Genomic DNA, 96,991 nt, shown 5'->3' on the forward strand with positions numbered 1-96,991 from the left:
TCTTTTGCTTGTCTCGTTCGGAAAGCTCTCTTTCTGCGATTCGAGCATAATGTACAGCGATTAAAGTTTTATCCTGGGATTTAAAGATAGGATCTTCATCATATATTTCAGCCTCTACCCTAGCGAGGTATTTTGTATTACCCTCATCTTTTGGAGTTAATACAATAAAATCGCCAGTTTGTGGACTAGCTTTAGCATCCTCATAAGAGGAATATATCAGTAGTGCATCTTCAGTTGTTTTCTGACCGTAAAGAACACCGAAGTCAACTTTTCCCATAAGAATTCCTCCTAAAATCTTTCATGCATATCCAGAAAAAGATTTTCAATATCAACATTGTCCATCCTTTGATCCCTATAAAGGGAGTACTTGAGACGGGCTATTATTTCTTCTTTAAAATTTTTCTTTAATGATATAAAGTTATGAACTTCACACAGTGGGTAGGGATAGCCAAGAATATAATGTTCTTGAGTGAGGCGGGTTAATTCCTTAAATATTATATCCAACTCCGTTTTATGTCTTTCAAGGGTGTTTAATTCAATTCCCGGGATCGCATCAAAGATATTTGCATCTACTATAAGCCAGTCGTAGTTTTGTAACTTCTCAACATAATCTAATCTAGCTGCAAAAAATAACCCAAATCCTCGCCCTCCGCGAGTAGATTTTTTAATAAACATATCCCCTTGATATGCTGCCTTGAGAGCTACGTCAGGAACCTCAAACCAGCAACAGAGCTTTTTCCGCTTCGGATCTGTTTCTGTAAAGGGATACTCATACTTGAGCTGATCTTGCAGGTAGTTATCAATCTGCTTAAATGTGTAGGAAAGCTCCATCTTGATAGGAGATTGCTTGGTAACAGCAACTATTTTTATACCCTTTTTATGAGCATATTTCCCTAATTTTACTAAGTATTCTTGTTTTAATTGCAAAGGTCGCAGTGTACCATCTCGTAAAATAAAATCTTCTGGTTTTGTTTCTGGTAAATTAATAATTTCTAAAACCAGTGCTATCTCTAATACTTCTTGACAAAATCCTAGTAAGGTTGATAAGTTAGTGCAAATTTGTTCTTTTTTGTATGGAAAAATCTTCTCTGGAACTTCATTTAAAAACTCAAGTAAATCTTTGACTGGTTGCAAAGTTAAAAACTCATCATAAATAGCAAACAAATGGTCTTGACGTGTAATCAGAATATTTTGTGGATAATATGCTTTACCTAATATGATTGGATCGTCTAATGAATTCATCCGAATCTGCTGACCTTTATGAAAGCAGACATATCCAGCCGCATAGACAGCAATGCATAAGCCGTTGTAAAATTGTTCACTATTATAGCTACCGTCGATCGCGTAAAATCGTCTATCGCTATCATCAATTTGATCGAATGGAATAATTTCAAATATTTGAGGAGTTTCTATATTGTCCTCATGCCCAATTACGGGAATAGCATAATTTTTGTTGCTTCTTGTGTTGATGTGTTTGGCAACTAACTCAATCGCACTATCAGGTATTTCTTTTCTGGGCATATCTCGTCTTTGGCACTCTCATCTTAGGAGATTGTACCCATCTTCGTTGGGCTAGTACATATTTTGGAGTAGCTTACACAACTCAGGTTTAGCTTAGCTACTGTTGCGATAGCCTGCCAGCAACTCCAAAGTAAGCTCTATGAGTACTTTGCGCTAACTTGGCTATGCTAACAGATGGGCTTTAGCTCGTGTCCTCATGACTCAGGAGGCTAACTAATACTCCACTAGCGCCACAATTGGCACGTCGGGCAAATTCCGCCGCCCTGCTAAATCTCGTAACTCGACGATAAACCCAAAACCAACCAACTCGCAGCCGATTTGCTGCACTAACTTCGCCGTGGCGCTGGCGGTTCCCCCAGTGGCGATCAAGTCATCTACAATCAATACCCGACTACCAGGCTGCAAGGCATCTTGATGCACTTCTAACTTATCCATGCCATACTCTAGTTCGTATTCAACCGAGTGAACCAAAGAGGGTAACTTCCCAGGTTTACGCACGGGAATAAAGCCAATGCCTAATTTATAAGCCAAAGCTGCACCAATGATAAAGCCGCGTGACTCAATCCCTACAATATATTCAGCATTTAACCCCGCACCATCCAGCTTATCAGCCAGACTATCTATGGCATGGCGTAGCCCTGCGGCATCGCGCAGCAAAGTGGTAATATCTCGAAACAAAATACCAGGCTTGGGAAAATCGGGAATATCGCGAATCAGGGACTTGAGATCCATAGGTTGTCAGCGAGACTGGCTGAGTATAACGGCAACTATCTATATTGGCAGACTTAGGAAGACTTTGAAAAATCGTACACTAGAATTCCAGATGTTTTAAATTGTTACGTGCGATCGCTAATTTCGAGCGAGAATCAGGGAAACCTTATTATCAGTTACCAGTTATCAGTTATCAGTGACTAGTGGCAGGTGACTAGTGACTAGAATTGCTCCCTTGTCCCCCTTGTCTTCCTTGTCTCCCTTGTCCCCTTCTTCCCGACTCCCGACTCCCTTCTATGCTAAAAGTAGACAGTCAGTCGCCAATTTTGCCAATCTAGTGAAGGCTGGTTTTAGTTATTTACTCGTATATCTTTGGTTAAGATGAATGTCTCCGCAAGCGCGAATCCGTTAGATAGTTCAACCGTCCCATCCCTCCCCCTGATGCTGGAAAGTTTACCTAACCCACCTGTTGATGAAAGGGCTTGTCCTCAAAGGGTGAGGTTGCAAATTGATTTGATGTTACTGGCGATTGAAGCCCTAGAACTTGGTGGTTCGGAATTATTCTTGGCAATAGCGCAGGAGCTAGAACTACAAGATATTGTCAAAAATCGGGTAAACTTGTGGCGAATGCGCTGTACGAACCCATTGAGGCGATCGCACGCTCGGCGCGACCTCAGTTTACTAGAGGCTAAAGCACTTGTCGTCATCGCCGCCGATTTAGCCCGCAGGTTGACAGCTGTGATTCGACAGTTGCTATTGACATATCAGCAAATGCGTGACAAAGGAATTCCACTTGAACAAAATTTACGCTTGTCTAATTATCTCGAAAGGTTTCGATCGCATTTTCGCAGTCGGATGAATCCTCGTCGTTCTGGGGTACTGGCTTACAATTCCCCTGAAAAGTTGGATGAACTAGCACTGACACTGCTGCAACAATTGCTATTTTGTACGGGAACGGCGGGAATGCAGCGGTTGTGGATTAGTTTGTTTGATGGGGAAGTAGAATGACGACGATTCAGCGCAAGTACAGCCTGCCCAATTGCACGCTGGTTTTAGAGGGATTGAGCGATCGCGCGACTGACTCCCAATCCTTTGACGGGCGACCCGTACTCACAATTTTGACCTATGTTGAGTGTCAACTCATCCAGGCAAAACAAACCTTGACTGGTGGTAGAGATTTTTTTGAAAGTTTAGTGACAGCTGTTAGCGGTTACGCCCAAGAATTTTTGAGTCACGTCACGCACCCAGAAGCGCACAACAAAGAATCTAGCTTGGTACATCTGCAAAAAATCGATCGCGATCGTCATCGTTTGACCGTCCAGCCAGAAAGTCATAAAGAATCAGAGGCAAATAGCCACACCGAAGGCACGACGCAGGAAGTCGAGCTGACAACAGTACAGTTATTTGACTTAGTAGAGGCAATCGATCAGTTTTTTGCTGACAATCAAACCTTACCAGATTTAACGCTGCAACTAGCTCCAGTTTCGCGGCGCTACGTGCGATCGGGACAGCAGTTAGTCAAGCAAGCCGTACCCGCCACCGTAGGCGCATCAGGATTAGCCCTAGCCGCGATCGCCTTTTTCTTAATTCCCATTCCCGAAGCTGTCCGCCGTCCTACAGAAGCCACCTCTCCATCCGCCCAATCTACCAACATTGCTAACGCACCACCCATCACCGATCCGTTGCAATTGGTGCAATTACAGCAAAAACTCACCGACCAACTCCGACCGGCGTGGAAGCCTAACGTAGCCCTCGGTCAAGATTTAGTTTACCGCGTTGGCGTAGCTGCTAATGGAGCGATTAAAGGCTATGTTGCGACTAACGACATATCCAACGGGCAAGTCCAGCAAACTCCCCTACCTCGCCTGCTATCCCAACCTGCTGCTGGTAGTGCTACGCCACCAGAATCCTTAGCTCAATTTCAAGTCACCTTTACACCCAAGGGAGAAGTACAGGTTAAGCCTTGGGAAGCGAAGAAATGAGACAAGGGGGACAAGGGAGACAAGGGAGAATAAACTGTCAACCAACAATTACCAACTACCCATTACCCATTACCATTCTTTATGGATACGGTGATATTAAATCTAGAACCAATCGTGCATTTGACTCAGGAACAGTTTTATCAACTGTGCATGGCAAATCGCGAGTTGAATTTAGAGCTTAATGCCAAAGGAGATTTAATTATCGTGCCACCCGTAGGAGGAGAAAGCGGCAATCAAGAAGCAGATCTGATAACAGATTTGAATAATTGGAATCGTCAAACCAAGCTAGGAAAAGTCTTTAGTTCCTCCACAATTTTTCGTCTCCCCAATGGTGCTAACCGTTCTCCTGATGCAGCTTGGATAAGATTGGAACGATGGGAGGCTCTAACTCCAGAAGAACGAGAAAAGTTTCCTCCCATATGCCCAGATTTTACAATTGAATTGCGCTCTCGCACCGATACGCTAAAACCATTACAAGAGAAAATGCAAGAATATTTGGCTAATGGTTTGCGTTTGGGTTGGTTAATTAACCCTCAAAATAGCCAAGTAGAAATTTATCGCGCCAACCAGCCTGTAGAAGTCATATTTTTACCTTCCGTCCTCTCTGGAGAAGATATTTTACCTGGATTTGAATTACCTCTAGAATAGAGCGATCGCGACCTTCTCATATACGATCTAAAACCCTAAAACCTAAACTTGTCCAACAAGCCTTACCAGCCAAACGACAACAGCCACAACCATCAACATCGGTGTCAGCCAATCGCCCCAACGCACGTATAAAGTTTTGGTTTGACGGCGATAAATAGTTTCGGAATGGATTTCATAAGTATTGTGTCCCGATATCCAAACTGTCTTACCGTGAGGATCGACAAAAGCAGAATATCCGGTATTGACAGCACGCACAGCCCATCTGTCAGTTTCGATCGCCCGCATGATATCTAAAGCATGGTGCTGAGCTGGCATCGCAGCGCTGTAATGGGCATCGTTGGAGGGACTGAGGATAAATTGCCCTCCAGCAGCAGCTTGGTAGCGAAATCGTTCGGGAAAGGCAGATTCGTAACAAATTCCGACAATTGCTCGACCGAAAGGAGTATCGAATAACTGATTTGGCGCACCTGCTATTTGATGCTCGTCAAGCGGTGAAAGTCGAGAAACAATCCCACCTAAAATTTCTTGGAATGGAACGTATTCGCCAATCGGTACTAATTTTGATTTGTCATAACGACTAAAAATCTGTCCGTTACTCAGTAGGGTAAAAATACTGTTCGTATAGCCTCCTTTTTTGTCGCCAAACAATCCCAACCAAGCAACTACGCCCCTTTCTTTGACAGCGGAGTAAAAAGAAGTGCGTTGAACGTCATTCCAGCGAAAAGGTAAAGCTCCTTCTGGAGTTAAAACTGCATCAACTCCCCGATCTGCTAAAGTTTGGTAGCCAGTCGTATAACCTTCGATCGCCTTCCGAAAACCTTCGGGATAAAGTTTGATTTTATTCGGGACGTTACCCTGGACGATCCCAACTTTGAGAACTGTGTCTGGAGACTGAATCAGGGGACGGCTGTACAAGCTGTAGCCCAAAAGGTGTAATAAAAGGCAAAAAGCAAAAGGCAAAAGGCAAAAGACAACAGATGTTTTTCGACTCCCCTGAATGGGCGCACGGCTGTGCCCCCCTACAACTGCAATCCAAGCTTCGGCAAACAATCCATTGACAGCGACGATCGCAGCTGTAACAGCACTTGCTCCAGAAAGTTGTCCGAGATGGAGAATGGGTAGGTTGTGGGGGCTTTGGGTGTAGGAAAGCGAAGACCACCACAAGGGTCCGGCACTCCACAAGCTTTCTAAGCCGCACCAAAGAGCAACGCCGATGAGGAGGCGGACGAGACTAAGAGGAATTTTGTCGCGCAAAGACGAGCCGGTGCGTTGCGGAGCCAGCGCCGTGCGGGGGTTTTCCCCGTTGAGGCGACTGGCGTGAGGTTCCCTCCGTTGTAGCAACTGGCGTGCGAAGGCGCAAAGGGTTTTTTGTGTTTTTGCGTTTGGGAGTAGGGATTTTAAAGTGGGAATTCGCCAATTTAGCAGTGCTTTCATGCCAACGCCCCAGCCAACTACTAAGGCAGCTCCCCAGAGGGTGATGAAGATCCAGCAGAAAAGGGCGATCGCCAGACTACTCAACCACGGTACACCCATCCAAGTCATAGGATGAATGCCTGTAATCCAAAATAAAGCGACACCGTGATAGCCAATGCCCCAAAGGAGGGGTAAGGAGTGAGGAGCGAGGAGTGAGGAATGTTTGGGGGTTGTAACTACCAATACCCACAGAGGAGCTAGGGCAATCCAGGCAAGAAACCAAGCTCCTACAGGGGCAACGGTAAGCCCCATTAATATACCGCTAGCAAGAGCAATAAGCAGCGAAAAAGGAGAGGCGATCCCCTCACTCCTCACTCCTCGCTCCTCGCTCCTCTTAACACGCAGCCGCTTCATCGCTGACATCAGATGGAACTAGAGCTACAGCCGCGATCGCATCGTCTTCGTCCAAGCGTTGTACTCTTACGCCTGTCGCACTGCGCGATTGGCGGGGGATGGCATCGGTGGATTGACGAATGATAATGCCGCGAGTCGTGATCAGCATCAATTCGTCGCCTTCATTGACTACCATCAAGGCTGCTAGCTTGTCTTTGAATTTGCGATTTTGCTTGAATTTCGTCGCAATTTTGCCTTTGGTGGCACGATTGTACAACTTGAATTGGGAGACGGGGACGCGCTTGCCATGTCCTGCCATTGTCACAATCAATACCCAAGGACCTTGAGTAGCATTAGCTATTTCACCATTCTCCTCAGTTTCGGTTTCGACGATTTCGGTTTCTTCGGCTTCGGCTTCAGCGGGGTCGGCTTCTTCCATATGGGAAGCAGCAAGTACGGCACTGGCAATGATATCCATGCCGATTAGTTCGTCTCCCTCTTTGAGTTTCATGGCTTTCACGCCCCGGGTGGCTCTACCTAAAGGACGCAATTGTTCGTGACTGGTTCTAAAGTGAATTGCCATGCCAAAGCGAGAACCGATGATAATACTATCTTCGACTCGCGCCCTACGTACCCAACGCAATTGATCGCCTTCTTCTAGGGAAATTGCAATTAATCCGTTTGCCCGAATATTGGTGAAAGCTGCGAGTTCGGTTTTCTTGATGTAACCGCCTTTAGTTAGCATTACCAAGTATTCTTCGCTAGTAAATTCACTAACTGGGACGATGGAAGTAATCCTTTCTTCTTTAGGGATCGGCAGCATTTGCACGATTGGCACGCCCCGACTGGTACGCGATCCCACGGGAATTTGATAGGCTTTGAGGGAGTAGACGACACCGCGATCGCTGAAGAATAAAACGCTGTCGTGGTCGCAGCAGGTGAGGAAGTGATCGACACCATCATCCTCTTTCATTCGCGTCCCCGATTTACCCCGCGTTGCCCGACTTTGAGCTTCAAAGGTATCTAAGGGCATCCGCTTGATGTAGCCTTGTTCCGTCAGCAGAATTACTGCTTTCTCGTTGGCGATTAAGTCAATCGCATCGAATTCCCCTTCAGCAGGTTCGATTTCCGTGCGGCGAGGGGTGGCGTGGGCTTGTTTGATTTGGGTGATTTCAGTTTCGATGATTTCTAAAATCCGCTCTCGCCGTGCCAAGATATCTTTTAAATCGGCAATTTGGACTTGTAAATCTTCGTGTTCTTGACGAATTTTCTCTGCTTCTAGTGCTGTCAGTCGCCGCAACTGCATTTGTAAAATTGCATCGGCTTGGGCTTCCGATAGTCCATGAGTATCGATTAATTGCTGTTTTGCCGTAGTTGTATCGGCAGCACTGCGGATTGCAGCAATGATCTCATCTAGGTTGAGTAAGGCAATCAGTAACCCTTGCAGGATATGATCCCGTTCTTCAGCTTTCCTCAGTTCGTAACGGGTGCGGCGGGTAATTGATTCAACGCGAAACTCTAAGAAGACGTGAAGAAACTGTTTTAAAGTCAATAGCTGGGGTTCGTTGTTGACCAACGCCAGCATATTCGCACCAAAGTTAGCTTGAAGCGGAGTTTGCTTGTAAAGGTTGTTGAGGACGACACGGGGATAGGCATCGCGCTTGAGTTCGATGACAATTCTCATCCCATCGCGATCGCTTTCATCCCGAATATCGGCAATTCCTTCAATCCGCTTGTCATTAACGAGTTCGGCAATTTTTTCAATTAAGGCTGCCTTGTTAGTTTGGTAAGGCAGTTGAGTAATGATAATTGCTTCCCGTTCCGGTCGTCCTCGTTGTTCGACCGTTTCGATCTCCGCCACGCCGCGCATCGTAATTGAACCGCGACCGGTGGTAAACGCTTCGTGAATCCCCGACGTTCCCAAGATTTTTCCACCCGTAGGGAAGTCGGGACCAGGGATATATTGCATCAACTGGCGATCGCTAATTTCTGGATTGTGAATCAGCGCCACTACACCGTCAATTAATTCGCCCAAGTTATGCGGCGGAATATTTGTCGCCATCCCCACGGCAATTCCCGAAGACCCGTTGAGCAAAAGTTGGGGAATTCTCGCAGGTAAAACAATCGGTTCCTGCTGGGAACCGTCGAAGTTGTCGATAAAGTCTACAGTTTCGGCTTCAATGTCCTGTAACAAAGCATTTTCAGTTAATGCCTGCAAGCGACATTCGGTGTAACGCATTGCCGCTGGGGGATCGTTATCCACCGAGCCAAAGTTACCATGCCCTGCAATCAGGGGCGATCGCATGGAGAAATCCTGCGCCATCCGTACCAAGGCATCATACACAGCCGTATCGCCGTGGGGATGATATTTACCTAGTACCTCCCCCACAACACGGGCGCATTTACGGAACGGACGGTCTGCCGTTAATCCCAACTCATGCATGGCGTAAAGAATTCGGCGATGCACGGGTTTCAGACCATCCCTGGCATCTGGTAGCGCCCTACCTACAATTACGCTCATGGCGTATTCCAGGTAAGACCGCGACATTTCGTTCCGCAGATCGGTTGGAATGATGGTCATATCTTTGCAAAAAACTCCAAATTTGTCGATTTCCGGCAGATAATGCCCAAGATGTTGCTAAATCTTCGGTTTAGCTGCCAAAAAGCTGTAAATTATATCAAAATTTTATCATATTTTGCTAGGGATTGGTTGGTAATGGGTAATGGGTAATAGGTAGTTGGTAGTTGGTTACTGATAACTGAGAACTGACAACTGAATTTAAGCCTCAAGATAGTGTGTGCCTAAAGGCGATCGCTTTTAAGCTGGGGCGTGTAGAGGTGAGAATTAGATATGAGCAGTGAAACGGCTCCAGATCGAGCAGAAAAGCAAAATCCCCCAGGAGATCCATCGCAACTCGATCCAGAAGTACTGGATAAAATTAAACACCCGCCTTCGATTCACGACCAAATGAAGCAACTCAGTCCTGAAGAATTGCGGGCAAACCAAGCCGTGTCGCCAGAAATGCTCAATAGTGGTGAAGATTTACGCGATGATATTATGCCAACAGATGAGCCTGAAGAAAGTGACTAGTGGTTAGTGACTAGTGGTTAGTCTCTTTTCTAGTCACCAGCCACCAGCCACTAGCCACTCACGAATGACAACCATATCGCGCTAATCTGAGAATCAATTAGGATTTAGATATGTTGGCTGTCATCTATTCTGACGAGTTTCTCGAACACAAAACGGGACGGTTTCACCCAGAAAAACCAGAACGCATCAGCGTGATCGCATCTGCTTTACAACATACTAGCTTTGCTCACCAACTAGAATGGCGATCGCCTGTGACAGACCCCCAAAGGGCGATCGCGTGGTTGGAAAAAGTCCATTCACCCCATCACATCCAATCTGTTCGAGAACTTGCCACCCAAGGCGGCGGCTATTTGGATCTCGATACTCCTGTATCTCCCCGTAGCTACGATGTAGCACTATTAGCAGTTAATGCATGGTTGGATGGGATCGATTACACGCTAGCAACAAATAATCCTGCTTTTGTCCTGTCTCGTCCCCCTGGACACCACGCCGAAAGCGATCGCGGCATGGGATTTTGTTTGTTTTCCAACGCGGCGATCGCCGCTCATTATGCCTTAGAAAAACCCAATATCGAGCGCGTGGCAATTCTAGATTGGGACGTACACCACGGTAACGGGACTCAGGCGATCGTCGAGAATCACCCCCAAATCGCTTTTTGCTCCTTACATCAGTCTCCCTGCTACCCTGGCACTGGTACAGCTGCCGAAACAGGCGCGCACAACAACGTCCTCAACCTACCCCTCCCCCCAGGTAGCACGATTGCTGACTACCAACCAGTGTTTGAGACTCAAGTGATGCCATTTTTAACTCAGTTTCAACCCGATCTACTGATTGTCAGTGCTGGATACGACGCTAACGCCGCCGATCCTTTAGCAGAAATGTACCTGCAACCGCAAGATTACGGATTATTTACGGAATTTTGTCTTAAGATTACTCACCGGATTGTCTTCGGTCTAGAAGGAGGTTACGATCTCCCTGCCCTGTCTCAATCTGTAGTAGCTACAATCGAACGGTGTCTTTTTTAGGGAGTCAGGAGACGGAATTAACTAGTCACTAACCAAAGCGCCACTAGTCACTGTCAGCTTCCCTCCGTACAATCACAGAGGTGGTATCTAAAAAGAAAATTAATTACAGTAATCTCTCGGTGGAACTCTCACCTAGACAAATGGGTAAATAGAAAAGTCAATCGCATCAACTCCTAAGTTGAGCCAAAGCAAGTAAAAATGACTACGTACATTTTTTTCGATACAGCCTTACGCATTTTTGTCAACGCCTATCTGGTTTCTGTAGTACTGCTTTTATCGGCTTCTGCCATTGGATTAGCAGTTATCGAATCAATTGAAAAAGAGCATCATCCATTCCTTAAGTCAAGATAATCTCTTCCCAGCAGGGGTGTAATGGCTGTGATAGTATTCGTTTGATGCGATCGAGTTGGGATCGGCTCAGACACTTACAAAAAGGCTTCGACTCGATCGCCAGAATTTAAGCATGTTTGTGACTCAAGAGCTGTAAAAGCTCTTCTATGCTGCAACTAACTCGGCAATTTTTGCTTGAGCGTTGGCGATCGATTTAGCCAAACTCGTGCCACCAAACTCATCATTCTCAACAGAAACAAAGCTGATGTCGGTGATGCCAATAAATCCAAAGATCGTTCTTAAATAAGGGTCTTGATGATTCAGCTTTTCATTACGTTCGCCACTTCCAAAGCCAGAATCACCTCGCGCCGTAATGATAAACATTTTCTTACCTAGTACTAGTGGTTTGTAAGGATTTGCAGCATCCTCTGGTTCAAACACAAATGTTCGTCTAGGGCGTACAATTTGGTCAATGTAAGCCTTGAGCGTGCTGGGAACGCTGAAGTTGTACATGGGAATACCAATGATATAGAGATCGGCGGCTAAGAATTCATCCACTAAGCGATCGCTAATCCGAATTGCTTCTTGTAATTCAGGGGTTCGTTGTTCTGGCGGTGTAAAAGCAGCTGCAATCCACGGTTCGTCAACATGAGGAACGGGATTGCGCCCGACATCGCGATAGGTAACAATATCATCTGGGTGAGTTTGTTTCCAAGCCTCAACGAATTCTCTGGTGAGCCTGCGAGAATGGGATCGCTCTCCTCTCGGACTGGAATCAATGTGTAGAATACGTGCCATCAGATCTCCTAATGCTTTATTGCTGTAGTAGTTGCTCGTACCCTACAATTTAGCCAAGTCGAAAATTCTGGACTACTCAAACCTTGCGCGACTATCACAATCTTGCGGCGACTTTGAATCAGTTATTCAGTTATCAGTGACCTGTGACTGATAATTGAAGGTGTAAGAGATTGGGTAACTAGATGCCAGGTTTAGAGAGATCGCCCACGAGGATCGTTCAGCTTAACACCGATCTTTATCCGCCAATCTATTCGAGTCAAGCGTATGGTTGGAAAAATATTTTGGTTGAGGAATTTCGATATCCTCCAGGGCAAGAAACCTATCAAAATTTAACTAGTCATACCCTTTGTGTATCTTTAAATCGTCGTCCGTCCCGTCTGTCACTAACACTTGGAGATCGTCGTCATAGCGGTCTTTTCAGCCAAGGCGATATTTCTATTACCCCTGCTGAAGCCGTACTAATCTGTCAGGGAAATGACGAAGACAGAATTTTAAGAATTCAGCTAGCATCTCAGTTTTTCCAACAGGTTGCCCAAGATACACTCAAGCTCGATCCCGATCGCGTTGAGCTATTGCCTGAGTTCCGCGCTCGAAATCCTCAGATCGAACAAATTAGCATGATGCTGCTTGCCGAACTCACAACTGGGGGACTGGCAGGAAAACTTTATGTTGAGTCACTGACAAATGTATTAGCCGTGCATTTACTCAGAAATTACGTGGCTGTCAAGCGTAATATAGCTCTATATGATGGGGGATTGAGCGATCGCCAACTGCTAAAAGTCGCGGACTACATTAATGCTCATCTGGCTGACGACATTACCTTATCCGATTTAGCTCAATTACTCGGTATGAGTCCATTTCATTTCAGCCGCCTCTTCAAGCGATCGATACAAGTTACCCCTCACCAATACGTGCTTCAGCAACGGGTGGAACTGGCAAAGCAGTTACTCCAACAAACCGAACTATCCATTATGGACATTGCTTTGCAGTGTGGTTTCAGCAGTCACAGTCATTTAGGCAAATGGTTTCGGCAGCAAACAGGAGTCACTCCTAAAATGTACCGCATCAATTTTCGTTGAAGCTTGGACAAATAAATTTCGCAGCTACACAAATTAATCATCTATCTTAGGGTCTATTTGTCTCCTAATTTGGATATACTTAGCAAAACCATCAGCACGTTTTTGCTCGGTTTAGCTTCAGCTCTATATCCCAGGAAGTCAAATGCTCGATCGCAACCCTTTACAATTGGAAACAGAAATTGCCAGAATCGCTAGAGTCATGATGACTCGTAATTCAGAGATTGGTAGCGATATCATTGACGATTTGAGAACAAAACTGACAAGTGAAGAATTAGCTGGTTTGTTGCTTGTCGGTATTGAGCGTATCCTCTGGTTTGATGTCGATGCAGTTTTCTGGACTATAGAACAGATGATTCCTGCCGATCTCATGCAGGAAATTAGAAAAATTACCAATTTAGCGTTTTACAAGCAGTTAATTAACCAAAAATTTATTCCTGGTGTAGACTTTAGCATTGATGCCGATGGCAAACTGTTATTAAATCACAATGCAAAAGCAGCTTTAGTGAAGAGTAAGGGGTAAGGGTTAGGGAAGAAGTCAAAAGCCAAAAGCTAAAAGTCAAAATTTGCCTACACCCCCTATAACCTTTCCCAACTTACGACTTACGACTTACGACTTCTCCAATATGTCTTTCCACGCCACTCTCGCTCGACTCATTTCTCTATTGGCTGCTAAGCCACAACATCTTTCTGACAATGCGTTAGCTTCAACTTGTACGGGAATTAACACCGATACGCGCAGCCTCAAGCCTGGAGATATATTTGTGGCTTTGCGAGGGGAAAAGTTCGACGGACATGGATTTGTCGCAACGGCAGTTGAAAAAGGTGCGATCGCAGCAATTGTTGACGGACACTATCAAGGTGATTTACCTGTATTGCAGGTACGAGATACCCTTCAGGCGTATCAACAAATTGCCTCTTGGTGGCGCAGTCAGTTTCATATGCCTGTTATTGGTGTGACTGGTTCTGTCGGTAAAACCACCACTAAGGAGTTAATTGCAGCTGTCTTGGGAACTCAAGGCAACGTCCTCAAAACCCATGCAAATTTCAACAACGAAATCGGCGTACCAAAAACATTGTTGGGACTGGATACTCAGCATGACTTTGCCGTCATCGAAATGGCAATGCGAGGAAGGGGTGAAATTGCCCTATTAACTCAAATTGCTCGTCCTACTATTGGTGTCATTACTAATGTTGGCACGGCACATATTGAACGCTTGGGTTCTGAAGAGGCGATCGCGCAAGCAAAATGCGAACTATTAGCCGAAATGCCTCAAAATAGCGTGGCAATTCTCAACTACGATAATTCTCGCTTAATTTCTACTGCTAACACCGTATGGCAGGGAAAAACTATTACCTACGGTTTAGAAGGGGGAGACATTCGAGGGGAATTACTCGATTCTCAAACTTTAAAAGTAGCAGGATTAGAGTTGCCTTTACCCTTACCAGGACGACACAATGCCGTCAATTTCTTGGCAGCTCTGGCAGTAGCAAAGGTGTTGCAGATCGATTGGTCGGTGCTAAAAACAGGTTTAACTGTCGATATGCCATCAGGGCGATCGCAACGTTATGAATTAGCAGATGACGTGGTAATCTTAGATGAGAGTTATAATGCTGCACCAGAAGCTATGCTAGCAGCGTTACAACTACTAGCACAAACACCAGGAAAGCGACACATTGCGGTGTTGGGTGCGATGAAAGAATTGGGAGAGCGATCGCGAGAATTACATCAGAAAGTTGGGACAATGGCACGGCAGTTAAATTTAGATTTACTGCTGGTTTTGGTAGATGGTACGGATGCAGAAGCGATCGCGCAGAGTGCAACGGGTATACCTGTAGAGCGTTGTGCTACCCATGTGGAATTAGTCGAGCGGTTGAAAGGAGGAGTGAAAGCAGGCGATCGCATTTTATTTAAGGCTGCTCATTCCGTAGGTTTGGATCGGGTGGTAGAACAATTTCGAGCGGAATATTGTTGCAATCCCTAGTGTAGAGACGTTACATGTAACGTCTCTACAGAGGATATAACGTTTCTACAAGCAAGAAATTAAAGTTCTTCGCCTGATAATAACGGCTCGAATTGACAATATGCTTCGTAATTCCGAAAATGTCGGGCATAGATTTCCGTAACGTTGCTAAAATCATCGTACAAAACTGAATTTACATCAATTATCTGCTTGCAAGTCCAAGTGATAGTGTCATTGTACTGATTCTGATAGCTGCATTCTTGTTGGCGGCTGTAAAGCAAAGCCTTTTCTCTAGCTTCCTCTAAAGAATTCGCTTGGATAAGTATAAAACATTCCTCGTATAAAGGTCGATCGTTTGTCGCGCTTGATGATTCAAATAAAACCACGGCGATGTAGAAAGAAGTTTCTTGGGTATGGCTGCTATCAACTGTCATTAATATCTCCTCTCGCAGTTTCTAACTAAACATATGGCATAATACTCTAAGTAATTATTTATACTTTGTATTTAGGTAATGACTTTAGTATTTAACGCGATCGCCTCTGTGGGAATAGCCACGATCGCTTTTGGGCAAATATTACCCATGAGTAACGCTCCATTACCTTCTACTCAAGAGAATACTGCTGCTAAAACTTATCTCAATATTGCTCGATCGGTTTCTAAAAACTCTAAAAAACCTGCTTCTATGGACGCTGAAACTTTTTACCAACGAGGTTTGGTAAAGGCTAAGCGAGGAGATTATGAAAGAGCGATCGCTGATTATACGGAAGCGATTCGACTCAAACCTCAATATCCTGAAGCTTATTATCAAAGAGCATTAACTCGTTATCAACCAGATGAAGATGGTGAGTATGAGAATTCCGATAGTGAAGGAGCAATTCAAGATTTAACTCAAGCAATTCAACTCAAACCCGATTATGCTGATGCGTACTACGAGCGAGGCGAGATTCTCAGCAATAGTGGTGAAGTGGAACAAGCAATTGAAGATTTTAACCAAGCAATTCGACTCAATCCCAATCATGTTGCAGCTTATTTCAGCAGAGCTAATCTCCGCGAGAGCGAACTACAGGATAAAAAGGGAGCGTTAGCAGATTTCGATCGCGTCTTACAACTGAATCCAACAGATGCCTTATCATATCTACAACGGGCTAGACTCCGATCTGCTCTAGGAGATCCACAAGGAGCTTTAGCCGATGAAGTACAGGCTGCTAAAGTTCAACCGAATAACGCCGACACATATCGCTATCGCGCTCTTAACCGCGAAGGAAGAGGAGATTTTCAAGGAGCAATTGAAGACTACACGCAAGCAATTCGCCTCAATCCTAATGATGCCATGCTCTACTTTTATAGGGCATTAACACGTCAAAACATGAAGGATTTTCAAGGAGCAGTTGCCGATCTCAGCCAAGTCAGGCGGCTTAAATTAACTCATCCCGATAACGTTCATCCCGATGCAGCTGGTACTTATACGTATCAAGCTCAGATTCATGAAGCAGCCGGAGATTATCGAGCAGTTATAGAAGATTATACTCAAGCACTTAAGATGAAGCCGAATGACAAAGCTGCATATACGAACAGAGCTGCTGCGCGTTTGAAAATTGGCGATCGCCAGGGAGCAATTGAGGACTATTCTCAAATTATTCAGTTAGATCCTTGCGAGCTTTCAGCATATAGCAGTCGCGCTTGGTTGAGATACAAGTCGGGAGACAAGCAGGGTGCGATCGCCGATTATACGCAAGCAATTACATTTGGTAATGGAACGATTTCCTCTGCATTTAATTATTACGGTAGAGCCGAGGCGCTGTTTGCGATAGGAGATTATCGAGGTGCGATCGCTGATTATACAAAAGCCATTCAACTCGATCCAGAATCAGCTGCTACAACATATGCTAAAAGAGCTATGGCACGCGATCGCATTGGTGACAAAAAAGGTGCAGCCGAAGATCGAAAAGCAGCAGCTAGTTTACCTCCAGAACCAGAACAGCAAGTATTTCAAACCATAGGTTTCAGCTCTAGACAATGCGAAGATAAGAAGCATTAGAAAAACTCAATTTTCCCCTCGAAGGCACGCATCATCGCGGTGGGGATGATGCTTGGAATATTGCCTTGATTTTATCAGAACTGTTGTTGAAAAGTAGAGGTTAATATGGTGGGCAATGCCCACCATAAGCTAATCATAAATCGTTATAGATCAGGCAAATTTAGTTTGACGATCTAATAAGACAATGAAATGGCGGCGGGGGCGATCGATGATACCTTCTTGTTCGAGCTGAGATAGCAGGCGCGTCACGGATACGCGAGTCATACCAATAAATTCTGCGATCTCTTGATGAGTCAGGCGTAGGTCAATTAGCCGTCCGCGTTCCACAGGACGGGCAAACTTACGCGCTAACCACAGTAGCATTTGTAGCAGGCGATCGCGGGCGTTGGTTTGGCGAATAATACTTAGTAGTTCCTCTGCTTGTTGTACGTGATGGCAAATTGCCGTCAATACCCATTCTCTTTGGTACGAGGGAACGTAACTGACTTCTACACTTGTAATGCACTCAACTTGATAAGGTTGGATATTCGACAAAGGCTGACCGATGACATCACCTGTACCCCAATACCCCAATGTCATTACTGTTCCCTCCTCACTCCAAGTGACAGTGCGAACAACTCCCCGCTCGATATGCAATAGCATCTCCGATTTTAGGGGAATTGAGTCATGACGCTTGAACATTTGCTGAGATAAATTCTCAGCTATAGTAATCGTTGGTGAGAGAGATGACATAAGCATTTCCAGGTGTAGGTTTCAGATTTTAGGTATGGTAGATGGCATTATTGACGAGCGTAAGATCTATATTTCAGAATGTAATTAGGTAGGTTTGCGCTTGAGTGGAGGTCTGAAAAACAAGAATTGCCTCACAAGAGAGTATAAAGTCATTCAAACATTGTTGCAAGCTAATTGAGAATCTCTATCACTTGTATCAAGAAAATTGAGGAAAGTTTCTTCTCCTTTGGTTTATCTTCCCTGACTAATTATTTCTAGGGTAGAAATACCCAAAATATACTGAAAATATACTAAAAAAAATGTACTCCTTGTCAAATGACGAGCTGTCAGGGACGGGGACAAGTCAAAAGTCGCAAGTCACAAGTGCATAATTCAGAATTCCGAATTCTCCCCTCATTGCGGTACGCGCCACACCTTAACTGTTTTGTCCTCGCTCGTACTTACCAACGTGCGTCCATCGGGGCTGAATGCTACAGCCCAAACTGCTGCTGTATGCCCTTTAAACGTGGCGAGTTCTGCGCCTGAAATGACGTTCCACAGCTTTATTGTCCGATCGTCGCTACACGTAGCGATTGTTTGCCCATCTAGACTCACCGCAACGAGATTGATATCGGCAGTATGACCTGCGATCGTCCGAATTGCTCTACCAGTGTTGAGATTCCAAACTGCGATCGTCGTGCCGTCGCTGACGCTGTAAAGTTTCTGGCTATCTGGACTAATGGCAACAGACCAAACCGCACCTTTGTGTCCTCTGAGGGTGCGCAATTCTTTGACTGGATTATGGTTTAAATCCCAAATTTTCATAGTCTTATCGCCGCTTCCAGTAACTAGCTTCTGTCCGTTGGGGCTGATGGCAACGGTGAGAACTTCCGCTGTATGCCCTGTAAGGGTAATATTTTTCCCTGTCTTCAGATCCCAAATTTTAGCCGTCTTGTCATAACTGGCACTGGCAATCTTTTGTCCGTTTGGGCTAATAGCAACGGAATTGACATAGCTTTTATGCCCGCGTAGAGTTTTGATTTCTCGCCCAGTGTTGAGATTCCAAACTTTTACTGTATTATCTTTACTGCCACTGACAAGGGTTTGATTGTCATTACCAATCGCCACCGAATAAACCCAGTCTAAATGTTCCTCAAGCGAGCGAATTTCTCGCCAGCTATTTGCATCCCAAATTTTGACAGTGCGATCGTCGCTACCAGTAGCAAACTTTTTACCGTCAGGAGTAAAGGCAACACTATTCACTTCATCTGTATGCCCTGTTATGGTATTGACTTGCTGTTGTTGCCAGTAATACAAATATGCTACTAGCGCCAGCAATAGTAGAAAGCAGCCACCTAAAAGCCGACTCCGTTTAGATGGTTTTGCTGATGGAGTTATAACTGTGGGTTGAGGCGATGTGGCTGAAGTGTTTGCCTGCGGGGATACTAAAGCTGCGGTTTCTACTGCGGTTAACGGGGTTGTCAGTGCAGGTACAATCGGCTGAAGCGATCGCGCTACTGCAAGATAGTTTTGCTGAGGTTTTTTTTGTAGTAACCGATCGATCGCCTGCGCGAGTTCCTGACTAACTGCTTGTAATAACGGGTGACGTTGCCAATTCGCACTCCAGTTGCGATCGCCTTGAAGCCAAGAAAAATAGGGGTGTCCAGATAATAAATGCAGACAAGCTACACTTAAATCGTAGAAATCGAGATTTGTTTGTAATGCCCAGTCATCGTCAAATGAGTTGTTTGGATGTAAATTATTTGGATGAAATAGCTGTTTGGTCAGATCGAAGTTAATTAACATCAACCTGTCATCACTATTACGGCGGATAATACTTTCTAAGTTTATATTTCCGTGAACGATCTGGCGCTTGTGGATGAAATAGAGTAACGGCAATATTTGACCTAAGACATCCCAAATTTGTTGCTCGCTAAATGTTCCTTGCTGAACTAATTCCTGTCTTAAGGTTTGCCCCGCAATTGCCGGTTGAACTAAATAAAAATAGTTTCCTTGGGTAAAATAAGCCGACAAAGTAGAAATTCGATCGTTTTCGCCAATTTGTGCTAACTTCTTCGCTAGAGAGTAAAAAATATTCGAGACGGAATAGTATTTATTAGATCCAGGTAACGCTAATTGTTGTACCACGTAAGATTCTCGTGCATCTCGATCTTGAGCGAGAAATATTTGACTAAAGCCACCACCAGCTAGGGGGTAAACTGGACGGAAGCGATCGCCTAAACTCGGAACGAGCTTTGTGCCACAACTAAAGCAATATTCCCGATCGTCAGGGTTAACTGGATTTTGGCAGTTGGGATTGAGGCAGCAGAGCATAACTTCAGCACCTACTAGCCGTTTCGGAACATCATAAACAAGTTAAAAGTCAAAAGTCAAAAGTCAAAAGTCAAAAGTCAAAAGTCAAAACTTTTCTTTTTATCCCTTACCACACAACAATCGTCACAATGCTCGATGACCAAATTCAGATCGGAATAGTAGGTACTGGCTATGCAGCGAAGTTAAGAGCAGAATCTTTTGGAAGAGACGAGCGATCGCGTGTCGTTGCAATTGCTGGGCATACTCCTGAAAAGACAGCAACTTTTAGTCAGACATATCAAGCCCAAGCGGTTGATTCTTGGCAACAGTTAGTAGCAAGGGAAGATATAGATCTCGTTGTTATCTGTACGATTAACTCAGATCATGGAGCGATCGCCAAAGCTGCTTTACAGAACCACAAGCACGTCGTTGTAGAATATCCTTTGGCTTTGGATGTAGCGGCAGCAGAGGAAATTATTGCTCTAGCTAAAACTCAAAATCGGTTATTGCACGTCGAACATATCGAGTTACTGGGTGGCTTGCACCAAGCCTTAAAACAGTATTTACCGCAAGTTGGTAGCCCGTTCTACGCCCGTTACAGCACGATGAATCCCCAACGCCCCGCACCTCGACGTTGGACTTACAATCAAGAGATGTTTGGCTTTCCTCTATGTGGTGCGCTATCGAGAATCCATCGCCTTACAGATTTATTCGGTACGGTTGAGACTATCAGTTGTCAAAATCGTTATTGGGGTACAGATCCCGAGTCATTTTTTCAAGTGTGTTTGTGTACTGCACAAATTCGATTTACTAGCGGAGCGATTGCCGAAGTTAGTTATGGTAAAGGGGAAACTTTGTGGCAAAACGAGCGCAAATTTGAGGTTCACGCCGATAAAGGTGGTTTAATTTTTGATAAGGATGATGGCGTTTTAATTCAAGCAGAGGAAACAACAAAAATTGACATTGGTTCTCGACGTGGATTATTTGCTAAAGATACAGGTATGGTATTAGACCATTTACATATGGGTGTGCCTTTGTATGTGTCTCCAACTGAAAGTTTGTATGCTCTGAAAGTTGCAGATGCAGCGCGGCGATCGGCTCAGATAAAAGAGACGATTGTGATGTAGGGGCGGGTTTGCTCAAGATATTTAAGAAAATTAATGTCGCGCAAAGTCGCAAAGTCGCAAAGAAGATCGCTAAAGGTCTTTTGCGTGAGATTCTAAAGGTTTGATTAAGAAACCACCAGAAAAGCGATCGCTGATTTAATGCTGTTGTATCTGATAGGAGTCTTTGAAAGTGACAGCAATGCGATCGCTGCTACAAGTTTTTCAAAGTCGCAAGATGGCGGCTTTGCTACTGCTGGGTTTTGCTTCGGGTTTGCCGTTGTTTTTAACGAGTCGAACTTTACAAATCTGGATGAAGGAGTCAAATATCGATTTAGGGGTCATTGGCTGGTTCAGCTTGGTGGCTTTACCCTATTCTTTAAAGTTTTTGTGGTCGCCTGTTTTAGATCGATTTGTACCCCCTTTTTTGGGGCGTAGGCGGGGGTGGTTGGCGATAACTCAAATTGGGTTAATTGTCGCGATCGCTGCTTTGGCTTTTCAACAACCTACTCAAGATGTACGAGTCTTGAATTTATTGGCAATTACTGCTTTGATTGTTTCTTTTTTCAGTGCAACTCAAGATATTGTTGGCGATGCTTATCGCACTGATGTTCTGAAGCCACAAGAATTAGAAACTGGGGCATCTGTTTGGGTACTCGGTTATCGGATGGCGTTGTTAGTCACGAGTTTTTTAGCTTTAGTTTTAGCTGATTATTTACCTTGGCAAGTTGTTTATTTGTTAATGGCGGCTTTGATGGGAGTTGGACTATTTACAACTTTTTGGTCACCCCAACCAGAGAACGATATTTTAGAGGAGCGATCGCCTCCTACTGTTAAAGATATAGTCTTTTTAATTGGCGGAATTGGATTAATTGCAGGACTACTCTTAGCGGTTGGTACGGGTTATCTACCTTTACCTATATTTTATTGGATAATCGCAGCTTTAATTGTAGTGTGGTTAGCTGCATCATTTTTGTTACCAACAAAAACTAGGGAAATAGCCACAGAGCGATCGCCACAAACATTACAAGAGGCAATTTACTTACCTTTTCAAGAATTTTTTCAGCGTCAAGGAATTGGGGCAGGAATTCTAATTTTACTATTTATCTTGCTTTATAAGCTGGGAGATGCCTTAGTGGGAAATATGGCAAATCCATTTTTAGTAGATTTAGGTTTTAGTAAAAGCGCAATTGGCGCAATTCAAGGAGGAATGGGATTTTTAGCCACAACTGTAGGAGTATTAATCGGTGGCGTAATTTTAACCAAAATTGGCATAAATCGTGCCTTGTGGGGATTTGGAATTCTACAATTGCTGAGTAACTTAGGCTATTATATTCTAGCGATCGCCGGAAAAAATAGCTCGTTACTCGTCATAGCAATTAACATCGAAAATTTCTGTGCTGGCTTAGTCACGGTTGTAACTGTTGCCTACTTAATGAGCCTGTGCGATCGCCGCTTTACCACAACTCAATTTGCCTTATTTTCTAGTTTAATGGCAATGAGTAGAGATATTTTAGCTGGACCTGCTGGTGAAATTGCCAAAGCAACAGGTTGGGCAACCTTCTTTTTACTAACAATAATTGCTGCTATACCAGGATTGCTACTTTTACCCATCGTCGCCCCTTGGAACTCGAAGTATATACTACCCAGACCAGGACTAGATGAAGAAGACTGGCAACAGTTGTAGGATGGAATAGGTAATAGGTAATAGGTAATGGGTAATTGGTAACAACACTCAACCAACAACCAACAACTAACAACTAACAATCAAAATGGCTATCTTCCGTCAATACATCGCCCCGTTATTAGTCGTACTCGTATTCTTAATTGCCTTGGTTGCAGTCAGCGCCCGTATTTTCATCCCGGCTGATATGGCTGCACCCGCACCTACCGAAGAAGTCAGTCCTCAATCAGACAACGCCCAAGTTAACTTAGATAGAACGATCGCCACCGCAGGTACAATCGCACCTCACCTACTTTGAAGTGACTCAACAGCTACTACCAGGCTACTTAATTTATCCTGGCTCTAGCTCGGAGCGATCGCTGCTACTTCAATTCATGCAGCAGAGTTACCGAGAAATCTTCCCCGAACAGAACTTTGCTCATCTGGCGCGCACCGTCGAGCAATATTTTTCTAGGGATACGCCGTTATGGTGGGTGGAGGAAAGTCAAAATTCAAAAGTCAAAAGTCAAAATACCATTCCCGACTCCCCTGAAAAAGTAGCATGTCTCTGGGTAGGAAATGCCGTAGATCAAGTCAAAGGCGATCGCCATACATATATATTCTTACTCTACGTCAAACCAGAATACAGACAACGGGGTATCGGTAAAGCATTGATGAGATATCTCGAAGATTGGGCGCGAACAAAAGGCGATCGGCAAATTGGCTTACAAGTCTTTCAATCTAATACCCTAGCCTTAGACCTATATCACAAACTAGGCTATCAAATTCAGTCACACTGGATGATCAAAACACTAGAGGAAGGGAGCAGGGAGCAGGGACGAGCTGGGAGCAGAGAATAGAGAACGGGAAACAGCAAACAACTACCAACTACCCATTACCCATTACCGCATCTGCAATTTAAATTCCTGTCAATCTCACACCAGTCAGATCCTCAAACTGCCATACAACCTTTACCCTAGTAAAAGCCATACAATCAAAAAACCTCATGGTAGAAGCAATCCTAGAGCGATCGCGCCAACTCAAACAAGACTTAACCGATTTCGTCCTCGATGCAGAAGGAGAACTCGCTGAGGCTTTAGAGGCTTATGCTGCTGCCAATGCGCGTAAAGACCGCTACGATGCGGTTCAGCAAGAAATAGTCATCGATACATTTATTACTGAAGGACAGGTCGGCGACAAAACACCTATAGACTTATTTATTGAAAGCCAGCCTGAGTTGACTAAGAGCGATCGCCAATTGCTAAATAGTTGGAAGCGGAGTTTTATCGGTTTATTTACTATTACTAAAATTCTTCCCGATGGTTTGGAATTGATGAACTGGCTGACGGCAAAACAATACACTGTGAAGCCAAACAACGAGAGAACATTACAAGAAATGTCTCGCTGGAAAGAGGGAGAAATCTTACTGACTCGCATCGCACCCGTCACCGATGATTATTGGACATTTTCTTGTGCTTACACGCTGATGGGTAAATTGGGAAAACCCAAACTTGCCGTAGCAATTGGTAATTTTAAAGACAACCATAGAAAACATCTTTATAGCGATGCTCCAGATTTATTAGCAGAAGCTTGGCAATCTGTGGCTAACTATCATCAAGAATTTATAGATTTCTTTGGAAATGAAGAAGTGACGATGCCTGGTTATCAACTCAATAAAAAAGTCGCTGAATTTCAAGAAATACTAACTCAACAACGCCTCAAAGCAGCCGGAGTTGATGAATCTAAAAGTTTGTCAGAACTAGCTGAAGAAGCGGGAGTAGGAGATGAAGAAATTGAAGCAGCCGCTAAGGAAGCAGGTGCGGACTCGCAAGCAATTTCTCAGATTCTTGCAGATAAAAGCAAGACTAAAATGGTAGCACCAAAAGTAGAATTACCAGCAGATCTGAAAAAAGCCGAACAGGTGACGGCGATTTCTCATCCTCGCTGGGGACAAATGTTTCTACCTACGTATACTAAGTTCGTAGAGTTGTTAGAAGCTGAGGATTGGCGATCGCAAGAAGGTGCGGAAAAATTAGTTAAGTATTATTTAGAAAATGCTACTATCAACACTTTTATCTGGCAGAAATTAGCACGACAATACCCCAAACAATTAGAAAAAGTATTGCAAACGGTCTTAGAACGCCCTCAGTTCAAACTTGACAGCGACTTAGAACCGCTATTACAAGAATACAATAAACCGATAGAACCGGAATTACCAGAAATTGCTAGCGTTCCTATTCATCTACACAACTTATTTGAAGAAGCTTTTGTAGAGGTGAATAAATCTAGTTCTAAAACCAAAGGTGGAAGTAAGAAGAAGACGGGTTTTGGTTTAAAAAAATAAGATTGCAAATTTCGATTGCGTACGTGACATGTGTAGAGACGTTACATGTAACGTCTCTACACACAAAACGAATTTCAATCAATTTATATCCATGCAAAACATAATTTGTTTGCACGATAAAAACCAAATTGAAACATTTCTCCGTAGCCATACTTTTCTCCACTTATATGAATTAGGAGATTTGGATGACTTCTTTTGGAATAATACTACTTGGTATGCTCTTACAAATCGGCAAAAAATTCAACAAATAGCTTTACTTTATACAGGTATACCTCTACCTGTCTTACTAGCTTTAACAGAAGAACCCAGATCGATGCAGGATTTGTTGCAGTCAATTCTTCACCTACTACCAAGAAAACTTTACGCTCATTTAAGTAAAGATTTAGTTACTGTGTTTGCAGATAAATATCAAGTTGAATCTTATGGTTTACACTACAAAATGGCTTTGACGAATAGTTCGTACTTGAATACATTTGATACTTCTGATGCCATACCACTAGCAGGATCGAATTTAAAGGAGTTAGAGGGACTATATAGTCAAAGCTATCCAGATAATGGATTCAATCCACGTATGCTAGACATTGGCTATTTCTACGGCATTAAGCAAGATAAAAACTTGGTAAGTGTAGCAGGCATTCACGTCTACTCATCACAATACAAAGTTGCAGCATTAGGAAATATCACCACTCATCCTCAATTTCGCGGACGAGGGTTAGCAAAACTTGTCTGTGCAAAACTATGTCAAGAGTTATTGCAGACAGTAACTCACATTGGCTTGAATGTGAAAGTAGACAATGCAAGCGCGATCGCCTGCTATTCTCAACTTGGTTTTGAACCTATCGCTACCTATGGAGAATATTCTCTAGGGTTAAAGTAAAAAAGTTACTGTGTCCCAATCGTTAAAACCTGCGGAGGGGTTGCATCTGGCGGATAAAGAAAGTCTAACTGTATCAAACGGCGATCGCCTGGTTTCATCTGTAAAGTTACTAATGCTTCTCCCTGCTGTCCCCTCGTCTGAACCAAATGCACGTACTTCGTCCGAGGTAAGTTTTGGTCGTCGTTATAACGCAACCTTACCGTACCGCGAAAGAATACCTGCTTGGCTGGCGAACTAAAGAAACGCAACCCGCCTTGACTGAGTTTGTCTTCCTTCAGGGGTGTTTCTAGAGAGACGGTAACAGTTCGATCGCGATCGCTATTGTTTTGTAGTGGCAAACTCAGACTATATTGGATCCCATAGTTACCGTGGGCGCGATAAGCTGTATCTGGGTAACGAATCAGCATTGGCGCACTTTGAATTTGACTCGTTCCCAACGTCCCTTGGTTCAACATACTCAAACCATAGGAAAAAGCTTCACCTGGCGACGGAATACTTAAAGAAGAAGCACCCGACGAACTATCAACCAATTGCGATCGCCATTGGGAACCCTGTGCCACCCCAGCAACGCGACCGTAAACAACTTTACCGCTCGTTTGTTCTGGTGGTGTAGGAGTTTTATCGCGGGGTCCAGCTAAATTCCCACGCTCTAAGATTTGCTGCCATTCTTCTAGAGTAGGCGATCGCTCTTGACCAGTAGAATCAGTAGGCGCGTACATTGCCAAACTTGCAGCATAAACCGTTCCACTACTCCGCAAGCGCATGAATGTAGACCGTCCGTTAATCGGCGGTTCTAAACCTTGTACTGGAATTGGCAAGTTAACTAACATCTGGCTTTGTCCGGGGGGAATAATCAGTTGCGGCGGAAAACTCGACTGTCGCTGTCCGCGCAAAATCTCATTCATGACGCGATCGCCTGGTCCCGCAAATATCGTACCCAAGTTATTTTCAGCTACAGGTGGTAATTCTGCAAACGGTGCATCTGGTTGACTGAGATAACTGGCTGCTTGCAAAATATCTACCCGTACCGCTTGCTTGCCAGGATTATGTAAGATGACTCCTAAATAGAGCGATCGCAGATCGTCCGGTGTAGTCGGTTGAAAAACGTGATGAGCAAACAGATCGAATCTACCCCTAAAAGGAAAATTCAGATGAGCAGATTTAGATTTTTTTCCAGCAGGCGGAAAAGTGGAAAGTAAGATTCCTTCTGCCTGTACTTTTTCGGGACTATTACTATTAAATACTGGCACTGCATCCAAACTGCCAGCTAAAGGACGCACAATTCGCGGTTGTACGATTTCTTGTGGTGGGGGAGTGGTTTGAGCAATGGGGAAAATTGGCAACAAAGGCAGCATAAGCAAGTCAAAAGTTAAAAGTCAAAAGTTGTAGAGGCGGTTTCACGAAGCATCTTTGACTCCAACAAATATTTCCTGTAAACCCATCCAAATTAATTAGCAAAAGCCGCTAAAACGCGAGGAATAAATTGTTGGCGCGTTCTGTTTTTATTCCTACCAAGATGAACGATAACGAGTTGGTGTGAAGGAATAATAGCAGTGTACTGATCTTGAAATCCTTGAGCGGTCATAATTTTGCTGTGTCCAGATGGTGTAGAAACATTCATTAACCAAAAATGAGCGCCATAATTTTTCTTGGGTGCTGCTGGAGCTGGCGTGCGACTATATTTCACCCAGCCTTCGGGCAAGATGCGTTGCCCTTCCCACATGCCATCTTGTAAATAAAGCAAACCAAACCGCGCCCAATCCCTTGCCGTAGCATACATGAAAGCAGAACCGATAAAGGTTCCCGATGCATCCGGTTCGATAACTGCACTAGACATCCCCAGAGGATTGAATAGAGCGCGACGGGGAAATGTGAGATAATCGGCATCGCGATCGCCGACCGCACGGCGCACAATCCGAGAGAGAATGTTGGACGTACCGCTGGCATACTGCCATTTACTACCTGGATCGGCTTCCAGAGGTTGACTTGCAGCGTAAGCAGCTACGTTACTCTGACCGAATAGCATTTGAATTAGATTACCCAGAGGGTTGCCCTCGTTCTCGTCAAACTTCAAACCGCTACTCATGCGAAGCATTCGATCGAGTGCAATTTGACTGCGGCGATCGCCTGGATGATTCCACTCTGGCATGAGATTTTCGTCTGTTAGCGACAGCTTACCCTGCTTGACTAAAATGCCTACTAGTGCATTCATTACACTCTTAGTCATCGACCATCCCAACAACGGCATTTGCGCCGAAAAACCTGGGGCATAACGTTCTGCCACAATCTCGCCTTTGTAGACAATGACAACAGCCCTAGAGTCATGTTGAGGATTGAAAATCCAATCCATAGCTGCTGCAAGTTGTTTTTGGTTAATTTCAGCCGGAATTTGGTTTGTCTTTCCTTGCAACCAACGTCGATCTTGTCGTGGAGTTAAGTTGAGTTGCTGAGTCTGCGATCGCAACTCTTGTACAGAGCGATCGATAACCAAAGTACAACCAAGCCCAGGACGAAAGATCGCTTGGTGTTTTGCCAAGCCCAAAATACTTGCAGTGACAGATTGCTGCGGGCGATCGATATTTACTTGAATTGACTTGACAATTGACTGTTCCAAAGTTGATAAACCCGCAATCTCAGCCAAAACATCTCGATCGAAAATAGACTCTGGAGTGCGTTGAGAGACAAACACACCCGAACAAAATTGTTTTGCTTGATAAGCCGTGCCAATACTCAAGACTCGCCATAAGGTAAAGCTAACATAGCCAACAATACCTAAACTAATTACTCCAAAACTCCACAAGACATATTTGAATGCTGGTTTCATCTAATAGTTGCCAAGTTTTTGCAAAATGAATTCAAAATCATTCACAACTAAATCGAAATTTTGCTCTGTCAAGATAGGTACGTGGATAAAAATACAACTTGTTGATAATTGATGACGAACAATCCATTCTAAAACTGAATAATAGAGTCCTTCGCAAACAAACTTACCTGCATCGTAACTAATTTTTACTCTCTCATTTTCCTGTACTAACTTTTCTAAATCGATATTTGTCTGTAAAATCCTACCATTACAAGTTGCATTAGATTCAATAGTCAAATGCTGTCGGCGTTCTGCCATACCGCAACAAATAATTAAATTAGGTTCTAAAACCCAAGCTTTTTTCATCACTATATTGCTGGCAAGTTGAATATTAACAGGTAACTGGCGCAAAAAGTTGAGAACAGCAAATGTATAGTTAAGTTGAGATATTTTTTCTAATAGGTCGTCAGAAGAATTCGTTATTTGATGGGGTAGCCAAGTTGTAAAAGAAGTTAGCAAGATCTTTTTTGTCATATGCAATGGTAGGGGCGGGTTTACTAGCCATATTTGTCGGAGTCGGAGTTGTTCCGCGAACCCGCCCGTACACAGTTTCGTATAAGCAGGTGTATTGACCTAAAATAATAGAGTGCCGAAATGAGGATCGATTATGGCAACGATCGCAGTTGTAGATTATGACATGGGAAACTTGCACTCTGCCTGTAAAGGACTAGAAAATGCAGGCGCAACCCCAAAAATCACGGATTCCGCCAGAGAAATAATACAAGCAGATGCGATCGTTCTGCCAGGAGTTGGCTCATTCGATCCAGCCGTGCAACATTTGCGATCGCGGGGTTTGGAAGCACCCATCAAACAGGCGATCGCTAGCAGGATACCATTTTTAGGAATTTGCCTCGGTTTGCAAATTTTATTCGACGGCAGCGAAGAAGGCAAGGAACCAGGACTGGGAATTATTGCTGGTACTGTCCGCCGCTTCACCTCCGAACCAGGAATTACAATTCCCCACATGGGTTGGAACCAACTGCAATTTACCCAACCAGAATGCACGTTATGGCAAAAGTTGCAACCCAATCCCTGGGTTTATTTCGTTCATTCCTACTACGTCGATCCCGTCAATCCGCAAGTTCGCGCTGCTACAGTCACTCATGGCAGCCAAATCATCACAGCGGCGATCGCCCAAGATAACCTCGTAGCCGTCCAATTTCACCCCGAAAAGTCTTCTACAGCAGGTTTACAAATTTTATCTAACTTCGTGGCGCAGGTAAAGGTTGGTGTTGCGTGTTAGTAGGGGTGGGTTCAACCAAAAATCTTTGGTTTGTTCGCACAGATGTTCGATAAAACCCGCCTATAGAAGTTTTCGTACCCTCCGATGAGTCTCAGAATCTCCGGGAATCGCCAACTAAAATCTCTCCCAGGTAAAGATACGCGCCCTACTAGCGGTAGAGTGCGGGAGGCAGTATTTAATATCTGGCAAGGAAAAATTGCTAATTGTCGCTGGCTTGATTTATGCGCCGGAACTGGCTCGATGGGTGCAGAAGCTTTATGTAGGGGCGCTAGTTGTGTAGTCGGGATCGAGCAATCCAACCGTGCTTGCAACGTTATTCAACAGAATTGGCAGAAAATAACCAAACCAGAACAACAGTTCCAGGTATTGCGCGGAGATGTCGTACAAAAATTAAAAACTCTAGTCGGACAGCAATTCGATCGCATCTACTTCGATCCACCCTATGCCAGTGGATTGTATCAGCCAATATTAGAGGCGATCGCTCGCTATCATCTCTTGCACCCAGAGGGAGAACTCGCTGTAGAATACGATTCTGCGCTCTGGCAACCGCAAGCCATCTCTAGCTTAGAAATCTGTCGTCAAAAAGTTTACGGTAATACAACTCTGACCTTTTATACTAGGGAGTCGGGAGTCGGGAGTCGGGAGTCGGAAGAAAAATGAGAAAGGTAGTAGTACTCTCTTCCTTGTCTCCCTTGTCCTCCTTGTCTCCCTTGTCTCCTGAAACGTTCTTAGTCAATTCCCAGCTTTTTACCGCGCTTGAATTGCTCGTAAGCTTTGAAAAACAGCCCTGCCAGGGTAACAAAAATTAGACCTAGTACCATGCCATCGAGTAAGGGTTCAACCACGTCAAATCTCCTGAATGTCAGATGTAGTAATATGTTTGCTTAGATTAAGTTTTTCTGCACGTCTTTAATCATACCTCTGTTTAGTTGTATGTAGGGGGCTGAGTCAGAAGTCTTTAGCTGACTAAATGTCAGTCGATTTTAACAAAAATTTAATGGGTATAAATTAGCGCTATTTGCTTGCCGATAAGGTCAAGAACTTTTAAGCTATGTGTAGGATATAGAAAAGATTTGTCAATTTGACTTTTAGTGAAACCTTTTGGATAACCAGCACGTCCTCAGTCAAAATTCGCTCCAGCGGTTCGCAACAATCGCTCTAGCGCTATTATTGGCGATCGCCATAGCGATTGTGGGCGCTTACCTACTCAGTCCCGCCGATCCTTATATTAAGGGTGTTTTATCTTTATCTGGCGATCCGATGCAAGGTAACGCGATCTTCCAGATGAACTGCGCTGGTTGTCATGGTTTTCAAGCAGAAGGTAATGTTGGTCCCAGCCTGCAAGGAGTTTCTAAACGGAAGTCGGGTTACGGTTTAATTCATCAGGTGATTAGTGGGGATACACCACCAATGCCAAAATTTCAGCCTAGCGAAAAGGAAATGGCAGATCTGCTGAGTTATTTGGAAACACTCTGAGTAGCAACGTTCAGCAGTACTCAGATTGTCAAAGTTGGATTTCACCAGAATCTTAAATCTCTAAAAATAATGACACTAAATATGGTGCTATAGTAGTGCTATATTTTAGATATTTCATGTTACGAGTAGTTATTGATACAAATGTTGTCTTTGCAGGATTAACTCAAAGGGGTAATGCAGCTAGTTTAATTGTTGATGCTTGGTTAGCTGACTTACTTCAAGTCTATGTCTCAAATGCTCTAGCTTATGAATACGCAGATGTTCTATCTCGTAAGCTTTCAGAAACTCGTTGGCAAAGCATGAAACCCGTTCTAGGAACCTTGCTATCTCAAGCAAATTTTACAACCATTTATTACTCGTGGCGACCTACTTCACCCGATCCAGGAGACGAACACGTTATCGATTGTGCAATGAATGCAAGTGCGATTGTTGTCACATCAAATATACGAGATTTTAAAACTGCAAAAGAATCATTAGGATTGCAAGTGATGACACCTGTAGAGGTTGTTATTGCTCTATCGAGTTAGACATATTTTGATTTTGCCAGGAGTTGAAAATGAGTAGATTAACAGTACGCTTACCCGAAACGTTACATCAGCAATTAGTGCGATTAGCCGAAAGTGAAGGTGTCTCTTTAAATCAGTACATCGTGTATGCCTTGACTCGTCAAGTGACATCAGCTTACACGGTTGAAACTCTAGATGAAACAACAAGCGATCGCCAAAAAGAATCTTTTAATACTCTATTACAGAATTTAGGACAAGTCTCGCCTGCTGAAATTGAGACATTAATGGCTGAACGAGAACTTGTTGAACCAGAAGAAAGTTTAACGCCTGAAATTATTAGCTGCTTGCAAGAGCGTATAAAGAATAAAAAATTGTCAAGCTAGTTCAATAAAATGTTGTATCATCTCAATACTCGCGACACTCGTGGATTAATTCTTGATTTCTAATAATTCCAGGGAATACTCTTTTCTGTCTGACCCAAGCTCCACAAATATGTCCGTTGTCCAGGAAACCATAAGTTGTATACTTGTAGACGCTAATAATATTAGCTTCTGATTCTTGGATTCTACGTACAAGTTTTCCACTGCCAGATAAAATACTCGGTAAAACAATATATGAATATAGTAGGAGAGTGATGGTACTAGGAACTATAAATACCGCTATACTTAAACTTTTTGTTTCAGCATCTTTAAATAAAAAACTATTAAAAAATAAAAGCAATGGGATTAAAAATGCAAAATTGTAAAAAATCAGATTTAATAATTCTACTTCAAAAACAAATCTGCCATTATATGACTGAAAATAATTAATACACAAAACAAATAAAATGAATAGCAATATCAATAAATTTTGTTTAGGATTCATACTTGTATTAGTCAAAGAATTCTAAAAATAATGTCTTATATTTATTACTAAGAGTAAGAGGAAAGCAATTATTTTTACATCTTTTATTTTTTATCATTTTTAATTAAATTAAAGCATCAATATATATTCGTAGTTTAACTAAACTGCTGTGCATAAAACCGCGCGTAGCGTCCTTCTAATGCCAACAACTCCTCATGCGTACCCGATTCGACAATTTGCCCTTTTTCCATCACCAAAATGCGATCGCTACGACGTACAGTAGTTAAACGATGGGCGATGATAAATACAGTTCGATTCTGCATCAATCTTTCTAAAGCTTCTTGTACTAAAGCTTCCGATTCTGAATCTAAGGCAGAGGTAGCTTCATCTAATATCAGAATACGCGGATCGAGTAAAACCGCACGGGCGATCGCAATTCTTTGTCTTTGTCCTCCCGATAAATTTACGCCTCTTTCTCCGACTTGGGTGTAATAACCATCAGGAAGTTGCATAATAAATTGATGAGCATTGGCAATTTTGGCGGCTGATTCTACATCTACTAAATTGTAACTAGCCTGTCCAAAAGCAATATTTTCGGCGATCGCACCTGAAAATAAAACTGTTTCTTGGGGAACAATCCCTATTTGTCGTCGCAGACTTTTCAATTGCACGTCACGCACATCAATTTCATCAATTAAAACTTTTCCCGACTGCGGATCGTAAAAGCGTGGGAGTAAGTTAACTAAAGTTGTTTTTCCCGCGCCAGAAGCACCAACTAAAGCAATTCTTTCGCCTGGTTGAGCAATTAAACTCAAGTTTTCTAGTATTGGTTGTCCTAGTTTATAGGCAAAACCGATCTGACGATATTCTACTTTACCGCTGACTAAAGGCAGAGCGATCGCATTTGACTTTTCTTCTACTGTCGGTTGAATTGCCAATAATTCAAACACGCGATCGACAGAAGCTTCTGCTTGTTTAAACTCGTTATAATTATTAGTTGTATGACTAATCGGATCGATAATCGATACTGCTGCTGCTAAATAGCTAAAAAATCCTGCTACAGTCAAGTTATTTTGAGAGATTTGCCAAGCTGCAAATAACAGAACAAATAAAAAGCTCAATGCTTGTAAAAATCCCACGACCGGAATTTGAATGGCTTTGAGTCGTTCTGTGGAGTATTTAGCTTGTAAAGTCCGTTCTGCTTCATGGCTGAATCGAGTAATTTCTCTTTCTTCAGCTGCAAAAGCTTGAATAATCCGAATGCCACTAAAAACTTCAGTTAAAATTGCTGATAAATCTGAAATACGATTTTGACTTTTGAGCGAAAACTTGCGTACTCGTTCGCCGAACCAAGTAATTAATATACCTATTAACGGCACGACTAAAATGATTGCGATCGTCAGCTGCCAATTTAGGTACAGCATATAGATTGGAATTACCACCAACTGCAAAAGACAAGGAATAAAATCGTGAAAAATCTTGTTTACGATTTCTCCAATGCGATCGATGTCTTCCGTCAGTCGGTAAGATAAATCGCCTGCTTTTGCAGTTTCAAAATAGCTGAGATTAAGTTTTTGTAGGTGGCTGTAAACTTGTTTACGCAGGTGGAAAGCAACTTTTAAAGCTGCTTTTGCCATATAAATATCTTGGATTGATTGGGCAATTCCTCTGATGAGAAAGACTGCGGCACATAATGTAGAAAGTTGAGCGATCGCAACGACATTACCTTGTCCAAACGGTGTAGTCAATCTTCCAGCTAAATGAATTAAGGCTAACGTAGCGATGACAAAGCCTAAAATTCCTACGCCGCCCTTAGCTAGGTTTTGCCACTGGGGACGGATATATGGTATTAGCTGCCAGTAATAAGAACGAGAATAAGAACGATTTTTCAAGGTGGCGATCGCACAAATCAGATGTTCTTTAAATTATATGTATGGTGCGTTAATAATGCACCATACCTCTTAAGAAGCGATCGAAATGACAATAATTTACCGTCGCTGCCTCCGTCTGATAATTACAATTATTAAACCAATAACTAGAGCTGCAAGTACAATTTTAGAAACAGGTGCAAGGTATTCCTCTACTATTTGGTAGTGATCTCCCAAGATGTATCCAGCAGCAGTTAAAAGTCCTACCCACAATATCGTTCCGACAGTTGAGTAGATCAGGAACGGTACTACATGCATATCACCGATTCCGGCGGGAAGTGAAATCAAAGTGCGTACCCCAGGAACCATGCGACACAGAAGTACTGCTTTCACCCCATGCTTGTCAAACCAATGTTTCGATCTGTCAATATCTTTACCAGTAATAGTTATCCATTTACCGTATTTATCTGCCCAAAGCTTCAATCGTTCTTCGCCTAAGAATTTTCCTGCATAGTACCAAGGTAACGCCCCGATGACAGTTCCTATTACACCTGCCGCGATCGCCCCTACAATATTCAACTTACCTTGTGCTGCGGTAAAACCCGCCAATGGCATGATCAGTTCTGAAGGAATGGGAGGAAAAAGGTTTTCTAAAAACATCAACAATCCGATTCCCAAATAACCAAGGGAAGTCATGATATTTACAATCCATTCAGTCATTGAACTGCCTCGACAAGAACGTTGAATATGCAATAGGGTGGGCATTGCCCACCCTACATCCTAGATCCCTAAGAGAATCTCAGATCGATTATGTTCCAGAAGTCCAAGAATTGATGTATTCAACTTGTTCTGCTGTGAGAGTATCAACGCTGATACCCATTGCTTGCAATTTCAAACGAGCAATTTCTTGGTCAACTTCAACTGGGATGGAATGTAAGCCAGGGGCGAGTTTACCTTTGTTTTTTACTAGATATTCGCAAGCCATAGCTTGGTTAGCAAAACTCATATCCATGACAGCACTGGGGTGTCCTTCTGCTGCTGCCAAGTTTACCAGTCTGCCTTCACCGATGACGACAACTGACTTGCCGCTGTTGAGTTTGTACTGTTCGGTAAAAGGACGAACGTTTTTGACTTCTGCTGCTTTAGATTTTAAAGACTTAAGGTCAATTTCAATATCAAAGTGACCGGAGTTACAAACGATCGCGCCGTCTTTCATCACGTCGAAATGTTCGCTACGAATAACGTGCTTGTTACCTGTAACTGTGATGAAGATATCTCCTTGAGGTGCAGCTTCTGCCATTGGGAGGACGCGGAAACCATCCATTACTGCTTCAATTGCCTTAATTGGGTCGATTTCGGTCACGATGACATTAGCACCCATGCCACGCGCCCGTAGTGCCGTACCCTTACCGCACCAACCGTAACCAGCAACAATTACAGTCTTGCCAGCGAGCAGAATATTGGTAGCGCGAACGATCCCATCTAGGGTAGATTGACCCGTACCGTAACGATTATCAAAGAAATGCTTAGTATCGGCATCGTTTACATTCACTGCTGGGAATGTCAGTACGCCATCCTTTAACATCGCTTGCAAGCGAACGATACCCGTAGTGGTTTCTTCGGTTGTACCGATTAAGTCAGCGATTTGGTTTTGCCGCTCTTGAATTAAAGTTGCAACTACGTCACTGCCATCATCGATGATAATGTTGGGGCGATGATCGAGAGCGATTTGGACGTGTTTGTTATACGTGGCGTTGTCTTCCCCTTTGATGGCAAAGACAGGAATGCCATGATCTACAACTAAGCTAGCTGCTACATCATCTTGAGTAGACAGGGGGTTGCTAGCAATTAAAACGGCATCTGCACCACCAGCTTTGAGGGCGATCGCCAAGTGTGCTGTTTCTGTAGTGACATGACAACAAGCGACCAAGCGAATTCCGGCAAAAGGCTTTTCTTGGGCAAAGCGATCGCGGATCTGCCGTAACACTGGCATCTCGCGCCCAGCCCATTCAATCCGCTGCTTACCTAAGGTTGCTAGAGCAGGATCTTTGATTTCGTACTTTAGTTTATCGAGAGCAACCGTCATGTAGTTAATTCCTAAAGAGTTAATTTAGGTGGTCTTACTTAGCTTAACTGCATTTTTCTAGAAGGGGAATTATTACCTGAACATCTAGTACAGCACGTATACCCCTTGCAAAAATACCAGTCTAGACTATGAAGACCAGCTAACAGCCGTCAACCCATCAATAGCTGTTACGCGCAAAATTTACACTTATTTCATACTTTAGCGAACAAACTTTATGTTTTTTTAATCAGTGGCTAGTAAGTAGTGACTAGTGACTAGAAAAGAACCCAGCCAAAGCGCCACTATAGAGCATTTTGACTCTGCTGTTTTAGCAGCAGCTAGTGACAAGAATTGAGTTCAGTCACCAGCCACCAGCCACCAGCCACCAGCCACTCACTACTCACTTCCCAACAACCATCCTTCATCTAGTAATGTGTATAAGTGTGAAAAGTAGGAGGTGTGGACGTGCGCTCTCAAATTCAGGCGATCGCTAAACCAAAAAGCAGACGACGGCTAGTCATGTGTTTCACTTGTGGCATTTTGGGTTCAATCGTGCTGAATGCTTCAGTTATTGCCCCCACTCTAGCCAAGCCGACACAACCAGCGAATTTACAGCAATCGTTACCTATTCCAGGTTTACATTCACTCGATCTCCCAGGAATCGACAATTTTCTATCTGCTTACCAACCAACTCGCGATCGCAATAATCCTCAAAGACAGATCTATACTGACTGGATTACCTTAGATGGTCGTCGTTTGTTTCAGGTTACGGCATCTTCTAGGGAGGAGTTAGCTAAGCGGGTCAATGAGGTGCAGTCAAACTTAGAAAACATTAGCGAAGATTACTTTGCAAGCAATTCTGAGGAAGAACTGGAAGTCAGATCTCAACGCCAAACGATTACGGATGCAAATAGTCCCACGGGTGTGTCTCAAACTCCGCCAGCCATTTCGATTAATCAGCAGTATCTCTTCACTCCCACCGATTTAGATGCTGAGGTTCAAGGAAAAACTAGCGTGCAAAATTTGGCACGCGATTTAGTACAATCTCTGCCACAAGAGCTGAAAGCAGCAAAAGAGGAACGAAAACCTCAAGTTTTGATCCGCCGAGGTGCGATCGCCACTGGAATTTTTGTGGGTATCGTAGTAGCTAGCTGGGGAATTCGCCGCTGGCGCGATCGTTTAGATCGAGTCATACCAATTTCGACGACTCCCACAGATCCCTCAGAGTCAGTCACGACACAATTAACGCAGCAACAGCAAAATAACTTACGGGAAGTCAGGCGAAGAATATTTCAGCTATCTCAAACTGGCGTATGGGTTGGCGGAACGCTGGTAATTTTAGGGTTGTTCCCTTACACGCGGTTTATTCCAGTTTGGATTCTAGCGATACTCCAAATTCCAATCGTCAGAATTCCCGCCGTGATTGGACTTGTCTCAATTGGAGCCTATGTCGCCACTCGCGCCAGCTATGTTGCGATCGATCGCTTTACTCATGCACTGGCGAATAATGCCTTATTAGGCGCTCAAGACTATGTACGCTTGCAACTGCGGGTAATGACAATTTCTGGTGTTGCTAAAAGCGTGACCACTATTAGTATTGTCGCTTTGGGCTTACTACTTGTCCTTTCAACTCTGGGTGTAGATTTAGTTCCAGTGTTAGCTGGTGCGGGGCTACTTGGTGTAGCCATATCTCTAGCATCCCAAAGTTTAATTAAAGATGCGATCAATGGCTTTTTGATTATTGTAGAAGACCAGTACGCCGTAGGTGACGTAATTAACGTCGGTACTTTTGGCGGTTTGGTAGAAAATCTCAATCTGCGAATCACTCAGTTACGCGATGCTGAAGGTAGATTAATTACTATTCCCAATAGTGAAATTAAAATTGTGGCAAACCTTTCTAGTCGGTGGTCGCGTGCCGATTTAAGTATACCCGTTGCTTACAATGCCAACCTCGACCAAGCATTATTTTTAATTGAGGAGGTGGGTGTAGAAATGGATCGAGATCCCCAGTGGCGAGATCAAATTCTAGAAAGACCAGAAGTACTAGGAGTTGATAATTTTGGCGATCGCGGTTTAATTATTCGGGTTTGGATTAAAACCCAACCCCTCAAACAATGGGATGTAGCCAGAGAATATCGCCGTCGATTGAAAAAGGCTTTCGATATCGCCGATATTGCTATTCCCGTACCGCAACAAGCTGTCTGGGTACATACTCCTTCTGTTTTGCGATCGCACCTCGATACTAATGACACTTCTAAGGTTGGGAAGTAATTTTTGTGGAGAAGCGCCATAGCGCTTCTCTACCTATTTCCCATAACTGATAACTGATTCCTCACAATTTCCTCAAATTATTTTTATATATTGAACATTGACTCGATTCATCAATAATTACGAATTACGAATTACGAATTGCAAAGGCGGTTGTTATGTTCCAGAAAATTTTGGTTGCAGTAGATACGTCAAAAAGTAGCAAACAGGTGTTCGATACAGCTTTGTCTTTAGCTAAGGCAAACAACGCCAGCCTGATGTTGTTGCACGTAGTATCGGAAGAAGAACTTGGCAGCCCTACACCGATTTTACCGAGCTTGGAATACTATCCATCGGTGTATGAAAAAAATATGGAATTGTACCAACAGCAGCGAGAAGCGTTTACAAAACAAGGTCTGGACATGTTGCGATCGCGCCATCAAGAAGCAATGGCTGCTGGGCTCAACGTGGAATTTCGGCAACTATCAGGTAGTCCTGGGCGGCTGATTTGCGACTTTGCTTTGGCTTGGAAGGCAGATTTAATTGTTACCGGACGCAGGGGACGCAGGGGTTTATCTGAATTTTTTATGGGTAGTGTCAGCAATTACGTCTTGCATCACGCTTCTTGTTCTGTCTTAACGGTACAGTCCCCAGCGCAGCCAGCAGAGAAACTACAGTCGGCTGAACGTGAAGTATCACTCGGATACAAGTCTAGCAATTGAAAATCGCGGCAAGGTTTGTATAGTGGAAACATTGTGGTGAGGCGGTTTCCGCGCCCTGTAGCAACTGGCGAGTCATTTCCGATCGCTAAGGTTTTGATATATTAGGCGATCGGCTTTTCCCATGTAACAAATTCTTGCTACTTGTAAACTTAAGCGATTCCTATAAAGTAGCTTGATTAAAGATCGGCTTGATAGCAATTTTTGGATTGCATTTCCTCTGTATTTTGCTCGTTAATTGCTATCTTCTATCGCCAGGGAAAAGCTAGTTAGCAATGAAAATCTTAGTTGTAGAAGATGACGAGTTAGTCGCCCATGCACTAACTGCCGTTCTCACCAACCACAACTATGCAGTTGAGGTTGCTGTCGATGGTCTTGCTGCTTGGGATTTAGTCCAAGCTTTCGACTATGACTTAATCGTACTGGATGTCGTCATACCTAAACTGGATGGCATTAGTCTCTGCCGTCAAATCAGAGCTAAAGGTTTGTCAATGCCAATTTTATTGTTAACTGGTCGAGATAGCAGCCATGAGAAGGCAATTGGATTAGATGCGGGTGCAGATGACTACTTAATTAAACCTTTTGATGAAGAAGAGTTAGTTGCAAGGGTACGAGCGCTATTGCGTCGTAGCGGTTTAGTTTCCCCGCCAGTACTAAAGTGGGGCGACTTGCAATTAGATCCGAGTAGTTGTGAGGCAACCTATCGTCAAAAGCATTTGTCATTAACTCCCAAGGAATACGCACTTTTAGAGCTGTTTTTACGTAACAGTCGCCGCGTTTTTAGTTGCGGCACGATCTTGGAACATCTCTGGTCTTATGAAGACCTTCCCAGCGAAGAAGCCGTGCGAACTCATATTAAAGGATTGCGGCAAAAACTCAAAGCCGCAGGAGCTAATAGCGATCTGCTTGAAACTGTCTACGGCATTGGGTATCGTCTCAAGCCTTTGGAGAAGAGAGCTGAGGGGGCTGAGGAAGCTGAGGGAGCTGAGGGGCAGAGGAGCAGGGGAGCAAGACAAGTCACAAGTCACAAGTCACTCCTCATTCCGAATTCCGAATTCCGAATTCTCCCCACTCACCACTCAACACTATCGGCAGTTGCAGGAATTTGGCATAAATTTAAGCCTAGGATTGCAGAACAGATTGGCGTGTTGGAGCAAGCATCTGCTGCTGTCAGCGCAAATAATGCCTTGTCTCCAGAACTGCTCGAATCAGCACGAAAAGAAGCGCATACCCTAGCAGGATCGTTAGGAACTTTCGGCTTGGCGCAAGGATCGAAACTGGCAAAAGAAATTGAGCAGATGCTAAAAGGCGATCGCGCTGTCTTGCTATCTGAGGCAACAAATTTTTGCCGTCTAGTGTTGGCTCTGCGTCAAGAAATTGAGCAGAAAGGAGAAGCAGGTAAGCCACAAGCAGATTCAGAGCAACCATTGCTACTGATAGTCAATCGCGAACGCTCGATCGCCCAACAGTTAACCGCAGCAGCTACAGACAGAGGATTTAGGGTCGCGATCGCTAATAACCTCGATACTGCTAGAAACAAGCTTTACCAAGAGCATCCCAGTATTGTTCTGCTCGATCCTGATATCTGTTCGCGTCATGAAGAGAGTTTGAGCTTGCTAGCGGAACTGAAGCAGCGTCAGCCACCCGTACCAGTGCTAGTTTTGACCGAGCAAACAGACTTGAGCCATCGGCTGCAAATTGCTCGTAGTGGTGGATGCACCTTTTTGCAAAAGCCTATGCCTGCCGCACAAGTACTAGATGCAGTGGCGCAAGCATTAGAAAATGCACCCCATGCAGAAGCTCATCTACTTGTTGTGGACGACGATCCAAAAATCCTCGCAGTGTTACCAGCATTGCTCAATCCTTGGGGATTGAAAGTGACAACTTTAGAAGATCCGCGTCGGTTCTGGGAAACTTTAGAAGCCACTGCACCGGATCTGTTGATCCTAGATGTGGAAATGCCCTATGTCAATGGCATCGACCTATGCCAGGTGGTACGTAACGAGCCGCGCTGGAGCGATCTACCAATTTTATTTTTGACAGTCCATCACGATGCCGACATTGTAGATCGGGTTTTTAGTGCTGGTGCAGATGATTTTGTGAGTAAGCCGATCGTGGGTTCCGAACTCGTGACTCGGATCGTCAATCGCTTAGAGCGGATAAAACTACTACACCGGATTAACCAAGTCAGAGCAACGAACAATGTCGAAAGCGAAAATCGCTGCAAGCTGAACGAGCAACTCCAATCAGAGTTAAACGAGCGCCAGCGCACCCAAGCAGCATTACAAAATTCTCAAGCCTTATTTGCCGGAATCGTCGCAATAGCCGATGACGCGATTATTTCAATCGATAGCAATCAACGCATCACCTTGTTTAACTCTGGAGCCGAGAGAATATTCGGCTACTCAGCAGCAGAAGCGATCGGACAACCGCTCGACTTGTTACTACCAATGCGTTTTGCTACCGCACATCGTCAGCACGTAGATGAATTCGGTCAATCCCCAAATTCAGCTCGCCGGATGGGAGAACGACGCGAAATTTACGGTTGCCGCAAGGATGGGACTGAATTTCCTGCCGAGGCGAGTATCTCCAAGTTAAATTTGGGAGGAAAAACAGTATATACGGTTTACTTGCATGATGTGAGCGATCGCAAGCAAATCGAGCGGATGAAAGATGAGTTTATTTCCGTCGTCAGTCACGAACTCCGCACGCCTTTAACGTCGATTCATGGTTCTTTAGGAATGCTGGCTAGTGGTTTACTCCAGCCAGACTCACCGCAGGGACAACGCTTATTGCAAATTGCCACCGATAGCACCGAACGCCTAGTACGTTTGATCAACGACATTCTCGATATCGAGCGGATCGAGTCGGGTAAGGTGAAGATGGAAAAAGAAAGCTGCGATGTTACCGAGTTGATAACTGAAGCAGTGAACGTGATGCAGCCTCTCGCCGACAAAGCTGGAATTACCTTATCTGTTTCTAGCCTACCGATCCAGGTATGGGCAGATCCAGACCGCATCGTGCAAACTCTCACCAATCTACTTTCTAACGCAATTAAATTCTCGCCTAGTGGTAGTACGGTTTGGTTGAGTGTGGAATTAGGAGCGAGGAGCGAGGAGCGAGGAGCGAGAGAAACTGAAGTAGAGAGAACTGGAAGAGCTGGGAACACAGGGGAAGACATCCAAAATCCAAAATTCAAAATCCAAAATTCAAACTTCTCCGATCCCCTCGCTCCTTGCTCCTCACTCCTCACCCCTCATATCACATTCCAAGTGAAAGACACTGGACGCGGTATTCCAGCCGACAAACTCGATAGTATATTTGAACGATTTCAACAAGTTGACTCAACAGATTCCCGCAAGTATGATGGCACAGGTTTAGGCTTGGCAATTTGCCGCAGTATCGTACAACAGCATGACGGACACATTTGGGTTGAAAGCGTTCTGGGTGAAGGCAGTACTTTTTACTTTACGCTGCCTATCCTACAAGCTAAGTCTAGTCGCGAGGCAGATAACTCTTTAACTTTAACTCCTCCCTCACTCCTTACTCCTGACTCGTCTCCCCTCATACTTATCTGTGACGACGATCCTCATGTTGGGACTGAACTACAAACCTTGCTTGAGCATAAAGGCTATCGCACGGTCGTCGTGCATTCTGGACAAGAAGCGATCGCCTCTACTGCTACCCTACATCCTGATGCAATTTTACTAGATTTGCTGATGCCAAAAATGAATGGCTGGGAGGTGATGGCAAAGCTGAAAGAGCGATCGGATACGAAAGACATTCCCATCGTCATTTGTAGTATTTGCGCTCCTAGTCAGAGTCCGCTCAGTCAAAATTCGAGCGCTTGGGTGAGTAAGCCAGTTGATGAAAACTCGCTGTTTGACTCTCTCAAGCTAGCTCTGGCTAAAAACGCTCGACCAGTCCGGGTATTGCTGGTTGAGGATGATGCCGAGTTAGCCGAACTTTTGCTCGCACTGCTTAAAAGTCATAATATTGAAACTTTTCTTGCCAAAAATGGACGCGAGGCAATTCGTTTAAGTCAAGAAATCAAACCCGATCTACTGATTCTCGATCTAATTTTGCCTCAAGTGGATGGATTTGGTGTCGTTGAGTGGCTGCATCAACACGATCGCCTTTACAGTATTCCTTTAGTCGTCTATTCTGCCAAAGACCTCGACCAGTCGGAGCGAAATCGGCTCAAGCTAGGACATACGGAGTTTCTGACCAAAGGACGAGTCTCTCCTCAAGAATTCGAGCAAAGGGTATTGGAGTTAATCGGACAAATGACTCAAAGCAAACCGCACGACGCTAGCAACGACAAATAAGAAATTTTTGGTGCTGGAAAAGCGATCGCCATTGGCATATTTGGTAATAGTAATATGGCGATCGCTCTTTACTCTCTATTTCGTCACTATGCGCGTCATCATTCAGCGAGTTAAATCTTCTTACGTCACCGTTGGCGAACAAACTATTGGCAAAATTGGACGGGGTTTAAACTTGCTGGTGGGAATTGCCGATACTGATACGGAAGCAGAACTGGACTGGATGGCGCGTAAATGTTTGGAATTGCGTCTATTTGGTGCTGAGGAAGGGAACGATCGCTGGCAAAAATCCGTCACAGAAATCGATGGCGAACTCTTAGTTGTCAGTCAGTTTACTCTGTATGGCGATTGTCGTAAAGGTCGCCGCCCTTCCTTCGACCGCTCGGCTGCACCAGAAGCAGCGAAAAACCTATACAATCTGTTTGTGGAAAAGCTACGCGACAGTGGTTTAAAAGTAGAAACGGGAGAGTTTGGCGCGATGATGCATGTTTTTATTGATAATGATGGTCCCGTGACTTTGCTACTAGAGCGAGAAGCCATATAAAAAATTCAAAAGTCAAAATTCAAAAGTCAAAATTATTGATTCATGATGTTAAATAAAGTTATCGTGAAAAGAATGCAGATATTTTTTGCATTCTTATTTTTGTTTGCAATTTTAACAAAATTAGAGACTAATTCTTGGAACGATGCTTCCAGAATGGCAACGATTGAGTCACTGGTGGACTTTCACACTTTTAGTATCGATCGCTCTACTTATATCTGGACTGGCGATAAATATTTCTATCAAAATCATTTTTATTCTGACAAGCCACCAATTATGGCTTTGTATAGTTCGGTATTTTATTTATTTCTAAAATCTGTCTTTAACCTGACTATTGCCACACATCAATCTGTGACCTACTTTTTGTTAACAGTACTAATTATGGGCGTTATGTCCAGCTTAGGACTAGTTTGCTTGTACGAGATTTTTAAATTCTTTCGGATTGACGAGCAGTGGACAAATATTGTGCTGCTTCTGGCGGGGGCGGGAACGCTAGTTCTACCATATTCAATTGTTTTTAACAATCATGCTTTTAGTGGCAGTCTTTTACTCTTCAGCTTTTACTTTTTATTACTCAGACGACACGAAGTAAGAAATGCCGCGATCGCCGGATTTTTTATTGCTTTTGCTGGCAGCACTGATATTACAATGTTCGCCTTAATTCCGTTGTATTCTATTTTGTTATTTAATCAGTGTCATCGAGCTAAGCTTTCTTTCGTTTTGGCTTGTATTCCGATGATATTACTTTATATATGGTTGAATTTTTATACTTCTGGCAGTATCATTCCTCCAGCAATGAATGCTAAGTTATGGGACTATCCGGGGTCTTATTTTGGTGCAGGTAATCTTTCAGGATTGGTAGGACACGATTTACAAAGTTTAGCTATTTATGCTTTTCATATGCTTTTTGGTAGTAGAGGTCTGCTATCCTATACCCCAATTTTATTATTTGCAATTTATGGCTGGAGTAGAGCGATAATGCAACCAGGTTTTAAATATAAAAAAGAGTATTTATTCATTGCTGCGATTTGTTTAGCTTACGTGATGTTTTATATTTTTCGTAGCAATAACTATAGCGGTCATAGTTATGGAGTCAGATGGTTCGCTTCAATTATGTTATTAGCGTGCGTGCCGTTAACTCACGTTCTCGAACCCATCCAAAAATCAAAGCTGCTGCGAGGAATTTTTCTAGCGATCGCCTCAGTTTCAATTCTAATTTCCTTAGTAGGTACGATCGCACCATTTGGGGGAATTAATGTCAACGGTTACAGTTCATTTTTTCTGAATCTAGAACTGTGGCAGAAACAACTGTTATGGGACAAAGTAAAAGTTATCGCAGCTGCGATCTCGGTATACGCAACATTCGCTTGGTTTTGGAGACAGTTTAAGACAAACTTGGGTAGGCGATCGCCATCTCTGTAGCGGCAGGTTCGCAACAATTTGTATTGTTTGATTTAAATATATCGGTAAATCCGTTTTGGCGATCGGGCGGGTTTATCAAACATGTTTGTGATTTGCCGATCGAATCGACAAACCCGCCCCTACAAATGCACTGGTCACTGGTTACTGGTCACTGATAACTGTATTCCCCGGATTGCCAAATCTAACAATTCTATCGGATGCATGACCGAAATCTTTTTCTCTTGTAATTTCAAATGCTTGCTTATTTGCAGGGTACAACCAGGATTGGCAGATGCGATCAAATTCGCACCTGTATTTAATAAATTTTGGACTTTTTGCTGACCTAATTCATCGGCAACATCTGGTTGCAACATATTGTAAACTCCAGCGCTGCCACAACACAAAGCTGCGTCGATTGGTTCGCGCAACTGCACTCCTGGGATTTGTCGCAACAACTGACGGGGTTGGACGCTAATTTTTTGCCCGTGCAATAAATGACAAGCATCCTGATAAACCAGAGTTAAAGGTTTTTCAGATAAGGGTGAAAGTTTTGTCGTTAAGCCGACAGTAGCGAGAAACTCTTGTACGTCCTTGACATTGGCTGCAAATGCTTGTGCTTTTTCCCGATATTCTGGATCGTCTTGCAATAAGTGTCCGTACTCTTTCAAAGTATGACCGCAGCCAGCAGCGTTAATAATGACCGCATCTACGCCTGTATCGGCAAAAGCATCTATCATCTGTCTGGCTAGTGCTTTCGCCTGTTCTTCTTGTCCCTGGTGATGGGGTAGCGCCGCACAGCAACCTTGAGATTTGGGGATGACGACTTCACAGCCATTTGCTGTTAATACCCTGACAGTAGCTTCATTAATGGGAGAGAAAAATAGCCGTTGGACGCAACCTAAAATTACTCCTACCCGATAGCGCTTTTCTCCCTGTGCTGGAATTATCGTAGGCAAATCGTCCCGAAAAGATTTCAGCGTAATTTTAGGCAATATCGATTCCATCGCCGCCAATCTAGGAGAAATGTATTTCAAGATTTTGGTAGCGCGGACGAGTTTTTGCACGCCTAACAATTGATACAAAAATAAAGGCACTAGCATCCACCGCAGGCGATGGGGATAGGGGAAGAAGGAGAAAATAAGCTTTCTGTAGAGGCGATCGCCTAAACTACGAGGATAGTTGCGTTCTACTTGGGGACGAGTGGCAGAAATTAATTTGTCATACTGCACCCCTGAAGGACAAGTGGTGACGCAAGCAAGGCATCCCAAACAAGAATCAAAGTGTTCTACTGTAGCGGTATTGAGAGCAATTTCGCCTTCGTTAATTGCGTCCATCAGGTAGATTCTACCTCTAGGCGAATCCATCTCTTTGCCAATGACGCGATAACTAGGACAAGTAGATAGGCAAAAGCCGCAGTGAACGCAGGTATCGATGAGTTTCGGATCGGGGGGATGTTGTGAATCGAACCCTTTTAAATTCTTAATCGACCCCGTTTCTGGATCTATTAAATGATTATTTAAAGGATTTTCTGAAGTTTGCATAGTGGTTGATGGTTGATAGTTGATAGTTGATGGTTGATAGCGATCGACAATTAACTATCAACAATTAACTAATGTTTATTAAATCTCGCCGACAAACCTTTGCGGACTCAAAACATTTTTTGGATCGAACTGTTGTTTTATGCGTCGCATTAAATCTAAAGCATTGCCTCGATAACCCCAGACATCAAGCTGCTGCTTAAATACTGCTGGGGCTTCTAAAACAGACAAATAACCTCCTTGATTTTGGCAGTGAGTTCTCATACTTAAAACCGTGTTTGCCTTGACACTAGTGTTGTCAAATCTGATAACTCCCAAACCGCTACCAACATGGATTGTACCGATCGCCGATTCTGGAGCAACCCGATCTAAATAGAGCAAAGTTGCAACAGCAGTTGCTGGTAATACTCCTATTTTGCAAGTAACTGCTTGCATTGGTTGAGGAGAACGTATTTGTACTTGTAATTGTTGCCATAAGTCAGCTTCGTCCGCATCTGAGTAGGTGGTGCTTTGCAATCCCAATTGTTGTCCCATTTCTACTAGCCGTGCGGTTTGTTCTCGGACGCTAGCACTCAGGCTTTGAAAGCGAACCATTAATCCTAGTCCTTGACCTATTCCTATGGTAGTGACTAGATGAGAAGATAGCAGGTCGGCTTGGGTGGGAGTTAACGCCGAACTCCTGATTTTAGATGTCGCTTGGGCGATCGCCTCAGCCGTGCCTGTCAGCGTCACCGTCCCGGATGCGGGTGGTAGGGGGTAAACCCGTAGTGTTACCTGGGCGATCGCGCCTAGCGTGCCGTAAGAACCTGTAAATAGCTTCATTAAGTCGTAGCCAGCGACGTTTTTCACGACTCGTCCCCCAGCTTTGGCAATTTCTCCATCAGCACGGACAAAGGAAATACCTAGTAGTTGATCGCGCACGCCGCCGTAACGTTGTCGGAGTGAATTGGTATCAGCCGTGGCGACAATGCCCCCGATTGTAGCTGATTCTGGTGCGGTGGGGTCGAGGGCAAGAAATTGTCCTGTAGGGGCTAACACTGCTTGTAGATCGGCAAATTTCATCCCCGCTTCTACAGTTACGGTTAAATCTCCGACAGCGTGTTGGATGAGTCGGTTTAGGCGTGCGGTACTGACAAGCACTTGGATATTTTTTGCCAGTCCTCCCCAGCTGAGTTTTGTACCGCTGCCATAGACTAAAATTCGCCAGTTGTTGCTGTCGGTATATGCCATGACTGCTGCTAGTTCGGCTGGCGTTTGGGGATAGACAATGCAGCTAGGTGCGATATTGGAGGCGATCGCCCCCTGGATGTGTTCTTGTCGCATCGCATCTATATCTTCCCATTCCAAGACAGATTCTGGGCTGACAATAGCTGCAAGTTGGGTCGCGATCGCTTTCATCAGTAATTTTACTCATCCTGAAAATTTCGGAACTGGACTAATCTAACAACAGTGGTTTTGCTCGTAATCTCTACGAGGCGATGCTAAAAAGCCGCAGTAACTAAAAGTTAACCATGTTACTACCCCCAATTCCTAGACGCTCGTGGTTGCCAATGGCGATTTTGCTATTGGCAGGGTATGCAGGTAATTATTTCAGCTTGCCGCTCTTTTTTGGCGTAGATTTTTTGTTTGGTAGTATTTCTGTTTTATTAGTAGTGCGCTTTTTCGGTATTCGCTGGGGAACAATTGCCGCAGCGATCGCCTCCGTACACACTTTCTTTCTCTGGAATCATCCCTACGCCGCGATCGTTTTGATTGGCGAAGCATTATTTATTGGTTTACTGTGGCGCAACCAAAGACAAAGTTTGGTGCTATTAGATGTCATTTACTGGCTGGTGTTGGGTATCCCGTTGGTGTGGCTGTTTTATTCCCGCTTGTTACACGTCGATTCGGCTCAAACTTGGTTAGTGGTGTTGAAACAGTCTGTCAATGGCATTTTTAACTCTATTATCGCTAGCTTGGCAATTAATTACTTACCTATTTCTAGATGGGTGAGTCGTGCCCAAGTCAGGCATACTCCATCCATGCGACAGGTTTTGTTATCTCTTTGTGCGACTTCCTGTTTTTTACCTGCACTAATTTTAGTTGTTTTAGATTGCAATTTGGTTTCCCAACAGATCCACAACACAATTCAAGTTGAACTTAAAGATACTGCTCAAGAGGTGATAGCTGGTTTGGCAGATCGCCAGCGCGAATATTTAAATGTTTTATCTCAACTCGGTCAATTAGCTACTAATAATACGACCGCTAACGCGCCTTCAACGCAATTACAGCACAGCCTGGAGTTGCTACAGCAAGTTTATCCCGAATTAATTCTATTACAAGTTATTAATGCTACCGATACTATTGTTGCCTCTGCACCCCAAATCGATCCAGCCTTAACTTCACCTGGCAAATTAGATGCACAGCACATAAAGACTTTAAAGCAGATCGAAACTAGTCTCAAACCCACTATAGGCAACGTCCACATCCATCCGAATGAACGAATTCCCCAAATCGATATTGGCGTACCGATACTAACTAACAATCGCTTATCTGGTGTAGTATACGCTCACCTCAACCTCTCCTATTTAGAGAACTTTTTGCGATCGCAGCTTTCTCACAGAGTTCACCAAATTATTCTTCTCGACTCTCATAATCAGATCGTTGCCAGTAGCGATTCTAAATTACAACTAATGCAAAATTTCGATCGCCTGCGTGGGGGAGAAATGCGATCGCTGAGTCAAAAGACAGCCAGTGGAAATATATATTTTGAAAATACATACCTATGGTTACCACCTAAAGGCAAACTTCCGGCGATGGTACGCTGGCGACGCTCTCTATATGTTAAAGAACAGCCGCTGAACGATCGTTCTCAATGGAAACTTATTTTAGAAATTCCGGCTGCACCTTATATCGACCACCTACAGCAAACTTATATTAACGACCTTACTTTCATGCTAGTTACGGTATTGATTGTTTTAATTGGCGGCATACTACTCAGCCGTAAATTAGCAAATCCATTAACCCAGTTAGCTACTGTAACTACAGATTTATCCTCCCAATTGCCAGAAAATAACTTGATGCAATTTCCTACTAGTCAGGTAGTAGAAATTAATTCGTTGATTGGGAATTTTCAGTTCATGACGGTGGCTTTAAATGAAAAGTTTCAAGAAGTGCAGGCAGCAAACGAATCTCTACAACAAAGAGTCCAAGAGCGTACCAAAGAACTATTGCGAACTAATCGAAAATTAGAGCGTGAAATTAACGAGCGTCAGCAAGCTGATGCGGCTCTCCGAGAGAGTGAAGAACGCTATAGAGATTTATTTGAAAATGCTAGCGATTTAATTCAAAGTGTTACACCAGACGGTCATTTAGTATATGTAAATCGAGCCTGGAAAGAAACTTTAGATTATAGTGAAGATGAAATTTCTCGTTTGAGAATTTTTGATGTTATTCATCCCGATAATTTAGAGCATTGCCAGAAAACTTTTCGGGAAGTCATGTCAGGAAAACAGATTTCGGAAATAGAAACGGCATTTATAACTAAACAAGGTGAGAAAGTTTGGGTTGCAGGTAGTATTAATTGTAAAATTATCAATGGTAAGCCAATCGCTACCCGTGGTATATTTCGCAATATCACAGAACGAAAGTTAGCCGAAGCTGAGATGATTTACGCTTTAGAAAAAGAGAAACAGTTAGTAGAACTGAAATCGCGATTTATTACTACAGCATCTCACGAATTTCGGACTCCGCTAACAACAATTCTAATGTCAGCTAAGCTACTCGAACAATTTGGCGATCGCGCTTCAGAAGATAAAAAACGCATGTATCTCGATCGAATTCAAATTGCTACCAAACGCATGACACAATTGTTAGATGATGTTTTACTGATTGGTAAAGCTGAAGCCGAAAAACTCGAATTCAATCCCACACCAGTACCCTTAGAACAATTTTGCCATGACTTAGTAGAAGAAATGCGGATGAGTGCTAGTAGCAAACACTCAATTATTTTTACCAGTCAAGCACAACCGATAACTGCTAATGTCGATGAAAAATTGCTCCGTTATATTTTGAGTAACTTACTTTCCAATGCAATTAAATACTCGCCTAAAGGCGGTGACATCGATTTAAGCTTATTTATTGAAGCCAGAAAAGCTACTTTCTCCATCCGCGATCGAGGAATTGGTATTCCGGCTCAAGATATAGAACAACTCTTCCATTCTTTTCATCGTGGTAGTAACGTAGAAAATATCTCTGGTACGGGCTTGGGAATGTCTATTGTCAAACAGTGTGTAGACTTGCACAGCGGCGAAATTAGCGTCACTAGTGAAGTTGGAATAGGAACGACTTTTGTTGTGACTCTGCCAATATAATCAGTTATCGGTAACTAGTCGCTAGTGACTAGTTACTGAAATTGAATCTAGCCACTAGCCACTAGCCACTCACCAACTACCCATTACTTTTCCATCTGTTGCAAAATCTGCTCTACATAACTTATGCCTGTTGAGTTGTTTTGTGTGGAGTAGAGATCTTTGGCTTTATGCAAAGATGCTTGTGCTTCGGGCAAATTTCCTTGGCTCCAAAATGCTACACCGAGGTTTTGGTAAGAGGTTGGATCGTTGGGTTTGAGTTGAATTGCTTGTCGAAAAGCAGCGATCGCTTCTGCAAATTTGCCTTGACTACCGAGGGCGATTCCTAAATTATTGTAGGTTTCAAAATTACGCGGATTGATGGCAAGAGCATGTTTGAAGGCGTTTTCTGCTTGGATGTACTGTTGCTGATTGCCAAAAGCAAGCCCTAAATTATTGTGAGCGTTTTCGTACTGAGGATAAATTTCAATTGCTTGATTGAAAGCCGCGATCGCTTCTGAGAATTTTCCTTGTTCGGCTAACTCTACGCCTCGATTGTTGTGCGTTGCTGCTACCTGTAGGTTTTCTTGCGGTTTGATTTGCCTTGGTAACGTTTCTATAGCATAACTAGGTTGCATCCCTAGCATCAGTATGCTGACACCGACAAATGCAGCTCGGAATTTTGTCAAGAAAGCCTGTGGTACTCTCATCGCTACCTTCCTAGCAACTTCTCGCCAATTCCATTGTAGGCTTAGACAGTTATCAGTGTAGAGACGTTACGTGTAACGTCTCTACTTGTTGTTACTTAGAAACCTGTGGCTTTTCTACCGAAGTTTGGGCTTTACCGTTCTTAGCATTACCGTGCGTGTGTCCGTTGCCGTTGCGGGGTTGAATTACGCCATATCCACCATGATTGCGTTCGTAAATGACGTTTATTTCTCCAGTTTCGGCATTGCGGAACATATAAAAATCGTGATCGACGAGTTGTAGTTGTTCTAGGGCTTCATTCAGTGTCATTGGTGGCATGGCGAAGTATTTCGTGCGGACGACTTCGCTAGGTAATTCGGGAGTGCGATCGCCAATCAAATCATTAACAACGGGTGGTTCTACTGCCTCTAAGCTAGTTTTTGGCTGAGTTTTCTTGTCTTGCAATTTTTCTTTATACTTGCGTAGCTGTCGGGCAATTTTATCGGCGACTAGATCGATGCTGGCGTATAAGTTCTCGCTACTTTCCTCTGCCCGAATTACAGTTCCGTTGGCGTAAATTGTGACTTCCGCTGCTTGTTTTGGGTTGATCCTGGGATTGCGGGCTACTGACAAATGAACATCTACTTCAGTGGTTAGAGTTTGAAAATGATTGACTGCCTTTTCTATTTTCTGATTCACGTACTCGCGAATGGCATCGGTGATTTCGATGTTTTTGCCATGGATCACAAGCTTCATATTTAATTCTCCCGATGGATACGAACCAAATTTGTGTTAGGTTAAATACAAAGCAGCAACAATTTGCTGTCAGTGTCTACTTACTAAAAGCCCGAATTCTGGTGTTTTAAGTACTCCAGAAATCAATCGATTGGTGCGCTTTTTGTCACCATTTCACCACGCTTTAGTTTATCAACTTCGCTATTTTGCGATGAAAATTTACCAGTCGCACTTCCTGACGAAAAGGGTTTGTTCCTGCTAATAAACTACAGGTATTTCCCAGTTGGAGGGCGATCTGGGATTTTTCCTAGTAGAATCTCGACTTTCACATCGAGTCTGGCGTGGTGGTAAAGCCTTCCTCCCTGCTGTGTTTGTGTTTCTACTTTCAAGTTAGCACTTTGTATTCTGGAAAACAGAGAGGTTTTAGTTCTTTTTAATATCCTTCGCATTCCTTGACATTTCTTGATGTAGTCAATCGCAAATGCAATAAAATTTGGTAAAAAATACGCTTGAACTTTTTTGCGATCGCTTGTAATCATCTCCATGAAACGCCATCAATGCTATCTTTATAATTACGGACTCGTCTGTTATGCTGAGGCTTGGAATTGGCAAAAACATCTGTTGCAACAGCGCCGCCAAGATCCCGATTTACCTGATGTCTTAATTTTGCTAGAACACCCGCCAGTCTACACTTTAGGACACGGAGCTAGTTTAGATTTTCTGCAATTCGACCTTGACAAAAGTGCAGAAAAAGTATATAGGATAGAAAGAGGTGGAGAGGTAACTTATCACTGTCCCGGTCAACTGGTAGGCTACCCGATTTTAAATCTGCAATTCCACCACAAAGATTTGCACTGGTATTTGCGGCAGCTAGAAGAAGTCTTAATTCGCGTGTTAGCGGTTTACGGGTTGCAGGGCGATCGCGTCCCTGGTTTAACTGGGGTATGGTTGGAAGGATATAAAGTCGCCGCGATCGGGATTAAAGTCAGTCGCTGGGTGACAATGCATGGTTTTGCTTTAAATGTCTGTCCCGATATGGCAGGTTTCAGTAAAATTGTCCCCTGCGGGATTGCCGATAAACCCGTGGGTAGTTTAGCTCAATGGATACCAGATATTCAACTAGAGCAGGTGAAATTGCAAGTTGCGCGATCGTTTGCAGAGGTATTTGAAGTAGATTTAGTAGAGCAAAAAGGATTGGAAGAAGATATAGATCGATACAGTTTGGTTAAAAACGATAGATCCTCAAAGATTCCCCCTAGCCTGCCTTGAGAAGGGGGGAACAATGCCCCCCTTTTTAAGGGGGGTTGGGGGGATCGAGATCTGAATCTTCAATTGGGTAACTCCCAATCACCTAATCATTTCTCATACCATCAGGTAAATAAACACCTTTAAGATCTGCACCGCGCAGATTAGTTCCTACTAATTTTGCCCCTTGCAAATTTGCATCTTGTAGAGAAGCATTTCGTAAATCGGCATTTCTTAAGTTTGTATTTCCCAAATAAGCATCATCTAGTACAGCATCTCGGAGAATCGCCCGTTGAAAATTAGCATCTTGAAGATTAGCATTTTCTAATATTGCGAGTTGCAAATCGGCATCTCGAAAATTAACGCCCCTGAGATAAGCAGTGTCTAGTTTTGCACCTCGAAGACTGCTACCCTCTAGATTGGCATTTTCCAGATTTACTTTTTCTAAGTTGGCATTATTCAAGTTAGCATTGTCTAAATCGACAGATCTCAGGTAAGAATTTTCTAATTTCGCACCTTGAAGATTGCTACTTGCTAAATTAGCATTTTCTAAATTTGTATTTTCTAAGTCAGCATTTTCTAAGTTGGCATAACTAAGATCGGCATTTCTCATATTTGCACCTCTCAGTTTTGCACCCCTCAATTTTGCACCTTGAAGCTCGGCATTTTCTAGGTTACATCCTTCACATTCATTAGTAGATAGTAACTGTTCGATCGCGCTATTTTGTTGCTTAACTAATTGAACGCTGCGATCGCTCGATCGGATGCTGGGATTGTAGGGTGCGATCGGTGGATCGTTCGCGTAAGCCAGTAAACTTAGTATAGGAGCTAACATCGCGTATAAAATCCTGAAGCGATCGGTTATTAATTTTTAGTCTAATCTTTTCGGAAATAGACAGTATATTTTTCCCGCCACATCTTATTTTTACGAGCTTTCGCCTTACTCCAACAATCATTTAGCTTGCATACATAGAAAAAATTAATTAACTCAAAAATTAACAAACTGCGGCTGGGTAGAAGTGATACAATCGACAACCATAGCTAGGGGTGTCTGGGAAACCAGGCTGAGACAGTCCCTTAGAACCTGAGACTGGGTAATACCAGCGGAGGGAAGCTGTTTATGCGAGGAACTCGAAATGCGTACAGAATGGATCGCGAAGCGTCGCGGGCAAGATAACGTGTCTCAAATGCACTTTGCCCGTAAAGGTGTAATAACCGAAGAAATGCATCATGTCGCCCGACGGGAGAATTTACCGGTGGAGTTGATTCGAGATGAAGTAGCGCGGGGACGCATGATTATCCCTGCCAATATCAATCATCCCAATTTGGAACCGATGTGTATTGGCATCGCCTCCAAATGTAAGGTGAATGCTAATCTTGGTGCTTCACCCAACTCTTCCAACCTAGATGAAGAAGTTGCCAAGCTCAATCTAGCGGTAAAATATGGAGCCGATACCGTCATGGACTTATCCACAGGCGGCGGTAACTTAGATGAAATTCGCACTGCAATTATTAACGCTTCTCCGGTGCCAATTGGCACTGTACCAGTCTATCAAGCTTTAGAAAGCGTCCATGGTAGTATTGAAAAGCTCACTGCGGAAGATTTTCTCCACATCATCGAGAAACACGCCCAGCAAGGTGTAGACTATATGACAATTCATGCTGGGATTTTAATCGAGCATTTGCCATTAGTCAAAAACCGAATTACCGGAATTGTCTCCCGTGGTGGAGGTATTTTAGCGCGGTGGATGTTGCACCATCACAAACAAAATCCGCTGTACACGCACTTGCGCGACATTATCGAGATTTTTAAGAAATACGACGTGTCCTTTAGTTTAGGTGACTCTCTACGCCCTGGCTGTCTCCACGATGCATCCGACGAGGCACAGTTAGCAGAATTAAAAACTTTGGGACAACTGACTCGTAAAGCCTGGGAACACGATGTCCAAGTCATGGTAGAAGGACCAGGACACGTCCCGATGGATCAAATTGAATTTAACGTCCGCAAGCAGATGGAAGAGTGTTCGGAAGCACCTTTTTACGTGCTGGGACCATTGGTAACGGATATTGCCCCAGGCTACGACCATATCACTTCTGCGATCGGGGCAGCAATGGCAGGTTGGTATGGTACGGCAATGTTATGCTATGTCACACCTAAAGAACATTTGGGCTTACCCGATGCGGAAGACGTGCGGAATGGTTTGATTGCCTACAAAATCGCCGCCCACGCTGCGGACGTGGCAAGACACCGCATCGGTGCTAGAGATAGGGATGACGAGCTTTCAACCGCCCGTTACAATTTCGACTGGAATCGTCAGTTTGAATTATCCCTCGATCCAGACAGGGCAAAGGAATATCACGACGAAACCCTGCCAGCAGATATTTATAAAACTGCTGAATTCTGCTCGATGTGCGGTCCCAAATTCTGCCCGATGCAAACAAAAGTTGATGCTGACGCGCTGACGGAACTAGAAAAGTTCTTGGCACGAGAAACTGTGAAAGGATAGTGGTGAGTGGTGCGTGAAGAAGGGGTGTAGGGTGTGGGGTATGGGGTGTGGGAAATTTGTTTTTGGTTGTTGGTTGTTGGTTGTCGCTCCCTCAACTTCGCGACTCTCCCTCAGCTCCCTCAGCCCCCTCAGCCCCCTCAGCTCTCTTAATTGTGTCTCCTCAGATATAAGACAAGTTTGCCCTCGTCGCTTTAAAATCTTTGCAGAACATAGGGTAGGATTGTCTGTCTCGCCCTAATTGTTGCTCGTTAAATTGACTAAAAATGCTTTCTTTATCCGAACAAGTTGTATTAATTACTGGTGCTTCTACTGGCATTGGGGCAGCACTGGCAAAAATTTTAGCAGAACGATTTAAGACGATTCGCTTAGTCTTGGCAGCTAGAGATGCAGACAAGTTGGAAAAGGTCGCTAGTCACTGTCGGCAATTAGGGGCAGAAGTTCTCATCGTTCCCACAGATTTAGCACAGACTGACCAAGTTGAAGCCCTAGCCCAAGCCGCGATCGCAAAATTCGGTCGCGTTGATGCTTTAGTTAATAATGCTGGCTACGGACAGATGGGACCCATAGAACTCATTCCCCACGAAGCTGCTGCCAGACAATTTCAAATCAACGTGCTAGCACCCTTAGCGCTGATCCGCAGCTTAATTCCGCTGATGCGCGATCGCGGTGGTGGCAGAATTATCAATATTAGTTCGCTGGGTGGCAGGATGGCTTTCCCGTTTGGCGGTTTGTATAGTGGTTCAAAATTTGCCCTCGAAGGACTCAGCGATGCTTTGCGCATGGAACTAGCACCATTCAATATTAAAGTCAGCGTCATCGAACCAGGTCCAGTCAGCACGGATTTTTTTGCCGCCGCCGCCCAAGCTGTAGAATCAACCGTAGCCACTCCCGAACGCACCCCCTATCGCGCTGCTTTTGAAAAATTAAAAGATTTAGAGAAACACACGAGTAGCCGTGCTTGGAGTGCCGAACGAGTTGCAGAAGCAATTGTTAAAGCACTGACAGATTCTCATCCCCGCCCGCGCTATATTGCAGCAACAGGGGGAAATTTTTTGGTGTTTATGATGACGAAAGTTTTATCAACTAAAGTTGTCGATCGCTTTTGGCAGCGATTTTATGGCATTAACCTCGTAGCGCAAGATTGGCAAAAGCATCGTTTAGGCTTGAAGGATGAAGTATAAATGAATTGGTAATTGGTAATTGGTAGTTGGTAGTTGGTAGTTCTCGATCGCTACCCTAATCCCTTAGTGCTAAATCCTAATCCCTCCTGACCCATTACCCATTACCTATTACCTATTACCATCAAAAAATGGATCTACTAGAGTATCAAGCTAAAGAATGGTTTCGCGAGATTGGTATTCCAGTTTTACCTTCCCAAAGAATCGATCGTCCCCGCGATTTGAAGGGGTTGAAGATTCCCTATCCAGTAGTACTCAAATCGCAAGTGCGGACGGGAGGTAGGGGAAAAGCTGGGGGAGTAAAGATCGTCACGAATACGATCGACGCGATCGCTGCGGCACAAACGATCTTCAATTTACCAATTTTAGGGGAATTTCCTGAAGTTTTACTAGCGGAGGCAAAATACAACTCCGATCGCGAGTTTTACCTAGCCATAGTTATCGATGCAGTTGCTCGCCGTCCGTTGCTTCTGGGTTCTACGCAAGGGGGAGTCGATGTTGAATCCAATCCAGAAGCTTTACAACAAGTCATAGTCGAACGAGATTTTTCACCCTTTTATGCCCGCCGATTAGCAGTCAAAATGGGCTTGCAGGGAGATGCACTGGCATCGGTCAGCGCTATCGTGGAAAAAATGTACGGTTTATTCGTGCAGAAAGATTTGGATTTGATCGAAATCAATCCTTTAGGGGTCAGTTCGACTGGGGAGTTAATGGCATTGGATGGTAAAGTTACTGTCAACGACCAAGCGATCGCCCGCCATCCCGATATTTTGATGATGGCAGAAAAAAAAGCTAGCCGTCCTAACGGTTATCCATCAGTCGCTCAAGTTGGCAAGTGGAATGAGGTAGATAAGTCGGGAAATATTGCAATTTTGGGCAATGGCGCGGGGTTATTGATGGCAACTTTAGATTTGATCGCCACAGCCAGTCACCGCAAACCATCTGTTTGCTTAAATGTGGGACATGGAAGAATTGGCGCAAATGGGGGGTTGAATTTTTGCGATCGCGTCGTCCAAGGTCTAGAATTGATTGCTCAAGATAAATCTATCCACGCGATCTTAGTTAATATTCTTTGTAGCGTGCCGACAACTGTAGAAGTGGCTGAGGCGATCGCGACTTTCGTACAACAGCACGACAATAAGACGCACAAAACTCGTTCTCATGCCCAATACCCTAAACTAGTCGTGCGCTTGGCAGGAACGGATTTAGCAGATGCCAAAGCAAAGCTAGATGCGGTACAAGTCTCTTCAATGGAAGATTTAGACGAAGCGATCGCCCAAGCCGTCCGTGTTGCGAAAAGTTCGTTGCCTAAAAGAAGTGAGTGATGAAATTAAAGCCTGATAGTAAAGTTTTAATTCAGGGCATGACAGCATCGCTCTGGTCGCCCTACATTGCTCGTATGCAAGCCTACGGGACGCAGATTGTTGCCGCAGTTAGTCCTGGTCAAACGACATCTATTGACGATTTACCCGTGTTCGATTTGGTCGAACAGGCAGTAGCGGCAGTTGGGGCGATCGATACGACGATTATTTTCGTCCCTCCCTATCAAGCTTTAGATGCTGCGTTAGAGGCGATCGCTTCTGGGATAAAACAAATTATTATCATCTCTGCTGGCGTACCTCCTTTGGATATGGTGCGCTTGTTGCGTAAAGCAGAGGCAAACGAAACCATAATTGTAGGACCAAACAGTCCGGGTATTATCATTCCTGGCAAATTACTTTTGGGAACCCATGCCAGTGAATTTTATACTCCAGGTTCGATTGGTATTGTCAGTCGCAGCACGACTCTGACTTACGAAATTGCCTTGGGATTGACTAAAGCCGGGTTAGGGCAGTCAATTGCTGTCAGTATTGGCAGTGATGCAATTATTGGTTCTTCTTTTCTACAATGGCTGCAAATTTTCGATGAAGACGATACTACAGAAGCGATCGTTTTAGTCGGGGAACCTGGGGGAAATAGCGAAGAAGCTGCGGCGCGTTACATTGCCGAGGCGATCGATAAACCAGTTATAGCCTACATTGCTGGTTGTCATGCGCCAGCTGGCAAACACTGGGGGCATACTGGGACGCTAGCAGCCGTGGTTGGCAGAGGAGATAATGTCGGTACGGCAAAAAGCAAGTTAGAAGCTTTCAAAGCGGCAAAAGTTCCAGTTGCAGAACGCCCCTCGCAAATTGCTGAATTGGTGAAAAAGGCATTAAAGAAAAAATAAAAGATGCAGTTTGATACTTCCGAATTGACTCGAAATCTTTGATGAATAGAGAACAGGGAAAAGTCAAGGATATGAAATCTAGATGACTCAACCCACACTAAACACCCAAGGCTTAATGGCGGCTCTATGTGCCGCAGCTACTTGGGGTATGGTAGGTGTATTTGTCCGCTGGCTTCCAGGATGGTCTGCTTTTGCAGTTTTGGCAGGTCGCTTTCTGGTTGCCACTGTTGCAATGCTGCCGATCCTTTTTCTAGCGCCGAGTGTCCGACACGATCTGATTCGCTCCCTTCGCACTTCAACGATCTGGTGGCTGAGTTTGCCAGCTATTGGAGGTTATGTCTTAGGCACGACGGCATTTCAGCTAGCACCTGTGGGAGAAGTGACATTATTATTCACAACCTCACCCTTGTTTATTATTGCCTACAAATATGTTGTGCGCTTACACGTTAAACGAAATGAAGGCTTTGGAATGCTGCTGGCTATGGCTGGAGCCAGTGCGATCGTGCTGCCTCAGCTATCTACCGATCGCGCTGTCTCTTGGGCAACTCTAGCAGGCTACCTTTTAGCATTAGGTGCTGCTGGTTCGATCGCAATTTATACACTTTGGTTTAATGCATTTGCTCAGCAAAACATTGCGCCAAAATCGATAAATGTGGTTTTTCTGACCTGTTTGCTAGGAACTGGAGTTTAGACTAGTTTCCGGTGCGAAACTTAAAAGTCTTACAGTGATTGAGATAGAACTTTTAGGTACTCAATCCGAGTTGGGCTGGTGAGAGGTGTTACGAAAGAAATATCATATCGAGCAAAAATTTAGAACTCTGCTGCAATTAACTGGAAAGATGGATGCTGAAATGGTTGAGATTGACCAGATTCTCGATGATGAGAACCTATTAGAGTTAGTTGAAGCTGACTTATCTCTCGCGTTCTTCTCATGCAACCAAAACCGGCAGAAATTCAACTCCTGTAGAAGTTATACTACGGATGATAGTTCTGAAACACTTACGCTGCCTGAGTTACGAAAAGACCATCAAAAACGTAAGTGAAAGTTTAGTTCTAAGACAATTCTGCCGAGTATATTTTCAGCCACTACCGAACAAGAGTACGCGCTTTTCGTTGGTCGAATCAAATAAGTGAAACAATTTTGAAGAAACTGAATCAACGACTGACGCAAATGGCTATCGAGCTGCAATTAACTAAAGCACAAAAGATGAGAACAGACGGAACAGTAGGAGCCACAAATATTCACTTTCCTTCTGATAATAGCTTATTAGTAGATGGGGTGAGAGTTATGAGCCGTCTGTTGTACAAGGCTAAAGAAATTCTGAGTTCAAACTCAAAAATTCATCCTCGATTATTCCAAAACCGTTACCGGACAGCTAGAAAAATTTCTCGCAATATTGATAGTCTATCTCAAGCTCGAAGCCAGTGGGGTCGTCAAAATAGAGAACAAGCTTATCGCCGATTACTTGAAGTAACTCAAGCTAGTCTTAAACAAGCTCAAAAGGTACAGGTTCTTCTCAAGGATTCAACCGATTTAAAAGCGGCAAAAGTTGGTCGAGCTTTAGCTATTTTTATTCCTCGCGTCACACAAGTTATTGCTCAGTCATCTCGCCGTGTTTTACGTCAAGAAAGAGTTTCGGCTCATGAAAAACTCGTGAGTATCTTTGAAGCTCATACTGACATTATCTGTCGAGGAAAACCTAATTTATCAACAGAATTTGGACATAAAGTTTGGTTAGATGAAGTTGATGGAGGGCTAATCAGTAATTATCGAGTTCTCAAAGGTAATCCTCACGATACGCAACAGTGGGTTGAGAGCCTTGACCAACATCTACAAATTTTTGGTCGTCCACCCAAGCAAGCAAGCGCCGACCGAGGAGTTTATTCTCACCCAAATGAAAACTATGCTCAAAAATTAGGAGTCAAACAAGTAATCCTCCCCAAGGGAGGCTATAAGAGTAAAGAAAGAGATAATTTTGAAAGAAAGAGAAATTTTCAGAAAGGTCGCCGCTGGCATAACGGGATAGAAGGACGTATAAGTGTTCTCACACATATGCTTTGGATTAGAACGATGTTTATACAAAACTATAGCAATCCTAAATAGGATGTATGGTTATCCATACATCCTATTTAGGATTGCTATATTCAACTATTGAAATATTTATTAATCTTCTCGAAATGAATTCATTCACAAAATCTTATTAACAATATGCAGAGCTACACTAATTTTTTCACTGATACTTTCTCATGTTTTGCACCGGAAACTAGTCTAATCTCCAATTTTGGAGTTACGCGCTTGAAAATTGAGATCTCGATCCCCCCTAGCCCCCCTTTTGAAGGGGGAATGAATGCCCCCTTTTTAAGGGGGTTGGGGGATCGGCTACTGCTGCGGTACGCGCCAAACATCAATTGTGCCATTACCAGTCCCGCTAACTAATGTTTGTCCCCTGGGACTGAAGGCGACGGCATTAAAATAGTCTGCATTTCCTGTCACGTAGCCGATTAAGGTGTGGCGTAACTTGCCTGTCTCCAGATTCCACAGCTTGACAACGCGATCGCTACTGTTACTTGCCAGTGTTTTACCATCAGAGCCGATCGCAACAGAAGTGACTACGCTGCGATCGCTGCTCAAGGTACGAACGAGCTGACCCGTATTCAGATTCCACAGTTTAATTGTCCCATCACTACTGCCACTAGCAATTTGTCCGTTGTTGCTCGTAGCTAGGGAAAACACATTTCCAGCACCACTGATAGTCCGAATTAACTTGCCTGTATCCAGATTCCACAACTTAATCGTCTCGTCGCTGCTACCAGTGGCAAGAATTTGTCCATCGCGGCTGATGGCAACAGCATTGACATCGCCGGAATGTCCGTTGAGGTTATGTCGCAATTGACCTGTATTCAAATTCCACAGCTTGACAATTCCGTCATTGCTCCCACTTGCCAAAGTTTGTCCGTCGGTCGCGATCGCCACTGAATTAACATGGTTTAATCCGCCACTGAGAGTTTGGATCAGTTTACCCGTGTGAGGATTCCACAACTTGATCGTGCGATCGCCACTCCCACTAGCAAGAATTTCTCCATCTGGACTCATCGTTAGGGAATGGACGTGACCTGAATGTCCGGTTAAAAGACGCTGTAGTTTGCCCGTATTAAAATCCCAAATCTTAATTGACCCATCACCGCTACCAGTAGCAAACGTTTGCCCATCAGAGCTGAAAGTGACACAATTATAGTTACTAAAAATCGGCGCGTTTACACTCAGAGGAGCGCGGTGAGCATCAACTGAGCGCCCACCTGCCGATCTTTCTAGTAGCAAGCTGCTCGGTAAACTCCGCATCACCGCAAATACATCGGCTGGAAATACTCCAAATCGACTGTAGGCATAGATTTGAGTTCCAAGCAAAAAAAGTAGAAGAGTTGCACCACCTGCAACTAAAGCACTGAGATTGCGCGGATGTAATCTAATTGGTGGTAGCGATCGCCTGCGGGTAGGAGTAGAACTAAAGCGTTGAAGTTGTTGTAAGTCGTATAGTACTTTGTCTGCTGATTGGTAGCGATCGCTTATTTGGGAACGCACCATCTTGTCTAAAATTGCTGCTAGGTGAGGTGAAACTTGGGCGCGATCGCGCCAGATAACTTCCCCATCTGCATCTTCGCTTAATTCGCTTGGCGCTACTCCAGTCAAAGCTTGAATTGCCGACATTCCCAGCGCATAAATATCGCTAGCATAACGCGGTCTGCCTCTGGCTTGCTCGATAGGCATATATCCCGGTGTGCCGATCGCGCGCGTGAAAGTAACTTGTCCGTTTCCAACAACTATCTGAGTATTAACTTGCTTAACTGCCCCAAAGTCAATTAAGATCGATTTCCCATCTTTGTGTCGTCGAATGATATTACTGGGTTTGATATCTCGATGAATGACTTGACTCTGGTGGACAAAATTCAAAATTTCTAGTACATCTACAAGCAGATTGAATACCTCTGCTTCTGGTAGCTGCTGACCGTCTGCCAGTAACGTACTTAAGGGATAACCTTCAACGAGTTCCTGTACTAAATAAAATTCTTCGTTTTCAATAAAATAATCGAGTAAGTCTGGAGTTTTCTCGTGTCTTCTTCCCAAACTTTCTAAAACTCTAGCTTCAGAATCAAATAATAGCTTTGCTTCTCGTAATGTATTTGGATCGTTGCTTGCTGGTTTCAACCGTTTCACCACGCACTGTCTTTTCATTCTGCGCAGGTCTTCAGCAAGGTAGGTTTCCCCATAGTAGCCGCGTCCCAATTGGCTAATAATGCTGTAGCGCCCGTCTAGCAGTGTACCTAGCATTAGTCGATCTTATCCAGCAGCAGAGCGTCCATATTGTTACCGAGTCAGCGATCGCAGTTAAACTCCAAAGTACGCATTCCTTCTGCCCCTGTCATCTGTCCTCTGCCTTATTTTCACTTTGACGAAGCTAATTTATCTGCAATGCGGGTAGTTTCTGGCAGACGATATTTTGGCGTACATTGCAAAACATAATCGATCGCAGTGGTTAAGCTGACTCGATGCCCGCTAGAAATATAGAGTGGTTTTGTCCCAGTTCTGGTTCTAAGTACTGCACCAATAGTTTCTCCTTTATCGGTTAATAGTTGCCAACTACCTCGTGCTTCTGGGACTTCTTGATGTTTACCAATCAGTAGAGACTTTGCCACACCTATAGTTGGTATATCCACAATTAACCCTAAATGACAAGCGATTCCAAATCGACGCGGATGAGCAATTCCCTGACCGTCACACAAAATTATATCGGGCGTAATGTTAATTTTTTCCAGAGCATCAAGAACGGCAGGAACTTCCCGAAATGATAAGAATCCTGGGATATAGGGAAAACTTGTCGGACGACGCGCGATCGCTGTTTCTTGGAGTTGCAGACTGGGAAAACTTAGCACGGCAACTGCAGCTCGACTTATCGTACCATTTGCCTCAAAACCCATATCTACACCTGCAACATACTGTACTGGTGTCGGAATTTTATCTGTAGTAATAATTTCACCTCGTAATTTTTCTTGAATTGCGATCGCTTCTGCTGTAGTTAAAGTCCAAGTATGGCGTTGGTTAATTTTCATGAATCAGTTGTCAGTTGTCAGTTATCACTTATCAGTGTAGAGACGTTATATGTAACGTCTCTACAAAGTTATCAGTTATCAGCAACCAGTTATCAATAACTCAGGAAGATGCTTATCTTAAGATTTTTAGCAATTTTCCCCAAATTCTATTATTTGAGCGCTTAATACAATTAAAACCAAACAGTACGGATTAATAATGAATAATTGGTATTGAATAACTGAATGAACAAGTAGACAGCGACTTGACTTTTCACCTAACCACTAGCCACTAGCCACTAGCCACTAATTTTATGAGAAACAGCGATTATCTTAAAACAAGTTTGCCCTTTGCTGGCGGGATCGTTCTATTAATTGTTGCATTCATCTTTCGTCCTTTTGCGATCGTTAATGCAGGGCAAAGAGGCGTAATGATGCAATTTGGCAAAGTTCAAGAGGGAATTCTGGATGAAGGATTACATGCGATCGTACCTTTTGTTACCACAGTTAAAACTTTGAGCGTGCGCGTTCAGAAAAGCAGTTTTAATGCTGATGCTGCTTCTAAAGACTTGCAAAAAGTCACCACAGAACTAGCTGTTAACTGGCACATCGATCCTACACAGGTCAATAAGATTTTTCAACGAGTCGGAGATGAAGAACAAATTGTTGACGGGATCGTTACTCCAGCCGTCTCTGAAGTTCTCAAAGCGGCAACTGCAAAAAAAACTGCGGAAGAAATTATTACCAAAAGAACAGACTTAAAAGCAGAAATTGACGATGCTCTAAAATCTCGTCTGGGAGATTATGGAGTCATGGTAGACGACGTTTCTCTAGTGAATTTTTCCTTCTCGCCAGAGTTTAGCAAAGCTATTGAGTCAAAACAAATTGCCGAACAGGAAGCCAAGCAAGCAGATTTTGTTGCTTTAAAAGCGACAAAAGAAGCGCAAGCAGAAGTTAACCGTGCTAAAGGACAAGCAGAAGCGCAAAGATTGCAGCGACTTACTTTGACTCCAGAAATACTGCAAAAACAAGCGATTGAAAAATGGGATGGGCGTTTCCCTACAGTTATGAGCGGTAACAGTAGTCTACCTTTAATAAATATCAATCCTGCCGATTTGAACAATAAGAAATAATTATGAGCGATCGGTTGATGGTTGACTGATAACTGTACGGGCGGGTTTTGACTCTCGAACTACTGTTTTAATGGTTAATCTGTTAGCTAAACCCGCCCCTACAATAACTGATAACTGTTACTTAAACTTTTTGCTTGCATTCATAATATCTCTTGTACTCTTCGTCTAAATTCTCTCTATTGGGAAACTTTTTATACAAAATTTTTTGCTGGAGTGGCTGCAAGCTCCTATGTTAGTTATTGATATTTAAAAATTACATAAAAACATTTATACTTAACTTTCTTTTGTTCTACGTAAAATGAATGCCTATCTCTAAAGATATAAGCCAACTGGTATAGTGAGACACTTTTTATTTGTGCTAGCTACCTTAATACTAGTTAGTGGATAGAACGTTCTATTTAATAGCACCAGTCTTGGTGGAATGCATTAGTTACTGGGTGCGGGTGCTGTCTTTTAAGCCCCGCTTGCCCATTTCACCTGACTGCGATGCTTCAGAGTGAGTCCGTAAGATTGTCCAAATCAAAAAGGAATAAGGCAAAACAATGAAACCGCTGATTTCCCCAGAAGAACTTGCGACTTTAGTGCAGCAGGAGTCAATAGCGATCGTTGACACTCGCGCTCCAGAAGAGTACGCAATTGCCCATATTCCTGGCGCAGTCAATATTCGCGAGATTTTTACTTATTTAGCTGCCTCTACACCTGAAGGATTGAATAGCCTGCACGCGGAATTTGCCAAACTTTTAGGCGTAGCTGGTATTTCAGGTAGAGAAAAGATTGTCATCTACGAAGAGGCGATGAATAAAGGCTTTGGACAATCTTGTCGAGGATACTTTCTGCTGAAGTATTTTGGTTGTCAGCAAGTATCCGTATTGCATGGCGGTTATCAAGCTTGGTTGAAGATGGGGTTACCGACAACTGCGGAAGTTCCTACACCAGAACCAACAACGTTTGTGATGGACATCGATCCGGCAATTATGGTGACTACAGAACAGATGTTGCAGTCTTTGGACGACCCAGCCATTATCAAGTTAGACGTGCGCGATCGCGATGAGTGGATGGGTGATAGTTCTTCCCCTTATGGTGTAGATTTCTGTCCCCGCAAAGGTAGGATTCCCGGTGCGGTTTGGATTGAGTGGTATGACTTCATGGTTCCCAATACTGAAATTCCTACACTCCGTTCCAAAGAAGAAGTTTTAGCGATGTGTGAGAAGGTGGGCATTACTCCAGAATCAACGGTGTATGTCTACTGTTTCAAAGGCTCTCGCGCCTCCAACACCTTAATCGCCCTTCAAGAAGCGGGGATTAAAAACGTGAGAAACTATTTTGCTTCATGGAATGAATGGTCTCGCGATCCATCTTTGCCAATTGAGACAGGCAAACCAGCGACCAGTAACCAGTTACCAGTGAGCAGTTATCAGTAATCAGGGAGCAGGAGTTGTAGGGGCGGGTTTAGCAAAAGGTTCACAGGTTTTGACAATAAATCTTGGTTCAAAACCCGCCCATACAAGGGTCATTCCGAATTACCAATTACCAATTACCAATTACCAATTACCAATTACCGCTTGCCTTTGCAACTGGTACATGCGATCGAACAATTGCCAGCAATATTTTTCTGACAAGCCGCAAGTTACTGCACCTCTAAGGACTACATCAAAATACCAGTCGTTAGGGGGCATTTCTGTTGCTAGTTTATTCACGACAACGTATGTCCGCACGCCTTTGTACAGACGTTCTCGGCTGTGGACGCTGATTCTTTCGTGACGATACCAATTTTCAGCGACTCCCTCACGGCGATCGAGGGCTTGGCTCAGGCGTTTTGGTAGCATGTACAATACCCCTTCCACGCTAGCTGTTTTATCGGGGACGACATCCAATACACCAGAGTTTCGTAACGGAGAATAGGAATAAAAGCCCAATCTGTAGCCTTTGAGAGTCGCAGGACCGATCGCGTACACGTGTGTTTTTTCACCGAGCGATCGCTTTAAATCTACCGGACACATACAAGAGCCGTAAGCAAAATAGTAAAACATCGGTTCGCGTTGCTGTTGCTGACTCAAATAGGCATTGCCGATCGCGTTTTTACCGATAGTTTCATCAGTACTTGCTACCCAGTCTTGTAATTGTCCTAGCCCGCTCATAAGATGATGGTAGTAAAAAGTCAAAAGTTAAAAGGCAAAAGGCTGAAAGCTACAACACGCTCAAGTTTAGCTCACTGCATGGTGCAAATTAGATGTGCTACAGCTGACTCGCTATGAGCATTATCTTATCAGACACTCTAATTTAAAGCAACGTATCCCGATAAGATAACCGTAGATTATGATTAGTTGTTAGTTGTTGGTTGTTAGTTGTTGGTTGTTGGTTGTTAGTTGATGGTTGTTTTTCTCCCTCAGCTTCCTCAGCTCCCTCAGCTCCCTCAGCTCTCTTTCCCCTGTTCCCTTACATAGACAAACTCAGTTGAGAACCATTTTGAGTCTTGACGACTTCGATCCGGGCTTGGAAAGCTTCTTTGAAATAGGGCATGTGCGTCACTGCCAGAATGCAAGAAAAGTCAGCAGCGATCGCGTTGACTGCGGCAATTAGGCGATCGCACCCTTCTTGGTCTTGCGTGCCGAACCCCTCATCAACAATCAATAATTGTAAAGATGCTCCTGCTCTTTGGGCTAACAATCTCGCCAGGGCTAGTCTAATGGCAAAATTGATCCGAAATGCCTCGCCGCCAGAGTAGGTTTCGTAAGGTCTGGTTCCCCGTGCATCGGCAATTAAAATATCTAAGGTATCGATCGTTTTGGCATTTTTTTTCGCTGCGCGTCCGCTACGTCCGGTTTTTTGGGTAATAAATTGGACGTGTAACTGGTTGGCAGACAGCCGCGCTAACAATTGGTTGGTTTCTGCTTCCAGTTGAGGCAGCAGATTTTCAATCATCAGCGCTTGAATGCCGTTTTTGCCAAACGCCTGCCCTAATTCTTGATAAACTCGCTGTTGCCGACGAGCAACTTGGAGTTGTTGCTGCTGTTGTTCCTGCTGAGCTTGCATCGCGGCTAATTGCTGAGACTGCTGCTGCAAGCGTCCTAACTGACTGAGGCAATCGTCGAGTTGGCGGCGACGAAACGCCAATTGTGATTCTAGAGTTTGAATTTCAGTTGTGGTATTGGGAGACTGTTCTAACTTTTGAATCACTTCTTCAATTTGAACCGCAAGAACTTGGCGTTCGGCAGTTCTAGCTTGTACGGCTTCAGCTAAATCGCGCGATCGCTGCTCTAGTTGAGGATACTGTTCTTGAGCTGAGAGTAGTTGTTGATAGCTCAATTGCCACACTTGGGCTTGTCGAATTGCCGTTCTGAGGGCGCTGTGTCGATCCGGATCGTAACCGATTTCGTCAATCCGAGCGGCGATCGCGGCTATTTGTTTGGCACATTCAGACTCAACTTGGTATTGCTCGATTTGCTGAGACAAATCGTCAATTTGCGTTCTCATCTCCGGTTGTCGGGCGATAATTTGTGCCTGTCGCTTTTGAGCATCTTTAATTTGTGCCTGTCGCACTTCTGCCCATCGCAATTTATCGACCTCACTCCGCGCTAAAGCATGGCTTTCTTCGCTGTAGTTGAGTCGCTGAAGTTGAGAATTGAGTTCGTTTAATTCTGCCTGTAAATCGGCGGCGTAGTCTCCCTGGGCTAGCGATCGCTCTAGGTGTTGTTTTTCTGCTGCAATTTGTTCTAAGCGACTTTGCAACTCATCGCTAGCAGATAGTTGCGCGATGACTTGTCCCCGTTGCTCTCGTAAAGCATCGTATTGGGTGAGTTTCTGCGCGACTTCCCGATATCGTCGTCGCAGTTCTTGAATTTCAGTTTCCGTGACTACCAACTGTTCTCGGACAACTATAAATTGTTCTTCAGTATCCCTTTTCTGTTCTTTAGTTTTGTCTACGACGCGATTCCAATGATGTTCGTCCAAAGGACGCTCGCACAAGGGACACACCGCATCTGGTACGGAGAGCATCTGAATTTTTTGCTCGACTTCTCCTAATTGCTTTTCAAATTCTCGTTGTTGCTCTTGCAGGCGTTCTAAAAAATGGCGGCGTTCCTGTCCTTTTTCCCGTACCCGTTCGATATAGACTTTATCTTTCTCTAGCTGCTCGATTTGGACTGCTACTTCTGTTGCGGTTTGTTGTAGCTGTGACTGAGTCGATTGCTGCTGGCTCAAGGTAATTTGTTGCGTTTCCAGTTCTTCTAGTTTGGCAGTTAACCGCGCTTGGACTTTATCAATTTGAGCTTGCAGGGTATTACGCCGCTGGATCAAAGGAGAAACTTGGAGTTGCAGCCGATCTAAATTTGCCAAGCGATCGCGGGCGGCGGCGAGTTGTAAGACTCCTGCTTCTACTTCCGCCGATTTGCTCAGAGCTTGTTGAGTTTCCTGTTCTTGCTGTTGTAAAATAACTAGCTGACCTTCAGCACGTTGTAATTGGCGCTGAAGTTCGTTGACTTGCTGTACGAGTTGTTGCTGTAATCGAGTGTGCTGTTGTTGGGCGTGGCTGTATTCCTGAAATTTAGTGCTGAATTCTTCTTCCTGCCCTAAGAGATCTTGATAGTGTTGGTATCCGGCTTGAATTTCCGGCTCTCGATTTAAAATCTCTGCTACAGCTGCCAGTTGAGACTCGATCGCTAAATGCTCTTGTTGGAGGCGATCGCGATCCACCGTTAGATTTTGAGACTGCTGTTTGAGGAAACTTAATTGTTGTTCCCAGTTTTGTTGTTGGCTGCGAATGACTTGTAAGCTTTTGAGTTGAATGTCATCAAAAGCTTGTTCCTGCTGCAACTGGTTGACTTGAGCTTCAATTTCTGCTAAATGAGTGGCGATCGCTTCTTGTTGTTGTAGTTGGGTGGCAAGCGATTGCAAAGCCTGTTCTAATTGATCGGCTTGAGCGCGAAAAGATTTCGACAGATCTTTTGCCCGTTCCTCTAGTTCGTCATAACGACGCAGTTTCAGTAACTCCGCCAAAATTTCTTTACGTTCGTTGGGGCGCTTGAGCATGAATTCATCAGCTCGTCCCTGACGCAAGTAAGCAGAGTTAATAAATGTTTCGTAGTCCAGCTTAACGTGTTCTAAAATTAATGACTGAGTGGCTCGGACTCCCTTTTCAGTTAGCGAGCGAAAGCCTTGTGGCGTTTCGACTTGAAACTCTAGGGAACTGCTTTGTCCTCGGTAACGGGTACGAATCACGCGATATTTGTGGCGATCGCTGTAAAACAGAAAATCAACCCGTACTTCTTTTGCTCCGGCATGAATGATATCATCTTCCGCTACAGCACGACTCTGACCCCAAACCGCCCAGGTAATCGCTTCGAGTAGAGATGATTTACCCGCCCCATTCGAGCCACATATACAGGCAATATGTAGCCCGCTAAAATCAAGAGTCGTCTCGCGATAACTGAGGAAGTTTTTAAGTATAAGTTGGACTGGAATCATTTATACTGCTGCGTCACACCCTCGATCTGGAAATAACAGTACAGATGCACTGTCACCTAGTTTATTGTAGTAAAAAATTGATAATGGTAATTGGTAATTGGTAGTTGGTAGTTGGTTGTCGCTAGCGAGCGACAGCAAATACCTTCTAGTTCACCACCAAAACGATCTGACAAATCGCAAATGATAAATGTCAAATGATAACATTTTTTTAAAACAACGCTATAGAAGATCCCCCCAACTCCTGTTGATAACGGAGATTTTTTGGAGAGTGTCGCAGTTCTCCGATCTTCCAACCCCAATGAGTTAGAAGTTAAGAAAAAAGTTACACATGAGGTAAATTGGTACGCTCGACGACGAATTACCAATTACCAATTACCAATTACCAACTCATAATGGAGGACTAAACCAATGACGGCGAAAAAAATTTTGATGCTGGTTGGTGACTACGTAGAAAATTATGAAGTCATGGTTCCATTCCAGGCGCTACAGATGGTAGGACATACAGTTCATGCTGTCTGTCCTGATAAAACAGCAGGGGAAAAGGTACGCACGGCAATACACGATTTTGAAGGCGACCAAACTTACAGTGAGAAGCCAGGACATAACTTTGCCTTAAACGCCTCCTTCGATGAAGTTAAAGCCGAAAACTACGACGCTTTAGTCATACCAGGCGGTAGAGCGCCAGAATACATCCGTCTAAATCAAAAAGTTTTGGATATTGCACGCCACTTTGCCCAAACCAACAAACCAATTGCAGCAATTTGTCACGGCTTACAAGTCCTAGCAGCAGCCGATGTATTACAAGGTAAGAGTTGCACTGCATACCCAGCCTGCGGACCCGACGTGATGAAAACTGGCGGTTTATACGTTCACATTCCTCCAGACGAGGCGATGGTGGATGGTAACTTGGTTACAGCACCCGCATGGCTCGCTCATCCTAACTGGTTAGCAGAATTTCTCAAGTTGTTGGGAACCAACATCGAGCATTTATCAGCTACCAATGACCAGTTACCAGTGAGCAGTTATCAGTGACTAGTGGCTGGTGGCTGGTGGCTAGAAAACTGATGAAGACTTCGCGATCGCTCTTACTAAGTGGCACAAGTTAAGCAGTAGCAGCATTATCTGAAGCACCAAAATAGAAAAAGCTCTTGGGAGTCTTGCCGTGTTTCGACCCCAAGAGCTTTTTCTTTAATACCACTCCTCACACACAACTTTAGTTTAGGCTACTCCTCTAGGGGAAAACAGTAGCACGTGACACTTTGCAAATTGGTTATCGGTTATCAGTGACTGGTGACTGGTGACTGGTGGCTAGTGGCTGAACTCTTTTCTAGTCACTAGCCACTAGTCACTAGCCACTCATCAATGACCATTTTTACAGTACCCTAGAGCAGCACCATACAGCAGCTTGACATGAGTGCTAATGCAATTCGGACTGCTCAACTATGTCGGAGTTTTGGTAATGTTACGGCTTTGGACAACTTATCGCTGGAAGTCCCGCAAGGAATTGTGTTTGGCTTTTTGGGGGCGAATGGTTCTGGTAAAACTACGACAATTAGGCTTCTACTAGGAATTTTAGAGCCAACGGCTGGTCAAGCTGAGGTACTGGGTTTCGATTGCCGTACCCACTCCCATGCCATTCGCCAGCGCACGGGTGCTTTGCTAGAACACCCAGGACTTTACGAACGACTCAGCGCAGAAGATAACTTAGAATTTTACGCTCGGGCTTGGCGCATTCCCACAGCCAAAAGGCGATCGCGGATTCAAGAATTACTTTCACACATGGGTTTGTGGCAGCGCCGCCATCAAAGAGTAGGAGAATGGAGTCGGGGCATGAAACAAAAACTCGCGATCGCTCGGGCGATGTTACATTCTCCGCCATTAATCTTTCTCGACGAACCCACCATCGGACTCGATCCCGTCGCTGCTGCTGCTTTGCGCGACAACATTCAGGAAATGGTAGCGCAGGAAGGAGTGACAGTATTCTTAACGACTCACAACTTGGCAGAAGCCGAAAAATTGTGTCAGCAAGTCGGCGTGATTCGTCAAGGTAAACTTTTAGCAGTAGGACATCCCGAGCGGTTGCGATCGCAAGCTGGCAATCCCAAACTAGAAATTATCGGACGTGGATTTACAGCAAATGCGATCGATTGGTTAGAGTCTCAACCGCTCATTGCTGAGATTGACATTTCTAAAATTAACAATGAGAGCGATCGCTTAACTATCTCCCTACATCAACTCATCAGTTCTGCTCCCATCGTCAAAATGTTAGTCCAAGCTGGAGTAGAAGTAGAAGAAGTTCGCAAAGTCAGTCCTACGCTGGAAGAGGTTTTTTTAAGCTTGATGGAACAGTAGAGAAATTCGGAATTCGGAATTCGGAATTCGGAATTAAATTCTCCCTCAGCTCTCTTCCCCGACTCCCGACTTCTGTACGGGCGGGTTTATTCGCTCAATTCTGGGTTGTTTCAGGGATATCCTGTAAAAACCCGCCCCTACAACTCCCTATTCGCTTGCTTCTGGTTTCAGTAAAGGAAAGGCGATTGCATCCCGAATACTGGCACAATCGGTTAAGAGCATCACCAGGCGATCGATCCCGATGCCTACACCACCAGTAGGTGGCAAGCCGTACTCTAAAGCTGTGAGAAAGTCTTCGTCTACTCCCTGTGCTTCTAAATCTCCAGCTGCTTTACGGGCTGCTTGTGCTTCTAATCGCTGTCTTTGATCGATCGGATCGCTCAACTCAGAAAATCCGTTGGCGGTTTCGCGTCCAGCTACAAATAACTCAAATCGCTCTACCAAACCAGGCTTTGAGCGGTGAGGCTTGGAAAGTGGCGAAATTTCTACAGGGTAATCGATGACATATGTAGGTTGAATCAGCGTGGCTTCGCAAGATTGTTCAAACGTCTCATTCAAGAGTTTGCCAATCGAAGTACATTCCTCAACTGCTTGAATTCCCGCTTGTTTCGCCGCAACCTTTGCCTCATCTAAACTTGAGAAAGCATGAAAGTCTAATCCTGTTTTCTCCTGTACGAGATCGTGCATCGTCACCCTGCGCCACGGGGGTGTGAGATCGATCGCCTCGTCTTGATAGGTGATTTGCAGCGTGCCTAAGACTTCCCGTGTCACAGTAGTGATGATATTTTCTACCAATTGCATCACGTCGTGATAATCGGCGTAGGCTTGGTAAATTTCAATCGAAGTAAATTCTGGATTGTGACGGGTAGAAACGCCCTCGTTCCGAAAAATGCGCCCCAATTCAAATACTTTCTCAAATCCACCCACGACCAACCGCTTGAGATGGAGTTCTGTGGCAATCCGCAGATACAAATCCATTTCTAGGGTGTTGTGATGCGTGATGAAGGGACGAGCATCAGCCCCGCCTGCTTCTGCTTGTAGCACAGGAGTTTCAATTTCAATAAAACCCTGCTGCTCCAAAAAGCGGCGAATTCCTGCCGTAATTTGAGCGCGACGGCGAAAAGTTTGCCGGACTTCTGGGTTGACAATTAAATCTACGTAACGCTGGCGATAGCGCTTAGCTACATCAGTCAAGCCATGCCACTTATCGGGCAAGGGAAGTAAAGACTTGGTAAGAATAGCGTATTGGTTAACAAAAACCGATAATTCACCCTTTTCCGTGCGTTTGATCGTCCCTTTTGCGCCTAAAATGTCCCCTGCGTCTGTCAGTTGCTTCAGATGATTGAAGGCATCTGGATCGATCTCTGCCATCGTAGTATCGATTCTTTTTTTATCTAAATACAGCTGGATCGTGCCAGTCTCGTCTTGCAAGCCGAAGAAAGCCAGTTTGCCAAAAACGCGGCGCGCGATGATTCTACCCGCGATCGCCACTTCTATTTCTACCTCTTCCCCATTGGGTAAGTCGGCATACTTTTCTTGTAATTGAGCTGCATGGTGGGTAGATTCCCAACGATAAGCATAGGGATTTAAACCCAACTGCCGCAACTGCTCGACTTTCTCTAATCGCGTGGCACGGATATCTTCTTCTGCCATGACTACTTTCCTAAAGGGAACGCACTGATAAAGGGACGCAATCTTTGATTATAAAGAATTTGTCATTCGTCATTTGTCATTTGTCATTAGCTATCTCTTCCTTATCTCCCTTGTCTTCCTTGTTTCCCTTGTCTCCCTCACTCCTCACTCCTCACCCCTCTTCTTGATTCGATCGATCTCGCGTTGCAATTCTTCAATTTGACGGCGCAAATCCTCTGTTGCGGCAGATGGGGATGATTCTGTTTGGACGTTAACTGCGTTTTGAGCTGGCGATCGCGAATAGTTGCCTTGGCGAATTTGACGATATTCGGCAGAATTTGCCCATTGTTGCAGATAAGTTATCCGTTCTACCGCAAATGGATGCGTTAGAAACAAGTTTTGGGGAAAGTTATTGTAAAGCAGAAATTTATAAACTTGGTTCAAGCTATCTTGGTCGAGTTCTTGGAATCTTTCTGCTTGCCGGATAAACTCGTCTAAACTGCATTCATGACCGTACTGAATGCTACCCCCAGCTAGCTTCATCATCGTTTGCATGACTGGTTTGAGATCGTCCATCACCATCAAGGCTGCTCGATCCGCTGATAACTCGGCTTTCCGCTTCCATTCGTAGAAGGCAAAGATCAATCCACTACTGACTAAATTTCCCAACCCTAGAGTTCTAGCTCCAATATAGTTAGCCGTGGAAATCACCCAAGTTGCCATTTGAATCAAAATTGTATGACCGCATTTGAGATGTCCTAATTCGTGTGCTATCACCGTGCGAATTTCTGTAGGATCCAATAGATCCAACAGTCCAGTGTTGAGAACGATATTAGGTTCCTCCTGACCGAGAGCATAGGCATTGACGACGGGAGTTTGAGACACGAACAAAACTGGTTCTGGAGAAATATCTAAATCTCGAACGCATTCGCGAAAAATTTGGTAGACGCTAGAATACTGGCGCGCTCCCACTTGAATGCTGTTGCCCATGTGATAGACCATTTGGGGGCGTTCGTAGAAAAATTTGATGAATTGTGTCGCTACCAAATCAAAACCTGGTAAACTCCGTAAAGCTTGTTCCGCTTGCCGATCGAGCGGATGGCGAAAAGTTTCGCAAGAAATGTCTGGATAAGTTGGCATTGTGCGAATTGGTAATAGGTTTAGTGATTGGCGAAAAGGGAGGAGCGAGGAGCGAGGAGCGAGGAGTGAGGGAAATTTTGGCTTTTAGATTGGTAATGGGTAATGGGTAGTTAGTAATTGCTCCCAAGCGTGACCTTGTGCTACCTTGCGCTTCCTCATCTCTCTTTTCTCCCTAGTCCTCTAGTCCCCCTAGTCCCCCTTGTCCTCCTTATCCCCCTCGCTCCTCGCTCCTCGCTCCTCAAAAGTTAGTAAAATAAAAGACTCTGAGGGTAAAACCTTCAATCCAGTCGTTGGAGAACAGACAACAAGCAGCTAACAAATACATAATAGGACTGGAATCGGGATGATAACTTCGCGCTAGGTAGAGAATTAGAAGTCAGTGATTGAAGTAGAGGTACATTATTCCCTGCACAACTTCCTGCGATCGCAGGCGGAGGCTGCATGGTCGCATCATTTGACGATGGCGCGACTCGTAGCTAGAGCTTTGCGGCTCGGACGTAGTGCTTTGATTCAGGTGGGTGCTGGTTGCGGCTATCAGGGACGTTATCGCCTGAGCTATCTAGCGCCAGCTCTACTTTGGCAATCTCCGGCGGTGATAGTAGCAACAGAGGAAGTGCAACAGCGTCTGTTGCGAGTAGAAATTCCGCCTCTACAGCAATGGCTGCAAACGAATAAAAGTATTATCGTCGGCGATCGCTGGATTCATCCCGATTTTCAAGGTATTTTACTCATTACCCCTGCGGCTTGGCTGCAAGCTCAATGGGCGGGAACGGGCGATTTTCCGCCCAACATTCCGACACTAATTGATGGGGTGGACGATTTAGAAGACTGGGCGCGATCGCAACTAACTGTTAGCATTCATCCTGGTAATTGGGACGAATTGATGCTGGCTTATCCCGATCGGGCGGAAGTGATTCGGGAAGCGCGAGTCCAACTGACAAAAGCCGTCTTCCGACATCCAGCCAACCCATACGAGTGCTATCTCGTCTCCCCAGCAGAGCGGAATATTCTGGAAAGCCTGTTTACCAGGCTAGGAGATAAGGAAGACAAGGGAGACAAGGGAGACAAGGTAGGATTGAATTCTGACTTCCGACTCCCGATTCCCGACTACGCAGCTAATGTCGGCGAAGACGCTTCGCCGCCCGCTGCTTCCCAACTCCCGAATTCTCTCTCTTTACCGAAGAATTGGTATTTGTTCCAACAGCGATCGCAAACACCAGACTGCTTGTTGTGGATGAGCCTAAACCGCTCTCAAGGCTTATTTTCACTCTACTGCGCTCCCGCAGAGGTGGCTTCGGCTCTTGCACCAATTTGGACTCGACAGCCTGTAGTCTTCATGGGTAGTGCCTTAGATCGAGAAACAGAGGCTACGACTTATCGCAAGCGCTTGGGTTTACCAGAAGAACTGACTTGTTTGAAGTTTGCTGGCGATCGCCACAACGAATCAATTCAACTCTACACGCCAGAACGCTTTCCTTTACCCAATACCCCCCAATATCAACCCGCTTTGATGCGGGAAATTTATGCTTTGATTGGTGCGACGGTATCGCCAGGATTAACAATGATTTTAGTTGGTGATTTGCCTTTAAAACAGCAAATCGGGGCGCAATTAGCCGCAGAGTTTGGTTCGCGGGTACAGGTAGAAAAAATGAGTTTGGATGAGAATAGCATTCTCGTCAGCGGTTGGGACTTTTGGCAGCAGCATCAAGGTATCTTGCCAGTACCGCAACTCACGATTATTACAACATTACCCATACCATCTCTAGAGCATCCAATTGTGGCGGGTCGAGTCGAATACTATAAGCGATCGCGTCAAGACTGGTTTGCCCTTTATCTATTGCCTGCGGCTTTAAATCAATTACAACGGGCGCTCGCGCCTATGCGCGAGCGTCAAGGAGTCGTAGCTTTACTAGATAGTCGCGTATTACACCGCAGTTACGGACAGCAGGTACTTGCAGCTCTTAGCCCTGCCGCTAGATGTAATTATTTAGATGCTAGTTTGTTTGCAAAAGATTAGGGAGTCGGGAAGCGGGTGGAGGCGGAGGTGTCCTCCGCATCGGAACCGCGTAGTCGGGAGTGGTAACAATTTGGATTTATTTCTTCTGAGTTCTGAGTTCTGAGTTCTGGCTTGTAACATACGATATGATTCAGAAATAAGGGGTTTATAGCTTGGAATGGAAGTAGATTATGGGAGAAGCAAAGCGTCGTAAAGCTGCGTTGGGAGATAAGTACGGTCAAGAAGCACAAATCTTTCCCTGGTTTCCCGTGACTAAGAGTCAAGCACAGAAACTTACGCAGTGGAGTACCCGCATTAGTTGGATTGGTATTGGACTATTAGTTGCTTCCTGGGTCACAATTCGATTTATTGGACCCGCCTTTGGTTGGTGGCAAACTGTTGATTAGAATACAAGTAGTAACTCACTCCTGAGACCGAGGAGTGAAACAACTGAATTCAGAGATATTAAGAGGACAGCTAGAGTATTCAGCTAGATCGAGCTAAATACTTAAGTTGTCCTTATAGTTTTCATAATTTATTTCTTTACGATCGCTCGCGAAGTCTTGCCTAGTTTCTAACAGCTATTGCGTCTATTTTTTGGAAGTTGCAGGCATAAATTAGATAATTCAATCTGGAATTTTTCTAAAACAGATTGTTTCAATACCGTAGGAACGGCGCTTTTACTTTAACCTATTCGGTACGTCTAGGAGGCAGATGAATTCGATCGCAAAGAACTGTTACAATCTCTTATTGCGATCGTCAAATTGCAGCAAAAATCTAAAGAAATTCTAAAAAAAATGAAAAAGGTTTACAATTAGATGTGGTGTTTGGAGGAAAAAAGTGTTTCTGAGATTGGCAGAGCAACACCGACAATACGTCCAAGATCTGGTAATGAACCTCCAAGCCTTGGCGATTGTACTAGAGCGGCGGGGATATCCTGCGTCTTGTTATACTTGCGGCGGACAAATGAGCAGTGCCTCATTTATGGTCAGTTTGGCAGATAATCATCTGATTCGGTTTTTGGTGTCCGATTACGGCATTACCTGGACTGAAATGAGAGACGATCGCGAACTCATGAAGTTGGAGGGTGCAGAGGCAATTAGTCAGTTACAAGAACTTGCTAATTTAGTCAAAAACTCCATTTCGCCCAGCGACTTGCCGAAGCTGATAACAAAGCGAGCGTGAAGAATTCGGAATTCGACGCGGCTTTAATGACGAGGAAACCTCGTCATCCGCCTGCTTGACTTCGGAATTCGGAATTAACTAGTCAGCGATCGTAGTGGTTGTTGGTAATTGATTGTTAGTTAGCAGCGTTTAATAATTGATAACTGATAACTGATAACTGATAACTATGAAGTATGAAACTGACTAGAATCGATTTAAATAGCTGGTTATTAGAAATTGCTGGGCTGAGAGTGCTGATCGATCCGTGGCTGATCGATCCGCTAGTTTTTTATGGGCAACCTTGGCTATTTTCCGCGACTCATCTCAAGCCACCAGCATACAACCCGACTACGCTGCCAAACATAGATTTAATTTTAATTTCTCAAGGGTTGGACGATCACTGCCACAAACCCACGTTAGAACAATTAGATCGTCAGATTCCGGTGGTAGGTTCGCCTACAGCAGCGAAAATTGTTCAGGGCTTAGGTTACACTGACGTTCGTTCTCTGATACCGGGACAAACTAACACTTTTGGCAAGTTGAGAATCACCGCCGTTACAGGCGCACCAATTCAAGGTCAAGTAGAAAATGGCTATTTCCTCAAAGACGTGGAGAGTGGGGAAACAGTTTACTACGAGCCTCATTGGTTCCAGTCCGAGAAAGTTACAGCTCAATTTCAAGGTAGGCTAGATGTAGCGATCGCCCCGATTATCGGACAGGTATTTCCACTGCTGGGACAGGTGATTATGGGATCGACAGAGGCAATGCATTTGATTCAAACTTTGCATCCCCGCGTTTTCGTTCCTACATCTTTAGGCGAGATCGAAGCTCGGGGAATTTTGCCGATGTTAATTCGATCGATTGGTAGTGTAGAAGAATTTAGCGATCGCCTAGCAGCTTCTGGCTCTAAAACTCAATTACTTCTACCTGCTGCTGGGGAAACTTTGGCAATCGAACCAATTAAATTGTAGATGTAGTTTCCTGAAACGGCACGCCGATAGGGGCGCACAGCTGTGTACCCCTACCAAGAAGAATATATTCGATCCATAGAAAAACAATCGCGCTTCCCATCAACGTGAAGGTCGCCGCCGTTGCAAAAACTCGGGAATATCCAAGCCAGGTTTTTCTTTGTTGTCATTAGCTGATGGCGTTGACGGCGCTGGTGCTGTTGGGGATTTTTTAGCAATTGGTATACCTGGAGTCGGGGTAGTTGGTTGAGAATCAGCTTGATTGAATCCGGTAGCAATGACAGTGATTTTCATTTCCCCTTGTAGTTTGTCATCAATCACTGCACCAAAAATGATATTAGCATTGGGATCGACGACTTCATAAATCGTATCTGCTGCCATATTCACCTCATGCAGCGTCATATCGCTGCCACCAGTAATATTAATGACGACTCCTTTTGCTCCTTCAATTGACGACTCTAGTAAAGGAGAAGAAATAGCTGCGTTTGCTGCTTCTCTAGCACGGGTTTTACCAGAGCCGGTGCCGATCCCCATTAGTGCCGATCCCGCATCTGCCATGACTGCTTTCACGTCGGCAAAATCTACATTCACTAACCCAGGGATCGTGATAATATCGGAGATTCCTTGTACCCCTTGACGCAGAACTTCATCAGCAGTCAGAAACGCATCTCGCAACGCGGTCTGCTCGGAGATTACCGATAGCAGTTTATCGTTGGGGATCAGAATCATCGTATCAACTCGGTCTTTCAGTGCGTCTATCCCTTGGTGGGCTTGGTTAGCACGGCGACGACCTTCAAAACCAAAAGGACGGGTGACAACGCCTACAGTTAAAATACCCTTTTCCTTGGCGATTTCCGCCACAGTTGGTGCCGCACCTGTACCAGTACCGCCTCCCATCCCAGCGGTGATAAATACTAGGTCTGCTTCTCCTATAGCGTTAGCAATTTCATCTCGCGACTCCTCTGCCGCTTTCTCTCCCATTGCTGGATTGCCACCTGCTCCTAGTCCTCGCGTCAGCTTTTGTCCGATCTGTAGCTTTCTAGGTGCAGCGCTATGGGTCAGCGCCTGAGCATCAGTATTAATTGACCAAAACTCTACACCAGTAACCCCACTCTCAATCATTCGATTGACAGCATTGCCACCACCGCCACCGACACCGATTACTTTGATATTCGCTACCCGACTCGGAAGAATATTGCTATCGCTCAAGTTGTCCTCCCCAGTAGCAACTTCCCTGATGTAGTTTTGTCCGAGATGCAGCCCTGTACTGTTAAAGTCCCCAGTCGAATTCATGCCTAATGGAAAATCCGACCGCCCTGGAGATTGGGAGGTTTTAAGGGTAACGTCTATTTTACTGTTAAGTGTCATTGGAATCTAGGTGTGTACGAACAACTTTTTTTAAGCGTGACAATTTGGATAAGAGTTCACTATAGGTTTTTTTCCTATGGCTTATCCTCGGCAATTTCAGTTAAGGCATCGATGCTAACCCGACTTTGGCAGCGAACGGGCGAGCCTACTGCTGTTTTCAAGAGATTAGATAATTGGATGCACTATAGTTAACTTGAAATTGTTCTGTATAAACTGCTCGATCTGATACAAAGCAATTGCGACTGCTGATTTCTCGCTGCAAAGTTGTTTTAACTGAGGCTGCGGCAATTGTTGGCATCTCTAAAGCTGTCTCCTTTGTCTAGAACAAATGGTAAATAACACCGTATATTTTTACGCGATTGAGCAATAAACCGAATGCAATGCTTGTATTTCTTAATTTTTTAACAAAATCGAAGTTTTTTCGGAGATTTTGCTGATATCAGCAAATTTTTTCCTTACCTTTTTGCAAAAAAATCCAGTTATTCCACCGCGATCGCGGTGGAATGACTGAACTCTAGCCAGTAAAATCAATCTTTTTCATACTTGCCCCTATCTGATCGATACATTTTGTGACAGCGAGCGAATAAACTCGCGAATGACATCAGTTTTGGTTCTTTGGTGCTTTTTGCAGTATTGCTCCAATATAGACATCTCTGTGGTGGGAATTCTAATACTTAAGTGATTTTCTGACATAGGTGCTGCAACTTGCGCTACTCCGCAAGCAAGGTAATGCCTGCACCCATGTACATTCAAGCGTGATTCTACTGACAAGTTACAATAAGCTTGTCGATGACTCCAATTTACCTCAGTATAATTACAGAGGATGTCCAAATATATTTAAGTTGTTTATACATATTTCATACATGTTTAAAAAACTTCTAATATATAGCATCAAATCATCTCATAAAAGTGGAAATTACTGTAGATTACTTTTGATTATTTTTGGATTTGTCGGTACGTTCTGGACTGGGCTTGCTTCAGTTTCTTTTTGATACATTTGTACTAAAGGAGCGGCAGGATTTTTCAAGTCTATATAGTCAATTTGGCGAGAATTAATTTGAGTTGAAATCGGACTCATTTGAGCCAAAACATGAAGTTGTTTGGTTAATCGTTCGCTGTAAGGACCGAGGTGGACGGTTCCTAATTCAGTTTTGAGAATGAGATTGCTTGGATCTTGACAATCAATTTCCAAAACTTCAATCCCACTTTGACCGATTTTTTGATAGAGGGAACTCCAGTAAGCGCGATAAGTCTCTGGCGAACCCAAAACTTTTAATTGAGGCTTAAGACGCTGCCGAACTTGGGCAGGGTAAGATTCAAATGGAATCCACGCGCCCCGCGAGTCGAGAAAGCCAACAGATGCTTTGGAGTAGGGTGTGGAACTATTGGGAATCAAACGGGCGATCGCTACAGCTACAGGCGTGCGTTCTTGCACTTGGACGACTAAACTAGGAGGAAAGAGTCGGCGAGCCACCTTAGCATCAGCAATTGGAGGGTAGGATTCCAAAGTTTGAGCGATCGCCATTGGCGAAATTTGCAGCAGCGATTGAGGATATGCTAGAGCGAGGCGCGAAAGAATAACTGGCTTAGATAACAAACTGTTACCTTCAATCGCCACTTGTCGATTGTCGCGTAACACCCAACTAGGTCGCGTCATTGCCCAAATTGTAATAGCCAAAAGCCCCGATAGAGATAGTGTCTGCCAAATAGCCTTTAGTACCTGCCCAAAATCGCGGTTTCGTCTCATTTCGCTCTCCCTGTCAACTCGCGCTGACATATTAGCGCAAGTTAGTGAGTAGTGAGTAGTGGCTAGTGGCTAGCATCTGAGTCTTCATCTAGTCACCAGTCACCAGCCACTAATCACCGATCGCTGATAACTGAAAAAGAATCCCCTACATCTAAAGCTTCAGAATGTGATACAAAAATCAACAGTTCCTCACAACACAGCATCATGGGCAATACCTTCGGACATTTATTTCGGGTGACGACTTTTGGCGAATCGCACGGTGGCGGTGTGGGAGTCGTCATTGATGGATGTCCACCACGCTTGGAGATTTCCGTGGAGGAAATTCAGTGGGAACTCGATCGCCGGCGACCAGGGCAAAGTAAAATTACCACACCCCGTAAAGAAGCTGATAGCTGCGAAATTTTGTCGGGGATATTTGAGGGAAAAACACTAGGGACACCAATCTCGATTTTGGTGCGCAACAAAGATACCCGTCCCCAAGATTATGACGAGATGCAACAAAAGTATCGCCCTTCCCATGCCGATGCTACCTATGATGCTAAATACGGGATTCGTAACTGGCAAGGCGGGGGACGTTCTTCAGCTAGAGAGACAATTGGCAGAGTTGCAGCAGGGGCGATCGCTAAAAAAATCTTACATCAAGTTGCTGGGGTAGAAGTTGTTGCTTATGTTAAGCGCATCAAAGACATAGAAGGCATTGTCGATCCCAGCAGCGTAACTCTAGAACAGGTAGAAAGTAACATTGTCCGCTGTCCCGATCCCGAATGTGCCGATCGCATGATTGAATTGATCGAGCAGATTGGCAGACAAGGCGATTCTGTCGGTGGTGTTGTCGAGTGCGTAACGCGCAACGTACCTAGAGGTTTGGGTTCTCCAGTATTTGACAAACTAGAAGCAGATTTAGCGAAAGCTGTCATGTCTTTACCCGCTACCAAAGGCTTTGAAATTGGCTCTGGGTTTGCGGGAACTCTGATGACAGGTAGCGAACACAACGACGAATACTATACAGATGAAAATGGAGAAATTCGCACTGTTACCAACCGTTCTGGTGGGGTACAAGGAGGAATTTCTAACGGTGAGAATATTATTTTGCGAATTGCTTTTAAACCAACAGCGACAATTCGGAAGGAACAAAAGACAGTCACAAATGCAGGGGAAGAGACACTATTAGCTGCCAAAGGTAGACACGATCCCTGCGTGTTGCCCAGAGCTGTACCGATGGTAGAGGCAATGGTAGCTTTAGTACTATGCGATCATTTACTGCGGCATCAAGGTCAATGTAGCGTATTAAGTTAACAAAAGTCAAAAGTCAAAAGTCAAAAGTCAAGATTGACCGATGACCGATGACCGATGACCAATGACAAATTATCGCGTGTTACTTGCTTTTACATCCTCGCGACGACCGAGTAGAGTTCGAGTAGCAGCCATAACTTCTGGTGCGGCAAGTATTATCGATACAAGCGAACAAAATGTTGCTACCTGGCAATATTCACAAAGTGCCTTGTTCTCATTCCATTCTTCCCGCGCTAGTTCGAGCGAAAGAACTCCATCGAATAAGAGCTTAACGCCCATTGCGATCGGTAATATAGGATTGCGTCTGGCGCGGTCTATACCCCCAGCAGAAGCTATCCAGGCTGTGAGGGCGTAATTAAGTGTCATTAGGGGTCCATCGGGCGAATTGAAGCGACTGTAGGCATAATTAGAAGCATCTACACGGTCTGCATCAAAAAGCTGCTGTCCTGGAGGATCGGGTAAATGGCTAACGACTCCAGTTTGGTAGAGTGTAACAAGTTGTCCCATCGCACCGCCCACTGTAGATAAACCAATAATCCAGCGCCGACGAGTCATATCGGGGCTTTGTCTTTTACGCAGTTCTTGGCTTAGTTGTGTTGGTTCCATATGGACGCGATCCTCGGCAAATAAATTGCTTCCCATTCTCAGCAAGTAACTTGGTGCGTACCACATACCATAGAGATAGTTATTATCAGATAGCAATTTTATCTCTCAAGCTCCGTTTTTTATCTCTCAAGCTCCGTTTCTCACGTTATATTTGAGCGCGTATTCTTGCAGTCATGATAGCTTTTGTTAAAGAAGCTGCATGAAATCACTCTATCTCTATCTCAGTGCAGATAAATTTTATACTCCATCTTTGTTAGATAGAGTCAGCCGATCGCGCAGGCAGATTCGTCAATGACTTCAATAGGATCGCTCGATAACATTTCTGAGGAAGTCTTTGTTTTTCCGGCATCGTTTGCACAACAACGGCTTTGGTTTCTCGATCGCCTATTTCCTGGTACTTCGTTCTATAATGTGCCGACGACGGTTCGTCTATCGGGCGTGCTTGACTTAAAAGCGTTGGAAGAAAGCTTTCATGAAATTGTCCGCCGTCACGAAATATTGCGTACCAACTTCGGAGTGCAAGAGGGGCAACCCGTACAACTAATTACGTCCCATTCAAAGGTATTTCTTAAGATATCCGATTTACAGCAGTTGCCTGCAAGCGAACGAGAAGCAGCAGCGCAACAGGCGATCGCGCGGGAGATCCAGCAGCCTTTTAACCTGGATCGAGATTCTCTGCTGCGAGTAACGCTGCTACAACTAGACGAGTCAGAGTATGTTTTGGTCATCAATCTGCACCACATCGTTTTTGATGAGTGGTCGATCGCGATCCTAATTCGAGAACTAGAATTGCTTTACTCTGCTTTTAGTACGGGTAAACCTTCCCCTTTGCCCGAACTGTCAATTCAATATGCTGACTTTGCCCACTGGCAACGACAATGGTTGCAAGGGGAAGTGCTAGAATCGCAACTATCTTACTGGCGATCGCAGTTACACAATTTATCCGTTCTAGAGTTCGAGAGCAATCGTTGCCGTCCAAAAGAACGAGGCGATCGGGGAGCAATTAAGTTACTAGAGTTGCCACAAGACTTTTCTCAAGCACTTTTGGCACTGAGTCATCAAGAAGGCGTAACGCTGTTCATGACATTACTAGCAGCGTTCCAAGTCTTGTTATATCGCTATACAGGACAGACCGATATAGCTGTAGGATCGCCAATTGCCAATCGCAATCGGCGGGAATTAGAGGATTTAATTGGCTTTTTTGCCAATAGTTTAGTTCTACGAACCGATCTCTCAGGTAATCCCAGCTTTCGCGAGTTGCTGGCGAGAGTGCGACAGGTGACGGTAGAAGCCTACGCTCATCAAGATTCACCCTTTGAGAAGTTAGTAGAAGAGTTGCACCCAGAACGTCAAGGAAGCCGCAACCCATTGTTTCAAGTGGTATTTGCGCTGCAAAACGCACCTATAGAACAGCTAACGCTACCTGAACTCTCGCTCTCTTCCTTCAAAGTGGAAACAACAACCGCTCGGTTCGATCTAGAGTTTTATCTATGGGAGTGCGCCGAAAACTTTAGGAGTTTGTGGGGCGACGGGTGGCAGCAGTCGGAAGGATTGCGTGGTGTTTTAGTTTACAACACCGAGCTGTTTGAGCCAAGTGCGATCGCCCGGATGCTAACTCATTTCCAAATGTTATTAACTGGAGTAGTTACCGATCCCGACACAAATTTAGCAGATCTACCGATTTTGAGCGCCGCAGAGCAGCATCAATTAGTAGAGTGGAATCAAACTGGACGTAGTTATCCAAAGCGCGGCATTCACCAATTGTTTGAACTTCAGGTAGAACAAAGTCCAAATGCTATTGCAGTAAGTTTTGGCGATAGACAATATACCTATCATGAGTTGAATAGTGGTAGCAACCAACTGGCACATTATCTGCGAAAACTAGGTGTAGGTTGCGAAACGCTGGTAGGTATCTGCATGGAACCTTCTCCAATGGCGATCGCTTCTTTGCTAGGTATCCTCAAAGCCGGAGCAGCTTACGTTCCTCTAGATCCAACTTATCCCCCCGAACGGTTGCAGTTCATGTTGGAAGATGCTCAAGTATCTGTACTAGTGACGCAACAAGCATTAGCCCCCCTTTTTAAGCTCAGTTGGGGGGATCGAAATTTAAAAGTTGTTTGTTTAGAAAAGGATTGGGAAGCGATCGCGCAAGAAAGCGAGCAGAACCCAAGCGATCGAACAACCGTAGATCGCCTTGCCTACGTAATTTATACTTCTGGCTCGACGGGAATCCCAAAGGGCGTAGCAGTAACTCATCGAGCCGTAAATAGATTAGTATGCAACACCAACTACATCACCTTAGAACCTGGGGATAAAGTCGCTCAATGTGCCAATCTGTCATTTGATGCAGCAACCTTTGAGATTTGGGGCGCACTGCTAAATGGAGCGCAATTAGTGGGGTGCGATCGCGAAGTGATGCTTTCTCCCCAAAAGTTTGCCCAAGCGATTCGACAGCAGGAAATTAGCATCCTGTTTTTGACAACCGCTTTATTCAATCAAATGGCGCGAGAAGTACCCGACTGTTTTCGTTCGCTGCGCTACTTGCTATTTGGGGGTGAAGCAGTTGATGTCAGGTGGGTAAAAGCAGTCAAGCAGCACGGCGCACCCGCACATTTGCTGCACGTATATGGACCGACTGAAAACACTACATTTACTTCCTGGTATGAAGTGCAAGACATACCAGAAGCAGCAACATCAATTCCGATCGGTCGTCCCGTTGCTAGCACTCAAATCTACCTGCTGGATACTCACCTAAACCCCGTACCTGTTGGCGTTACCGGAGAAATTTACATTGGTGGCGATGGATTAGCAAAAGAATATTTGAATCGTCCTCAGTTGACGGCTGAACGATTTATTGGTCAAGGGAGCAGGGAGTCGGGAGGAAGAGAGCTGAGGAAGCTGAGGGAGCTGAGGAAGCTGAGGAAGCAAAAAAACACGCACCACTCAATTACCAATTACCAATTACCAATTACCGATACCCGCTTGTACAAAACCGGAGATCTCGCCCGCTATCTTCCCGATGGTAATCTCGAATTTGTTGGTCGTACTGACGCGCAAATTAAGTTGCGGGGTTTTCGGATTGAGTTGGGCGAGATTGAAACAGTCTTGAAGCAGTATCCGAGTGTAGAAGAAACTGTTGTTGTGGTGCGGGAGGATGGGAGTAGCGATCGCCGTTTGGTTGCTTACATCGTTCTCAACACGAAGAGATCCCCCCAACCCCCCTTTTTAAGGGGGGCTAGCGAATTCCTTCTTGAGAAAAAGGGGTTAGGGGGGATCGGCGATCTGCGAAGCTTCCTCAAAACAAAACTGCCAAATTACATGCTGCCTTCCGCTTTTGTAGTCTTGAAGGCTTTGCCACTAACACCTAACGGCAAAGTAGATCGGCAGGCACTTCCCTCACCCGATTTTACTTCTGTCGATCTACCAACCCTTGCACCGCGAACGTCGGTTGAAGCTCAGTTAGCGCAGCTTTGGGCGGAAACTTTGGGACGACAAGTAGGTATAAGCGACGATTTTTTTGAATTGGGCGGACATTCGCTCTTAGCCACGCAATTAGTTTCCCGAATACGCGATCGCCTTGGGGTAGAAGTGCCACTGGGAGTTCTATTTGAAACACCAACGATTGTGGCGATCGCGCAATATATTAATACGCTCCGTGGCGCAGATCGGGTACAAACGGCTGAGGCTGAGACATCCGCTCAAAATCGCGAGGAGGTAGAATTTTGACAAGTATTGAGTTCTTAGCCTACCTACGCTCTTTAGATATTCAGCTTTTCGTTAAGGGAGAAAGCTTGCGCTGTAACGCTCCTGAAGGGGTATTATCCCCCCAGTTACGGGCAAAAATTGTCGATCGCAAATCTGAGCTGATCGCCCTGTTGCACCAGGCAAATGCTCAAATCGATCGCTCTCCTCAGTTGGTAAGAATATCGCGCGATGCCGAAGGCGGTATGCTCTTCGACCATGCTTCGCAAACGCTACGCGACCATCGCTCCCTACCTCTGTCATTCGCTCAGCAGCGATTGTGGTTTTTGGATCGCTTAGTACCTAACAACCCTTTTTACAACATACCTTTTTCAGTTCGGCTGCAAGGGAAACTTGACTATGTAGCTTTAAAGCAAGCTTTTGGGGCGATCGTCGATCGTCACGAAGCCTTGCGTACCAACTTCGTCAAGCTGGACGGGCAACCGGTTCAGATCGTTGCCCAAAAAGTCAATTTATCTCTGCCTGTTGTGGATTTGCGCCATTTACCCCCAAACGAACGACAACTCACAGCCGAGCAAATCGCTACAGAAGAAGCCCAACAGCCATTTAACCTAGCCACCGATCTGCTACTACGAGTGAAATTGTTGCAGTTAGATGCAGCTGAATACGTCCTGTTGCTAAATCTGCACCACATTGTTGCCGATGGTTGGTCGCTGGGGGTACTGGTGCGAGAACTGGGATTACTCTACACCGCTAAGAGTGAAAGCAAACCTTATCCATTAGCAGAATTGCCGATCCAGTATGCCGATTTTGCCTATTGGCAACGGCAATGGCTGCAAGGGCAAGTATTGGAGTCGCAACTGTCCTACTGGCGATCGCATCTGGCAGATCTACCGATCCTGAATCTTCCCACTGATAGAACTCGCCCTGCTGTACAAACCTATCGCGGTGCAACACAAAGCCTAAAGTTATCAAAAACTCTCACCCAGTCCCTAGAAGCTTTCAGTCAGCAAGCAGGTGTCACCCTTTTTATGACCTTGCTGGCAGCATTTCAAACGTTGCTACATCGCTATACCGGACAAGAAGATATTGCCGTTGGATCGCCCATAGCTAACCGCAATCATAGCCAATTAGAGCCATTAATTGGTTTTTTTGTCAATAGCCTGGTGCTGCGTGTCGATCTCTCCAACAATCCTACTTTTCGAGAACTACTGGAACGAGTACGGCAAGTGACATTAGGAGCCTATGCCCATCAAGACTTACCTTTTGAGAAGTTAGTAGAAGAGTTGCACCCAGAGCGCGACTTGAGCCGTAACCCTTTGTTTCAAGTCGTCTTTGCGCTTCAAAATGCTCCGATGCAACCCTTGGAGTTACCCGGGCTAATGTTGAACCCGTTGAAGTTTGACGTGTCTACCACGCGATTCGATCTAGAGTTGCATTTGTGGGAGTGCGATCGCGGGTTGAATAATTTGTGGGAAGGATCGGTAGATGGACTGAGTGGTTTCGTAGCATACAACACCGATTTATTTGATGCATCTACGATCGCTCGAATGCTAGCTCACTTCCAAGCATTGTTAGAAGGCATAGTTACCAATCCCGATACACGCATCGCTAACTTACCCCTATTGAGTGCAGCAGAATACCATCAACTATTGGTGGCATGGAATCAAACTAGCTGCGATTATCCAGATTTGTGCATTCATCAATTATTTCAAGCACAAGCAGCAAGAATGCCCGATGCTACTGCGGTTGTTTTGGCAGACGAGCAACTAACTTACCAGGAATTGGATCGACGTGCAAATCAACTAGCGCACTATTTACAACAATTAGGCGTTTCTTCTGAATCTTTAGTAGGAATTTGTCTCGATCGCTCTCTAGAAATGGTAATAGGCATATTGGGCATTTGGAAAGCAGGCGGAGCTTATATTCCCCTCGATCCAAATTATCCCAGCGATCGCCTAAAGTTCATGCTTGACGATACTCAAGTGGCGATCGTGCTAACCCAGAGTTCTTTAGCCCCCCTTTTGAAGGGGGGTTGGGGGGATCGGACTGAGCCTGGAAACGAAGAACCAGAATTAGCCCCCCTTTTGAAGGGGGGTTGGGGGAATCGGACTGAGCCTGGAAACGAAGAACCAGAATTAGCCCCCGTTTTTCAGGAGAGTTGGGGGGATCGTCTAATATGCCTGGATACTGACTGGAAAACCATCGCCACATACGATGATGAAACACCCAACAGCAACGTAACAGCCAATAACCTAGCTTACGTCATCTACACCTCTGGCTCGACCGGAAAACCGAAAGGAGTTTTAGTAGAGCATCGAGGACTATGTAATGTCGTCCACGCTCAAATTCAAGTATTCAAACTACAACCAAAAAATCGGATTCTACAATTTAGCTCCCTCAGTTTTGATGCGTCTGTCTTTGAGATGTTACTAGCGTTTGGGGTTGGCGCTAGCCTTTACATCCCACCCAAAACAGCCCGTTTACCTGGAGCCGAACTAGTTCAGTTCTTGCAAGACAAGGCGATCGATACTACTATTCTCCCCCCTGCGGTTCTAGCAATTTTACCAGCAGCAGAACTGCCCACTCTTCAAACAGTAATTTCTGGCGGTGAAGCTGTTAAACACGAAATCGTGCAGCAATGGGCTGTAGGTCGTCGCTTTTTTAACGCCTACGGACCAACAGAAGCAACAATCTGGGCGACAGTTGCTCAGTTAAGCGCTACTGGTAATAATGACAATAAGCCATCCATTGGTCGTCCCATTTCTAACACCCAAATCTATCTTTTAGATTCTCACCTCCAGCCCGTACCAATTGGAATAGTTGGCGAATTGTACATTAGCGGTGATGGGTTAGCACGGGGCTATTTAAATCGTCCCCAGTTGACGGATGAACGGTTTGTCTGTTTAGGCAGCAGGGAGCAGGGAGTAGGGACGAGCTGGGAGCAGGGAGCAAGGGAGAGTAATAACCAACCACCGATTACCAACTACCAACTACCAATTACCGATCGCCTTTACAAAACCGGAGATCTCGCCCGCTATCTTCCCGATGGCAATCTTGAATTTGTCGATCGCATTGATAATCAGGTAAAAATTCGGGGATTTCGGATTGAATTAGGCGAAATAGAAACACTATTGCTTCAACACCCAACAGTGCGAGAGACTGTGGCGATCGCCCATGAGAATGCTACAGATAAGCGTATAGTCGCCTACATCGTATTGAATCGGGACAGCACTCAGGAACTCCCAAATTTGCAGGACGAGCAGGTTAAGCAATGGCAAAATCTTTACGACCAGACTTATCATCAGCCTGCTACAAATAACGATGCTACTTTCAACATCATAGGCTGGAATAGTAGCTATACAAACCGACCAATTCCAAAAGAGCAAATGCAACAATGGGTGAGCGATCGCACCCAGCAGATTTTGAGTTTGCAGCCTCAGCGGGTATTAGAAATTGGTTGCGGTACGGGTTTATTGCTGTTTCAAATTGCGCCACACTGTACTCAGTATTGGGGAACTGATTTCTCATCTGCATCCATTGAATACATCGAGCAACAGTTAGCAACTCAACCATTGCCTCAAGTAAAGTTACTTCAGAGGATGGCAACTAACTTTGAAGGTCTAGAGGCAAATAGCTTTGATGCAGTGATTCTTAATTCGATCGTGCAGTACTTTCCTAGCATAGATTATCTCCTGCAAGTGCTGGAACAAGCAATTCACACTGTTGCCCCTGGTGGCTTTGTCTTTATTGGAGATGTACGGAGTCTACCCTTGTTGTCAGCTTTTCATGCTGCGGTTCAATTGGAGCGGGCAGATAATACCGCGAGTCGAGAGCATCTGCAACAGCAGGTACAGACGGCGATATTTCAGGAGACGGAACTGGCGATCGATCCTGCTTTCTTTCATGCCTTGAAACAGCACTGGGAACGAATTAGTCATATTCAAGTTCAGCTCACACGCGGTCGATATTGTAATGAATTAACTCAGTTTCGCTACAACGTAATTTTACATATCGAGGCAGATCCCCCCTCGCTCCCCCCTTATCAAGGGAGGTTAGAAAAATCTTCATGCCCCCCTTATCAAGGTGGGTTGGGGGGATCGTCCCAACTGAATTGGACTCAAGACAATGTAAATCTTGCCCAAGTACGCCAGCAACTAGCTGAAAAGCCAGCAGCACTGAGTATTACAAAAATTCCTAATGCCCGTGTCGTAGGAGCAGTCAAAACGGCTCAATGGCTAGTAGAAGGAACGCAAGCACCCAAAACCGCAGGCAAAATGCGTGAAGCATTGGAGCAGGTGACATCGGGTATTGAACCGGAAGATTGGTGGGATTTAGTGGCAGAACTGCCCTATACCGTTGACGTGAGTTGGTCAAATGCAGATAATACGGGATGTTATGATGTGACCTTTCAGCATCAATCCGCCACAAAAAATAGTGCGATATTGCCTTTTCAAGAGCAAGTGAATCTAACTCGTCCTTGGAAAACTTACGCAAACGATCCTTTACAGACACAGTTTGCCCGTCATCTGATTCCCCAACTACGAAGTTACTTAGAGCAAAGTTTGCCCCAGTATGCGATCCCTTCTGCCTTTGTGGTATTAGAAGCACTACCCCTGACACCGAATGGCAAAGTCAACCGTCGCGCACTTCCAGCGCCTGACACGATCCAGCGATGGGGGACTGATGACACGCCGCGATCGCCCATCGAGCAGAAACTTGCGAATATTTGGGCTGAACTGCTAGGACTCAAGCGTGTAGGGATTCACGATAACTTCTTCCAGTTAGGGGGGCATTCGCTGCTAGCAACTCAACTAACTTCCCGTATCCGCGATGCATTCGGTGTAGAGTTACCTTTACGCAACGTGTTTGAGTCACCCCAAGTCGCCCAACTTGCCAAAGCGATCGCCCATTTACAGAGCAACCAGCCGCAACAAACGCCCCAGATTGTTCCTCTTTCTCGCGCTGCTCATCGTCGCTTGCGATCGTCCCTCAACCGCGATACAGAGGAAGGCGATCGTTGAATACCAATCCTGTCTCGAACGCTGAATTTGTCTTTCCGGCATCGTTCGCCCAGCAGCGATTGTGGTTTCTTCACGCCTTAGCGCCTGGAAATCCTTTCTACAACATCTCAGCTGCGATTCGCTTGCACGGACACCTCAACATTACTGCCTTAGAGCAAACATTTAACGAAATCGTGCGCCGTCACGAAGTTTTGCGAACAAGATTTGAAATGTCAGAGGGACAACTGCATCAAGTTGTGGTAGAGAGCGTGAGTGTACCTCTCGCTATTGTAGACTTACGTACTTTACCTGCAAGCGATCGCGAAGCAGCCGCAAGACAACAGGCGATCGCCCTATCTCAGCGCCCCTTTGACCTGAGCGCAGATTTGCTATTACGGTTGACAATTTTTCAATTAGATGCGCTTGAATACATCCTACTATTGAATCTGCACCATATTATTGCCGATGGTTGGTCGATCGGCGTACTGGTACGAGAACTCGGCACGCTCTACACTGCCTTTAGTAGTAATAAATCTTCTCCTCTAGCAGATTTGCCCATTCAATATGCTGACTTCGCTCATTGGCAGCAGGAGTGGTTGCAAGGGGAAGTACTAGAGTCGCAACTGTCGTACTGGCGATCGCAGTTAGACGATCTTGCAGTTTTAAATCTTCCCACTGACAGAGCGCGATCGCCCATTCAAAGCTACAAAGGTGCGACACACAATTTTCAGCTATCAAAAAATCTCACGCAGTTCCTAGAAGCTTTCAGTCAGCAAGCAGGCGTAACTCTGTTTATGACCTTGCTGGCAGCATTTCAAACGTTGCTACATCGCTATACCGGACAAGAAGATATTGCCGTTGGATCGCCCATAGCTAACCGTAACCGCCCTGAAATAGAGCCATTAATCGGCTTTTTTGTCAATAGCCTGGTGCTGCGAACAGATTTATCTGGCAATCCTACCTTTTGGGAATTGTTGGGACGAGTGCGGGAAGTAACGCTAGGAGCCTATGCACATCAAGATTTACCCTTCGAGAAGTTAGTGGAAGAGTTGCGCCCAGAGCGCGACTTGAGCCGACATCCTTTGTTCTCTGTGGCGATCGCACTGCAAAACACGCCGATTACAGCTTTAGAATTACCTGGACTCGCTTTAAGTCAGTTTGAGTTTGACAGGGGTACGAGCAGATTAGATTTAGAGTTTCATTTATGGCAAACTCCAGCAGGATTGCAAGGGCAGATAATTTACAGTACCGATCTATTCGATCGCAGTACGATCGTCCGAATGCTAGGACATTTTCAAACCTTACTCGCAGGAATTGTTGCCGATCCACATCGACGACTAGCAGACTTACCAATTTTGACAGCAGCAGAACGACAGCAGCTATTAGTGGAATGGAATCTTACTCAGCAAGATTACCCGTTGCAGTGCATTCATCAATTATTTGAAGCTCAGGCAGATAAAACGCCAAACGCGATCGCTGTTGTCTATAAAGACGAGCAATTAACTTACCAAGAATTGAACTACCGTAGCAACCAACTTGCCAGCTATTTGCAAACACTTGGAGTTGCGCCAGAAGTCAAAGTTGGTATTTGCGTAGAGCGATCGTTCTTGATGATGGTGGGCATTTTAGGAATTCTGAAAGCTGGCGGAGCCTATGTCCCTTTAGATCCCGCCTATCCCTCAGAACGTCTCAAGTTCATGTTAGAGGATGCCCAAATAACTATCCTACTAACACAACAATCCTTAGCCCCCTCTTCGGAGGATTGGGGGGATCGTCAATCCTTAGCCCCCTCTTCGGAGGATTGGGGGGATCGTCA

At 44.6% G+C, this 96,991-nt stretch carries 76 protein-coding genes, 2 pseudogenes and 1 riboswitch (1 of these 79 running past the window's edge); of the genes and pseudogenes, 47 read left to right on the plus strand and 31 right to left on the minus strand.

All coding sequences use genetic code 11. The annotated features are described in order from the left end of the window. The 3 genes from DSM107010_RS04960 to DSM107010_RS04970 form a co-directional block, all read right to left on the minus strand. Nucleotides 1–277 carry the start of an ATP-binding protein gene (locus DSM107010_RS04960; RefSeq protein WP_127022490.1) on the minus strand. It extends 1,388 nt beyond the left edge of the window, so 277 of the gene's 1,665 nt are visible here — the first part of the coding sequence; the start codon lies at nt 275–277; its stop codon lies beyond the left edge, outside the window. 11 nt (nt 278–288) lie between these two features. Continuing rightward, a complete protein-coding gene (locus DSM107010_RS04965) occupies nt 289–1,521 on the minus strand; it encodes a DNA double-strand break repair nuclease NurA (protein ID WP_106167587.1) in 1,233 nt (410 codons plus the stop codon). Between the two features lie 213 nt (nt 1,522–1,734). Then, a complete protein-coding gene (locus tag DSM107010_RS04970; RefSeq protein ID WP_015154679.1) occupies nt 1,735–2,253 on the minus strand; it encodes an adenine phosphoribosyltransferase in 519 nt (172 codons plus the stop codon). Nucleotides 2,254–2,613: 360 nt separating this feature from the next. Here DSM107010_RS04970 and DSM107010_RS04975 point away from each other — a divergent pair, with 360 nt between their 5' ends. The 3 genes from DSM107010_RS04975 (at nt 2,614) to DSM107010_RS04985 (ending at nt 4,862) form a co-directional block, all read left to right on the plus strand. Further along, nucleotides 2,614–3,240 (plus strand): DUF3038 domain-containing protein, encoded by a 627-nt coding sequence (locus DSM107010_RS04975; protein ID WP_015154678.1) that lies wholly within the window; start codon nt 2,614–2,616, stop codon nt 3,238–3,240. Further along, on the plus strand, nt 3,237–4,214 hold the full coding sequence (locus DSM107010_RS04980) for a DUF4335 domain-containing protein (RefSeq protein WP_106167589.1): 978 nt from the start codon (nt 3,237–3,239) through the stop codon (nt 4,212–4,214). The genes DSM107010_RS04975 and DSM107010_RS04980 overlap by 4 nt, the downstream gene beginning before the upstream one ends. An 81-nt stretch (nt 4,215–4,295) precedes the next feature. Further along, the gene (locus DSM107010_RS04985) at nt 4,296–4,862 is read left to right on the plus strand and encodes a Uma2 family endonuclease (protein ID WP_015154676.1); all 567 of its coding nucleotides are present in this window, start codon (nt 4,296–4,298) and stop codon (nt 4,860–4,862) included. A gap of 42 nt (nt 4,863–4,904) precedes the next feature. Here the strand turns inward: DSM107010_RS04985 and lnt are convergent, their stop codons facing one another. Both lnt and gyrA read right to left on the minus strand, forming a co-directional pair. Beyond that, nucleotides 4,905–6,587 carry an apolipoprotein N-acyltransferase gene (lnt, locus tag DSM107010_RS04990; RefSeq protein ID WP_373425471.1) on the minus strand — a complete coding sequence of 561 codons (1,683 nt, stop codon included), beginning with the start codon at nt 6,585–6,587 and terminating at the stop codon, nt 4,905–4,907. 82 nt (nt 6,588–6,669) lie between these two features. Then, the gene (gene gyrA, locus DSM107010_RS04995; RefSeq protein WP_106167590.1) at nt 6,670–9,249 is read right to left on the minus strand and encodes a DNA topoisomerase (ATP-hydrolyzing) subunit A; all 2,580 of its coding nucleotides are present in this window, start codon (nt 9,247–9,249) and stop codon (nt 6,670–6,672) included. 270 nt (nt 9,250–9,519) lie between these two features. Between gyrA and DSM107010_RS05000 the strand changes: the two genes are divergently transcribed. The 3 genes from DSM107010_RS05000 to DSM107010_RS39395 all read left to right on the plus strand — a co-directional run bounded on the left by DSM107010_RS05000 (nt 9,520) and on the right by DSM107010_RS39395 (nt 11,135). After that, nucleotides 9,520–9,759, plus strand: coding sequence for a hypothetical protein (locus DSM107010_RS05000; RefSeq protein ID WP_015154673.1), 240 nt, complete (start codon nt 9,520–9,522; stop codon nt 9,757–9,759). A 110-nt stretch (nt 9,760–9,869) separates the two neighbouring features. Further along, nucleotides 9,870–10,784 carry a histone deacetylase family protein gene (locus tag DSM107010_RS05005; protein ID WP_106167591.1) on the plus strand — a complete coding sequence of 305 codons (915 nt, stop codon included), beginning with the start codon at nt 9,870–9,872 and terminating at the stop codon, nt 10,782–10,784. 198 nt (nt 10,785–10,982) lie between these two features. Beyond that, entirely contained in the window at nt 10,983–11,135 is a 153-nt protein-coding gene (locus DSM107010_RS39395) for a hypothetical protein (protein ID WP_015154671.1), read from the plus strand. Between the two features lie 144 nt (nt 11,136–11,279). Here the strand turns inward: DSM107010_RS39395 and DSM107010_RS05010 are convergent, their stop codons facing one another. Next, the gene (locus DSM107010_RS05010) at nt 11,280–11,912 is read right to left on the minus strand and encodes an FMN-dependent NADH-azoreductase (RefSeq protein ID WP_106167592.1); all 633 of its coding nucleotides are present in this window, start codon (nt 11,910–11,912) and stop codon (nt 11,280–11,282) included. A gap of 182 nt (nt 11,913–12,094) precedes the next feature. Between DSM107010_RS05010 and DSM107010_RS05015 the strand changes: the two genes are divergently transcribed. The 3 genes from DSM107010_RS05015 (at nt 12,095) to DSM107010_RS05025 (ending at nt 14,973) form a co-directional block, all read left to right on the plus strand. Then, on the plus strand, nt 12,095–12,991 hold the full coding sequence (locus DSM107010_RS05015) for a helix-turn-helix domain-containing protein (protein WP_127022493.1): 897 nt from the start codon (nt 12,095–12,097) through the stop codon (nt 12,989–12,991). A 142-nt stretch (nt 12,992–13,133) separates the two neighbouring features. Then, a complete protein-coding gene (locus tag DSM107010_RS05020) occupies nt 13,134–13,511 on the plus strand; it encodes a hypothetical protein (RefSeq protein WP_015154668.1) in 378 nt (125 codons plus the stop codon). Between the two features lie 103 nt (nt 13,512–13,614). Continuing rightward, nucleotides 13,615–14,973, plus strand: a complete 1,359-nt coding sequence (locus tag DSM107010_RS05025; protein WP_106169083.1) for a UDP-N-acetylmuramoyl-tripeptide--D-alanyl-D-alanine ligase — start codon at nt 13,615–13,617, stop codon at nt 14,971–14,973. Nucleotides 14,974–15,032: 59 nt separating this feature from the next. Here the strand turns inward: DSM107010_RS05025 and DSM107010_RS05030 are convergent, their stop codons facing one another. Then, complete coding sequence (locus DSM107010_RS05030; RefSeq protein ID WP_106169082.1) at nt 15,033–15,386, minus strand: DUF4288 domain-containing protein; 354 nt, start codon at nt 15,384–15,386, stop codon at nt 15,033–15,035. Nucleotides 15,387–15,635: 249 nt separating this feature from the next. Here DSM107010_RS05030 and DSM107010_RS05035 point away from each other — a divergent pair, with 249 nt between their 5' ends. Together DSM107010_RS05035 and DSM107010_RS42840 are read left to right on the plus strand one after the other, a co-directional pair. Next, the gene (locus DSM107010_RS05035; RefSeq protein WP_409197239.1) at nt 15,636–16,991 is read left to right on the plus strand and encodes a tetratricopeptide repeat protein; all 1,356 of its coding nucleotides are present in this window, start codon (nt 15,636–15,638) and stop codon (nt 16,989–16,991) included. Further along, nucleotides 16,982–17,095: pseudogene (locus DSM107010_RS42840) on the plus strand (DNA polymerase III); the annotation flags it as partial. The gene DSM107010_RS05035 and the pseudogene DSM107010_RS42840, both read left to right, overlap by 10 nt. Nucleotides 17,096–17,141: 46 nt before the next feature. Here the strand turns inward: DSM107010_RS42840 and DSM107010_RS05045 are convergent. Next, on the minus strand, nt 17,142–17,723 hold the full coding sequence (locus DSM107010_RS05045) for a Crp/Fnr family transcriptional regulator (protein ID WP_015154663.1): 582 nt from the start codon (nt 17,721–17,723) through the stop codon (nt 17,142–17,144). A 393-nt stretch (nt 17,724–18,116) separates the two neighbouring features. Then, complete coding sequence (locus DSM107010_RS05050) at nt 18,117–20,036, minus strand: protein kinase domain-containing protein (RefSeq protein WP_106169080.1); 1,920 nt, start codon at nt 20,034–20,036, stop codon at nt 18,117–18,119. 128 nt (nt 20,037–20,164) lie between these two features. Here DSM107010_RS05050 and DSM107010_RS05055 point away from each other — a divergent pair, with 128 nt between their 5' ends. The 6 genes from DSM107010_RS05055 (at nt 20,165) to DSM107010_RS05080 (ending at nt 26,002) form a co-directional block, all read left to right on the plus strand. Continuing rightward, nucleotides 20,165–21,142, plus strand: a complete 978-nt coding sequence (locus DSM107010_RS05055; RefSeq protein WP_015154661.1) for a Gfo/Idh/MocA family protein — start codon at nt 20,165–20,167, stop codon at nt 21,140–21,142. Nucleotides 21,143–21,320: 178 nt separating this feature from the next. Beyond that, nucleotides 21,321–22,805 (plus strand): AmpG family muropeptide MFS transporter, encoded by a 1,485-nt coding sequence (locus tag DSM107010_RS05060; protein WP_041462464.1) that lies wholly within the window; start codon nt 21,321–21,323, stop codon nt 22,803–22,805. A gap of 85 nt (nt 22,806–22,890) precedes the next feature. Then, complete coding sequence (locus DSM107010_RS05065) at nt 22,891–23,100, plus strand: hypothetical protein (RefSeq protein WP_106166058.1); 210 nt, start codon at nt 22,891–22,893, stop codon at nt 23,098–23,100. Nucleotide 23,101: 1 nt separating this feature from the next. Continuing rightward, nucleotides 23,102–23,641: a GNAT family N-acetyltransferase gene (locus DSM107010_RS05070; protein WP_106166059.1), complete on the plus strand. Its 540-nt coding sequence runs from the start codon at nt 23,102–23,104 to the stop codon at nt 23,639–23,641. Nucleotides 23,642–23,787: 146 nt separating this feature from the next. Further along, a complete protein-coding gene (locus DSM107010_RS05075; RefSeq protein WP_106166060.1) occupies nt 23,788–25,125 on the plus strand; it encodes a DUF7986 domain-containing protein in 1,338 nt (445 codons plus the stop codon). Nucleotides 25,126–25,216: 91 nt separating this feature from the next. Continuing rightward, the gene (locus DSM107010_RS05080; protein ID WP_106166061.1) at nt 25,217–26,002 is read left to right on the plus strand and encodes a GNAT family N-acetyltransferase; all 786 of its coding nucleotides are present in this window, start codon (nt 25,217–25,219) and stop codon (nt 26,000–26,002) included. 5 nt (nt 26,003–26,007) lie between these two features. Here the strand turns inward: DSM107010_RS05080 and DSM107010_RS05085 are convergent, their stop codons facing one another. The 3 genes from DSM107010_RS05085 to DSM107010_RS05095 all read right to left on the minus strand — a co-directional run bounded on the left by DSM107010_RS05085 (nt 26,008) and on the right by DSM107010_RS05095 (nt 29,339). Continuing rightward, the gene (locus tag DSM107010_RS05085) at nt 26,008–27,357 is read right to left on the minus strand and encodes a DUF3370 domain-containing protein (RefSeq protein WP_106166062.1); all 1,350 of its coding nucleotides are present in this window, start codon (nt 27,355–27,357) and stop codon (nt 26,008–26,010) included. 92 nt (nt 27,358–27,449) lie between these two features. Beyond that, a complete protein-coding gene (locus tag DSM107010_RS05090; protein WP_106166063.1) occupies nt 27,450–28,826 on the minus strand; it encodes a serine hydrolase domain-containing protein in 1,377 nt (458 codons plus the stop codon). Then, nucleotides 28,827–29,339 (minus strand): pyroglutamyl-peptidase I family protein, encoded by a 513-nt coding sequence (locus tag DSM107010_RS05095; protein ID WP_106166064.1) that lies wholly within the window; start codon nt 29,337–29,339, stop codon nt 28,827–28,829. A gap of 133 nt (nt 29,340–29,472) precedes the next feature. Between DSM107010_RS05095 and hisH the strand changes: the two genes are divergently transcribed. Continuing rightward, nucleotides 29,473–30,108, plus strand: coding sequence for an imidazole glycerol phosphate synthase subunit HisH (gene hisH / locus DSM107010_RS05100; RefSeq protein WP_106166065.1), 636 nt, complete (start codon nt 29,473–29,475; stop codon nt 30,106–30,108). A gap of 84 nt (nt 30,109–30,192) precedes the next feature. Further along, nucleotides 30,193–30,768, plus strand: a complete 576-nt coding sequence (gene rsmD / locus DSM107010_RS05105) for a 16S rRNA (guanine(966)-N(2))-methyltransferase RsmD (protein ID WP_015154652.1) — start codon at nt 30,193–30,195, stop codon at nt 30,766–30,768. A gap of 68 nt (nt 30,769–30,836) precedes the next feature. Here rsmD and petG read toward each other — a convergent pair whose 3' ends face one another. After that, a complete protein-coding gene (petG, locus tag DSM107010_RS05110; RefSeq protein ID WP_015154651.1) occupies nt 30,837–30,953 on the minus strand; it encodes a cytochrome b6-f complex subunit V in 117 nt (38 codons plus the stop codon). Between the two features lie 256 nt (nt 30,954–31,209). Here petG and DSM107010_RS05115 point away from each other — a divergent pair, with 256 nt between their 5' ends. The 3 genes from DSM107010_RS05115 (at nt 31,210) to DSM107010_RS05125 (ending at nt 32,473) form a co-directional block, all read left to right on the plus strand. Continuing rightward, entirely contained in the window at nt 31,210–31,584 is a 375-nt protein-coding gene (locus DSM107010_RS05115) for a c-type cytochrome (protein WP_015154650.1), read from the plus strand. A gap of 116 nt (nt 31,585–31,700) precedes the next feature. Further along, nucleotides 31,701–32,111, plus strand: coding sequence for a PIN domain-containing protein (locus DSM107010_RS05120; protein ID WP_106166066.1), 411 nt, complete (start codon nt 31,701–31,703; stop codon nt 32,109–32,111). Between the two features lie 29 nt (nt 32,112–32,140). Then, complete coding sequence (locus tag DSM107010_RS05125; RefSeq protein ID WP_015154648.1) at nt 32,141–32,473, plus strand: YlcI/YnfO family protein; 333 nt, start codon at nt 32,141–32,143, stop codon at nt 32,471–32,473. A gap of 615 nt (nt 32,474–33,088) precedes the next feature. Here DSM107010_RS05125 and DSM107010_RS05135 read toward each other — a convergent pair. The 3 genes from DSM107010_RS05135 to ahcY all read right to left on the minus strand — a co-directional run bounded on the left by DSM107010_RS05135 (nt 33,089) and on the right by ahcY (nt 36,887). Beyond that, the gene (locus DSM107010_RS05135) at nt 33,089–34,825 is read right to left on the minus strand and encodes an ABC transporter ATP-binding protein (RefSeq protein WP_106166067.1); all 1,737 of its coding nucleotides are present in this window, start codon (nt 34,823–34,825) and stop codon (nt 33,089–33,091) included. Between the two features lie 96 nt (nt 34,826–34,921). Next, nucleotides 34,922–35,521, minus strand: a complete 600-nt coding sequence (locus tag DSM107010_RS05140) for a DedA family protein (protein WP_106166068.1) — start codon at nt 35,519–35,521, stop codon at nt 34,922–34,924. 88 nt (nt 35,522–35,609) lie between these two features. Then, complete coding sequence (gene ahcY, locus DSM107010_RS05145; protein ID WP_106166069.1) at nt 35,610–36,887, minus strand: adenosylhomocysteinase; 1,278 nt, start codon at nt 36,885–36,887, stop codon at nt 35,610–35,612. A 444-nt stretch (nt 36,888–37,331) separates the two neighbouring features. Between ahcY and DSM107010_RS05150 the strand changes: the two genes are divergently transcribed. The 5 genes from DSM107010_RS05150 to DSM107010_RS05170 all read left to right on the plus strand — a co-directional run bounded on the left by DSM107010_RS05150 (nt 37,332) and on the right by DSM107010_RS05170 (nt 46,120). Then, nucleotides 37,332–39,137: a mechanosensitive ion channel family protein gene (locus tag DSM107010_RS05150; protein ID WP_106166073.1), complete on the plus strand. Its 1,806-nt coding sequence runs from the start codon at nt 37,332–37,334 to the stop codon at nt 39,135–39,137. A gap of 155 nt (nt 39,138–39,292) precedes the next feature. Beyond that, nucleotides 39,293–39,835 carry a universal stress protein gene (locus tag DSM107010_RS05155; protein ID WP_015154640.1) on the plus strand — a complete coding sequence of 181 codons (543 nt, stop codon included), beginning with the start codon at nt 39,293–39,295 and terminating at the stop codon, nt 39,833–39,835. A gap of 272 nt (nt 39,836–40,107) precedes the next feature. Beyond that, nucleotides 40,108–44,160, plus strand: a complete 4,053-nt coding sequence (locus tag DSM107010_RS05160; protein ID WP_127022496.1) for a response regulator — start codon at nt 40,108–40,110, stop codon at nt 44,158–44,160. Between the two features lie 88 nt (nt 44,161–44,248). Then, nucleotides 44,249–44,701 (plus strand): D-aminoacyl-tRNA deacylase, encoded by a 453-nt coding sequence (gene dtd / locus DSM107010_RS05165; RefSeq protein ID WP_106166070.1) that lies wholly within the window; start codon nt 44,249–44,251, stop codon nt 44,699–44,701. 42 nt (nt 44,702–44,743) lie between these two features. Beyond that, nucleotides 44,744–46,120 carry a hypothetical protein gene (locus DSM107010_RS05170; RefSeq protein WP_127022499.1) on the plus strand — a complete coding sequence of 459 codons (1,377 nt, stop codon included), beginning with the start codon at nt 44,744–44,746 and terminating at the stop codon, nt 46,118–46,120. Between the two features lie 134 nt (nt 46,121–46,254). Here DSM107010_RS05170 and DSM107010_RS05175 read toward each other — a convergent pair whose 3' ends face one another. Then, a complete protein-coding gene (locus DSM107010_RS05175; protein ID WP_015154636.1) occupies nt 46,255–47,640 on the minus strand; it encodes a (Fe-S)-binding protein in 1,386 nt (461 codons plus the stop codon). A 78-nt stretch (nt 47,641–47,718) separates the two neighbouring features. Then, nucleotides 47,719–49,035, minus strand: coding sequence for an FAD-binding oxidoreductase (locus DSM107010_RS05180; RefSeq protein WP_015154635.1), 1,317 nt, complete (start codon nt 49,033–49,035; stop codon nt 47,719–47,721). 113 nt (nt 49,036–49,148) lie between these two features. On the opposite strand from DSM107010_RS05180, the gene DSM107010_RS05185 reads away from it, so the two are divergent. After that, nucleotides 49,149–51,989: an ATP-binding protein gene (locus DSM107010_RS05185; protein ID WP_106166072.1), complete on the plus strand. Its 2,841-nt coding sequence runs from the start codon at nt 49,149–49,151 to the stop codon at nt 51,987–51,989. An 83-nt stretch (nt 51,990–52,072) separates the two neighbouring features. On the opposite strand, the gene DSM107010_RS05190 is transcribed toward DSM107010_RS05185, so the two are convergent. The 3 genes from DSM107010_RS05190 to DSM107010_RS05200 form a co-directional block, all read right to left on the minus strand. Continuing rightward, nucleotides 52,073–52,675 (minus strand): tetratricopeptide repeat protein, encoded by a 603-nt coding sequence (locus DSM107010_RS05190; RefSeq protein ID WP_015154633.1) that lies wholly within the window; start codon nt 52,673–52,675, stop codon nt 52,073–52,075. A 91-nt stretch (nt 52,676–52,766) separates the two neighbouring features. After that, entirely contained in the window at nt 52,767–53,408 is a 642-nt protein-coding gene (hpf, locus tag DSM107010_RS05195) for a ribosome hibernation-promoting factor, HPF/YfiA family (protein WP_015154632.1), read from the minus strand. Between the two features lie 245 nt (nt 53,409–53,653). Next, nucleotides 53,654–53,932, minus strand: a complete 279-nt coding sequence (locus DSM107010_RS05200; protein ID WP_106171161.1) for a hypothetical protein — start codon at nt 53,930–53,932, stop codon at nt 53,654–53,656. Here DSM107010_RS05200 and lipB point away from each other — a divergent pair. Continuing rightward, entirely contained in the window at nt 53,931–54,656 is a 726-nt protein-coding gene (lipB, locus tag DSM107010_RS05205) for a lipoyl(octanoyl) transferase LipB (protein WP_015154630.1), read from the plus strand. The two genes, DSM107010_RS05200 and lipB, sit on opposite strands and share 2 nt — an antisense overlap. 82 nt (nt 54,657–54,738) lie before the next feature. Here lipB and DSM107010_RS05210 read toward each other — a convergent pair whose 3' ends face one another. Continuing rightward, nucleotides 54,739–55,467, minus strand: coding sequence for a pentapeptide repeat-containing protein (locus tag DSM107010_RS05210; RefSeq protein ID WP_106171163.1), 729 nt, complete (start codon nt 55,465–55,467; stop codon nt 54,739–54,741). A 198-nt stretch (nt 55,468–55,665) separates the two neighbouring features. Next, a riboswitch (TPP riboswitch) is annotated at nt 55,666–55,761 on the plus strand. Nucleotides 55,762–55,768: 7 nt separating this feature from the next. On the opposite strand from DSM107010_RS05210, the gene thiC reads away from it, so the two are divergent. The 6 genes and pseudogenes from thiC to DSM107010_RS05245 all read left to right on the plus strand — a co-directional run bounded on the left by thiC (nt 55,769) and on the right by DSM107010_RS05245 (nt 62,682). After that, nucleotides 55,769–57,139 (plus strand): phosphomethylpyrimidine synthase, encoded by a 1,371-nt coding sequence (thiC, locus tag DSM107010_RS05215; RefSeq protein ID WP_015154628.1) that lies wholly within the window; start codon nt 55,769–55,771, stop codon nt 57,137–57,139. 263 nt (nt 57,140–57,402) lie between these two features. Next, a complete protein-coding gene (locus DSM107010_RS05220) occupies nt 57,403–58,320 on the plus strand; it encodes an SDR family NAD(P)-dependent oxidoreductase (RefSeq protein ID WP_015154627.1) in 918 nt (305 codons plus the stop codon). 128 nt (nt 58,321–58,448) lie between these two features. Beyond that, a complete protein-coding gene (locus DSM107010_RS05225) occupies nt 58,449–59,642 on the plus strand; it encodes a succinate--CoA ligase subunit beta (protein WP_015154626.1) in 1,194 nt (397 codons plus the stop codon). Continuing rightward, entirely contained in the window at nt 59,642–60,526 is an 885-nt protein-coding gene (locus DSM107010_RS05230; protein WP_015154625.1) for a succinate--CoA ligase subunit alpha, read from the plus strand. Before DSM107010_RS05225 ends, DSM107010_RS05230 begins: the two co-directional genes overlap by 1 nt. A gap of 82 nt (nt 60,527–60,608) precedes the next feature. Further along, complete coding sequence (locus DSM107010_RS05235; protein WP_106168420.1) at nt 60,609–61,217, plus strand: EamA family transporter; 609 nt, start codon at nt 60,609–60,611, stop codon at nt 61,215–61,217. Between the two features lie 85 nt (nt 61,218–61,302). Further along, nucleotides 61,303–62,682 (plus strand): annotated as a pseudogene (locus tag DSM107010_RS05245) (ISNCY family transposase). A gap of 224 nt (nt 62,683–62,906) precedes the next feature. Here DSM107010_RS05245 and DSM107010_RS05250 read toward each other — a convergent pair. Together DSM107010_RS05250 and nfi are read right to left on the minus strand one after the other, a co-directional pair. Continuing rightward, nucleotides 62,907–64,853: a serine/threonine-protein kinase gene (locus tag DSM107010_RS05250; RefSeq protein WP_106168423.1), complete on the minus strand. Its 1,947-nt coding sequence runs from the start codon at nt 64,851–64,853 to the stop codon at nt 62,907–62,909. A gap of 113 nt (nt 64,854–64,966) precedes the next feature. After that, on the minus strand, nt 64,967–65,632 hold the full coding sequence (gene nfi / locus DSM107010_RS05255) for a deoxyribonuclease V (protein WP_106168424.1): 666 nt from the start codon (nt 65,630–65,632) through the stop codon (nt 64,967–64,969). A 290-nt stretch (nt 65,633–65,922) separates the two neighbouring features. Between nfi and DSM107010_RS05260 the strand changes: the two genes are divergently transcribed. Beyond that, nucleotides 65,923–66,741 (plus strand): prohibitin family protein, encoded by an 819-nt coding sequence (locus DSM107010_RS05260; protein ID WP_106168425.1) that lies wholly within the window; start codon nt 65,923–65,925, stop codon nt 66,739–66,741. Between the two features lie 542 nt (nt 66,742–67,283). Further along, nucleotides 67,284–68,162, plus strand: a complete 879-nt coding sequence (locus tag DSM107010_RS05265) for a sulfurtransferase (RefSeq protein ID WP_127022505.1) — start codon at nt 67,284–67,286, stop codon at nt 68,160–68,162. Between the two features lie 120 nt (nt 68,163–68,282). Here the strand turns inward: DSM107010_RS05265 and DSM107010_RS05270 are convergent, their stop codons facing one another. Next, on the minus strand, nt 68,283–68,879 hold the full coding sequence (locus DSM107010_RS05270; RefSeq protein ID WP_127022508.1) for a gamma-glutamylcyclotransferase: 597 nt from the start codon (nt 68,877–68,879) through the stop codon (nt 68,283–68,285). Nucleotides 68,880–69,177: 298 nt separating this feature from the next. After that, the gene (gene sbcC / locus DSM107010_RS05275) at nt 69,178–72,204 is read right to left on the minus strand and encodes an exonuclease subunit SbcC (protein WP_127022511.1); all 3,027 of its coding nucleotides are present in this window, start codon (nt 72,202–72,204) and stop codon (nt 69,178–69,180) included. A gap of 408 nt (nt 72,205–72,612) precedes the next feature. Here sbcC and DSM107010_RS05280 point away from each other — a divergent pair, with 408 nt between their 5' ends. Further along, complete coding sequence (locus DSM107010_RS05280) at nt 72,613–73,236, plus strand: DJ-1/PfpI family protein (RefSeq protein ID WP_106170146.1); 624 nt, start codon at nt 72,613–72,615, stop codon at nt 73,234–73,236. 378 nt (nt 73,237–73,614) lie between these two features. Continuing rightward, nucleotides 73,615–74,556: an ABC transporter ATP-binding protein gene (locus DSM107010_RS05285; RefSeq protein WP_106170144.1), complete on the plus strand. Its 942-nt coding sequence runs from the start codon at nt 73,615–73,617 to the stop codon at nt 74,554–74,556. A gap of 147 nt (nt 74,557–74,703) precedes the next feature. Here DSM107010_RS05285 and lysS read toward each other — a convergent pair whose 3' ends face one another. Together lysS and DSM107010_RS05295 are read right to left on the minus strand one after the other, a co-directional pair. Then, nucleotides 74,704–76,209, minus strand: coding sequence for a lysine--tRNA ligase (lysS, locus tag DSM107010_RS05290; RefSeq protein WP_015154615.1), 1,506 nt, complete (start codon nt 76,207–76,209; stop codon nt 74,704–74,706). A gap of 144 nt (nt 76,210–76,353) precedes the next feature. Beyond that, on the minus strand, nt 76,354–77,328 hold the full coding sequence (locus DSM107010_RS05295; RefSeq protein WP_106168093.1) for a M48 family metallopeptidase: 975 nt from the start codon (nt 77,326–77,328) through the stop codon (nt 76,354–76,356). Nucleotides 77,329–77,707: 379 nt separating this feature from the next. Between DSM107010_RS05295 and DSM107010_RS05300 the strand changes: the two genes are divergently transcribed. From DSM107010_RS05300 to DSM107010_RS05315, 4 genes are all read left to right on the plus strand, one after another. Beyond that, nucleotides 77,708–79,345, plus strand: coding sequence for a helicase C-terminal domain-containing protein (locus DSM107010_RS05300; protein ID WP_106168094.1), 1,638 nt, complete (start codon nt 77,708–77,710; stop codon nt 79,343–79,345). 170 nt (nt 79,346–79,515) lie between these two features. Continuing rightward, nucleotides 79,516–79,731: a DUF2839 domain-containing protein gene (locus DSM107010_RS05305; RefSeq protein ID WP_106168095.1), complete on the plus strand. Its 216-nt coding sequence runs from the start codon at nt 79,516–79,518 to the stop codon at nt 79,729–79,731. A 433-nt stretch (nt 79,732–80,164) separates the two neighbouring features. Continuing rightward, nucleotides 80,165–80,509, plus strand: coding sequence for a DUF1815 family protein (locus DSM107010_RS05310; protein WP_015154611.1), 345 nt, complete (start codon nt 80,165–80,167; stop codon nt 80,507–80,509). Nucleotides 80,510–80,682: 173 nt separating this feature from the next. Then, a complete protein-coding gene (locus tag DSM107010_RS05315; RefSeq protein WP_106168096.1) occupies nt 80,683–81,459 on the plus strand; it encodes an MBL fold metallo-hydrolase in 777 nt (258 codons plus the stop codon). Between the two features lie 99 nt (nt 81,460–81,558). Here DSM107010_RS05315 and ftsZ read toward each other — a convergent pair whose 3' ends face one another. Continuing rightward, nucleotides 81,559–82,824, minus strand: a complete 1,266-nt coding sequence (gene ftsZ / locus DSM107010_RS05320; protein ID WP_015154609.1) for a cell division protein FtsZ — start codon at nt 82,822–82,824, stop codon at nt 81,559–81,561. A 916-nt stretch (nt 82,825–83,740) separates the two neighbouring features. After that, nucleotides 83,741–84,571, minus strand: a complete 831-nt coding sequence (locus tag DSM107010_RS05330; RefSeq protein WP_015154606.1) for a cell division protein FtsQ/DivIB — start codon at nt 84,569–84,571, stop codon at nt 83,741–83,743. 204 nt (nt 84,572–84,775) lie between these two features. Here DSM107010_RS05330 and aroC point away from each other — a divergent pair, with 204 nt between their 5' ends. After that, the gene (aroC, locus tag DSM107010_RS05335; protein ID WP_106168097.1) at nt 84,776–85,867 is read left to right on the plus strand and encodes a chorismate synthase; all 1,092 of its coding nucleotides are present in this window, start codon (nt 84,776–84,778) and stop codon (nt 85,865–85,867) included. Between the two features lie 69 nt (nt 85,868–85,936). Here the strand turns inward: aroC and DSM107010_RS05340 are convergent, their stop codons facing one another. Next, the gene (locus DSM107010_RS05340; RefSeq protein ID WP_127022542.1) at nt 85,937–86,470 is read right to left on the minus strand and encodes a vitamin K epoxide reductase family protein; all 534 of its coding nucleotides are present in this window, start codon (nt 86,468–86,470) and stop codon (nt 85,937–85,939) included. A 291-nt stretch (nt 86,471–86,761) separates the two neighbouring features. On the opposite strand from DSM107010_RS05340, the gene DSM107010_RS05345 reads away from it, so the two are divergent. The 3 genes from DSM107010_RS05345 to DSM107010_RS39400 form a co-directional block, all read left to right on the plus strand. Further along, nucleotides 86,762–90,196, plus strand: a complete 3,435-nt coding sequence (locus DSM107010_RS05345; protein ID WP_127022514.1) for a non-ribosomal peptide synthetase — start codon at nt 86,762–86,764, stop codon at nt 90,194–90,196. Next, nucleotides 90,193–95,196: a non-ribosomal peptide synthetase gene (locus DSM107010_RS05350; protein WP_127022517.1), complete on the plus strand. Its 5,004-nt coding sequence runs from the start codon at nt 90,193–90,195 to the stop codon at nt 95,194–95,196. Before DSM107010_RS05345 ends, DSM107010_RS05350 begins: the two co-directional genes overlap by 4 nt. Then, nucleotides 95,193–96,991, plus strand: a 1,799-nt coding sequence (locus DSM107010_RS39400; RefSeq protein WP_199755410.1) for a condensation domain-containing protein, incomplete at its 3' end; no start/stop codon positions are given. The genes DSM107010_RS05350 and DSM107010_RS39400, both read left to right, overlap by 4 nt.

Origin of the sequence: Chroococcidiopsis cubana SAG 39.79 (assembly GCF_003991895.1) — a bacterium.
Taxonomy (GTDB): Bacteria; Cyanobacteriota; Cyanobacteriia; order Cyanobacteriales; family Chroococcidiopsidaceae; genus Chroococcidiopsis; species Chroococcidiopsis thermalis.

Bases quoted from the DNA above. Each gene is read 5' to 3' on its own strand.
- DSM107010_RS04965 (WP_106167587.1), bottom strand. From the start codon at position 1,521: ATGCCCAGAAAAGAAATACCTGATAGTGCGATTGAGTTAGTTGCCAAA.
- DSM107010_RS04970 (WP_015154679.1), bottom strand. From the start codon at position 2,253: ATGGATCTCAAGTCCCTGATTCGCGATATTCCCGATTTTCCCAAGCCT.
- DSM107010_RS04975 (WP_015154678.1), top strand. From the start codon at position 2,614: ATGAATGTCTCCGCAAGCGCGAATCCGTTAGATAGTTCAACCGTCCCA.
- DSM107010_RS04980 (WP_106167589.1), top strand. From the start codon at position 3,237: ATGACGACGATTCAGCGCAAGTACAGCCTGCCCAATTGCACGCTGGTT.
- DSM107010_RS04985 (WP_015154676.1), top strand. From the start codon at position 4,296: ATGGATACGGTGATATTAAATCTAGAACCAATCGTGCATTTGACTCAG.
- lnt (WP_373425471.1), bottom strand. From the start codon at position 6,587: ATGGGGCTTACCGTTGCCCCTGTAGGAGCTTGGTTTCTTGCCTGGATT.
- gyrA (WP_106167590.1), bottom strand. From the start codon at position 9,249: ATGACCATCATTCCAACCGATCTGCGGAACGAAATGTCGCGGTCTTAC.
- DSM107010_RS05000 (WP_015154673.1), top strand. From the start codon at position 9,520: ATGAGCAGTGAAACGGCTCCAGATCGAGCAGAAAAGCAAAATCCCCCA.
- DSM107010_RS05005 (WP_106167591.1), top strand. From the start codon at position 9,870: ATGTTGGCTGTCATCTATTCTGACGAGTTTCTCGAACACAAAACGGGA.
- DSM107010_RS39395 (WP_015154671.1), top strand. From the start codon at position 10,983: ATGACTACGTACATTTTTTTCGATACAGCCTTACGCATTTTTGTCAAC.
- DSM107010_RS05010 (WP_106167592.1), bottom strand. From the start codon at position 11,912: ATGGCACGTATTCTACACATTGATTCCAGTCCGAGAGGAGAGCGATCC.
- DSM107010_RS05015 (WP_127022493.1), top strand. From the start codon at position 12,095: ATGCCAGGTTTAGAGAGATCGCCCACGAGGATCGTTCAGCTTAACACC.
- DSM107010_RS05020 (WP_015154668.1), top strand. From the start codon at position 13,134: ATGCTCGATCGCAACCCTTTACAATTGGAAACAGAAATTGCCAGAATC.
- DSM107010_RS05025 (WP_106169083.1), top strand. From the start codon at position 13,615: ATGTCTTTCCACGCCACTCTCGCTCGACTCATTTCTCTATTGGCTGCT.
- DSM107010_RS05030 (WP_106169082.1), bottom strand. From the start codon at position 15,386: ATGACAGTTGATAGCAGCCATACCCAAGAAACTTCTTTCTACATCGCC.
- DSM107010_RS05035 (WP_409197239.1), top strand. From the start codon at position 15,636: ATGGACGCTGAAACTTTTTACCAACGAGGTTTGGTAAAGGCTAAGCGA.
- DSM107010_RS05045 (WP_015154663.1), bottom strand. From the start codon at position 17,723: ATGTCATCTCTCTCACCAACGATTACTATAGCTGAGAATTTATCTCAG.
- DSM107010_RS05050 (WP_106169080.1), bottom strand. From the start codon at position 20,036: ATGCTCTGCTGCCTCAATCCCAACTGCCAAAATCCAGTTAACCCTGAC.
- DSM107010_RS05055 (WP_015154661.1), top strand. From the start codon at position 20,165: ATGCTCGATGACCAAATTCAGATCGGAATAGTAGGTACTGGCTATGCA.
- DSM107010_RS05060 (WP_041462464.1), top strand. From the start codon at position 21,321: ATGCGATCGCTGCTACAAGTTTTTCAAAGTCGCAAGATGGCGGCTTTG.
- DSM107010_RS05065 (WP_106166058.1), top strand. From the start codon at position 22,891: ATGGCTATCTTCCGTCAATACATCGCCCCGTTATTAGTCGTACTCGTA.
- DSM107010_RS05075 (WP_106166060.1), top strand. From the start codon at position 23,788: ATGGTAGAAGCAATCCTAGAGCGATCGCGCCAACTCAAACAAGACTTA.
- DSM107010_RS05080 (WP_106166061.1), top strand. From the start codon at position 25,217: ATGCAAAACATAATTTGTTTGCACGATAAAAACCAAATTGAAACATTT.
- DSM107010_RS05085 (WP_106166062.1), bottom strand. From the start codon at position 27,357: ATGCTGCCTTTGTTGCCAATTTTCCCCATTGCTCAAACCACTCCCCCA.
- DSM107010_RS05090 (WP_106166063.1), bottom strand. From the start codon at position 28,826: ATGAAACCAGCATTCAAATATGTCTTGTGGAGTTTTGGAGTAATTAGT.
- DSM107010_RS05095 (WP_106166064.1), bottom strand. From the start codon at position 29,339: ATGACAAAAAAGATCTTGCTAACTTCTTTTACAACTTGGCTACCCCAT.
- hisH (WP_106166065.1), top strand. From the start codon at position 29,473: ATGGCAACGATCGCAGTTGTAGATTATGACATGGGAAACTTGCACTCT.
- rsmD (WP_015154652.1), top strand. From the start codon at position 30,193: ATGAGTCTCAGAATCTCCGGGAATCGCCAACTAAAATCTCTCCCAGGT.
- DSM107010_RS05120 (WP_106166066.1), top strand. From the start codon at position 31,701: ATGTTACGAGTAGTTATTGATACAAATGTTGTCTTTGCAGGATTAACT.
- DSM107010_RS05125 (WP_015154648.1), top strand. From the start codon at position 32,141: ATGAGTAGATTAACAGTACGCTTACCCGAAACGTTACATCAGCAATTA.
- DSM107010_RS05140 (WP_106166068.1), bottom strand. From the start codon at position 35,521: ATGACTGAATGGATTGTAAATATCATGACTTCCCTTGGTTATTTGGGA.
- ahcY (WP_106166069.1), bottom strand. From the start codon at position 36,887: ATGACGGTTGCTCTCGATAAACTAAAGTACGAAATCAAAGATCCTGCT.
- DSM107010_RS05155 (WP_015154640.1), top strand. From the start codon at position 39,293: ATGTTCCAGAAAATTTTGGTTGCAGTAGATACGTCAAAAAGTAGCAAA.
- DSM107010_RS05160 (WP_127022496.1), top strand. From the start codon at position 40,108: ATGAAAATCTTAGTTGTAGAAGATGACGAGTTAGTCGCCCATGCACTA.
- dtd (WP_106166070.1), top strand. From the start codon at position 44,249: ATGCGCGTCATCATTCAGCGAGTTAAATCTTCTTACGTCACCGTTGGC.
- DSM107010_RS05170 (WP_127022499.1), top strand. From the start codon at position 44,744: ATGATGTTAAATAAAGTTATCGTGAAAAGAATGCAGATATTTTTTGCA.
- DSM107010_RS05175 (WP_015154636.1), bottom strand. From the start codon at position 47,640: ATGCAAACTTCAGAAAATCCTTTAAATAATCATTTAATAGATCCAGAA.
- DSM107010_RS05180 (WP_015154635.1), bottom strand. From the start codon at position 49,035: ATGAAAGCGATCGCGACCCAACTTGCAGCTATTGTCAGCCCAGAATCT.
- DSM107010_RS05185 (WP_106166072.1), top strand. From the start codon at position 49,149: ATGTTACTACCCCCAATTCCTAGACGCTCGTGGTTGCCAATGGCGATT.
- DSM107010_RS05190 (WP_015154633.1), bottom strand. From the start codon at position 52,675: ATGAGAGTACCACAGGCTTTCTTGACAAAATTCCGAGCTGCATTTGTC.
- hpf (WP_015154632.1), bottom strand. From the start codon at position 53,408: ATGAAGCTTGTGATCCATGGCAAAAACATCGAAATCACCGATGCCATT.
- lipB (WP_015154630.1), top strand. From the start codon at position 53,931: ATGAAACGCCATCAATGCTATCTTTATAATTACGGACTCGTCTGTTAT.
- DSM107010_RS05200 (WP_106171161.1), bottom strand. From the start codon at position 53,932: ATGGAGATGATTACAAGCGATCGCAAAAAAGTTCAAGCGTATTTTTTA.
- DSM107010_RS05210 (WP_106171163.1), bottom strand. From the start codon at position 55,467: ATGTTAGCTCCTATACTAAGTTTACTGGCTTACGCGAACGATCCACCG.
- thiC (WP_015154628.1), top strand. From the start codon at position 55,769: ATGCGTACAGAATGGATCGCGAAGCGTCGCGGGCAAGATAACGTGTCT.
- DSM107010_RS05220 (WP_015154627.1), top strand. From the start codon at position 57,403: ATGCTTTCTTTATCCGAACAAGTTGTATTAATTACTGGTGCTTCTACT.
- DSM107010_RS05225 (WP_015154626.1), top strand. From the start codon at position 58,449: ATGGATCTACTAGAGTATCAAGCTAAAGAATGGTTTCGCGAGATTGGT.
- DSM107010_RS05230 (WP_015154625.1), top strand. From the start codon at position 59,642: ATGAAATTAAAGCCTGATAGTAAAGTTTTAATTCAGGGCATGACAGCA.
- DSM107010_RS05235 (WP_106168420.1), top strand. From the start codon at position 60,609: ATGACTCAACCCACACTAAACACCCAAGGCTTAATGGCGGCTCTATGT.
- DSM107010_RS05250 (WP_106168423.1), bottom strand. From the start codon at position 64,853: ATGCTAGGTACACTGCTAGACGGGCGCTACAGCATTATTAGCCAATTG.
- nfi (WP_106168424.1), bottom strand. From the start codon at position 65,632: ATGAAAATTAACCAACGCCATACTTGGACTTTAACTACAGCAGAAGCG.
- DSM107010_RS05260 (WP_106168425.1), top strand. From the start codon at position 65,923: ATGAGAAACAGCGATTATCTTAAAACAAGTTTGCCCTTTGCTGGCGGG.
- DSM107010_RS05265 (WP_127022505.1), top strand. From the start codon at position 67,284: ATGAAACCGCTGATTTCCCCAGAAGAACTTGCGACTTTAGTGCAGCAG.
- DSM107010_RS05270 (WP_127022508.1), bottom strand. From the start codon at position 68,879: ATGAGCGGGCTAGGACAATTACAAGACTGGGTAGCAAGTACTGATGAA.
- sbcC (WP_127022511.1), bottom strand. From the start codon at position 72,204: ATGATTCCAGTCCAACTTATACTTAAAAACTTCCTCAGTTATCGCGAG.
- DSM107010_RS05280 (WP_106170146.1), top strand. From the start codon at position 72,613: ATGACGGCGAAAAAAATTTTGATGCTGGTTGGTGACTACGTAGAAAAT.
- DSM107010_RS05285 (WP_106170144.1), top strand. From the start codon at position 73,615: ATGAGTGCTAATGCAATTCGGACTGCTCAACTATGTCGGAGTTTTGGT.
- lysS (WP_015154615.1), bottom strand. From the start codon at position 76,209: ATGGCAGAAGAAGATATCCGTGCCACGCGATTAGAGAAAGTCGAGCAG.
- DSM107010_RS05295 (WP_106168093.1), bottom strand. From the start codon at position 77,328: ATGCCAACTTATCCAGACATTTCTTGCGAAACTTTTCGCCATCCGCTC.
- DSM107010_RS05305 (WP_106168095.1), top strand. From the start codon at position 79,516: ATGGGAGAAGCAAAGCGTCGTAAAGCTGCGTTGGGAGATAAGTACGGT.
- DSM107010_RS05315 (WP_106168096.1), top strand. From the start codon at position 80,683: ATGAAACTGACTAGAATCGATTTAAATAGCTGGTTATTAGAAATTGCT.
- ftsZ (WP_015154609.1), bottom strand. From the start codon at position 82,824: ATGACACTTAACAGTAAAATAGACGTTACCCTTAAAACCTCCCAATCT.
- DSM107010_RS05330 (WP_015154606.1), bottom strand. From the start codon at position 84,571: ATGAGACGAAACCGCGATTTTGGGCAGGTACTAAAGGCTATTTGGCAG.
- aroC (WP_106168097.1), top strand. From the start codon at position 84,776: ATGGGCAATACCTTCGGACATTTATTTCGGGTGACGACTTTTGGCGAA.
- DSM107010_RS05340 (WP_127022542.1), bottom strand. From the start codon at position 86,470: ATGGAACCAACACAACTAAGCCAAGAACTGCGTAAAAGACAAAGCCCC.
- DSM107010_RS05345 (WP_127022514.1), top strand. From the start codon at position 86,762: ATGACTTCAATAGGATCGCTCGATAACATTTCTGAGGAAGTCTTTGTT.